The organism is Catenovulum adriaticum (assembly GCF_026725475.1).
Classification (GTDB): Bacteria; Pseudomonadota; Gammaproteobacteria; order Enterobacterales; family Alteromonadaceae; genus Catenovulum; species Catenovulum adriaticum.
This window is the reverse complement of record NZ_CP109965.1, coordinates 1,671,648-1,786,990: the sequence shown is the minus strand read 5'-3', so window position 1 is coordinate 1,786,990 and position 115,343 is coordinate 1,671,648. Positions and strand designations below refer to the sequence as shown.

Sequence of the window (115,343 nt, the reverse complement as noted above, 5' to 3'; positions counted from 1 at the left end):
CTAGGTGATGCGAAGTGATCATAGTGCAAAATCAGTTCAAGCTGTTTTATTGCTAAGGGGCCTCATTCGTGAACAGCGGCACTGGATGGGGTTTGAAAAAACTTTAGCAAGCTCGTTACCTAGTCGTATACCTGTTGTTGCAATGGATATTGCAGGCAATGGTTGTGAATATAAAAGCAAGTCAAGTTGCAGTATTTCTAAGTTACGGAAAGAGCTTTCAGAACGTTTTTCACGTCAGTATAGTCAATATGAACGCATTGCGATTGTTGCGTTGTCAATGGGCGGAATGATAGCAGTTGATTGGGCAGATGCCGAACCCAAAAGAATAACAAATATCGTGCTAATTAACTCAAGTTTTAAAGATTTATCTCCTTTTTATATTAGGCTTCGCTGGCAAAATTATTTGAAAATTTGCTCTTTGATTGTCGAGTCTAAAGTGAATAAAGAAAAAAGCATATTAGCATTAACCTCGAATCATAAATTGACTAATTATAATGAGTCAAAGCTAATCAATACTTGGTATAAAATTGCCGAGCAATATCCAATAAGTCCGTTTAATGGACTTATGCAACTTATTGCTGCCGCTCGATTTAGGTTACCGAAAAAACTTATTCAAGTACCTATATTAATTATTGCATCGCGTAATGATCGTTTAGTCGATTATCGTTCAAGTGTGGCATTGGCACATCATTTTCCCCAATCTAGTTTTATCCTACACCCAACTGCAGGCCACGATTTAGCTCTGGATGATCCATTGTGGCTGTCTAGACAAATTTCGGCTTTTATTTATTAAATCTGCAAGGTTTAACTTTTAGCTGAGAAGTTGGTTTAAGTAGAGGCGCGGAAATTGAAAGATAGGCAAATATGCTATTTGCCTATCTTATATTTTGAGGTTTTTCGTGTTTATAATTAGTTAACTCGAACTAATTTCATTGTATTAGTTGAACCAATTGTTTCCATGGTATCACCGTGAGTCATTATAATAAGATCGCCTTTATTTAAATGACCCGCATCTTTTAGTGAACCTAGTAGGTCATTGCTTAATGACGCAGGGTTTGATGTACTTGAATCAAAAAAGTATGGGTGGACCCCCCGATACAATGCACAAGTGGTTAGTGTTTTTTCATGACGAGAAACTGAAAAGATTTGAATACCTGAACTAATTCTAGACATCAATTTTGCAGTATTGCCCGATTCTGTTAAGCAAACTATCGCTTTAACACCATTGGTATGATTTGCCGCATACATAGCAGATAACGCAGTTGTTTCTGAAATTGAATCAAACTCTTTGCTGAGTCTATGGTGCGATGTCAAAATGCTAGGGTGCTTTTCAGCTCCAAGACAAACACTTGCCATTGAGGTGACCGTTTCTAACGGATATTGACCTGCGGCAGTTTCACCTGAAAGCATAACAGCATCTGTTCCATCTAAAACGGCATTTGCAACATCCATGACCTCAGCGCGGGTTGGCATTGGGTTTTCAATCATAGATTCCATCATTTGCGTTGCAGTAATTACAGCGCGATTTAACTGGCGTGAACGAGAAATAAGTTTTTTCTGTTTGCTTACCAGTGCGGGATCACCTATTTCAACCCCTAAATCACCACGAGCGACCATAACTACGTCACAATTGGTAATAATATCATCTATCGCTTCGTCTGTTTCGACTGTTTCAGCACGTTCCACTTTAGCAACAATTTGAGCATCTAATCCAGCTTCTTGCGCAAGTTGACGCGCATATTGAAGATCAGCCCCTGAACGTGGAAAAGAAACGGCTAAATAATCAACGCCAATTTTAGCTGCTAATTTAATGTCTTCTTTATCTTTGGCAGTTAACGCAGGTGCAGATAAGCCACCCCCTAATTTATTAATGCCTTTTTTGTCTGATAATTTGCCACCAATCTTAACTGTCGTAATGATTTTTTCGCCTTCGACATTCGCTACCGTAAGCTGAACTCGACCATCATCTAACAATAGTATATCACCAGGTAGAACATCATTAACTAAGGCTTTATAATCAAGGCCTACTGCGTTTTGGTTGCCTTCGCCTTTGCCCATTTGAGCATCAAGAATAAATTGCTCACCTATGTTTAGGAAGATAGGGCCATCTTTAAAGGTAGAAACTCGAATTTTTGGACCTTGAAGATCGCCTAAAATACCGATATTTAAATTTAAATCCTTAGCAATTTGACGAACGGCTTCAGCTCTTTCAATATGTTGTTCGGCGTCGCCATGTGAAAAGTTCATGCGGACTACATTAACACCTGCTTTGATGATTTTTTCTAAGTTATTATCTTTATCCGTTGCAGGGCCTAAGGTTGAGACTATTTTGGTTCTTCTAAACATTCGCTGGGCTCCCAATATGCGAGTTCGTGTGTTTAATTATATTACTTAAAATATAAGTAATATGAAATTTGATTTTTAAGTCTAGAGCTAGAGTAAGTGAATCTAGCTCTAAAATAAAGAGGGCTAAAAGTTTTAACGATTAATGCTCTCTTAACCCTTTGTTGTATCTAGATTCCTTTAAACCATCTTTAACGCGTTTTAAGTTTTCACGAAACTTTGTACCACGTCTTAATGTAAATCCGGTTGCGAGTATGTCTATTAATACAAGTTGAGCTATTCGAGAAGACATAGGCATATACATGTCAGTGTCTTCACTAACCTCTAAAGATAGCACTAGGTTACATTCTTGCGCTAAAGGGCTGGCTGCATCTGTTATTCCAATAACAGTAGCATCATTATTTCTAGCTTGAGCTGCACTTTCGACATGACTTTTTGTTCTACCTGTATGTGATATAAATACAATCACTTCGCCTTCTGAGCTATTAATGCAACTCATGCGTTGCATTAATACATCATCAAAACAAATAACGGGCACATTAAACCGGAAGAACTTATTTTGAGCATCATGCGCCACTGATGCTGATGCACCTAAGCCGAAAAAAGAAATCTTGCGAGCTTGCGTCAAAATATCAACAGCTCGATTAATCGTTGTTGTATCTAAATGTTGGCGTGCTGTTTCAAGCGATGCCATGGTTGAATCAAATATTTTTGCGCAGTATGCATCCGGCCCGTCAGCTTCGTCTACGTGACGGTTAACATATGGGGTTCCGCTAGCTAAGCACTGTGCTAAATGTAATTTAAAATCTGGAAAACCTTTTGTTTCTAGTCGCCGGCAAAAACGATTAACAGTTGGTTCGCTGACATCTGCAGCTTTAGCTAAGGTTGCGATACTACTGTGCATAGCACTTTGTGGTGCAGCCATAATAATTTCTGCTACTTTACGTTCTGATTTACTGAACGAATTTTGATTTTGAGCGATTTTTTCCAAAATATTCATAATTAGCCTAGCTAGATTGCCTAAAAAGTACGCTGAACCGCTATTATGCCCTAAGGATGTTCGTAATTTAACTACAAAATAACATAATTCCGATATTTTTATGTAATTAGGCTACATTTTTAGATATAATCTGGGTTATAAACCGATTGAATAGGTATTCATCTACTCGTAATATGGCAATTGGTTGTAAATTTTCGATTTTTAGTGTTCAATACTGCGCTTAATTTGCGTTTAGCGCAGCTAGCGACAATCTTAATTTTAAGACTTAACGGGGAGCTATCATGGTCTCGCAATCAAATAAGCCATGTGATTTAGTATTATTCGGTACCAAAGGGGATTTGGCACGCCGTAAATTATTACCTTCTTTATATCAGTTAGAAAAAGCTGGATTATTAGATAGCAACACCAAAATTATTGGTGTTGCTCGCCATGTACATACTCAAGAAGAGTTTGTAGATTTGGTAAAAGAAGCGCTAGAAACCTTCATGAAAGAAGATATTGTTGAAGAGGTTTGGGACAAATTTTCTGCCAAGTTAGATTATTGTATGGTTGATTTGCGCGATATCGCAGATTATGCCAAATTGCAAAAGCATGTTGATCAATCTCAACGTGTCATGGTTAATTATTTTTCTACACCACCTTCAATTTTCGGTTCTATTTGTAATGGTCTAAACGAGGCTGGTTTAATTAATGATGAAACCCGTGTCGTACTTGAAAAACCAATTGGTCACGACTTAGCTTCATCAAAAGTAATTAATGATCAAGTGGCTGAATTTTTTGCAGAAAGCCAAACTTATCGTATCGATCATTATTTAGGTAAAGAAACAACTCTTAATTTATTGTCATTACGTTTTGCAAATTCATTGTTTGCGTCTAACTGGGATCATAACTGTATTGATCATGTTCAAATTACAGTCGCAGAGGAAGTAGGAATTGAAGGTCGTTGGGGTTATTTTGACGATGCTGGTCAAATGCGTGACATGGTTCAAAACCACTTATTACAAGTTTTAAGTTTGGTTGCAATGAACCCTCCAGTAAGCTTGAACGCAAATGATGTCCGTGATGAAAAGCTTCGTGTAATGAAATGTTTACGTCCAATCACTAAAGATAATGTAGCAGTTAAAACGGTTCGCGGCCAATACGCGGCGGGTGCGATTAAAGGTCAACCCGTTCCTGGTTATTTAGAAGAAGAAGGCGCAAATACTGAAAGTAACACTGAAAGTTTTGTTGCTCTGCGCGTTGATATCGATAATTGGCGCTGGTCAGGCGTACCTTTTTACTTACGTACGGGTAAACGTCTTCCTGAGAAGCTAACTGAAATCGTTATCCACTTCAAAAATATGCCACATAATATCTTCAAAGATAGTTATGGTGAGTTACCATCGAACGTATTAACGATTCGAATGCAGCCTCGAGAAGGGGTTGAAGTGAAAGTCTTAAATAAAGTACCTGGCTTAAACGAAAAAATGAATTTGCAAGAAACTAAGCTAGACTTAAGTTTCTCTGAAGCATTTAAAGATGTTCGTATTGCTGATGCTTATGAAAGATTATTGCTTGAAGCCTTATTAGGTAATCAATCACTCTTTGTTCGTCGTGACGAAGTTGAAGCCGCATGGAGCTGGGTTGACGGTATTTTCCAAGCTTGGGCTGAAACGAATGATAAGCCAAAACCTTATCCAGCGGGTACTTGGGGTCCAAGTTCAGCCGCAGCGTTATTGGCGAAAGACGATCGAGAGTGGGACTCATAAGGATATAGTATATGCAATTTGTTGAATATTCAGATACAAGTGATTTAAACGCACAATTTGCTCAGCGTGTTGCTGGCTTATTGGCAAATGCCATTGAAACTAAAGGCCAAGCAAGTTTAGTTGTTTCTGGTGGGCGCACTCCGTTACCTTTTTTTAAAGCACTTTCAAATGCAGATATTGATTGGAGCAAAGTTGCCATTACGTTAGCGGATGAGCGTTGGGTTGAGCAGTCGAGTGATGCCAGCAATACCGCACTTGTATTACAAAATTTGATTCAAAATAAAGCCTCGAAAGCTACTTTTGTTGAGTTAAAAACCAGTGAAGATAGCGCTTTTGGTGCTGAGGCTAGCGTTTCTGCTAATTTAAACAGTTTATCTTTTCCAATTGATGTATTGATTCTTGGTATGGGTGAGGATGGTCACACAGCATCGCTATTCCCGTGTTCAGAACAAATTGATCAAGGATTAAGCAGTGATAAAGTTTGTTTAGCAGTTCAGCCAACCACGGCACCACATGAACGGATGTCACTAACACTTAAATCTTTACTTAATAGTGAGCAAATTTTTGTACACTTAGTAGGGGAAAGTAAAAAAGTAGTGTTAGATAAAGCGCTCGCTGGCGATGATGTTAAAGAAATGCCAATTCGGGCAATTCTTAAGCAAGACTCAACACCTGTAGATGTCATCTGGGCTGCAAAATAGCAGGAGACACCCTCAGTATGAATTCCATAGTGCAGGAAGTAACACAAAGAGTAATAGAACGTAGTCGAGATACTCGTAAAGCATATCTTGATAAAGTTGAGCGTGCGCGGGTAAAAGGCCCGCACCGCGAAGTATTATCCTGTGGTAATTTGGCGCATGGCTATGCAGCATGCCCAAAAAATGAAAAAGGTGTACTTAAGCAGTTTAACAAATCTAATATAGGTATTATTACCTCTTATAATGATATGTTATCCGCGCATCAACCTTACGAGCATTACCCTCAAATTATCAAAGACGCCATCGCAGAAACCGGAAGTGTAGCTCAGGTTGCCGGTGGTGTTCCTGCGATGTGTGATGGGGTTACTCAAGGTCAGCCAGGCATGGACTTAAGTTTATTAAGTCGAGATGTTATTGCGTTAAGTTCTTCAATTGGCCTATCTCACAATATGTTTGATGGTGCTTTGATGCTGGGTATTTGCGATAAAATTGTCCCAGGCTTGGTGATGTCTTCACTTGCATTTGGTCATTTACCATTTGTTTTTGTGCCGGCAGGACCAATGCCATCTGGGATTCCAAACTCGGAAAAAACTCGAGTTAGAATGCTGCATGCAGAAGGTAAAGTAGGGCGTGAAGCCTTATTGGAATCTGAATCTGCGTCATATCATTCACCTGGTACATGTACCTTTTATGGTACAGCAAATAGTAATCAACTTGTTGTTGAAGTGATGGGCTTGCATTTGCCGGGTTCTTCATTTGTAGAAACCGATAGTGTGTTACGTAATGCCTTGACTCGAGCAGCTTCAAAACAAGTGACTCGAATTACAGATTTAGGGAGTAATTACACGCCAATCTCTAAAGTGGTTGATGAAAAAGCGGTTATTAACGGTATTGTTGCTTTACTAGCAACGGGTGGTTCGACTAATCACACTATGCATTTGGTGGCGATGGCACGTTGTGCTGGTATTTTAGTTGATTGGTCAGATTTTTCAGACTTATCAAACGCAACGCCATTACTGACTCGCATTTATCCTAATGGTTCTGCGGATATTAACCAATTTCATCATGCTGGTGGCATGGCTGTATTGATTAATGAATTACTCAGTGCTGGCCTTTTGCATAATGATGTTAATACCATTTGTGGTAAAGGTTTAGATAAATACACTAAAACACCAATCTTAAATGATGGTGAACTTGAGTGGGTTGAACAGCCAACTAAATCGTTAGATAAAACAATTATTGCTACTGCAGAAAAACCTTTTAGCTCTCACGGTGGTTTACAAGTACTAGAAGGCAATTTGGGTCGAAGTGTTATGAAAACTTCTTCATTGCCAGATGGTGATGTGAGCTTTACTGCACCGGCTGTTGTTTTTGAAAGCCAACACGATATTGAAGCCGCATTTAAAGAGGGTAAGCTAGAAGGTGATTTAGTTGCTGTTGTGCGTTTCCAAGGTCCTAAGGCGATTGGTATGCCAGAGCTTCATAAGTTAACTCCACCTTTGGCGATTTTGCAAGACAGAGGCCAAAAAGTGGCATTGGTAACTGATGGTCGAATGTCTGGTGCATCTGGTAAAGTGCCTGCTGCAATTCATATGACCCCAGAAGCAATTGATGGTGGTTTATTAGCTAAAGTTAAAAACGGCGACATGATTTTAGTCGATTCGGCTAAAGGTCAAGTTGAATTGTTAGTTGATGCCGATGAACTTGCAAAAAGAGACAATGCACAACCAACTTTAGTACCAGATGAACGTATTGGAATGGGTCGCGAGTTTTTTGGCTCACTTCGTTCACGCATGACAGGTGCTGAAGAAGGTGCATGTAGCTTATTTTTTCAGGATTAATTAAATGAGTAAGTTAGTAGCAGATATTGGCGGGACCAATATGCGAATTGCGGTTGCTGATGGTGTCAATGCTGTTAGTCAAGTCCGCCAATATAAGGTCACTGATTTTGCATCTCCAGTTGAAACCATACAAGCTTATTTAGCGGATACAGGTATGAAAAAGCCAACTCATGTTTGTTTGGCTATTGCTTGTCCTGTTAACAGTGATCAAGTGACAATGACAAATCATAGTTGGTCATTCTCGATTGAGCAAAGCCAAAGTGCGTTAGGTGTAGAGGCTTTGCATGTGATTAATGACTTTACTGCAATTGCTTTGTCTGTTCCTTTTTTAACAAATAACCAGAAAATTCAATTAGGTGGTAGCGAAAGCGAAACTAACCAACCAATTGCAGTTTATGGTGCAGGAACAGGGTTAGGTGTTGCTCATGTAGTTTCACAAGGTGGCAAGTGGATTGCTCTACCCGGTGAAGGTGGCCATGTGGATTTTGCGCCCAATAACCAACAAGAAATGGATGTTTTAACGTATTTAGCTAAAGATTTTGGTCATGTATCAGCAGAACGCTTGATGTCGGGTCAAGGTATTGCAAATATTTACCGCGCACTTGCGGCGTTAAATCAAGCTTCTGAAAAAGAGTTAGAACCCGCTCAAATAACTGAGAGAGCTATAAACGGTAGCTGTCAGTTATGTAAAACAACATTAGATATGTTTTGTAATGTTATGGGGAGTTTTGGTGGGAATTTAGCTTTAACCCTTTTAACTCGTGGCGGTGTTTTTATTGCCGGTGGGATTGTTCCAAGGTTTGCTGAGTATTTAATTAATAGTGGTTTTAGAGAAAGATTTGAAGCCAAAGGTCGGTTCGAGCCTATTAATAAAAAAATACCCGTTTACATTGTAACCGAAGACCAGCCTGGCTTATTAGGCGCTGCTGCTTATTTAGCTCAAAATTTATAAGGTTTATATATGTCTACAAGAAATTGGTCAATGCAACCGCTTGATGTGATGAATGCGGGTAAGGTTGTACCTGTACTTGTGTTTAACAAGTTAGAGCATGCATTACCTGTTGCCGAAGCGTTATTAGAAGGTGGCGTTCGTGTTCTTGAGATCACATTAAGAACAGAATGTGCGTTAGATGCAATTAAATTAATTTCGGAAAAATTGCCAGAAGCAATTACAGGTGCAGGCACCGTTGCTAATGCTGCTCAATTAAAAGCAGTTGAAGATAACGGAGCTCAATTTGCAATCAGCCCAGGGTTGACGCCAAGCTTGTTAGAAGCGGCTAATAAGGGTAATACAGCCTTATTACCGGGTATTGCTAGTATTTCTGAAATGATGTTAGGTTTAGATCATGGTTATGATTGTTTTAAATTTTTCCCTGCTGAAGCTAATGGCGGTGTTAAATCATTAAAATCGATTGGCGGTCCATTCCCTAATGTAAATTTCTGCCCAACAGGCGGTATAAGCCCTAGTAACTTTAGAGAGTACTTGGCATTACCTAATGTTCGTTGTGTTGGTGGTTCATGGTTAGTACCAAACGATGCGGTTGAAGCTGGTGATTGGAAAGCAATTACTGAGTTAGCTAAAGCGGCAAGCCAAGGCTAATTTTACGAATATTTAAATGTATTTGTAATCACATTTGCTTAATATTAAAAAAGCCGATGACCAAATTTGGTCATCGGCTTTTTTATTGTCAAATAATTTATAAATTTAACCTTTATAAATTTGAGACAATAAAAAACCGCGAATAAATCGCGGTTTTTTAATGAGTATTTATAAACTTAGTTTTTAGCTATATGTGCTACTAAATCTAATACTTTATTTGAATAACCGATTTCGTTATCGTACCAAGATACAACTTTAACGAATTTATCAGTTAATGCGATACCTGCTTTAGCATCAAAAATTGAAGTGCAAGTTTCACCGATGAAATCGTTAGAAACAACATCATCTTCTGTGTAGCCTAAAATGCCTTTTAAAGCACCTTCAGACGCTTCTTTCATCGCTTCACAAATTTCTTCGTAAGTTGCTGAGTTTTCTAAGTTAACAGTTAAATCAACTACAGAAACATCAGGCGTTGGTACACGGAAAGCCATACCGGTTAACTTACCATTTAATTGTGGAATTACTTTACCAACCGCTTTTGCAGCACCAGTTGATGAAGGAATGATATTTTGGCCAGCACCACGACCACCGCGCCAATCTTTAATTGATGGGCCATCGACTGTTTTTTGAGTTGCTGTTGTGGCGTGAACGGTTGTCATTAAGCCGTCTTTAATGCCCCATTTATCATTCAATACTTTAGCAAGTGGTGCTAAGCAGTTAGTTGTACAAGATGCATTTGAAACAATTTCTTGTCCTTCATAAGCCTCTAAGTTTACGCCGCATACAAACATAGGCGTATCATCTTTAGACGGAGCAGACATAACCACTTTTTTAGCGCCAGCGGTAATATGTTTACGAGCTGTCTCATCAGTTAAAAATAAACCTGTTGATTCTACAACTACTTCAGCGCCAATTTGATCCCATTTTAAATCTTCTGGGTTACGCTCTGCTGTTACGCGAACGGTGTTGCCATTTACCACTAAGTTGCCATCTTTTACTTCAACGTCACCTTTGAAACGACCGTGAGTTGAATCGTATTTTAACATGTATGCCATATACTCGACATCGATTAAGTCATTAATCCCAACGACTTCAATATCATCACGCTCAACTGATGCACGAAAAACGAAACGACCAATACGGCCGAAACCATTAATACCTACTTTAATAGTCATAGTTGTTCCTAAACTGATTGTTGATAAATATAATTTTTTTGGTTTTTTGTTCGGTAAACAAAGCTAAAAAGTGTTCACAAATTGTGACTTAACCTTTTTAAATACCAATAATTGTAAAATTCGGAGGAGATTATACAAAAATTAGAGGATAAAAACTCAAAAAATTTACCATATAGCTTAATGAACTTGAATTAATCTTGTTTTTACCATATTAGTTGGATGAAAAATAACAAGATTACGTTATGCTAGAGGTAAATCTAGACAAGGAATACACTATGGATTATGAGTTAATTGATCATGTCGCCAAAGCTCGAGGTATAGAAACTAAATATACTAATGCTTGGGGACAAAATACTGAAGTTGAGCCAAGTAGCAAAGCTAAATTATTAAAAGCCATGGGTTACGCCATTGATAATAATGAAAAGTTATTTTCCCAGCTGGAAGACGAAAAACAAACGTATTGGTTGTCTATATTTAATCCAATTAAAGTTATCCGTGAGAACGAGCCGTTAGAACTTGAAATCAGAGTACCGATTTCGTTAGCGAACCAAATATTAGAATGCCAGGTTAACACGGAATCTGGGCATCAATTAACTCACTCTTTTACGCCAGTCGATACCACGTTAGTTGATGCAGAAGTGGTGGATGAACTTGAGTACCAAGAGTACTTAATTGAGCTGCCGAGTATTAATGAAAATGGTTATCATCAGGTTCTCTTGTTTGATCAAGCTCGAAACTTAATTGCTCAACAGCAGCTGGTTGTTGCACCATTACGATGTTATCAACCCGAACCTATTTTAGCGGGCCAAAAAGTATGGGGCACTAGTGTTCAACTATACAGCCTAAAAAGTGATACCAATTGGGGTATTGGTGATTTTACCGATTTGCGTTTGGTTGTTGATGAAATTGCTAAGCGAGGTGGACATTTTGTTGGGTTAAATCCTATTCATGCGTTGTATCCCGCTAATCCCGAAAGTTGTAGCCCTTATAGTCCATCTTCGCGACGCTGGCTTAATATTTTTTATATTGATCCGCAGCAAGTAGAAGGGTTTTCACAATCGTATGACATTCAAGCTATTATCGACAGTGACCAGCATCAACAACTATTAACTCAGGCCAGACAAGCCGAATTTGTTGATTACGTAAAAATTAGCCAGCTGAAAATGCCAGTATTTAATGCGTTGTTTAAGTGGTTTCAACACAATCATTTAAATAAAAAGACTGATCAGGCAGGCGCTTTTGAAGCTTTTGTTAATGAAGGTGGCCAATCCTTGCTAGAGCAAGCTACTTTTGATGCAATTCAAGATAAATTGCAAGCTCAGGGTATTCAAGCTTGGGGTTGGCCTAGCTGGCCAGAAAAATTAGCCGAATTTGATCAACAAGAAGTTGAGCAATTTATTGAAGATAATCCAGATAAAATCGCTTTTTATCAATACCTTCAATGGCTTGCGAAAGCTCAGTTGGAAGCCTGCCAACAAGTTGCAAATGAGCATCAGATGTTAATTGGTTTATACCGAGATTTAGCGGTAGGCGTCAGTTCCGGCAGCGCGGAAGTTTGGGCAAATAGAGATTTATATTGTGCTGATTTGAGTGTGGGCGCGCCGCCAGATCCTCTAGGTCCACAAGGACAAAGTTGGGGTTTACCGCCTATGGATCCCAATCAATTGTTTAAACAAAATTATCAACCAATTATTGATATGTACCGCGCTAACATGAAAGCTTGTGGTGCATTGCGTATTGATCATGTGATGGCGTTACTTAGGCTTTGGTGGGTACCCGCCAATGAACATGCGACTAAGGGCGCCTATGTTTATTATCCAATAGACGATTTACTGGCAATTTTGTGTCTGGAAAGCCAACGTAACCAATGTATGATTGTTGGTGAAGATTTAGGTACAGTGCCAGAAGGAATCCGTGAAATATTCTCAGAAAACGGGTTGTTATCATACCGAGTTTTCTTTTTCGAGACAGCGCCCGATGGTGGTTATTATTCGCCTATACACTATCCAAAACAAGCACTGGCTACTTTAACAACGCATGATCTGCCCACGTTAAAAGGTTTTTGGCATTGCTTAGATTTAGAGTTAGGTCAGCGTTTGGGTATTTACCCTGATGATGCTACAGTGAATCATTTACATCATAGTCGGCATCATAACAAGCAACGTATCTTAGATAGTTTACACGGGCATGGTGTTGTAGACCCAAGTGTGGGGCATGACGCGCACCAAGTTCCTATGAATCAGTCGCTTAATTATGCCATACAATTACACATGGCAAATGCAAATAGTGTGTTACTGAGCTTACAACTTGAAGACTGGTTAGAAATGGAGACACCCGTGAATGTACCTGGTACTTGTGATGAGTATCCAAATTGGCGACGAAAATTGAGCCAGTCCCTGAACGAAATATTTAATTTGCCGCAAGTGAACCAGCTGACGGAAAAACTAACGCAGGTTCGTTCAGCTAGTCGAGCTGAGTAATTGACTTTAGGTCAATTTTTACATGTTTTGGTTGCAACGCTTTACCTTTCAATGCGGGTAAAGCGAATCTAATTTTAATTGAGAACCTTCAATTAAATGAAAAATAAATAAAAAGCAACAGACCCAGTGTCATTTAAATATTGAAAGACGCGTTAATTTAATACAAACTGGAAGCAGTTTGATTATTCGAACTGCTTAATTTATTGCAGAGAACACTAAACTTTGTGTATTCACCTTTTAGGTATATATCCATCATATGCGATAACGACAGTTGCGTAGGATATCAGTTGTTGATTCCATTTCTGCAAAAGGAATTAGCCTTGCCGTGAAACTCAAAATATCAATATTATACAACGGGATTCTTGTATGCTCGCAAACGAATTAAACCAAGCCAAGCTCCACAACCCATTCGATTTTTTAGGTTTACAAATAAATCAAGACAGCAAACATTCGCTTATTCGGGCTTGGATCCCACATGCAATTAAAGTTGAAGTTATTGACTTTAAAACAAATCAATCTGTTGGTGAATTAACTCAGATTGACGCTTTGGGCTTATTTGAAGCCAATTTTGACGATCTCGATGATAATTTCACATATTATTTTAAAGTCAGTAACGCAGAACATACCTATGAAGTGACTGACCCTTACCAGTTTCAAGAGCAAGCTTTTCATGCTGTTCATTATGTGGGTACAAAACCAGAAAATATTTATCAGCAGCTGGGCGCACAGTTAATTGAACTCGATACTGCTCAAGGTAAAATTTCGGCCACTCGGTTTGCGGTATTTGCGCCTAACGCAAGTAGTGTAAGTGTTATTGGTGATTTTAATCATTGGGATGGTCGCTATCATATTATGCAAAAAACTCAGTGTGGGCACTGGGTTTTGGTGATACCAAATGTTAATGCGGGTACTCGCTATAAATATGAAATTAAAGACCCAACGGGCAATTCGCTACCCCATAAATCCGATCCTGTTGGTTTTTACGCTGATCAATATCCTTCTCATGCTTCTATTGTGTTTGATCATAGTCAGTATCAATGGAATGATAGTGAATGGCTTGAATCTCAAGCTAAAGTTAATCGTTATAAATCACCGATGGCTATCTACGAGCTGCATGCAGGTAGCTGGAAGCCTCATTATAATGAAAAAGGCCCACAAGCCTTAAGTTACCATCAGTTGGCTGATGAGCTTATTGCCTATGTAAAAGATATGGGCTACACCCATATTGAATTAATGCCTATTTCAGAACATCCGTATGATGGTTCATGGGGTTATCAGCCAGTTGGTTTATTTGCACCTACTAGTCGTTTTGGCTCCCCAGATGATTTTAAATATTTTGTTGATCAATGCCACCAAAATGGCGTTGGTGTGATTTTGGATTGGGTTCCGGCTCATTTTCCTGAAGATGGTCACGGGTTAGCAAGATTTGATGGGACTTATGTATACGAATACGAAGATCCTAAAAGAGGTTGGCATCCGGATTGGAACTCTTGTATTTATGACTTCGGTAAAGATTCCGTCCGACAGTTTTTAGTTGCAAGTGCACTTATTTGGCTTGATAAATTTCATATTGACGCGCTGCGAGTCGATGCAGTCGCGAGTATGCTTTACTGGGATTACTCACGTGATGAAGGTGAGTGGGTACCTAACATCGATGGTGGGAATGAAAACTATGAAGCCGTTAGCTTACTACGATGGTTTAACAAAGAGGTTTATGGCAAGTATCCACACGCCTTTACAATAGCCGAAGAGTCAACGGCTTTTCCTAAAGTTTCAAGGCCCGTTTTTGAAGGTGGATTAGGTTTTGGATTTAAATGGAATATGGGCTGGATGCACGATAGCTTGCATTTCATTTCAAAAGATCCGGCTTATCGTAAATATCATCATAATGAAATAACTTTCTCTATGGTGTATGCCTATAATGAAAACTTTGTATTGCCAATCTCTCATGATGAAGTTGTACATGGTAAAGGCTCTTTGCTGAGAAAAATGCCAGGTGATGAGTGGCAAGCTGCTGCTAATCAACGAGCTTATGCCGGTTTTATGTATGCTCATCCAGGTAAGAAACTCAATTTTATGGGTAACGACATTGGACAATCGGCAGAGTGGAACCATGCAGGTTCGGTTGACTGGTATTTACTTGAATACGAAAAGCACAAAGGCATTCAAAACCTGTATCGAAAATTGAATCAACTTTACACTGAATACCCAGCACTTTATGAAAAAGATCACGAAGCAGGTGGGTTTGAATGGGTTGAACATCAAGATTCAGGTCAAAGCATTTTATCTTTTATTCGTAAAGCTGAATCCAGTGAACAAAAAGTTTATGTTGTAAGTAACTTTACACCCGTTCCGCACGAAGGTTACCGAATTGGGGTAAAAGATAAAGGCACCTATAAATTACTGTTATCAACAGATGAACAAATTTATTGGGGCAGTGATTTTCTGTCAAATACGCATTTTGAAGCGCAAGATATAGCATGGCAAGGGCAAGAAAAATCAATCATGATTGATTTACCACCACTAGCAACTGTGTATATCGTATATGAGTAGATAGTGTTTTAGTCAATACCATAATCTAGGAGGCTTAGGTGAAACGAGTGCAGCAAAAAAAAATAACTAAGGTAGGTAACTTTAATATTTATTTGGGAGACGGGGATAAACTCGGCCCACACTACATTAAAGGTAAAGGGACTAATTTTGCGGTATATGCACCCGAAGCGGAAAACGTTCAACTTTGTTTATTTGATAGTGACGAAAATCAATTAGCAAAAATTGACATGCCAGGCAAAAAAGGCAGAGTTTGGCATGTCTTCGTTGAAGGCGTTAAGCCTGGCCAGTTATATGGTTACAGAGTGAGTGGGCAATATTCACCTGAAAACGGGTTGTTTCATGATCCGAACAAATTGCTGATAGACCCTTATGCCAAAAAGTTAAATAGAGCGGTTTGCTGGAATGAGCGCTTATACCAAGACGATTCCCAACATATGGTTCCTAAAGGGGTGCTGATAGATCATGCTACTTTTGACTGGCAGCAAACGCCAAAACCTAATATCCCTGACTCAGACACCGTTTTATATGAAACTCATGTAAAGGGCTTTACCAAGCTTCACCCTAAAGTAAAAGAAGAATACAAAGGGACTTATTTAGGCTTGATTGAACCAAGTGTTATCCGCTATTTAAAAGAACTTGGTGTCACTAGCTTGCAATTAATGCCGGTTATGGCATTTATGTCAGAACCAAGATTAGAGCAACTAGGGCTGAGTAATTATTGGGGGTATAACCCGATAAACTTTTTTACTCCCGAACCTAGATACGCAGTTAAAGACTCTGTCACTGAGTTTAAAACCATGGTGCGTGAATTACATAAAAACGGCATCGAAGTAATTTTGGACGTGGTATTTAATCACAGTGCAGAAGGGGGCTTGCAAGGACCTATTTTATCTTTTAGAGGCTTAGATAATCGTAACTTCTATTTGTTTGAGCAAGACAAAAATGGTCAGTTAAATTATGCTAATTTAGTCAATAATACGGGCTGCGGAAACAGTATTAATTTAGATAATCCTTATGTACTTCAATTAGTCACTCAATCACTAAGATACTGGGTGGAAGAAATGCAAGTTGATGGTTTTCGGTTCGATTTAGCCGTAAGTTTAGCGCGTGAAGGCAATGATTTCGACAACTATTCCGCTTTCTTTAAAGTATTATTTCAAGATCCGGTATTAAGTGACGTTAAATTAATTGCCGAACCTTGGGATATAGGTTGGGGCGGTTACCGATTAGGTCAATTTCCTGAAAACTGGCATGAATGTAATGATAAATTTAGAGATACAGTTAAAGGGTTTTGGCATGGTAGCGGCTCATTGTTGGGCGATTTTGCGACTCGTTTGTTAGGTTCTCGGGATGTGTTTTTAAAGGATATTAGAACCATTAATACCAGTGTTAATTATATTGCTTATCACGATGGATTCACACTGAATGATTTGGTGAGTTATAACCACAAGCATAACGATGCCAACGGTGAAGATAACCGAGATGGTCATGGCCATAACGTTTCTTTTAATCATGGTGTTGAAGGCCCTACAGACAGCCAAAAAATTAACGCTTTACGAGAAAAACAAAAACGTAATTTTTTAGCTACTTTATTTTTATCTCAAGGTACGCCACATTTGCTGGCCGGAGACGAAATTGGCCGCACGCAACTGGGCAATAATAATGCCTATTGTCAGGATAACACCATTAGCTGGCTAAACTGGCAGTTAACTAAAGCCGATAAATCGCTACTTAACTTCGTTAAGCAATTAATTAAACTCAGGCATAGTAGTCAATTGTTGCATTCATTATCTCTTGAAGACGACGCTTATTTTGGTTCGCTCAATAACCATAAGGTTAACTGGTTTCAAGTGAACGGTGAACCTATGGACGAGCTTGCTTGGAATGCACCTCATAACTTTAGTTTAGCGGTAGAGCTAGCTTGTTGTAATCAAGCGTATTGTCCTGATCAAGATAGGTTTTTAATTTTGTTTAATGCTGAAAATAATGATTTGCACTTTACCTTACCGGCATTGGCAAAAGGTCAAAACTGGGCGTTAATATTTGATACGTCAATAGAAGATAACCAATTTAACAAGCAAAAATCGGTCGGCGACAGCTATAACCAACAATCCAAAAGCCTTACCTTGCTCACGCGTCAGCTTTAAAAACTGAATGTTTTAAGCAACACAAAGTGACATTTTTGTGTTGCTTTATTAATTCCAACTTAGCTTAAAATCCTATTTCAAAGCACGCTTCGACACCATGTACTAATGACATTGTTAACAATGACGTCCATGTACTATTAATTGCATTTATGAACGTTATGATGCTTATAACTTTCACTTATCCAATACAGGGCATTCTAAGCGCTATCTGTATAGCCTAGGGCATGCTTTTTAGCTAGAATATCGCCGAATTTTGACAAGCTGACGATTATAGGAATAGTAATTATGTCGCGCACGACTCCACTTTGCCAAATCGGTTTGATCGGTTTAGGTGTTATGGGTAAAAGCTTAGGCTTAAACCTAGCAGATAACGGTTACAAAGTTGCTGCATTTGATTTAGATACTGATAAAGTGCAGGGCATTTTATCTCAAGATGAAATTGAACGCGGTAATCAAGACGCAAGAATCATTGGTTGTTCATCATTTGAAGATATGTTGAGCCAGTTGGAAAAGCCATATTTAATTATTTTATCTATCCCAGCAGGGAAACCGGTTGACATTGTATGTGCTAAATTACTAGAGCACGGAATTTCACAAGATGATATTGTTGTTGATACTGGTAACAGTTTATGGACTGATACTGTCGAGCGTGAAAAACAATACAACGGTAAATTTATCTTCTTTAGCTGCGCTGTATCAGGTGGTGAAGTGGGCGCTCGTTTTGGCCCATCGTTAATGCCATCAGGCGATCAAGCTGGCTGGGCTCGTTTAGAACCTGTACTTGAGGCTATCTCTGCTAAAGTTGATCCTAAATCAGGCTTACCTTTAGTTAATAATGAACCTGGTAATCCAGTTAAAGAAGGCGAGCCTTGTGCGGCTTATATTGGTCCAACAGGTGCTGGCCATTATGTAAAAATGGTTCATAACGGTATAGAATATGCCGATATGCAATTAATTTGCGAAGCATATCAAAGCTTACGCACCGCGCTTAATTTAACCCCAAAAGAAATTGCAGCTATTTTCCGTGAATGGAATAAAGGCCCACTTAATAGCTACTTAATTGAAATTTCTGCAGAAGTATTAGATCAGGATGATCCTATTACTGGCAAGCCTATCGTTGACGTTATTTTAGATGTCGCAGGTCAAAAAGGCACAGGTCTTTGGACAGCCATGGGCAGCTTAGAAATTGGTTCGCCGGCAATGGCAGTAACTGCATCTGTTTATGCTCGATGCTTATCTAGTTTAAAAGATAACCGAATTAAAGCTTCTGGCATTTTAAAAGGCCCAGCGGTTAAAACAGTTCCAGAAAGTGAAAAACAAGCTTACATTCAACGCGTACATGATGCTTTATATTGTTCAAAAATTTGTGCTTATGCACAAGGCTTTGAATTAATGAAAACCGCAGGCGAGCAGCAAGGTTGGGATTTAGATTTTGCAGCAATCGCTAAAATTTGGCGTGCTGGCTGTATTATCCGTGCGGTATTTTTACAATCAATCACGGATGCATTCAATAAAGACAAAGCGCTTGCTAATTTATTGATGGATGATTACTTTGCCGGTCAAATTGAAAAGTTTCAGGAAAACTGGCGTGAAGCAATCGTAGATGGTGTTCGTTTGGGTGTTGCTATGCCTTGTTTCACCTCTTCTTTGTCTTATTATGATTCATATCGTAGTGAAACGACCGCTGCTAACTTATTGCAAGGTCAGCGTGATTTCTTTGGTTCTCATACATTTGAACGTGTTGATGAGCCAAGAGGCCAGTTCTATCACATCAATTGGTCTGCTGAGCGAGATATCGTCCGTCTTAAATAAAGCTTACCTTAGCCGCACACTCAACATAAAGTGATAGTGCGGCTGATTTTTTCGCTCACGCTTTAATTTCATCTTTTACACGCGTCACAACACAACTTACCAACGCTTCTTTACGACTTTCACTTTGAACTAACTTCTTTGTTTTTAGCGCTAGATTTATTTAATTAAGAGGCTATGCTTATTTTATAACATTGGATAGTTATATTATCAGTGGAGCTGGCATGCCTACAGACATATTGTTAATTGATGATGATAAAATGACTCACAAATTTATTGAGAGTCAGTTAGAAGATAATTTTAATTTATACCATGCTTACAATGGCGATGAAGGTATAGACAGCGCTTTATCGCAACCGGTTGAATTAATTTTACTGGATATCGAAATGCCAGGACAAAACGGATATCAGGTTTGTGAAAAATTAAAACAGACGCCTGAACTAGGACACGTTCCTGTCATATTTTTATCTGGAAAAAATAAAGTCGAAGAAATTTTAAAAGGGTACGAAGCAGGGGCAGATGATTTTATTGTTAAACCGTTTGATATGTCTTTTTTACAAACCAAACTGTGGGTGATTAAAAATTATTACGCTGAAAAGAAAAAGCTAAGTCAAAAAATAGCAATGGCTGAAAACACAGCATTTACCGCAATGACAGGTAATAGCGAGTTAGGCCAAGTTATGGGGTTTGTTGAAAAAAGCTATGGTGCAACTGTGGTTGACGAACTTGCTAAACATTTTTTAAATTTGACCAAAACGTGGGGGCTTAATTGTCTGCTCTACATGGAATTAGCAAACGAAGATTACTATTTTTCATCTAAAGAAGTTGTTAAACCACTCGAAAAAAAATTAATGCAAGCCGCTCGTTTAGATAAACGTTTTGTTGATTTTGGGGCCAGAACCATTATTAATTATCCAAAAGTGAGCGTGCTAATTAAAAATATGCCAGTCACTCAGCTCGATACTTATGGACGCTTAAAAGATTTATTTCCATCAGCATTGGGTGCAACAGACGCTAAACTACACTCACTTGAAGTTGAAAAAGCCCTAACCGAGCAAGCAAATAGGTTAACTTATACGTTTCATGAAATGAAAGATGAATTAGTTAGCTTAACGAATACCCTAAATCAAAATCAGCAGGCGGGTTATGAAAAAATGCGAAGTATGTTTTACGAGCTTGAATCTAGAATACCAACGCTGGGCTTAGATGACGATCAAGAAAAATATATTTTAGATAGCGTTATGAATACGATAGAGCAAGTCACCGATAGCGTAATGGCATCAGAGCAAACGAATAAAACCTTGAGCAGTGTGCTAAATACAATGCAAAACTTAGTTGATGAACAAGCACAAATTGTTTCTCATGTAAAAGAAACGGAAGAAAAGTATTTTTTATCAGCTGAAAGCGTAGCCGATGTTGATATTGAGTTATTTTAATTTCCTGCGTAAGCGGGCATAGGCGCTAATTGTCTTATGTTGCACGAGAAATAACTTGGTTAGACTGTTAAACCTCGCATAAAACAATTTTTCTCTCAGCGCAAAAAACAAACACGGCTTAAACAATTACAAAAAGCTTTATTCGGTGTGTAACTGCTTAAGTCGTAAATAGACTGACGACGATCTATGTGATTAATTAACAGGATAAGCTTGGGTGGTAATATCGATTAAACGCAGATCTTCAAGCACCATACAGCCAGAACTGGCATCTTCACCATTTCCGCTAAATTCAATATCGAATACGCTTCTCCATACAATTAACTTTTTCTTGAAGAGTTTTATATTGGTCTTTTTACGGGCAAGTGCGATAAATTGAATATTATTCTTTTCGCAGTAATTTCGGGCGTATGCATGTGCGGCCTCTGTTTGTTTTCGTAGTTGCCAAAATTGCGCCGCGATTAAAAAAATGCCAATTAAAATTACTATATCAATGAGTTGCATTATATTTTCCTGAAACCATTTTGCTTAGTGCAATTCTGGTTTTTGGTAATGCGGCTGGATTTTGTAATAATGCAAAAATACAGCGGCGTAAATTAGGAATTGCCACCAAGTCTGTAAACAGAGCTTCAAATAAACCTTCAGCGGGATGATCTGCAATTTGTTCTAAATACAAAGTAAGTAATAAAGGGTCAGCTAATGCTTCGAAACAACGAGCACTAATAATGGCTAATAAATCTGCATCTATGGCTTGTTCAGTGTTTAATACTTGAGTTAAATATTGGTTAATTTCATTATCGGTGGACCAACCAGAAAGACAACGTAATAAACTTAGCTGTGCTTGTTTATCCAGATCTTTGTTTTGTAACTGACGAATAATACGACGATTAGTCGCTCGACTTAACGTTTGGTGTTCAATTAAGCTGGCTAATTCATCTTTCATTGGCGCTGGAAATTCAAAAAAGCCGTTATCAAATAATTGCTTAATTTTAGGATCTTCTAAACGCACTATTAAATCGGCCCAACCTTGCACGGCTAAATCTTGCCATTTTGTCCAGTTTTCGTGTGATAAATAACTAATACAATCGGCTAAATAACTGGATGGTGGTAGTTGCAGTTTATATTTTAATTTGGCGTTTACCATGGCTAGTTTTTTTGCATCTGGCGCTTTTATGTATGGGTTATCTGGCAACTGTTGTTCACCTTGTTCGGTAATTTTATTACCCATAGCTTCTTGAATAATAGCAACAAAATGGTTTCGTGAAGCTTCAATTAACATACTTTCTTCATTTAATGGCAAGTTCATAAACCAAATAAAAGGATTGCCGGTTTGTCCTAACGGCCAGTAAACTAACGCAAAGCGGGCCGTTTTTTGAATAGGGTAAGGGTAAGCTTGCTGAGCATTTTCAAAGCGTTCAAACTCGGTTTTTGGAATTTCGACAACTCGACGACCTATGTCATATATACAGTAATCACAGCCAGAAGATTGAATTAATTCAAATAAAGTAGATATATTTTTCATATTGTCTTAATGCACTATTTTGATAAAAACCTAGATAAAAAGATTATAACAGAAGCAGTCTCTCGCTATAATAGTCTTTTTGTTTATAGATAACGGGTTTACGGAGTTGATTTATAATGAATAAAGCACAGCAGCTTTCAGTACTTTTGCGAGATTTAGAACAAGTACTTAAGCAGCTCGATTTGTGGCAAGTAAACCGACCAAGTCAAAGCGCACTAACAAGCACACAACCTTTTTGTATTGATACGTTAGATTTTCATCAATGGTTGCAATTTATTTTTATTGAAAGAATGCAAGCTATTTTAAATAGTAAGCAAAGCTTACCCCCAAACCTTTGCTTGATGCCAATAGCAGAAGAGGTTTATAAAGATGCAGACTTTAACCCCAAGCCGTTATATTTGGTATTAACCCAAATCGATAACTTATTTAATTAAATAAATGCGGGGATAAATGATGGAAAATTCTGCCACTGGTGTTTTATGGCCAGAACAAAAATTAGAAATTTTATATCAAGATGAAGCTTTAGTGGCAGTTAATAAACCATCAGGTTTATTAGTCCATCGGTCTTTAATTGATAAACACGAAACTCAATTTGCTATGCAAATGGTACGAGATCAAATTGGTCAATATGTTTATCCGCTGCACAGACTAGACAGACCTACATCTGGTGTTTTATTAATGGCGTTATCATCTGAAGTCGCTCGCTTAATATCCCAGCAGTTTGAAGCTCGAACTTTGCAAAAATCTTATTTGGCAATTGTGCGTGGGCATTTAACGGGTGAAGGTTTAATTGACTACCCGTTAGTTGAACAATTGGATAAAATTGCGGATAAAAAAGCAAATCAACATCAGCCAGCTAAAGCTGCCCAAACTCAATATCAATGTTTAGCACAATCAGAAATCGATGCCGAAATTAATCGATACCCAACATCAAGATTTAGCTTATTAAAGCTGTTACCAAAACATGGTCGAAAGCATCAAATTAGGCGCCATTTGGCACACCTTCGTCATCCAATTATTTATGATGTAAATTATGGTGATAACAAATATAATAAATATTTCAAAAACTTAAACCAAGCTACACGATTAGCTTTGCATGCCCATAAATTAGAATTAACCCACCCAGTGAGTGGGCAGCCGCTTAAATTAAAAGCAGCACTGGATGAAAGTTTTAAGCAATTATTAACAATGACCAAATTAACATTTAATGAGGAGAGGGTATGAGTCAAGTAGCAATTTTAGTCGGTTCTGTATATGGTGGTGCAGAAGATGTAGCAGACGAAACCAGTAAATTACTATCTGAACAAGGCCATCAGGTTAATATTTTTACTGATTCAAGTTTAGATGATGTGCTAATTGCCAACCCTGAGACTTTGCTCGTTATCACCTCAACGACAGGGCAGGGAGACGTTCCAGCAAATTTAGAACCTTTATACTTTGAAATAAAAGATAAAACCCCTGATTTACGCGGCAAGCAGTATGCCGTTATTGCAATGGGAGATTCATCTTATGGCGAAACATTTTGTCAGGCGGGTAAGCAGTTTGACGAAGTATTAACGGAAAGTATGGCCGTACAAACTTTACCATTACTAGAAATTGATGCCTGCGAAACTATGGATGCATTTGGTGCAGCACAAGCTTGGTTAGGTCAGCTTCAAGCTAAGCTATAAAATATAATATTGGATTTAAACTGATTATTGTTGTTCTTTAGCGATAACCAGGGCAAACTCATAGTTGAGCATTTTTTACGCATATTAACGAAGTGGAGCCATACATAATTTTCACAAAAACGGTTTAAGTACTTCCATGTAAACTTGTATTTTTCGTCCTGAAAAATACATTTTGACCGCATGGATGCAGTTACTTAGAATTTGTCTGGAACAAAATCCAGTGTTCTAAATTATGGCTCCCCCATTTAAATATTGCCGATATAATAAAGTATGATCTTGCCCTGTGGCCGTAAGATGATAGAGAAATTGTAATTTATCAGTGATCATTGTTAACATTATCCTGTATATTGTTTTATTATGAATTTAAATAAAACAACCTGGGAGACGTTTATGTTCTCAACACGAATTAAATTACCATTTTCTAAATTGAAACTTTTACTTTTTTTAATCTGCTCTTTTTTTATGACGTCAGCAGTGGCTCAGGTTTCACCTCATATAACCGGGGAACTTAAAAAATGGCACAGCATTTCTCTTACGTTTGATGGTCCAACTGTCTCTGAAACAGATAAAGTCAACCCTTTTGTAAATTACCAATTAAACGCTGTATTCACACACCGTAAAACAAAAACTCAATATAAAGTGCCTGGTTTTTTTGCTGCCGATGGGGATGCAGCCAATTCGGGTGCAAGTTCAGGTAATAAATGGCGAGTGATTTTTACACCCGATCAAGAAGGCGCGTGGGATTGGAAAATTTCATTCAAAACTGCTCCTTTTATTGCGGTTTCAGAGCGGGTAAATAGTGGCTACAGTGTCGGCAGCATAGATAATAGTAAAGGCCATTTTATCGTAAAATCTAGCGATAAAGGTTATCCAGATTTTCGAGAAAGAGGTCGCCTTGAATATGTTAATAAACCTTATTTGAAGTTTGCAGAATCTGGCGATTATTTTATTAAAGCGGGTCCGGATTCCCCGGAAAACCTATTATCTTATCGGGATTTCGATGGCAGTTTTCATCAAGATGGGTTTAAAGACGATTTAGTAAAAAGTTGGCAGGCTCATGAACAAGATTGGAAATCGGGTGATCCAGTATGGCAAGGAGATAAAGGTAAAGGCCTTATCGGTGCGCTAAATTATATTGCATCAAAAGGGATGAACTCAATCTCGTTTTTAACGTTAAATATAATGGGCGACGATCAAAATGTGTTCCCTTACACTGATTATCACACTTATGACAGGTTTGATGTTTCTAAGTTAGCTCAGTGGGATATTGTTTTTAGTCATGCGCAAAAGTTAGGTTTATTTTTACATTTTAAAACTCAAGAAGCAGAGAACCAAGGGTTGCTGGATAACGGCGGTTTAGGGCTAGAGCGCCAACTTTATTATCGAGAATTAATCGCACGTTTTGGCCACCATTTAGCTTTAAATTGGAATATGGGCGAAGAAAATGGCAATTGGTATCCAAAACATCAAACTTTGCCGCAAACTCGTATTCAGCGTTTATCCATGGCTCGGTATTTTCATGAACAAGACCCATATAACCATCATGTTGTAATTCACAATGGTAACTTTTTTGATGATTTAACGGGGGCTGACAGTTATTACACAGGGGTATCATTACAAACCAGTTTAAAGGATTTTAGCTCTATTCATGGAACTGTAAAACGAATTCGTTCGTGGCCAATAACTAATGGCCGCCCATTTGCAGTGGCTGTAGATGAGCCTGGTGATGCTCAGTTTGCGCTGGAACCTGATATAGACAACCCATCACATGATGATGCCAGAATGAATGGACTATGGGGAGCATTAACGGCAGGCGCTTGGGGGACTGAGTGGTACTTTGGTTATAAACGCGCGCACTCAGACTTAACTGCTCAAGATTGGCGTACTCGGGATAAGTTCTGGACACAGGCAAAACATGCACTTGATTTTTTTAGTATGATTGATGTGGATTATCAAGATGCTGAAAGCCAAGATGAAGCATTGGTAAATGGTTGGGCGTTAGCAAAACGAGGCGAGTTTTATATTGGCTATGTTAAAAATGCAGAAAAAGACTTAGCGATTAAATTGCCAAAAGGCATTGCCAACTATTCAATTAAGTGGTTTAACCCAAGAAATGGCGGACAGTTACAATTAGGCACAATTAAACAAGTGTCGGTTGACGAAACGCTGCAATATTATTTTCAAACGGTTAAACGGAATATTGGAAAACCAACTAGTGAAATTGATAAAGATTGGGTTGTGTTAATAGAGCGTCTTTAGCGATTGTTAGTAGCTAGCATTAGCTACTAGCATTAGTAGCTAACATCTTAATAATAGTGCTTGATGTTAGCTTAGGCCTTGTAAACCTAATTTATAATTTAGGCCAGTTAAAGTCTTCAAATTGACTTAACTGGTTCAGTAAATCATGATCTAATTGAGTAAATAGGGCGCCTTGCTTTGGGGTTGAAGTAACTTTAATTTGCTCATCTTGATAATTGAACGATAGACAAAATGCGTGTAAATAAAGCCTGTCTGCTTTTTCACCCTGATAAATATCATCCCCTATGATACTCACGCCCAAAGATTTCATTGCGACTCTAAGTTGATGGGTTTTTCCTGTATAAGGTTTTAATAAGTAAAGCCTTTTTGCGTGGCCAATTGAAAACGAATAAAAAAAAGTTTTAGCGGGGTTAAGCTTAGTTCGACATAACTTCCAAGCTTTATTGCGCGACTTTTCCATATCGCCTATGACCCTACCTTGCTTTTGTTTCGGTTTATTGGAACCGATAGCTAAATAAAGTTTATCAATTTGACCACTTTGTAATGCTTGATTGAAAAAATGCTCAGCTTTTAAATTTCGAGCAAATATCAGTAAACCTGATGTGGCTTTATCTAACCTGTGTACTGGGTAAAGAGATTCGCCTACTTGCAGCTGAAATTGGTTAAAAAAACCCATTTGTTCATTGTTGTCATGAAAATCTTGATTATGGGTTTTATTAACAATATAAAAATCTGGATGCTCAAATTGGATTTCAATAGGTAAAGGCGAGTCAGGCACTTAATTATTCCTGATTCTTTTTTAATTTTTTTAAACCCAAACCTTGGTATTGGCCTTGGTACTTTGCGTAATAACTGGCGCCTACAAACCATAAAGTCGCTAGTATAAGCTCGGTTAATGCCAGCCATCTTTCATGTTCAGAGGCGTAAATGAGCGTTAAGCTATGTAAAAAATAAAACATACAGATAAAGTTAGACCAAGCGTACGTGTAGGCTTTACCTGTTAACATGCCTTTTAATGGAAATACAAGTGGGATCAACCAGAGCAAAACCACAAACCAAATTGACATGCCTTCAAGCGGTGGTGCTAGCCAAATATGCCAAATAGGAATTAAAACAAATAACCCCAAGTAGCCGCTTAAAGCCAGTGCTTTACAGTGTTTAATTTTTTTAAGCCGCTCAGGACTTTTGTTGAGTTCATTGGTTGATTCGGTCATTTTGATTACTAATATATTCAGTTATTTTAAAAGCTGCTGGGCGTATAACGCAACACGTTTACCGAGTGCAAAAGCAAGTTGTGCTTCTTCGTCAGAAAGTTGGTTATTTTGGTTTAACGCAAAATGACTCGCACCATAAGGGGTACCGCCACTTGTCGTCGTATGTAAATTAGATTCACTATAAGGTAATCCGAGTAATAACATACCATGGTGCATTAGCGGCAGCATCATACTTAATAAGGTAGATTCTTGTCCACCATGTAATGAACTTGAAGAGGTAAAGCAGGCAGCAGGTTTACCATTTAGTAATCCTTTAACCCAAGTTTGCGTCGATTGGTCAAGGAAATACTTAAGTTCAGCTGCCATATTGCCAAAGCGGGTGGGAGAGCCTAAAACTAGGCCATCACAGTTTTGCAAATCAGCTTGTGTTGCATATAAATCTCCAGAGCTAGGAATCGAGCTTTCGGTTGCTTCGCAAGTGGTTGAAATATTGGCAACAGTTCTGATTTTTGCCTGAGCGCCAACTGACTCAACGCCATTTGCTATCTGATAAGCCAATGCTTGCGTTGAGCCATGTCGGCTATAATAAAGAACTAATATTTCAGTCATTTATTATTTAATGAGCGCTAAAACGTTTTCAGGCGGACGGCCAATAATGGCTTTATCGCCTTTCACCACGATAGGACGTTCAATCAATTTTGGATACTCATTCATCAGTGGTAATAGTTCTTCATCAGACATTAATTCATCTAGATCGAGTTCTTTATAAATAGACTCTTTATCTCGAATAAAGTCATGAACGGTTTCTAACTCAAGTTTGTTTGCTAAATCAGCCAATGTTTCCACACTGGGCGGATTTTCAAGGTATAAAATAACTTCAGGCTCAATTCCGTTTTCTTCCAATAAAGCTAAAGTTTCTCTGCTCTTGCTACAGCGAGGGTTATGATAAATGGTATAGTTGGACATAGTTACAGCCTTTTAAGATTCTCTTGTTCATTTCTTAACTGCTTAATCCTGGCCGAAATCCGCTTTTTGTCGGTTTCAGACTGACGATCAATATGGTTAAACGCCGTGTGCAATTCGTCAATAGCCTTAGGATAAGCTAAAACCATAGCATAAAGCTCAGCTTGTGCCTGATGGTATTGAGAACGATTACCTAATTGTTTATAGGCATCAGACATTATTTGCCAAGCAAGATAATGCTGAGGGTGCAGAATAATAAAATCCTTCAAAATATCAACTGCTTTCTCTGCTTGATTGCCATGAACGAGTGCGTTTGCATAATTAAGCACCAAGACTTGATTATTTGGCATCAATTTTAGTTTATCTTCAAGCAGTTTATAAATAACTTTGTATTGTTTTAAACCAATAATAATGTCGGTTTTTAAGTCTAAATAAAATAAATTATTATTATCTCTGTCTAATAATTCATCAATAATTTTGTTAGCTTGCAAATAATCTTCATTTTTCATTAATGCTAATGCCAAGCCGTATTGATACAAAGGTTTATGTTGTGGTTTTGCATTTTTTAATTGATGAGTAAAGTAATTTATATGGTACTCAGCTCTTTGTGTATAAAACACTGAAGTTCTTATTTTGGCTAGTTGAAAGTCAGTATTAAGTGGTAAGTAAACTGGCGTTAAACCATCAATACGAGCTCGAATATCGCTAACTCGAGAATCGGGTAGTGGATGTGAATATAACATTGCGGGCAATTTACTTGAATAACGAGATTGCTCTGCCAATCGAACAAAAAAATCACGAGCACCACGCGGATCATAACCAGCATCAATTAACGTTCTTAAACCAATTCTATCGGCTTCTTTTTCATTTTGGCGAGTGTAATTGAGTGCCATTTGTTGTGAGCTGGCTTGCGCTGTAGTAATGGCGGCAGCCCCTGCACTAGGGTCTGCCATGGCGATTAAAATAGCCCCTAATAATGAAGCGATAGTGAGTGGGGCATTACGTTCTTTTTCTTCGATTGATCTGGCGATATGGCGCTGCGTTACGTGGGCAATCTCATGCGAGAGCACCGATACTAATTCACTTTCAGTTTCAGACTCCAACAAAGTTTGGGTATGTAGGGCGACCACACCGCCAAAGGTTGCAAATGCATTAATTTGCGGATTTTTAATGAGATAAAAATCGAAGGGGTATCTAACATCATGTGCTTTTGATACCAGTTTTTTCCCTAAATTATTGATATATTCATCTAATAAAGGATCGCTTATGACAGGTGAGGTGGCGCGCAATTGTTTGCGTATCACATTTCCGATTAACTTTTCTTTTTCTATCGTGAGTGTGCTGGCCGCAACCGTCCCTAAGCTAGGTAACTTATTGTTTGATAGATTATTTGCCATAGCTACTTGGCTAGCCGATAGTTGGCACGCAATTGCTAACCCAAAAATTAATTTTTTTAATTGATACTTCAAGCCGATACCTTTATCCATAATGTCTCATTAGACGAACTATTTAACCTCAACGCGGTTTAATGAATATGTTTCAAACGGCCTTTTTTACGGGCAAGGCAAAAAATGCTCGTTAGAAACCATGTTGAGCTATAAGGTTAAATCATTTAATTAGTTAGAATAACCTTAACCCGAGTTGAGGTTATTTATTAACAATCTTCATCTTAGAGGGCTATTTTTAAAAATCGTTTCTTTTAAGATCATCTACCTAATAATAAATTGTCTAAATCATGGTCATCTAGTTTTTTCTCTAACGATGTAAAATATTGCTCAATACTCACACCGTCAAATTTAACGACATCAACATGAGCTTTCATATAATCAATTAAATTATCTACGGCCTTCATTGAATAAATAATTAAAGCTCTGTCAGCTTTATCGCCACTTTGAAAGTAGTATTCTATAAACTTATGCAATTGATTAATGCGGCCTAATAATTTCATTGTACCCGGATCCCAAGTTTCAAATTCCATTAAGCGATGGCCTTTTACATACTGATCAATTTCTCGATCTTTTGCATATGGAAAGCAATGGAGCTCAAAGCCTCGGTCAGTAAATAGCTGATAGATAGCAAGCCTAGGTTTGCGTTCAACATGAATTTGGTTATGTTCATCTAAATAGCCATCTAAGCGTTCTAAATTCCAATTCATAGGTTTGCAAATTTTGTTTAGTGCATTATCAAACCCCATAGAATGTTGGCTTTCGAATTCACTAATTGACGACGCTAATAAGTGATAAAACGGGGGCAATTCACCCCAATTAAGCTGTTTTTTAAATTTATTAATGTCTTTTAGCGTCGGGTTTTGGGGTAACACGGGTTTGTTAATGGATGGCTGCACCATTATAGAGAACCTCTGAGTTTATAATATGTATGCTAGATATTATTTGTTATGATACGAACTAATTCATTGTATTGAGGTTTTATGCTTTTCAATTTAGATACGCAGGGTTTAGTATGCCCTATGCCGCTCTTAAAATTAAAGCTTTTACTCAAGCAGTGTCACTCAGGTGATACCATTGAACAACTCGTAACGGATAAAACGTCTGTTAAGGATATTCCAGCGTGGCTTGAAAATAAAGGGTATGGTGTACAAATAAATCATCCAACACCTTCGGTTTATTGTTTGGTTATTAAAGTTAATGCCAATAGTGGCTTATAATTTTGTTAAATTGGCCGATATAAAAATAAGCTAGTGCGGATGGTGTTGGTAAGTTTGACACTTTAAATATATACCCGTGCTACCTCAATTGAAGTAACACGGGTATAAAGTCGGGAGGAGATATCTAATGAGCCAAGATTTATTAATCCCATTTTTACCTCGTGTTGTACAAAATAAACTTGAACGACCTAGGCTTAATGTTAAACGCATTGTTAAAGAGCCGAGAGTGTCGGAAGATGCTCATCAAAGTGAAACACAACAGGAAGTATACGAGCAAAATAATTTAGTGGTTGCGAAACGCGTGCAATCGCAGGCCGGCGCTACACGGTCTGACCGGCGCGACCCCGCTGACTCGAACGACTCTGCAGAAGAGCAATTAACAGATGAAGAATCAACAAATAAACAATTAGTAAATGATTCAAGCGCAAATGAAAGCAAAAATAAAGTAGATAAACCGACAGAAGCGGATATGGCTTTTCAGATTCATACTGTTCGCACTAAACAAGAAATAGAACAGGCTTTAGCAAAGCAAGAAGCGTTTGAACACCCAGTTTATGAGAAAGACGAAATTCTTCATCCCGAAAAACATAAAAGCGATTCACCTAGTGTTGGGACTAAAAGCGATAAAGACGACGATTATCATGTTGATATTATAGTTTGATTTATCTTGATTAAATTTACAATAAACCTAGATCTCTTACCTTAAAACTGGATAATTATCATCATTCGGTCCAAAACCAACAAGTCATTCAATCTAAGCTAAGCCATTCAATTTAAATAATGCCAAATAGCGCTGTGATTGCATTTATATAAGCAGGTGGAATTTTTGTCTGAACTGAAAACAATATTTTCTGAAAATGGAGCCTTATCCAGTGTGATTTCAGGCTATCAGCCAAGGCAGGCACAATTAAATTTGGCACAAGCCTTTGCAAACGCAATTGATAAAAAAGAATTATTAATTGCCGAAGCAGGCACAGGCACAGGTAAAACCTTTGCTTATTTAATACCCGCATTATTAAGTGAACGAAAAGTAATTATTTCTACAGGTACTAAAAACCTGCAAGAACAGCTTTATCACCGAGATTTACCCGTAGTTAAGCGCGCTTTAGTGAGTAAAGCTAAAACGGCTTTATTAAAAGGGCGCTCAAATTATTTATGTATTTTGAGGCATAAACAGCAGCAATCACCTCACATGCTTGCCGATAAAAGCGTTGAGCAAGATTTAAAACAAATCGCCCGTTGGGCAGTGGCAACCCAGTCTGGTGATATTGGTGAAGTGACCAGTATACCTGAAGATTCAAGGGCCATTCCGTTAGTGACCAGCACGATAGATAATTGCTTGGGTAAAGAATGCCCCGATTATAGTGACTGCTATTTGGTTAAAGCGCGTAAAAACGCCGCCGAAGCAGATTTAGTGGTAATTAATCATCATTTATATTTTGCAGATATGGCGGTTAAAGATACGGGGTTTGGCGAAATTGTGCCAGATTCAGAAGTGGTGGTATTTGATGAGGCTCATCAAATACCTGACATAGCATGCGAATATTTTGGTCAGCGTTTGTCTACACGTCAACTGGTTGAATTAGGTAAAGACATAGAAACCGAATACCGGACCGAGCTTAAAGATATGCGTCAGCTAGGTAAAGCGGCTGAAAAACTACAAACCAGTGCAAAACACTTTAGGCTCGCTTTTGCCATTGATCCTGAAAAAGGTAACTGGCGCGAAAAAGGCCAAAGTCCGGGTTTTGATAAACACCTTGACGATTTAAAGCAAGCAATTGAATTTTGTTACGAGGTCATTAAATTAGCTGTCGGTCGAACAAAAAATGCAGATCATTTATTTGACCGACTTGTTATTGCCAGAGGCACACTAGATAAATTAATGCAGTGGCAGAAAAGTGATGTGAGCTTGTGGTATGAGACGACCCCAAGACATGTCAGTTTAAATTTAACACCTTTGTCAATCGCTGATAAATTTTCGAATTTAAGAACTGAAAAAAGACAAAGCTGGTTAATGACTTCAGCGACGTTGGCCGTAGATGAAAAATTTGATCATTTTACGGAGTTGTTAGGACTTAAAACTTACGAGTCAATGTTGCTTGAAAGCCCATTTGACTATCAAAACCAATCGATGCTTTGCATTCCTCGTTATTTTCCTGAACCGCATGATAGAAACGTACTCGCTGAGCTGAAAAAAACTGCAATGGCGCTCATTAAAGCAAGTCAGGGACGCTGTTTTTTCTTGTTTACTAGCTACCGAATGATGAATTTATTAGCCAAGAGCCTGAAAAGCAGTATAGATAATCCTATTTTTGTGCAAGGCGAAGTGCCAAAGCGCAAACTACTTGAAATGTATCTCGCTGAATCAAACCCTGTTTTATTAGCAACAGGTAGCTTTTGGGAAGGCGTGGATGTGCGCGGTGATGCATTAAAATGTGTGATTATCGACAAGCTACCATTTGCCGCCCCAGATGATCCTTTAACGCAAGCTCGAATTGAAAATTGTCGCCGATATGGACAAGATCCGTTTAATAAAATACAAATACCGCAGGCTGTTATTACGTTAAAACAAGGTGCAGGTCGACTGATAAGAGATGTAAATGATAAAGGAATATTAGTTATTTGTGATCCTAGACTAGTGAGCCGTGGATATGGCGAAACCTTTTTACAAAGTTTACCCAATATGAAACGAACTCGAGATTTAGAACAGGCCTGCGCATTTTTGGCCGACAGCCCATCAAATAAAACCCAAGATATAACTAAGACAGAGAGTGCTACAGAATGAGCGATTCATCCAACTATCGAATTTTAGCGTTAGATACTTCAACAGAAGCTTGTTCCGCTGCTATTTTAACGCAAGATAGCCATTTTGTTGAATATGCTGTTTGTCCACGAGAACACAATAAACGCATCTTAAGCATGGCGGAAGCTGTTTTAACTCAAGCGAATTTAAGCTTATCAGACATTGATGTGATTGCTTATGGCAAAGGCCCAGGTAGTTTTACTGGGGTACGTATTGCCACAGGCATAGTGCAAGGCATGGCATATGGCGCGGATAAACCTGTAGTCGGTATATCAAGTTTAGCGGCTATGGCTCACGCTTTATATAGAATACATGGCATTGAATATACAATTAGTGCCATTGATGCCAGAATGAACGAAATTTATTTAGGCGTATATCAAACGCATGAAATAGGTCAAAGTTCTCTCATTGAAGCGGAACAAGTATGCGCGCCGGAGATGGCATTAGCTCAGCTAGATAACGAAAGAAAGTGGCATGGGGTTGGAACCGGCTGGCAAACTTACAAATTAGTTTTAACCGAGCAAATCGCTGCACCGATTTCACAGGATATTGAGTTTCCAAATGCATTGGACATTGCGTATTTAGCATTAACTGAATACCAGCAAGGTAAAATAAGTGAAGCATCTGCTGCGTGCCCAAGCTATGTTCGAGATCAAGTGACATGGAAAAAATTACCGGGTAAATAATGACTAAAACGTAGTTATCAACACTAAGGTTTAATATGAACATCCGAGTTCAGTTTTTATTATTAATTGGATTAGCGTTAGCACTTGAGTTTGTGCCTTTTATCCGAATTCCACTGAAGTGGATCGAAACCTACTTTCATGAAATTAGTCATGGCTTAGTTGCGCTGGCAACCGGTGGGAATATATTGTCTATTCAGCTGCATATTAATGGTTCTGGTTTATGTACAAGTCAAGGAGGCTGGGCAATATTAATTAGTTTGGCTGGCTATTTAGGTGCTGTATTTTGGGGCTGGCTTATTATTGGGATTGCCCGTAAAGGTCACCAAAAAGCTAAAATTTTTAGCTTAATGACATTAGTTTTATTTATCGTGAGCCTGATCTTTTGGGCAAGAGATTTAGTAACTATCTTAATATTGCTATGTTTAATCGTGATTAATCTTTTAATGTTACGCAAACTTGATCACAAATGGTTAAAAGTGAGTCTGATGTTTGTTGGGATAAGCGTTATACTTAATGCAATTAAAAGCCCTTGGTACTTAATGGATGGCCGAGCTGTCGGTGATGGTGCTAATTTAGCGCGATTAACTTTTATTCCTGAGATTGTTTGGATCTTTTTATGGGTTGCAGTTGGCTGTATTGGGCTTTATTCAAGTTGGCGAGGTTTATATGCAAATCGAAAATAAATATATCAAGCGTTTTGTTTGTTTAACGTTGGCTGTGCTGGCATCTGCCTGTAGCACTGTGCCTGAAAAACTAAAAGTGCCCGCACAAACCTCATTGGTAAGCTATCAACAAGCAAGCCAAAATGCACAAAAAGTGGTAGGCGAAAAAGCGCGTTGGGGCGGGGTTATTGCTAAAGTTAAACATAAAAAAGAGTTTACTATGTTAGAGCTGGTGCAATATGAAACTTACAGCAGTTCAAAGCCGATACCAGGTGATGACTCCCTTGGCCGTTTTAGAGTCTATGTTGAAGGCTTTTTAGAGCCTAAAATTTATAAAGAAGGCCGTTTAGTGAGTGCTTTAGGTACGATTGCTAAACCAGAACAAGGTCAGCTTGAAGAGCAAGTTATTTGGTATCCGGTATTAAAAGAATCGCAAATTTATCTATGGCCTAAAGAATCTAAAGTTCGAGAAAATGATTATTGGCGCGACCCTTTCTGGCCTTATTCTAGTCGCTGGTACTGGAATCGTTATCATCATTTACACCCGTATTACATTCCTAAGTCGAATAATAAACGGTCGAAAAAGTCTAACGCATCAAAACGCAAAATGATCCAATAAATGGGTCAGCAAAACCATTGGCAGCAAGCGTATTTTGAGTTATCTGGATTGGTTAAATATAGCTATTTAACCAATCACAAGCTGGAATCAATTAATCATGATAAGCCGGTTTTGGTATGTTTACATGGTTGGTTAGACAATGCGGCTAGCTTTATACCTGTTTCGGCTTATTTAAACGATTATCAAATTATTTTAATCGAATTGGCTGGGCATGGTTTTTCTGAGCACAGACCAGCCGACAGTCATTATCATTTAATTGATTGGGTGTATGATTTATGGCGAATATTTGAAACGCTGCCCTGTGAGCGTTTCAACTTAATCGGCCATTCGATGGGAGGGATGTTAGCTTCCATTCTTGCATCTTTACTCCCCCATAAAATTGACACCTTGGTGTTACTCGAATCTTCTGCTGCTTTTACGACCTCTGCAAACGATCTACTTGACAATATGCAAGCTGCTTTTAACAGTCGTGCTCAGTTAGAAAAAAACAATTTAACAGCCTCACCAAAGCGACGAAATTTAGCTGCACTGCCTAGCTTAATCCAGGCTCGAGCTAATACCAGTGAAATTTCTCCTGAATTAGCGAGTTTATTGATTGAACGTAATATTAAATTAACCGAACAGGGGTTTATTTGGCGAAGCGATCCTAGGTTAAAAACTTTATCGCCCATCCGATTAGATGAAAGCCAAGCGTTAGCGTACATTCAAAACATTAAAGCTGATTGCTTAGCCATTTTAGGCGATGTGGGTTATACATCAATCAATGATTCTCTTACCCAACGAGCCCATAGCTTTCGCAATCTTCACATTAATTCTGTTATGGGTGGCCACCACTGCCATATGCAAAGCCCAAAACAAACCGCAGATTTGATTCGACTTTTTATTCGGTAGATAATTGGCTAACACCGAAAGCATTAGAGACTTAAAGTGCAACAAACTGATCTAATTAAAATAGCCAATATGCAAATGCCATTTGGCCGATATGTCGGCAGAGCATTAATTGAACTGCCAGAAGAATACCTATTATGGTTTCAAAAAAAAGGTTGGCCAAACGGAGAATTAGGTCAGCTTTTACAAATTTGTTTGGTGGTCAAAATGGAAAATTTGGATCATTTAATTATTCCATTAAAAACTGAACGCGGGTAACGTTTAACTCTTACGGTTAACGCTTAAAAATAACAAGCATAAAGTGAGGCAATTTTGGCAGGTTGGCAATTTTGGGTTGATAGAGGTGGTACGTTTACCGATATAGTGGCATTAACCCCTGATGGAAAGTTTAAAACACATAAATTATTATCCGTTAATCCGGCGCAATATCCAAACTCTGCAATTCAGGGAATCCGCGATGTTCTGGAGCTAAAAGCTTCTCACGCGATTCGTACTGAGATTATTGATAGTGTTAAAGTGGGCACAACGGTTGCTACCAATGCGTTATTAGAAAAAAAAGGCCAAAAAACAGCGCTACTTATCACAAAAGGGTTTAAAGACGCCCTGAACATTGCTAACCAAAACCGGCCTGATATTTTTGCACTTAATATAAAACGCTCTGAATTGTTATACCAAACCAGTATTGAAATAAATGAGCGAATATTAATTTCCGGCGAGGTGGAAACCGCGTTGGTTTTAAGTGAATTAGAAGCGCAATTAATTAAATTAAAACAGGCTGGTTATCAATCTATTGCCGTTGTTTTGATGCATGCGTGGAAAAATCCCAACCATGAATTACAAATAAAATCATTGGCTCAATCTTTAGGTTTTACGCAAATATCCCTGTCTCACCAAGCCAGTCAGACTATCAAGTTAATTCCGCGCGGAGACACTTGTGTAGCAGATGCCTACTTAAACCCAGTAATGCAAGAGTATGTTGGGCAAATCGCCAGTGTTTTGAGCGATGTGCCTTTATATTTTATGCAGTCTAATGGCGGACTTACACTTGCGTCAGAATTTTTCGGTAAAGATGCGATTTTGTCTGGCCCTGCGGGTGGCATAGTGGGCGCGGTTAAAGTGAGTCAGCAGGCTGGTTTTAACAAAATGATAGGCTTTGATATGGGTGGCACCTCTACAGATGTTAGTCATTTTCAAGGTGAATACGAGCGCAGCTATCACAGCGAAATAGCCGGAATTCGGTTAGCGACGCCAATGATGAAAATACATACGGTCGCTGCAGGTGGTGGTTCAGTTTGTTATTATCAAGATGGACGTTTTCAGGTGGGGCCTGAATCTGCTGGTGCTTTTCCCGGACCAGCAAGTTATCGCAATGGCGGTCCATTAACAGTCACTGACTGTAATCTTATTTTAGGCAAAATACAGCCAGATTTATTTCCTGCTGTGTTTGGCAAAAAAGCCAATCAAACATTAGACAAACAAGCGTCAATTGATGCAATTAAATTAATTCAAACCCAATTAAAACAAGACAATGTTGAATTAAGTTTAACTCAAATTGCGGCTGGTTTTATCGATATTGCAGTTGATAATATGGCAAATACAATCGCAAAAATATCCACCCAACGAGGTTACGATGTAAGCGAATATTGTTTAACTTCATTTGGCGGTGCGGGCGGCCAGCATGCCTGTTTGATTGCTGAAAAATTAGGCATGAAAAAAATATTAATCCATCCTTATGCCGGTGTATTATCTGCATTTGGAATTGGATTGGCTGAGCAAAGTAAAATGCAGGAAGTGAGCGTTCAGCTTAAGTTGAGCGCAGTTAATATTCAAAAATTGCCGGCGATATACCAAAAAGTCGCACAAGCTCAAATTGATTATTTATCAAAAATGAGCAAACAAGCGGGCACAATAAAAAATCAGATACTCGCTTTATTAAAATACCAAGGCGCTGAAGTTCGATTTGAGGTGGTGTTAAGCGATGTTGCGACTATGCAGCAAGCTTTTGAGTTACAACACCAGCAAGAATTTGGCTACATAGACGAGCAAACCGATATTTTGATAGACGCGGTTGTGGTAAAGCATAGCTTAAAAAATCCTCAATTTAATTCAGATAACACGGATACGCCTAAAATTGAGATAGAGGCGATGACATTACCTGTTTTGACTGATGAGGGCGGAGCGTTAATCAATTCAGTTCGCTGCTTTTTAAATGCGCAATACTCTGATGTGCCAGTTTACCAAAGCCAAGACCTGCTCAAACAAAGCATAAATGGCCCGGCTATTGTAATTGAAAAAACAGGCACCAATTTAATAGAGTCTGGTTGGCAAGCCAGTATTAATGAATTTAATATGCTGGAAATTGCTAAAGTGAGCGATACACCGGAATTTAAAAGCACTCAGGTGACAAATGAACAAGCTGAATGGGAGATTAACCCAATTCAACTTGAGATGTTTAACAACCAGTTTATGTCTATTGCAGAGCAAATGGGATTAACCTTAGCTAAAACAGCCCACTCAGTTAATATTCGTGAACGTTTAGACTTTTCATGTGCTATTTTTAACCAAAATGCAGAATTAATTGCCAACGCGCCACATGTACCAGTTCATTTAGGTTCAATGTCTCATTCTGTAAAATATATTGCTGAGACAGTTAGAAGTATGCAACCGGGCGATAGCTTTATTATTAATTCGCCTTATGCTGGCGGCACTCATTTGCCTGATTTAACTTTAGTGACGCCGGTGTTTTCGGACCCGAAAAACCATACAACACAACCCGATTTTTATTTAGCATCGCGTGCCCATCATGCTGATATTGGGGGCATTACGCCAGGGTCAATGCCTGCGAATAGCACGCATATTGAGCAAGAAGGGCTTATATTTCAAGGTGAAAAAATTGCTCAACAAAATCAGCTAAATATCGATTGGATTAAAAACTATTTCAGTCAAGGGCATTATCCAGCACGAAATATTAAACAAAACATTGCAGATTTAGCGGCGCAATTGGCGGCGAATCAAGCAGGTGTAAAAGCCCTGACTCAACTCGCCAATGCTCATGGGTTAACTTATATTATTCAAGTAATGGATGCCGTATTAGATAACGGTGAACAAGCCGTAATAAATGCACTTAAAACCTTAAGCAATGGTGAGTTTAAATTAACCATGGATAACAGTGCTCATATCCAAGTTAGCATTAAAATTGAGAATAACCGGGCTTTAATCGACTTTAGCCAAAGCTCAGCTCAACAAAATAATAATTTTAATGCGCCTAGGTCTATTACCGATGCCGCAGTGATTTATGTATTTCGTAGTTTGCTTAATAAAAATATCCCGTTAAATTCAGGGTGTATGAGGCCACTTGATGTGGTTGTTAAACGGGGAAGTTTATTGTCGCCTGAATATCCGGCGCCTGTAGTTGCAGGCAATGTTGAAGTATCGCAAGCTGTGGTAAGTTGTTTATTACAAGCGCTTGGTATTCAAGCTTGCAGCCAAACTACTATGAATAATCTTTCGTTTGGTAATCATGAGTATCAATATTATGAAACCTTAGCGGGTGGCAGCGGCGCTGGTGTTAACGAAGCCGGACCTTATGCTGGCACTGATGCGGTTCATACACATATGACAAATTCTCGTTTAACTGATCCTGAAATTTTGGAGCAGCGTTTTCCTGTGGTGTTACGCGCGTTTTCTATCCGATATGGCTCAGGGGGAGATGGTGAATTTAAAGGCGGAAATGGATTAATTCGAGAGATTGAATTTAAACAACCAATGCAGGTTAACCTACTGACAAACTCAAGGCTGATTGCACCCGCTGGATTAGCAGGGGGAGGACCAGCGCAACCCGGATTAAATATCCTGATAAAACAAAATGGACAGTCAAAATTACTGAGTTCAAGTTGCCAATTTGAAGTAGATGACGGTGATAAATTTAGAATAGAAACCCCCGGTGGCGGTGGCTATAAAAAGGCAGATAATGTCTGAATTTAGATGTAAACAGTTTTGTATAAAGCAAGATAAAGCGGCAATGAAAGTGGGCACTGATAGTTTAATATTAGGTGCTTGGAGCCAAATAGATAAGCTAATCGATTTGGTTGATAGTGACAAAAATCAGCCACTTAAAGATTATACCCTGTTAGATATTGGTTCAGGGACGGGTTTGTTAAGCTTAATGCTGGCACAAAAAACACAGCATGCTAAACATAGAAACGTTATTATTGATGCCATTGAATTAGATCCTAATGGTTTTTTACAAACGCAATCTAATAGCATGCAATCGCCTTGGGCAGATCGAATTAATTCACTAGAGCTAGATTTTTTTAATTTACCAGCAAGACAAGAATACGATTGGGCAATTGCAAACCCGCCATATTTTCAATCGGATAATTGTCAAAACCAGCAACGTCAGCTAGCTCGTCAATTGCAGGGCATTAGTTGGAACAGTTGGTTTAAACAATGCGCTAATGTAATAAAAGAAGAAGGGATATTAGAGCTTGTTATTCCAACTGATATCACAGAAACATTAATAACAGCAGCACAATTTAATGGGTTTATATTGCAAGCTCGTTTAGACATTAAAAGCACGCCCGTTAAGCCAGCAAAGCGCACTTGTTTACGGCTTAAAAAACGGCTTTATCCAACGCCAAATATTCAGGTTCAGCAACAAACGTTAGTTATTTATGATAGTCAAAATCAATACACACCGACATATAAAAAATTGCTAAAAGATTTTTACCTAAAATTTTAATCTATCTTCGTATTTTATCTGAGGCGAATATTTTTATTTATATTTTTGCAAAAGCTTAAGTTTCAATTATTAATTTGCGCAAGTTCAAATAAATAGGCTTAAGTTTTTTACTAAAAACCTTAATCTTTTCTTAAAGTTAAACTAACCTTAAACAATAATTTTTATTGTTTAATGGGGTGCTCAATATGGAAAAGACACAACAAAGCCAATCTGTGTTATTAGATAAAGTTGATAAGTTGATTGGTAATAAATTTGCGGCCGATCAAGCAAAGCTAATTAGACAGTTTGCTGAATTAATCTATCGTGATATTGCTTCTGAAGATTTAGTTAACCGAAATGATAGTGATTTATATGGCGCAGTGATTAGTTTGTGGCAAACGCTAGTGAATGCCCACCCAGACAAAACTGATAAAACATCAGAGCCAGAGCCTCAAATAAGAGTATTTAATCCAGAGTTAAGTCAACATGGTTGGCAAAGCAATCATACAATTGTTGAAATTGTCACTAAAGACCAGCCATTTTTAGTTGATTCTATCCGTATGGCCTTAAACCGTTTAGGCTTAACAGCGCATTGGTTATTGTATCAATCTGTTGTGGTAAAGCGAGATACGAATAAACAAATCACTCAGCTTAACCCATCTCGCAAACAAGGCGATATTACTGAATACACCATTTTTTCAATAGAGATTGACAGACAGTCAGACCAAGAAGTGTTAGCAAAAGTAGAGCAGCAAATTGCACATGTTATTAGTCAAGTTGATTTGGCTGTCACAGATTGGCAAGACATGGTTAAACAATGCGATAAGGTCATTAAAGAAGTAAAAACTTTACCTGACTCGGTGGTGGATAAAACCCAAAAAACCGAAGCATTAGCTTACCTAAATTGGTTAATAGATAATAAATTTACATTTCTAGGATACAGAAAATATAGCTTAAATGCGGTAAAAGGGGGTTATCAATTGGCCCGGTGTTCAGAGACTAACCTGGGCTTAATGAAAAACGAAAAAGGGGTAACTAAACGCTTTTTGTCCAGCTTACCGGCCAGCGCAAAAGCTGAAGCTTTAAGTAAAAACTTAATGATTTTAACCAAAACGAATGCACAGTCACACGTGCATCGTTCATCGCATTTAGATTATATTGGCATTAAACAATTTAATGACGATGGCAAAGTGATTGGTGAACATAGGTTTATTGGCTTGTATTCATCAGATTTTTATAACGACAGCGCGTTTGACATACCACTAATTAAAGACAAAGTTGCGCGGGTTTTAGAGCAAACTGGTTTTCAAAAAAATTCACATTCATACAAAGCCGTACTTAATATTTTGGAAACTTACCCAAGAGAAGAAATATTACACGCCCGCGAATCTGAAATTAAACAAATAGCGCTTGGCGTCATGCAAATGCAAGAGCGTGGTATTTCGCGTTTATTTGTGCGAAAAGATATTTTTGGCCGTTATTTTTCTTGTATGGCTTATGTACCTCGCGATCGTTACACCACAAAATTACGAATTGAAACCCAACATTTATTACAACAGTATTTTAATTCAAAACAAGCGGTTGAGTTTTATACTTACTTATCAGAATCCCCGCTGGCTCGTACGCACTATATGGTTAGGGTTGAAGATAACGAATTTGATATTAATGAATTTGATCTACAAACCAATATGATTGAGCTAACGAAAACGTGGGAAGATAAATTAGAACGAAGTTTATTATCCCAATATGGAGAAGAAAAAGGCAAATCAATATCTCGTAAATACGAACATGCTTTTTCTCGTAGTTATAAAGAAAATGAGTTGCCAAACACGGCATTGGTCGATATTGAAAAACTTGAAGATTTAAAAGAATCTATGCCGTTAGGAATGATTCTGTACCGTCCTCAAGAAGCAGAAAAATCGAGCAACCTGATACGGTTAAAATTATTTCATAGAGACACCCCTATTTATTTATCTGACGTGCTCCCCATGCTCGAAAACTTTGGTCTGCGAGTGATCGATGAGCGACCTTATAAAATTGCGACTCAGCAAGGTCAGGTAAATTGGATTTTAGATTTTTCCATGTCCATTCAGGCTGAACATTACTCAGATTTTAATGTGACGCGTGAGTTGTTTCAGCGGGCATTTTATAAAGTGTGGAGCGGGCAACTCGAAGATGATGGCTTTAACCGATTAGTTTTACAAGCTGGTATTTCAGGGCGCGATATTTCAATTTTAAGAGCTTATGCCAAATATATGCGTCAAATAGGTAGTAGCTTTAGTCAAAGTTATATCGAAAACACTTTTTTTAGTTATCCTGATATAGCAAAACAACTTATTGAATTATTTAGTTTAAGATTCTCGCCAAAAGGCTCTGCTTTTAGTCAAGAAAGCCAAGACAAACTGCTTGATAAAATCCATTCAGCGTTGGAGTCGGTCGCAAATTTAGATGATGATCGGATTATCCGTCGCTATGTAGATATGATTTTAGCCAGTTTACGAACTAATTTTTATCAATTAGAAAACAAAGAACCTAAAGATTATATCTCGATTAAATTAGTGCCTGGCGAAATTCCAGATATTCCTAAGCCTATTCCAAAATTTGAAATTTTTGTTTATTCACCGCAAATTGAAGGTGTGCATTTGCGAGGTGGTAAGGTCGCGCGTGGAGGCTTACGCTGGTCAGACAGACGAGAAGATTTTAGAACAGAGGTATTAGGGCTGGTTAAAGCACAACAAGTTAAAAACACGGTTATTGTGCCTGTTGGCGCTAAAGGTGGTTTTGTTTGTAAACAAATTGATAAATCAAAAACTCGAGCTGAATTTATTGAACAAGGCAAACTTTGCTATAGAACTTTTATTCGTGCGTTGCTTGATATAACCGATAACATTGAACGGGGCGAGCTTGTACACCCAAAAAACGTGGTTCGTCACGATGATGCAGACCCTTACTTAGTGGTCGCCGCTGACAAAGGAACCGCTACGTTTTCGGATATCGCAAATGAAATATCAGAAGAATACAACTTTTGGTTAGCGGATGGTTTTGCCTCTGGTGGTAGCGTTGGATACGATCATAAAAAAATGGGCATTACTGCCAGAGGGGCTTGGGAATCGGTTAAACGTCATTTTAGAGAATTAGGTATTAATTGCCAAACAACAGATTTTACCTGTGTTGGGGTGGGTGATATGGCGGGCGATGTGTTTGGCAATGGTATGTTGTTATCCAAACATATTTGTTTACAGGCCGCTTTTAATCACTTACATATTTTTATTGATCCGACGCCTGATCCTGCAAAAAGTTATAAAGAACGTGAACGTTTGTTTAAAGCGGGTTCAGGCTGGAATGAATATAATCAAAAATTAATTAGCGCAGGCGGGGGCGTTTTTGAGCGTAGTGCTAAATCAATTAAATTAACACCCGAAATGAAAAGCATGCTAAATACCGATAAAAGTAGTTTAGCGCCAAATGAGTTAATTCATTTAATTTTACAAATGCAAGCCGATTTATTTTGGAATGGCGGCATTGGTACTTACATTAAGTCAAGTAAAGAAAGCCACAGTGATGTCGGAGATAGAGCAAATGATGTGCTACGGGTCGATGGACGTCAGATAAACTTTAAAGTGGTTGGTGAAGGCGGTAATTTAGGTTGTACTCAATTGGGGCGAATTGAAGCCGCTAAAAAAGGTGTATTAATTAATACCGACTTTATTGATAACGTTGGTGGGGTCGACTGTTCTGATAAAGAAGTTAATATTAAAATTTTACTCAATGGTCTGGTTGCCGATGGGGAGCTAACCATGAAAAAACGTAATCAACTGCTTTATCAAATGACAGACGAGGTGGCACAAATTGTATTAAACGATTGTTATCGACAAACGCATTCGTTATCGGTCACCGAACTTAATATTGCTGCTCAACTGCGTGAACAAATTCGATTTTTACAAGGGTTAGAAAAAGAAGGTGAACTTGACCGAGAACTCGAGTTTTTGCCCAGTGAAGATGAACTGTCTGAGCGTTTAGCCGCAGGGAAAGGGTTAACTCGGCCAGAATTATCTGTCTTGTTAGCCTATGGTAAAATGGTGCTAAAAGAAAAACTCAACACCCCTGACATTACTGAAAATCCTTTTTTATCTGAAAACTTAGTTGCTTACTTTCCCAAAGTTTTACAGCAAGATTATGCTAAGGCCATGCAATCTCATCCATTACGAGCTGAAATTATCGCGACTCAAATTGCTAATCAATTAGTGAACGATATGGGGATGAATTTTGTTTATCGAATGACCGAAGAAACGGGGGCTAGCATCGCAGAAGTGGCAATTTGCTATACGTTAGCTAACCAAATATTTTCGATGAATGAGCTTTGGATTAGTATTGCAAACTGGGACAATAAAGTAGCATCCAGCATTCAATCAGAAGCTTTATTCCAGCTTAGAAGAACCGTTAGGCGTGCAACACGCTGGTTTTTACGTCATCGGATTAAATCCTTATCAATTAAAGAAACGATTAAGTTTTATCAACCCGTATTTGCTGAAATGAGCGAGAATTTAGATAAATACCTAGTTGAAGAAGAGCACAATAAATTACTTAAATCGGCAGAAAAATTAACCAAAGCCGGGGTGGATAAAGCTTTTGCCAAAAAGTTATCTTATATCAGCACACTGTTTTCTGTTATGGACATTGCACAAGTTGCTGACGAAACGGAAAAACCACTGAATTTGGTTGCCAATGTTTATTACAAACTGGGAGCACAAATGGATTTACATTGGTTTTTAGAGCAAATAAACAAGCAACCTGTTGCTAATCATTGGCAAGCTTTAGCTCGTGCTGCATTTCGGGAAGAATCAGACTGGCAGCAAAGAGCCTTGGCTTCAGTTGTGCTTCGCAACTGCGATAATAATTGTCAGTCAGATGAAATATTAGCCAAATGGAGCGAAGACAATGAAGATGCTTTAGATAGATGGCGTCATATGTTGGCCGATTTTAGAGCTTCGCAAAGTCATGAATTTGCAAAATTTTCAGTTGCGTTAAGGGAATTGATGCTGTTAAGCCATCATTGCGATACAATGCAATAAAATTTAAGTTGATGGAATTAAAATGTATCAGTTATTGCGCTCTTTTTTATTTACCCAAGATGCCGAATGGTCACATGATGTGACCATCAATAGCCTTAAAAAAACCGGTGGTACTGGATTTGATTGTTTATATAAGCAAAGTATACCAAACAAACCAGTTGAGCTTTTTGGGCTAACTTTTCCAAATCCAGTCGGTTTGGCGGCTGGATTAGATAAAAATGGTGAATGTATTGATGCATTCGCGGCAATGGGATTTGGATTTATTGAAGTTGGTACGGTCACGCCAAGACCTCAACCCGGTAATGACAAACCCCGGATGTTCAGATTGCCGCCCGCTCAAGCCATTATTAATCGCATGGGGTTTAATAATAAAGGCGTCGATTATTTAGTTGAACAAGTAAAAGCCGCTAAGTACGATGGCATTTTGGGGATTAATATAGGCAAAAACAAAGACACTCCCAATGAAGAAGGTAAAAATGATTACCTGGTTTGCTTAGAAAAAGTGTATCAATATGCCAGTTACGTAACGGTCAATATATCGTCACCTAATACACCTGGGTTACGTAGTTTGCAATATGGTGAAGCATTAGATGATTTACTTGGCGCAATTAAACAAAAACAGTTAGAGCTTGAAAAAAAGTTTGCTAAGTATGTGCCAGTATTAGTGAAAATTGCACCTGATATGAGCGAAGAAGAAGTTACTCAAGTTGCTGAAAGCTTGATTAAAAATGAAATCGATGGGGTGATTGCAACGAATACCACGCTGAATCGAGATAAAGTTGCCCATTTGCCACATGGTAATGAAGCGGGCGGTTTAAGCGGTATGCCTGTTCGTCATTCTAGTACTGAAATTATCCGTATGTTACATCAAGCATTAGATGGTAAACTGCCAGTCATTGGGGTTGGCGGAATAAATTCGGCTCAGGCGGCGCAAGAAAAAATGGATGCGGGCGCTCAATTAGTACAAATTTACACTGGATTTATTTATCGCGGTCCAAAATTAATCAAAGAAATTTCAGAAGAGCTTGAAATATAGTGCTTTTTTTGTCATCTTGTCAGATCTCAAGATAACGACTTAAATTAAGCAATTGTTTAACTCAAACGAATTGAGTTTTAAATTGTTTAGCTGAGTATAAAAAGTTAACGATAAGTATAAAAAGGGCTAGTAAAATAAAATGCTACAAGCTAAAGCCGATTGGTATTGGTATTTTGATGAACAAACTCAAACTCTGCGTTTAAATATGTCAGATTTTGTTTTTGAATCTGCTTGTAAAGCAAAAAAGCTAAAGCCAGACGCTAAAATAACTCGCCCTTTTAGCATTGAAGACAATCAAGTTTATTGTGATTATTATCATATGGTTATCCAACAGCTTGACGTTTCAGAAGCCATGGCTGTGCAAATAGCGTTAAACGCGGTTGCGCAGCAATGTTATACTTTAGAAGAGCAGCCCAAGAGTTGGTTTTTTATTACTCAAAAACAGATAAAACGTGATTTATTTGAACAAGTCGTTTTGATTCAAAGCCCATTAGAAACGGGTATATTTTTAATACTTGAAACGCTAAATGATTGCGCAAAAGTGATGTTATTAAGTCAACATATGCAATTAACTGAAACCAAGCAACTGAAACAGTTTGAAGCAATAAAAGTGATGACAAATCGTTTTGCGCCTTTAGTACCTCAATCTTCCCCCCGGCATTATCAAAATAGAGCTTAATCCTGCTTTCTCTTTGTTATACTCTACGTCAAAGAATCATCTCTAAGATAAACACAACCAAAAATTAAGTTACAAAATGAATCAATTTGAATTAGAAACTTATTTAAACCAGTTATTAAAACCGGAAAAAATTCGGGACTTTTGCCCCAACGGGTTACAAATCCAAGGAACTGAACATATTAATAAAATAGTGACAGGGGTCACTGCAACGCAATTATTGATTGATCAAGCCATTGAAAAAAAAGTGGATGCTTTATTTGTGCACCATGGTTTTTTTTGGAAAAACGAAAATCCCGTGATTAAAGGGATGAAACAAAAACGGATTAAAGCATTATTAGCTCATGATATTAATTTATATGCTTACCATTTACCGCTTGATATTCATCCCAGCTTGGGTAATAACGCTCAGCTTGCTAAATTGCTGGATATTGAGGTGACTGCTGGGTTAGATATCAATAATCCGACCAGTGTGGCAATGCAAGGCAAGTTGCATCAATCAATGAGCTTATCCGCTTTTAGTCAATTACTTGAACAAAAACTTGAGCGTAAACCTTTAGTGGAAGCCGGTGGCGATTTTGAGATAAAAACCGTTGCTTGGTGTACAGGAGGGGGGCAATCTTTTATTGAACAAGCGGCTGCGCAAAATATCGATCTATTTATTACCGGTGAAGTCAGCGAGCAAACCATTCATACGGCCCGGGAAATGGGTATTCATTTTATTGCAGCTGGCCATCATGCAACCGAGCGTTATGGCGCAAAAGCGGTTGGGGAGCACCTAGCATCGCAATTTGATTTTGACGTTGAATTTATTGATATTGATAATCCAGCATAATTCAATTTTAGCTTAAACTTAACCTGTTAACTGAGTCAGTTATGTCATTTAATGAAAAAAGCCATGTTAATTTATTATGGCGAGATTGGCTAAAACAAGCCGAAAAAAAACCTTTAGATCGTTGGTTGAAAACATGGTTTAAGCAAAATCGCCATTTATCACGCTCACAAAAATTAGACTTAAGTCAGGCCATGTTTGCTGCAATGCGTTTTTTGCAAACCGCGAGTTTTTTAGACGCTCATTTTGAAAATATACAGTCAGAAACTGACGTTGAAACTTGGGATAAACACTGGCAAATAGCAGACTTAGCCGATTTATCGTCATCACGCTTTTGGCAGTGGGTTAACTTGTTACTTGAATATCATCAGCTTGAACAGCCTGATTGTTTGCTTAATTTGCAAAACCAAACTTATGATGAACTCAAAACTTGGTTTGAGCAGCAAGTTGGCAAACTGGCAAAAGAGCCAGCTGCTAAAGCCATGCTTTATGGCATTCGTCCACAATGGCAGCCATTATTAACTCAAAGAAGCATTTTAAATCAGTGGAATGATGCTGAATATCAGCAGTTTATTGCTAAGCAGCTTGTTTCGCCCCCTTTGTGGCTACGGTTAACGCAAGCTTCGCAAGATAAAATGGGTGACACGGTTAAACGGTTATCTGAGGCATTAAATAAGCAAGGCGTTGATGCCCAATTAACGGAGCAGGGCCTTTGCATTAACGGTGGTCAGGATATTACGCTGACAGAAAATTACAAACAAGGTGAGTTTGAAATACAGGATTTAGCCAGCCAGCAAATTGCCGAAGCGGTTCAAGTTAAACCTGGACAAAAAATTTGGGATACTTGTGCCGGTGCAGGTGGGAAAAGTTTAGCCATAGCTGCAAAAATGAAAAATAAAGGCTGTGTTGTTGCTACTGATTTGCATGAATATAAACTAGCTGAAGTAAAAAAGCGTGCTAAGCGCGCTGGTTATTTTAATATTAGAACCTTTGCCTGGAACGGTGAAAAACCCCTAAAACTCCCTAAAGAAGCTGCACAACAAAAAGGTTTTGATTGGGTACTTATTGACGCGCCTTGTACTTCAGCGGGTACGTGGCGCCGCAATCCGGATGCTAAATGGCGTTTTAATGAATCTGATACCCAGCAACAGCTTGCTATTCAGCAGCAAATTTTAAATCAAGCGCATTACGCGGTGCGTGCGGGTGGTTGCTTAGTTTATGCGACTTGTAGCTGGCAAGTTAGCGAAAACGAAGCACAAGTGGCTGACTTTTTAGCTAAAAATAAACAGTTTTCGTTAATTAAACAACAGCTGCTAGGCGCGCCTTATCAAAACTCAGATACTATGTTTGTTGCGGTAATGCAAAAAGCCTAAGCCAAAAATTTAATTATCTTGTAGCAATCAACTAAAGACATGGTTATTTAAATTATTTTTGAATAACCATGCCCAATTTGAGATTCGTTGAGATTAATTATGATGATGGTGAATTAAATACGTCTTTATCAAGCGCTTTTTCTGACTTTGCCACAGCGCATGTCACCATGGCATCACCCGTTACATTCACGGCCGTACGTGTCATATCTAATAAACGATCGACCCCTAAAATTAAGGCAATGCCTTCAACCGGTAATCCCACTTGCTGAAAAACCATCGCGAGCATAATTAAGCCAACCCCAGGCACACCGGCTGTACCAATTGATGCTAAGGTGGCGGTGAGTAATACCGCTAAATAGTCAGCCATGCTCAAATCAATGGCGTAAACTTGGGCGATAAATACCGTTGCCACGCCTTGCATTATAGCAGTGCCATCCATATTAATAGTTGCACCTAGCGGTACCGTAAATGAAGCAATCGAATTATCGGCACCCATTTTTTTAGTGACGGTATTGAGTGTGACGGGCATAGTGGCGTTACTGCTAGAAGTGCTAAAAGCAAATAAGGCTGTGGCTTTCATTTTGGTTAAAAATTGAACCGGATTTAGACCTGTTAACAATTTAAATAAAATAGGGTAAGTAACAAAGGCATGAATAAGTAAAACAGCAACTAAGGTGAAAAAATATTTACCGAGTTTTAGCACCTCAGACAATTCCAAAAAGGCAAATAATTTTGCCAGCAGACAAAATACCCCATAGGGGGCTAAATTCATCAAAATAGTTACCATTTTTAATACAACTTGGTTTAAGTCGTTAAAAACTAGGCTTAACTTTTTACCCGCATCTCCGGCCATTGCCATTGAAATACCAAATAAAATCGAGAAAACAATGATTTGTAGCATATTGCCCGTTGCCATTGCTTGAATTGGATTTGAAGGGAACATGCCAATAATCACCTCAGCAAAGGTAGGTGCCGTTGCGGCCTCAAACTCTGCGTCTGTGGTTAAAGCCGCGCCTTCGCCCGGCGAGATAAAATTAGCAATAGTTAACGCCAGCGTAATCGCAATGGCTGTTGTTAGTAGATACAAAATAACCGATTTTAATCCAAGCCGACCAATTTTGGCTGAATCATTAAGAGAGCAAGTGCCGCAAACTAAAGAAACAAAGACCAAAGGCACAACTAGCATTTTTAAACTGGTAACAAAAATTTCTCCGCCAATATGAAATAAGCCTTCAATAAAAAAGGATTTTACGGATAATTCAAACAAGCCTAAATTAATTAAGGTATCGGTTTGCTCAGATACCCATAAACTAAAAAAGCGTCCTACTAACACGCCTAAAACCATACCAATTAAAATACGGAGCGTTAAATTCGATTTACTGTCTGACACGCCAGTTCCCCATTGTTGTCTATTTTTTGTTATTTCCAATTTTCCACTGTGACATGAAATAAAATTGGGCTAAGATTAGATTATTCGACAGAATACAACAATTTATAAACTAAGACCATGGAGTGCAAAATGCTAAAGCTGTTTCGCTATTGGCTGTTCGTTGTGATTTCACTAACCTTAACCGCTTGTGGCGGTGGTGGCTCGCTAGAAAACGGAGATACAGATGAAAATGCTGATAATTCAATTTATAAGATCACAATTACGGCAATAGATTCGCAAGGGGAAGAATCACATATTACATCGCAAAGTAACCCACTGACTGTCTTAGCTACATTAACGAAAGATGGTGAACCCGCAGCCAATAAAATTATTACATTTAGCACGCCCGTTGGTATTTTAGAGCCCAGCACAGGTAACCGGCTAACAGGTTCAGATGGGGTCGCTGAAATTAAGTTAAAACCGGGCAATCAGGCTAATTCAGGCACTTTAACCGCAACTTTTAGCACTGATGATGAGGATATTACCGAAAGTTATCCAGTAGAAAGCCTAGGCGATGGAGAAGATGATGATCCAACAGGCTCAGGCTTTTCAATTAGCGCACAAAGTTATATTTGTGATGACAGTAGCTTAAGTTTAGTGTCTGAAATTGAACAATGTACTCAAAGTTCCGAAATCAACCAAGCTAGCCCGTTATATTTTGTAGTGACTGTTGAATCAACAGCAAACCAGCAGCCAGTAGCAAATAAACTGATTACAGCATCTGCAGGGACAGGTAAATTATTGCCTGAAAATGGCAATGCTATCTCGAATGATGACGGTAAAGCTATTTTTAGAATTTATAGCAATGGTGCAACCGGCGCTGATGAAATTATCATTAATTATGATACGGCTTCAGAAAGTTTTGTTTATCAGGTCAATACTACAACAGTCACCCCCACACATGGTTATCAGCTTGCAGCTCAATTAGTTGATGTCAATGGAAATGAAATAAATCAAATATCAGAGGATCAGCCTGGCATTATTAAAGTTACTTTGACTAATCAACAAAGTGCGGTTGCAAATAATTTAATTAATGTGTCGACTTCATTAGGGTCTCTTAACCCCAGTTCAGGCGATATTGTAACCGATGCCCAAGGTGAAGCGAGTTTAACTTTAGGTGCCGGGCAAGTTGAAAGTGCAGGCACAGTCAGTATTAGTACCCAAGTTTTAGATGGTATCAATACAATAGATTTATCTGAGTCTATTGTATTCTCAAGTGCCGGAGATGCACAAAGTGAAGTTTCAACCAGTCAAAGCTTAAATTTGAATTTATATGAATCAGATGGAGTCACAACAACATTTAATATTAGTCAAAGTAACCCTGGTATTTTAGAGGCAACCTTATTAGATGAAAATGGCGATCCTCTAGAAAATAAAGTGGTTACCTATAGTGCGACTATCGGTGAAATTTTCCCAAGTATAGGCACAGCCTTAACGGATGAAAATGGGCAGGCTTATGTTGATATCAGTGCCGGAACAGTCAAAGGCGCTGGTACAGTTACAGTGAATTACAATAATGTAACTGATACATTATCATTTACCTCTGAAGGTGATGATAATTTAGCTGAAGAAGAATATGACATCGCGGTTAATTTTTATGATTGTGATAATAATGCCAATGCGGCATTTGACATTGCCAATTGCTCTGAAGTGGATGTTAGCTCCGTACCCGAAGATGGTGTTGCCCAGCTTAAAATAACTCGGGCTGGCAGTTCCACCCCGATTCAAAATAAACTCATTAGTGCGAGCGTTGATTTTGGTAGCTTAAGTCCGAGTACAGGGCGTGTAATAACAGATGAAAATGGTCTTGCGTATGTGACTTTATTTGCAGGTAATGAAAGTGGCGCACGAACATTAACAGTTAACGCTAATAACTCTAGTAAGTCTGTTGATTTTTCAATTATTTCACCTGTTATATTAATGGGTAATAATGTTTCAGGTGACTTTGAAAATGAAGTCATAGCCAATAATTTAAATGGTGCTTTAGCTATTGGCAATACCGCAGTTTTAACTATAGATTTAGTGAATCAAAGTGACTTATCTATATATGATAAACCAGTGGTGATTAACTTAAATTCGACTTGTGTCGAAGCTGGCACCGCTTTTATTGATGCCAGTGTTACGGCTATTAATGGTCGGGCTACCGCGATTTATCGCTCTGATAGTTGTAAAGGCAGTGATGTTATTACAGCTGAAGCGACTGTTGGCAGTACAACATTAAATGCATCAACAACCATTAGCTTAGCTCAGGCAGATGCATCTTATATTAAATTTATTGAAGCTTCTATTGACGGTGATACCGAAGCCTTTAGATTAAGTTATCCGGGTACAGGTTTAGCTTCTCAAGCTGACTTAGTGTTTCAAGTATTAGGGAATGATAATAACCCGTTAGCCAATCAAGAAGTGGTTTTTTCTGTCACAGCAGAAGGCGCAGGGATAGAAGTGACACCAGAACAAGCCAGATCTGACTCTGAAGGTAAAGTCTATATTAAAGCTAAAGCCGGTAGAGCACCAACGCCACTGGTGGTGTTAGCTGAATTAGTGGATGAAAACGGGGATTCTTATAGTCCTAAAATTCAAGCGGTTTCGCGTCGTTTGGCTGTTTCAACAGGGCTAGCAGACCAGAATAGTGTTTCTTTATCTGTTGAAACTCTAAATATTGAAACTTGGTCAAATGATGGTGAAGAAAACCCTGTTACGATACGTTTAGCTGATCATTTTAATAACCCGGTCCCAGATGGCACTGCTATTAGCTTTATTACGCATGGGGGGGAAATAGAGCCTAATTGTTTGACTGATAATGGTGCATGTTCTGTTATTTGGACTGGCCAAAATGAAAGGCCAACAGGAAATAATCTTAACGACGGCATGTGTGATGTGGGCAATGATAATGATCCGGCTAATGATGTACCAGCTCAAGGCGTTCCTTGCTATGACAGTGTAAACCTACAGCCCTTACCATTGACTCGTCCGCGTAGTGGGCGTGCCAATATATTAGCTTACGCGGTAGGGGAAGAAAGTTTTGTTGATTCAAATGGTAATGGATATTATGACTCAAATGAAACTTTTGCTGATTTATCCGAAGCTTTTTTAGATCATAATGAAGATAATCAATTTTGTGGTCGTTTAGCAGATGGAACCGCCGCGCCGGGTGCTTTACCTGTGGGTGATTCAAGCTGTTTAGCCGGTGGTGACCATGAAGAGCCAGTAGATTTTAATAAAGATTTTACTTATAACCGCGGTAATAATTTATTTGATGGTATTTTGTGTGAGAATGATAACAACTGTACCCGAAACTTTGTTCACGTGAGAGACAGCAGTGTTATTGTTATGTCTGGAAGTGAGGCTTATTTTAATGTCAGAGATAGCGCTGGAAATTCAGTTACATTGGTTGATTTAACAACCGCTTCAGGTCAGCCAGCAGTCTCCTTTACTGCTTATATCACGGATATTAACAATAACCCTATGCCAGCAGGCACGACAGTGAGCTTATCAATTGATAATGGCGAAATATCTGGCCCTTCCAGCTATGATTACCCTAATACTGCCACACCAATTCCTCAAGGTTTTAGCTTTACCTTAAAACAAGAAAGCGAGCCAAATGGGACGAGTTCAGGTATTGGTACTATCACAGTGACATCACCTTTAGGTGTGGTTTCTAGTTATCAATTTTCAATTGTCGATGATGGCTAAAAACAAAAATACTTAAGCGTAATAGTTAAAGTTAATAAATAAGCTAAAAGAGCCAGTTTTACTGGCTCTTTTTGTATATCCGCTGAAATATATAAGCAACAGTCTTTAAAATAAATTTCAAGCCTTGCCCTTTTAAAATCAAAAAAAGCCACTATAGTCTGCTTTATCGTTGAAAAAGAAAGCAATCAAACCTTTATCTGGCTTTTGTGCATAAAATTGCTTGCTACATTGGCGTTTTGTCGATATACCTAAAAAAGACGCGGCGTTAACAAATGAAATAACGTAAAAATTAACGCCTAAATGAAACCGAATAATAAGACTTACTGATAACTCATGGGAAAATCACTTGTAATAGTCGAGTCACCGGCTAAAGCTAAGACGATTAATAAATATCTTGGCAGTAATTATATTGTTAAGTCGAGTGTCGGGCATGTTCGTGATTTGCCAACCTCGTCAAAAGGCAAATCGACCCTGACCGCCGATACAAAAAAAATGACAGCTGAAGAAAAAGCCGCTTTTAAAAAGAAAAAAGAAAAAGCCGCTTTAGTCGCAAGAATGGGGGTAGACCCTGAAAATAACTGGCAAGCAGAATACGATATTTTGCCGGGGAAAGAAAAAGTTGTCGCAGAATTACAAAAGCTAGCCAAAAACGCTGATACCGTCTATCTCGCAACGGATTTGGATAGAGAAGGGGAGGCTATTGCTTGGCACCTTCGTGAAATTATTGGTGGTGACGATGATAAATACAAACGTGTTGTATTTAACGAAATCACAAAAAAAGCGATTAAAGAAGCTTTTTCACAACCCGATGAGCTCAACATTGACCGAGTTAATGCCCAACAAGCACGTCGCTTTTTAGATCGTGTGGTTGGTTTTATGGTGTCGCCATTGTTATGGAAAAAAGTCGCCAGAGGGTTATCCGCCGGGCGGGTTCAATCAGTTGCCGTTAGATTAGTGGTAGAGCGCGAGCAAGAAATTAAAGCCTTTGTGCCGGAAGAGTATTGGGAAGTTAAAGCGGATACTCAAACTAAAGGCAAGGTTGACTTACAATTAGATGTGGCTAAACAAGCGGGTAAATCGTTCAGACCAACCAATAAAGCCCAAACTGATGCCGCACTGGCCACGTTAAAATCAGCAAATTATGAAGTTAGTGATTGTGAAACTCGGCCAACTTCTAGTAAGCCAAGTGCCCCTTTTATTACTTCAACATTGCAACAGGCATCCAGCACACGTTTAGGTTACGGTGTTAAAAAAACCATGATGTTGGCTCAGCGGCTTTATGAAGCGGGTTATATCACCTATATGCGTACAGACTCAACTAATTTGAGTTCAGAGGCTGTTGCAACTTGTCGTGATTATATTAGCGATAATTATGGTGCTAAGTATCTACCAGAATCTGCCAATACGTATGGCAGTAAAGAAAATGCGCAAGAGGCGCATGAAGCAATACGTCCTTCTTCGGTCACTGTCGTGGCGGATATGGTTGATGGCGTAGATGCAGATGCTAAAAAATTATATGAGCTCATCTGGCGCCAATTTGTTGCCTGTCAGATGACACCGGCTAAATATAACGCGAGTACCATTACGGTTAAAGCGGACGAGTTTGAATTAAAAGCAAAAGGCCGAGTATTGGTGTTTGATGGTTGGACAAAAGCACAGCCACCAGCCAGCAAAAAAGGCGCACAGGATCAGCTTTTACCAGATGTTAAAGTAGGCGAACTATTAAATTTAGTTGAGCTTAACCCGTCACAACATTTTACTAAACCAACCGCTCGCTATAGTGAAGCAGCTTTGGTTAAAGAACTTGAAAAACGCGGCATCGGCCGACCTTCAACTTATGCTGCTATTATTAGTACCATTCAAGACAGAGGGTATGTACGCTTAGAAAGCAAACGTTTTTATGCTGAAAAAATGGGTGAAATCGTCACGGATCGACTAGTCAATAATTTTGATGACTTAATGAGTTTTGATTTTACCGCAAACATGGAAAAGCATTTAGATGAAGTCGCGCAAGGTTCACTTGACTGGATTAACTTACTAGACAAGTTTTATGCAGGATTTAGTCATCAACTAAATAAAGCAGAGCAAGGGGTTGAAGAAGGCGGAATGCGGCCGAATCAACCGATACCTGTTGATATTGATTGCCCTGAATGTGGGCGGCATATGACGATTAGAACTGCTTCTACTGGGGTTTTTCTTGGCTGTTCAGGTTATGCACTGCCGCCAAAAGAGCGCTGCACAAAAACCATGAATTTAACCTCAGGTGAAGAAGCGGTTGATGCAAACGATGATGAAGCTGAAACGAATGCTCTGCGTGCAAAACGTCGCTGTACAAAATGTGGCACTGCGATGGACAGTTATTTAATTGATACTGAGCGTAAATTGCATGTGTGTGGTAATAACCCAACATGTGATGGTTACGAAATAGAAAAAGGCCAGTTTAAAATTAAAGGTTATGATGGACCCGTTATTGAATGCGATAAATGTGGTTCAGACATGCAACTTAAAAATGGTCGATTTGGTAAATATTTTGGCTGCACCAACGATGAGTGTAAAAATACGCGTAAATTGCTCCGTAGCGGACAACCTGCGCCGCCAAAAGAAGATCCTGTTCATTTACCAGAGTTACCATGCGAAAAGTCTGACGCTTATTTTGTGTTGCGAGACGGCGCGTCTGGTATTTTTATGGCTGCTCATAACTTTCCTAAATCTCGTGAAACCAGAGCACCTAAAGTAGAAGAGTTAAAACGTTTTAAAGATAGGATTTCGGATAAATTTAAATATTTAGCCGATGCGCCAGAAAAAGATCCAATGGGTAATTTAGCTATTATTAAGTTTAGCCGTAAAAACAAAGAGCAATATGTGGCGTCTGAAATGGATGGTAAAGCATCTGGATGGGTGGCTCATTATGTAGACGGCAAATGGGTGGCTGATGATTCTAAGATGAAAAAACCTAAAAAATAACTGACTTGGGTTAAATTCATTTATAAATACCTGAATGATGAAAGTTATTCAGGTATTTTTTTATCTAAAATCTAAAATCTAAAATTTTAGAGGCTTGAGAGGTTAAAAGCTTAAGTACAAAGCTAATTTGGAAACAAAACAGATAACGAATGAGGTCAATGAGATCGCGAGATAAATGCCAATTATAGACAGGGCAAAATCCTGTATTTTAAATGATTGATCCCCCATTTAAATATTGGCAATCGATTAAAGTATGGTCTTGCCCTGCAGTTAGACAGGAAATAAGTGCACTTATTTTGCCTGTAGAGTTTATATTTTTTGTGCGCACGACAGCGTTAAGATAGGTGCAAGCGGAGGTTATCAAAGAGCTAAAAGGGATCAGTAGTAATAAAAAATGCAGCGAATGCTGCATTTTTTATTACTTATGGTTTGATCAATTAGTGCTATTTACCATTTTTTCTTAGGTTGGAATAACACATCCAAATCATCTTCTTCGTCTGCCGCTTTTTTACGTCTGTCTTTTTCATTGGTATTTTTAAGTTCTTCGGTAATTTCGCGTAATCGTGTCGTCAGTTCAACTTTTCTTTGGTTAGCATATTCTGATCGTATTGCTTGAGCGTCGATAGTCGCCAATGCTTTTTCATAATATTGACGAGCAGATCCCAGCATTTGGCTTTGTCTAGCCATGTTGCCGCGTTTCATTAAACTCTCAACGTTTATTCTAAGTTGAAGTGCATCTAGGCGTTTATCTTCGGTCATAAAAAGTTGAGGATCAACTTTGCCTTTAGTGTGTTCTGAGCGTAATGCCGTGCGTAATTTTTTTATGCCTTGAATCAAAGCTATAGTTGCCCGCTCATCGTCGGGTAAATTAAAATCTTCGTCGTTAACTTGCGGTTGCTGTGTGGATACATTTTTAACTCTTTCTTGGGTATCACGAAGCCGTTGACGAAAGTCTGTTGATTCAGGCATTAATTCAGCCATAGCTTTGATTGCATCTAGTAATCTTTGATGCAAAATTAAAATAAGTTGAGGACTAACAGGGAAGTTGCCAATATTCATTAACAAATTTTCGGTTTCTTCGACCGTATGCTTGTATTTTGCTAATTCATTTCGTTTATCCGATTCAATTTTTTCTTTATGTTGTTGAACCGCGTTTATTATTATAGCTAGTACAACCAGTGCAATAACAAGAGCAATAACAATGGTAAAAATCATCACAATTCCTAAATTTATGAATTAACGTTCATTTTTAGTGTTTTATTCGTTAGTTTTGTTTGATATAAGTGGTATACCAAATATTTGATAGTACAAGAATAATTTAAATTAGTCGAACAAGAATATAAAACTATTATTATTTTTTAAGGCAATGTCAGTTTAAATAGACTTCCACCGAGCAGCCCGCCATTTTGCAAACTAATGTCGCCACTTTTTCCATCTGTTTGGTGAGCATCGGCAATAATTTTCGCAAAAAATAAACCTAAACCTGTGTGACCAGCGGATAAATTAAGTGCTTGCATGCTTAAATCATTTTGTTGGAGCATAGACTCACAGTAGCCATCGCCGTTATCGTTGATGCAAAGCACCAATCTTGAATTTTGTATTTCAGCTTGAATACAAATTTGATCCTTGGTATATCGCATCGCATTGATAAACACATCATTTAGTAGATTAGAAATAAGATCAATATCTAAGTACCAATATAACTCGTCGGCAACGTCTAATTTCACGCTGATTCTTTTATTATCTAGATAAATCTGATTTTTAGTGATTATTTCATCCAAAATATCGATTATATAATATTCATCAATATTGACTGGGAGTTGCTGCTTTTCGGCTCTATATAAACTGAGCATTTGTAATAAATTTGAATTTAAACGAGATGCTTCGTAATGTAGCTTGGCTAATTCATGGGTTGAACTATCATTATTTTTTTTTGCTTTATCACTTAGTTCATCAATTGATTGTAGCAATAAACATAATGAGTTTTTCATATCATGCACGTTAGCAGCAAGTACGCTTGAAAAATCTATTTGAGGTGGCGAATTAAAAGGCACGTTTATTCACTCGCTAATATTGTTTTTATTGATTTTAAATTTTGTCTAAACAAGGTAAACCTTTGATCTGACGGCTCTAGATATTTTAATGTTCTCACGCACATTTCAATTAATTTCATGTATTGATGCTTAGGGCCATCTAATTTAATTTGTTGTGTGAGTGCCGACATTAATAATAAAGCAATCGTAATATTGTTATTTGAATATGTGTAGGCATTGATTAAATAATTTAAAGCTTGGTAGGTTTTACCTTGCTCATAAGTATGCAAACCTCTTTCAAATAACTGATTTGATTTTAGCACGTTTACTGGCGTAATGGCGGTAATGGATTGGGCTTTGCAAAACTCAACTATTTGTACTGAATTTTGGATTAGTTCAGGATAGAAAGTTTGTAAAAAAGCAAATTGGTCTCGTAAAAAGCATCGGCCACCATTACTGATACTTGCTAAATTTTGGCTCATATTTGATAAGCTTGAATGACTTTTTTCTTGGTTTTGTTGTTTGTGCCAATATATTGCATTAATTATTTCCAGCGCGATCATCATTTGAGCGTTGTCTTTATAGGAATGGCGATAAGTTTTAAGTAAATTTTGTAATTCTGTTTTTAATTTATTGATTTGACTGCCGTTCGCCAAATAAATACAGGTTGAGAGCGTATTGAGTAATTTTAATATATCTTCTTCGTGAGCTGATATTGAATTTTTGCTAAGTTGAATGACTTTTTTATAGCTTTGTAGTGCTAATAAGGGATTATTTAATTTGATGGCTAGGTCGCCTTGATGACGAAATCTAGTTATCGATTTAGGGCTTAAAATACATGATTGTGCAATTATTTCACATGCTTTAGTATCTTCGCCTAAATTCATTAATGTTTCGGCTTTTAAATCAAGTGCAATCGCGGCATGTGGATTGAGTTGATAAATTTTATCTAAATATTCAATCGCATCTTGGTATTGCCCTAGGCCTATAGCAGCTTTAGCGTAACCCATTAAAGCCCATAATAATGCTCTTTGTTTGATCACATTGGTAAATACCTGAAGGGCAGAACTATAATCGCCGATGCGTAACAAACAATCCCCTTTAATTTGAAGGCAACTACTCATATATTTACAGCGTGCTTTAATGAGTTCATCACATGCGTCTATAGCCTCGATGTGATTTTGTTTGTTTAATAACGATAGCAGGGGGCGCAACGCTTGTTTTTTTTCATAAACTTTATCTAATCGAGTTTTTAATGCTTGTTTGGTAAAAGGTTTAGTTAAATAATCATCCGGTTTAAATTCAATTGCGCCCATCACCACCTCCATTGAATTTTCCGCGGTTACCATTATAAATATCGTGTCTTTTCTTAAAATTTCGCGGTAAGTTAATGATTCTAATAACTGTTGACCGTCTTGGCTTTCGTCACCTAAATTATAATCACAAAGTAGAATATCGTGACGTTTTTGCTTATATAAGCCAATAGCTTGTTCAGCATTAGCAGCTGCATCTATTGACTTAGCCCCTAGGCCCACTAACATATTTTTAAGCGATGAACGAAATTCAGTAAAATCATCCACAATTAAAAATGTTTTGTCTATATAACGGTTTATGGTACTCATTGAAATAACCGCTGAACTTTAGATATATGTATGGCTTAATATTGGTTCATAATTGCGAAAAGGTGAATTAAAATCAAAAATAAACATCGAAATTTGCCTATTCTCGGTATAGACTTAATTAAAAGTAATAAAAGACTCTCCATATATTCAAATAAAGCATAACGGTGGTAGGGAAATGAAACTACAACAGCTGAGATATATTGTCGAAGTTGTTAATCACAATCTGAACGTATCGGCAACTGCAGAAAGCCTATATACATCTCAACCTGGGATTAGCAAGCAAGTTAGAATGTTAGAGGATGAACTCGGAGTTCAAATTTTCGGCCGCAGTGGTAAACATTTAACGCATGTGACATCTGCAGGCCAAGAAATTATTAATATTTCACGGGAAATGTTATCTAAAGTCGAAAGCATTAAAGCCGTTTCAAGAGAGCATACCTTACCTGACCAAGGTAAATTAAATATAGCGACGACTCATACTCAAGCGCGTTACGCTTTACCGCAAGTCATTAGCGGTTTTATGAAAAAATATCCCAAAGTGTCTTTACATATGCATCAAGGCACACCTGCACAAATAAGCGATGCTGCTGCCAAAGGCGATGCAGATTTTGCGATTGCAACTGAAGCATTGCATTTATATAACGACTTGATAATGCTGCCTTGCTACCATTGGAATCGCAGCGTGGTTGTTAATCGAGATCACCCTTTGGCGACTAAAAAGCAAATTACTTTGGAAGATGTGGCTAAATATCCGATTGTTACCTATGTATTTGGTTTTACTGGTCGTTCTGAATTAGATAGCGCTTTTAGTAAAACAAATTTAGACCCGAAAATTGTATTTACCGCAACTGATGCTGATGTGATTAAAACTTATGTCAGAATGGGTGTAGGAATAGGGGTAATGGCGACAATGGCGGTAGATAAGAAAAATGATCAAGATTTAGTTGCGATAGATGCATCGCATTTATTTAAGCCTAGCACGACCAAAATTGGTTTTAGAAAAGGCACCTTTCTTCGTTATTACATGTATGACTTTATTGAGCGCTTTGCGCCGCATTTAACTCGGGATATTGTTGATAAAGCCATTATGCTAAAAAATGCAGATGAGATTGACGAGTTATTCAAAGGTTTTAAATTACCTGTGCGCTAGTTTTGAACGCCTTTGTGTTTTAAATTAACCGCTGTTTTAGTTCAGCTAAAATAGCGGCCGTTGCCCCCCAAATTAACTTATCTTTATAATAAAAGTGCCAAATCAAACGTGGTTGTTGGTTTATCTGGTATTGCTGAGCCGTTAATTTAGCTTGTGTTAATAAAAAATTTAACGGCAGTTTAATCACTTCGGTTACTTCAATTGGGTTTAAGGTAAGCTGCATGTTTTTATTGTCGGCTGTATATCGAGCATAGCTAACATAGGGGGTTATCTCATAGCCTGATAAAGTTTGATGTTTGGATAGTTGACTAACAGCTTGCCAAACTTGGCTTTTAATGCCAATTTCTTCATAAGTTTCTCGGGTTGCGCACGCGTATAGTGAATTATCAGCAACCTCTAATTTACCACCTGGAAAGCTGATTTGACTAGGGTGTAGCCTTAATGTGTCTGGCCTTTGAGTTAACCAAACTTCAAGTATGTTTTGTTGGTTTTCGACAATAGGAACCAACACAGCCGCAGGTTTTAAGTTGGGGTCGTGGTTTGGAGTGTTTAGACCAGTAGCCTGTAATTTTAACCGGCTAATTAAATGGCTAAGTTGCACTAAATGCAAGTCCTTTAGTTTTAGTTATCGAGTTTAATGAATGTTTGGGTTGTTGTTATTGTGCAACCTTGTAAACAATAGCTGCCCCTATTTGCGAACTACAAATACAAATTAAAGCTTAAATGTTGCGTTATAGGTTTTTTAATAAAGGTAAAATTTTATTAACCTTATCAAATGTTTCTTTGTATTCGCTTTGCATTTTTGAATCGAAAACTAAACCACCGCCAGCCCAGCAATGAAGTTGAGTGTCATTTGCTACTAAGGTTCGAATTGCGATGTTTGTATCCATATGACCGCGCCAATCAATAAATCCAATTGAGCCACAATAAATTGACCGGCGGTGTGGCTCTAGTTCTTCTATTATTTGCATTGCGCGCACTTTAGGTGCGCCAGTTATGCTGCCACCTGGAAAGCAAGCCATTAATAAATCAAATGCGGTTTTATTAGGTTTAAGTTCACCTGTGACTGTGCTCACTAAATGATGCACGGCTGGGAAACTTTCTATATCAAATAGTTTAGGCACTCTTACTGTTCCAGGCTGGCAAGTTCGACTAATATCGTTTCGCAATAAATCAACAATCATTAAATTTTCTGCTCTGTCTTTTTCTGAGCGTTTGAGGCGTGATTTAAATGCATTATCTTGTTTAAACGATTGTCCACGCGGCACTGTGCCTTTAATTGGCTTGGTTTCGACTAAGCCATTGGTTAAACTTAAAAATCGCTCCGGTGAAATGCTCATAATACTGTGATTTTTATATTGTATGTAGGCAGAAAATGGCGCTTGATTACTATCACGTAGGGCAAGGTAAGCTGGCCAGCAATCGCCTTGATACAACGCTGAAAATCGCTGAGCTAAATTAATTTGATAACAATCGCCTTCAACCAAGTATTGTTTTATTTTATCAAACTTTTCTGCATAGCTATGTTCAGTCATATTAGACTGCCAATCACTATTTAATTTAAAAGGGGTAAATTTTGTGGTGTTGTGTTCTTTATCAAGTTTTTCTATGAGTTGAGTGACTCGATTTAAGTTAGGCTGATAATCAATGGCGTACCAATTTTCGGTATGGTTATCTTTAATAATCGCCCAGTCATAAATACCTAAATGCATACTCGGCAACTCAATATCAGCTTTCGCCTTATTTGCTAATGGTTCAAGCTCTCTGGCTAAATCGTAGCTAAACCAGCCAGCGCAGCCGCCAATAAAAGGCAAGTGGCTTTTTTCTATCACATTTTTTGGCATAAGCTCGTTATGCAGGCGCTTAGCTGCCATAAATGGGTTTTCTGTTGATTCTGTTTGGTAGCCGCCATTTAATAGTCGTATCCGAGTTTTATTGTTCAAACGGGAAATAGTGGCGATTGGTGCAGATAAAATAATGTCGTATCGGCTATTTTCGTGCTCAGCACTGGCTGAGTCTAGCAAAATTGAACCTTCGTCTTTGGCGATTGCTGAAAATAATGAGGTTGCTTTTAATGCTTTTGGCAAATCAAGCTGAAATTGTATTGAGTATTTATTCATTTAAGTTGAGGGTTGCAAATCACTGACGGTAAATTTGGGGGTAAGGTTATCATATTGACGAAAAATGTGTGAACTCAAAAGTGTGCTGTCATTGTATTTTGATATGCAAATCCGCTTTTAATACAGGTGCGAAATTTTACAGGTTTTGTTTAATGAGTGTCGTTATAATAAGTATTTTAGATAACTATTTGCCAATTGAGGTATTATTTGTCTAAATTGGCTCTACATTAAGCTAACTGTTAAGTTCAAATTGTTTTTACAGTATGGGCTAAACAATAAATTAAGCGACTCAATTTAACTTGTATCACCACGCCACTGGGGATTTTAAATGAACACAATTCGTCAACAAGATTTTATCGATAGCATTGAAGATGCTTTGCAATTTATCTCTTATTATCACCCGCTTGATTATGTAAAAGCTGTTGAAGCGGCTTATCATAAAGAGATTAACCCAGCCGCTAAAGATGCGATGGCGCAAATTTTAATTAATTCACGAATGTCTGCGCAGGGTAACCGCCCAATTTGCCAAGACACAGGAATTGTTACCTGTTTTGTAAAAATTGGTATGGCTGTTCAATGGGATAAAACAGATTTAACCGTACAGCAAATGGTAGATGAGGGAACTCGTCGAGCTTATACTAATCCAGAAAATCCGCTTCGGGCATCGATTGTTAAAGACCCTGCCGGTAAGCGCATTAATACTAAAGATAATACCCCTGCAGTTGTCCATATTGACATGGTTGAAGGTGATAAAATCGAAGTTATGATTGCAGCTAAAGGCGGTGGCTCTGAAAATAAATCTAAAATGGTGATGCTAAACCCAAGCGATTCAATTGCTGACTGGGTGGTTAAAACGTTACCTACAATGGGCGCAGGCTGGTGTCCGCCGGGCATGTTAGGGTTAGGGATAGGCGGCACAGCTGAAAAGTCAGCTGTACTTGCAAAAGAAAGTTTAATGGATCCGGTCGATATTCAAGAGCTAATTGAACGTGGTCCACAAACGACGGAAGAAGCACTTCGTTTAGAAATTTTTGAGAAGGTTAATAAGCTCGGGATTGGCGCTCAAGGCTTAGGGGGGTTAACGACTGTAGTTGATATTAAGATTAAATCTGTACCAACTCATGCAGCCTCTAAACCCGTTACTATGATCCCAAATTGTGCTGCAACGCGTCATGCTCATTTTTATTTAGATGGTTCAGGTCCAGCGGAATTAAAAGCGCCTAAATTAGAAGACTGGCCTGAAGTGACTTGGGAAGTGGGCGAAAATGTTCGCCGCGTTAATGTTGATAATATCACCAAAGCCGAAATCCAAAGCTGGAAAGCGGGTGATACTGTATTGTTATCAGGTAAAATTTTAACTGGCCGCGATGCAGCTCATAAACGTATACAAGGTTATTTAGAACGAGGCGAAGCATTACCAAACGGAATCGATTTCAGTAATCGTTTTATTTATTATGTAGGGCCGGTGGATGCAGTTGGTGATGAAGTGGTTGGCCCTGCGGGTCCTACAACGGCTACCAGAATGGATAAATTTACCGATATGATGTTGGCCGACTATGGCTTGGCAGGCATGATAGGTAAAGCTGAGCGCGGTTCAAACACTGTAGAGTCTATTAGCAAACACAAGGCAGTTTATTTAATGGCAGTTGGCGGTGCGGCTTATTTAGTCTCTAAAGCGATTAAAAAATCGAAAGTCGTCGCGTTTGAAGATTTAGGAATGGAAGCTATTTATGAATTTGAAGTTGAAGACATGCCAGTAACAGTAGCCGTTGATTCAACAGGCAATAACGTTCATGAAACAGGACCGGCAATTTGGCAAGCCAAAATTGCTGAATTATAGACGTCTAGTCTTGTATTAGATTGGCAATGGATTAGCAGCGCTCATTTAAATTGTGCTGTTTTAATTCATTGCCGCTTTAATTCATATCAACTCAAATACGCTTCTTTGCTACTCACTTTTTCACCTGAACGCTACCCTTTCTAATTTGATGGGATTGTAATTTTATTAAAGCTGGGCTTGTCTAATAATTTGCTATCCGTTTGTTTGTCGATATAATTAGACTGTTCGTTTATACAGTCCTTTGGGGTTTGAAGTGTAGGTTGGCTAGCGTGACACAGAAAAGTCGTAAAATTATACATGTTGATATGGATTGCTTTTTTGCCGCAGTTGAGATGCGTGAAAATCCTAAACTTAAGCAAGTACCACTTGCCGTTGGTGGTTCGCGTGATCGGCGTGGCGTTATTTCAACATGTAACTATATTGCTAGACAGTATGGTATACATTCTGCAATGGCGACAGCTCATGCCTTTAAACTTTGCCCAAATTTAGTTTTGGTGCCAGGTAATATGGCTTTATACCGTGAAGTCTCTGCTCAAGTGCGTAATATTTTTTTACGTTACAGTGAAATTATTGAACCTTTATCGTTAGATGAAGCTTACATTGATGTGACAGATAGTGCATATTTTAAGGGTAGTGCAACTTTAATTGCCCAAGCTATTCGGCATGATATTGAAAAAGAAACTCAGTTAACGGCGTCAGCAGGCGTTGCACCAAATAAATTTTTAGCCAAAATTGCAAGTGAAGAAAATAAACCGAATGGCCTGTACGTTATCACCCCACAAAATGTATCTGAATTTGTACGCGAATTAGACCTTAAAAAAATTCACGGTGTAGGTAAAGCAACATTAAAAAAATTAAATCAGTTAGGTTTATATACAGCTGCCGATATCCGCAATTTTGATCAAAGCCGTTTAATTAAGCATTTTGGACGGTTTGCAACTCATTTAAGGGAGCGTTGTCAAGGCGTAGATGACCGAACGGTCAATACACATCGGATTAGGAAATCTATTGGGGTTGAGCGTACATTTGCTAAAGATTTAACTCAAATATCACAAAGTCGGGGGGCAATAAAAAAGCTATTTGATGATCTTGTTGGTCGGATTAAGGCCGCTGATAAGCAAAATCAAATTAAAAAACTTTCAGTTAAACTTAAATTTGACGATTTTCAGCTGACAAGCTTAGAAAGCAGTCAGTTTAATCATATTAACTTGTTAACCTTAGAAAATTTTGAATATTTATTATCTACAGCATGGCAAAGATCACAGGGGCGGAGTGTGCGTTTAATTGGGCTTTCGGTTGGTTTAAATGAAGTTACAGATAAAGATATTCATATTGGTATGCACCAGCAACTCAGGTTTAAATTTTAGCCCACTAATCGTTTTTATCATTATGCCACTTAATATATCATCTAATTCTAACTCTGAATTAGTGTTTAGTTCCGCTAATGGATTGACTGTGTCTAATATTCTAAATAAGCGCTTATTATCTAGCGTTAAAGTGATCGAACAACCTGCAAATATCCAAATAAAACTTACCGACAATTGTTCTTTTTTGCCGAAAATAAATTTTAATTGCAATAATTTTTTGTTGTAATTGAGGAGTAATTCACGTTTTTGGTGTATATTAAAGCTGTGTTTTGATTTAAGGGGCTGGTGAGCCTTTGGATGTAGTTTTTAAAAGGTGAGGGTAAAAAATGAAATTGGTTAAATCAACTTTGTCGGTTGCATTAATTGCGGCTTTAACTGCTTGTGGCGGTGGTAGTGATGGCGGTTCTGATAATGATGGTGATGGCAACGGTAACGGAAATGGTAATTCAAGTGGTGAAATTATTATTTCAGGTACTGTCACCAAAGGCACAATGAAGCAGGCTACCGTTGTTCCTTATAAGCTAGTTGGCAATAATTGGGTGAAAATTTCAGAAGCGGAAATTGATAGCGATACTGGTTTAATTACCGATGATAAAGGGTTTTATAGCTTTAATGTGCCAGAGTACTCAGGCCCGGTAAAAGTTGAGTTGCAAGCCAATGAAAATACCCTGATGGTGTGTGATGCGGTTGATGGATGCGGAGATATCGCGTTTGGTGCCGATATTCAGTTGCCGCTAGATTTTAAGCTTTCATCTACCTCAAATATCGATGACTCCGACGAACAAATTACCTTAAATGTTTCTGCTTTAACTCATATCGCCAGTGAATTAATTTCAAACGACTTAGTCAATTTGGATGCGCAAACAATTCAACAGCAAAATTCAAAAATTGGTAACGCTTTTGGAGTAGAAGGCAATATAACGACTTTAACGTCAACTAACTTTATCTCTGAAGGCACGGCTAGTGTAGATGGTGACGTTGTAGCTGATGCGGCCATTAATAACAAAGCAGAATTAAAATACGCCTTAGTGAATGCGGGTATTGCCAGCGCCTTATTTAAAGCGACATCTGAAAGCAAAAACATCGCCCAATTATTAACTGAAGCAACGGATGATATTATTACTGCCGGTGGCTCCATTGCGGTTAACAATGATAATGGCGGTGGCTCATTTGTATTAACAACAAAAGATGTATTAGATGCGGCTGCTAAAACATCTAGTGATAAATTAAAACCTGTTGTGGATGGCAATGCTGATGTAACAGGCGCCTTAACCGGCTTAGAAACGGAAGTGATTACCGATCAAGTTGAAAACGAGCAAAATGCTGGCGAAGATGGGCGAGTTGATCCAGACTCAACCAATGAACCAGTAGAAGCGACACCATTAGAAAAAGCGAAATCTATGGTGACGGATGTTAGAGTATTAACTGAATTACTGGGCGTGTATGACAAAGGTGATTCAACCTCTGGTTTTGTACCTGCAGTTGAGCAATATGAAAACTTATTGCTAAATGCGAATGACATGATTGAAGCAGAAGCAAACAGCTTTACTTTATTAGAAGATATTGAATTAGTTCTATCTGAAATCAATGCATTAGATGGTCAAGATATTGATGATGGCACTATTACCGATAAAACCTACAATGCAGGTGATTTTGGAGACGGTAATTTAACAGGTTCGATTAGCTTTAATGCAAATACCTTAACCTTTACCCTTGAAGATATTACTTACGCATTGGTAGGTACTGGTACAGGAAGCGCTCAAAATAGGGTCGCCGCTAAAGCTGACGGCAGTGCGATGGCAAACTTAACGGCGAAAATTATGGGCTTTGAAAGTGACGCCAGCGGCCAAGAATTTAGTTTGCAATTGACGGGTAGCTTAACCAGTTCAGGTGCTATTTTTACCTTTAATAACACAGAAACTAGTTTAATTACCGTTAAAACCAGTAATAAAATAGTCCGTGAAGATTTTGATGCAGCAGAAGATGTTAGTGCACAAATTGATGAAATTAGCGTTAACTTGTCATTGCAACTTGCTCAGCAAGGGGGTGAAAACCCCGTCACTTTTGAGGGGCAGTTAAAAGGCACCTTAGTGCCACAAACTGAGTTAGTTATTCGTCAAGATTGGGACTGGGAAGGGGATTCGTATGAACCTGAATTTTATGTTGAAAAAGACGAAATTGCCATTCCTGAGATGTTCAGTTTAGTGGGTGAGTTTTCATCTTTAGAAGGTCAATCTGTATCAGCTACATTAACAGTTAATGTTAATAACGCGCGTGATTTTGAAACCGAAGGGTTTGATAACTTTGGTAAAACGGTTAACGATGTGGCAAGTGTTACAGTAGACTCTACCCAAAAATCAATTACCTTTAGTATACCAGATGGTACAGAGGTCACTGAATTTACAGGGATGTATTCTGGTGATGCAGATAACTGGATATCCACTTTTAATACCACCTTAGCTGATAACCAAATCAACACAGAAATTGAACAATTTGCCACTATAACCCAAGACGGGGCTAATCCAAGGTATGTATATACTTATATTGAAGATGAAGCGGGCGAAGACTTTGCTTGGGCTGAGCAATTAGTCGTAGAGCCAAATGGCAGTCAGTATGATGTGTATTATATTGAAGATATCCCAGTACATGTTGATGATTATTTAGGCGCTGATGGCTTGTTAAAAGACAACGACGGCAATACTTTGAGCCTGACGAATGACTTTTTGCTTGAAGAGACAGTTTCATCTTTTGACAGTTTCTTAGATTATTCATATCGAGCAGAAGATTTATTTAGTTTTGGTGACCCACGGGAAGCTCATAACCTTGCTGAAATCGTTTCACGCGCGCAAGCAAATCATCCTGAGTATTTTATATTTCCAATTAACAATTTAGGCCCTGTTCAGTTACAGCCAGTGGAATATACCGCGGGCTTAGATATGAGTTTAAGCGGCTATCAACTTAATTCGGTATTTGAAGATGAAGTCACAGTGCAAGTTGATGATGATTTGACTCAGATCGATATTGAATTTAGCCAGTCGGATGATAGCACTCAGTATATGCTGGATAAAACATCGGATAATAATTATGTATTTACCGAAGTTTCTATGCATTCAGATTATAACGACAAATCGACGATAACGGCATCAACGCAAGCAGTAAGTGGAATTTCTGATGCTGAAAAGTATACGTTGATACATGCATCCGGAGTTGCTGATACTGAAGGTGAACGTTATTTTTATGGCTTTAGAGCAACTATTACGCCGGTAGATAATAATCAGGATGAATTGGTTGATGAGTATCAGATAACCGAAGAATACTGTCATGTATACGACAATCTGGGTTTAGCTTCACTTGATGAGTGTAATTGGGATATGCCCACTGACTATACTGATAGCATACTACCCGATGCATGGTATTATGGTCAGCAAATTGATGATGTTATAGATGCCACTCAACATTATACTTTTGGTTTGAACTATTATATGGCTCACGTAGCCGGGGTAGGCCATCTTGAAAGTGATACTTTAGATATAGCTTCATTGCGAGATCAAAAATCACAAACTTTAGATGCTTATTTAGTTGAACCTGAGAATGATACTGGCTTTGAAACCGAATCTAATTATTTAGATTTATTTGCTTCGCTTGCACTGGGTGTAACGGTGGATAGCTATGATGTTAACTTGCGTTTATCGGGTAACCGTAACGGGATCGAAGATGGTTTATTTACCTTAGATCTTGATTATGAATTAGCGGATGAACAAGGGATCCGTGATGTTAAACTCGCGGTTGATTCAAAAGATATTGATGAAGAGGGTTATGTCACCTCAATTAAAGCCAGTAATAGCGCTGGGGTTAGCTTAGATATTTTTGAGCCTACCGAAGCTCAAAAAGAGCAGGGCGGCGATATTGTTTTAGGCGCCATTATGGCTGATGGTGAGCAAGCAGGTGAAGTTATTTATAGAACGGATAATTCATTGTTATTTGTTAAATTCTCGGATGACTCAATTGTTAATTTTCAATAATTAAATTGGATTGATTCAATATAATAAAGCTAAATGCCAGCGAATAATGCTGGCATTTTTATATCTGTTATCACTTTTTATATATCTAAAAGCAATGAGCAGTCTATTTTGAATAATCACTATTGGTTAAAGGGCGTTTTTATTTTTAATTTGATTAATGCCTGTGTGTTAACGCATACACAAGTGCATGCAACTGAAATAGAAATGTTTGCCTACTCAAATTCATACTCTAATGCATTACCGCTTAAAGAATTAGTAGAAGACAAATGGAAAAGCAAGCCAAGCAGTCATTCAGACCTGGCCTATTCTACAAACTCTTTAGGAATTCAATACCAAGCAAAACATTGGTATTTTAGCTTAGGTAAGCGATTAGACTTAATTGCTAATGCTAGCCCAGATTCAGTACTGGCGTTGTATCAAGACAAACTCGATAAACCGTTTTCAATTGAAAAAACTTACCAACTTGATATTGAGCTTGAGCAAATGGAGGCAGAGTTTGTTTCAGTTGGTTATCAATACTGGGCTGAAAATTGGCAGTTATTACCCATTGTTTCTTATTATCAGTTAGATAAAATGCGAGAGAGTCAGTTAAACGGAACGGTTGAGGTAAATCAACAAGGCGATTTTTTAGGCAGAGTTACTTTTGGTGAATACTATACTGAGCAAAATTTACTAAAGCGTCCATATGATCATTGGCGGCAAGATGGCAAAGGCATCAGCCTAACGGTTAAATTTAACTACCAGTGGGGCGATAATTTGTACTTATCTGCTAATGGATATGATTTATTAAGCCGTCTTGAATTTAAAAATACCGGTTTTAGTTCAGGGGTGTTAGACACCAATAATACCTATCGACCTGAACTCGGATTAAATAGTATAGGGCCATTGTTTAGTGGTGTTGAGACAGAATCTGATACAAGTTTGAAATTAAATACTCGATATGAATTAAAATTAGATTATAACACGCCCGCTTCTGGTCAACTCTGGTTAAGTGCTCACGCTGAACGTTTTGCTGGCCATCAACGTTTATGGTTAGGTGGATATAAACAAGGCCAGCAAATTAAGTATCAATTAGCTTTTGATGTGTTAAATGCCGTTGGGCAAATTGGACTACAAGTACCTTATTTAAAATTGAATTTAGCGCTAGATAAACTGGATGTGAAACAAGCTAAACAGTTTAAACTAGCCGCCGCATTTTATTATCAGTGGTGATTATAAGCCTTCGCTGATTTTAAGGTAAGCTTTAAGATAAGCAAAAAAGAGAGATGCTAAGCTAATAATACCAGTTAATTAACCAGTATTATTAGCTTGTATTTTTAAATTATTAGATTGATTAATATGACCAACGCAAACCAAGAGTGAATGCATTATTGTAAAAATTAACCTCAGGCACACTAACACTATTTCCGTTACCTTTGTCTTCTGTCACCACATCTCGATATTTGTAGTAACTAGTAAAAGTAGCTAATAAACCTAAATTATCAAAAAGCTGATACCGTAACCCCAGTTTACCGATTAAACTGTAACCGCCAAAAAATTCATTTAAAGTTTCACCCTGAATTGTGGTGTTTTGGGTGATACTATAAATAGGAATACCTGCTTCAATACCTGTATACCAAGTCCAGTCACCTCGATTTGGTAATTCATTAGGTTCATAGCGGTAGCCAAACAACGCGATTAATTCGTCTTGGATTTCAGATATTGCAACGTTCGATTTATATCTGTCAGAAATATCGCCATTTGGCAATACAAATGGGTCCATGCCATCTGCAGCTAATTGAGCATTGAATTCATCGGCTCCGGGTTGTTCAAATTCAAAATGTGAACGAATAAAGCTTAGCGAGCTTAAACGAAAGCCGGAAATAATTCGGTGTTGTTCAGTCCATTTATAGCTTAGCCTAAAAGCTAACTCGTTATGGTTAATCTTAAAATCATTTTGCTGGATATCACCAAATTCACCTAAAGACCAGGTTTCGGTTTGTACACTGGGCGCAAGCGACGCAAAACCATCTAAATATAAGCCATATTCATCATTAATCGCCACGTAGGCTGAATTTCGAGTGGTGATATTATATACATTGATATCTTGTTTAAGCTGACCGTAGCCAGCTAAATTATTTAATTTTTCAGAATAATTTATGGTTTCTAAGCCCAGCTCAATATCACTGAAAGATTTTATCTTTTTTTCTGCTGAGAAAGCGGAGGTTGATGCTAAAGAAGCGGCCATCATGACGGCTATTTTTGTTTTTTTATCCATTGTACTGCCTGCTGAATTTAATTTTCCATGCAACGAAGGGGTAAATGTTGTACCAAAAATGAGGCACAGTTCACATAATATAACAAAGTCAGAATATTGCCAATTTTTACGGGGATTGAACGGAATTTGATGAAAAAGGGTAAAAGTGAGGGGTTTTTGGTGATAATAGCAGGTAAACGTAAATAATATCGCTTTCTGTTAATCATTCATACTAAATTATGCGGATAACGATGGCGAGAAAGCGAGATAAACTTAATCAACCCACATTTTTTGCATAAATTTAATTTCTTCAACTCGTCCTGTTTTTGGATCGGTTAACGTGACATAAAAGCGAAATGTTTCTTCATTGGCATGGCGAACTTCAGCTAAATAATAAACAGCATTGCCTTCATCTACTTCTTTAAAATTCAGCTCTTTTCTTTGTCCAACTAAATTTTTGGCGTAGCCTTCTAATTTAAGTTTTAGCGGTTGTTTAGGTTTTTTATCTTTATCTAAAATACTGATATTAATTAAGCCATTATTATTACGGCGCTCAACTCCGACCGCTTTAGCTACATTGGCTTGAATAAAAGTAGATGGAAACGCAATATGATGAATTTCCCAATTTTTAATATTAGTTTGATGATCTGTATTTTGTGCGTAGCTATTTATGTTTAACAAACAAAAACATAAAGCCAATAATTTTATTAAATAAGAGTTCATAATAATCGCTTTAGTAAGATATAAAATAGATAAATTAAATTAAGCAGCTTGGGATAAAGTTTAGTTAACTTTTTTGTAAATACATTTCGTATAAGCTGCGTATTAGCATTTTAAATGAATCGCCAGTCAGTTGATGACGATTCATTTTTTCCTATCTTGAATTTAAGTATTAAAAACGACCAAATACATCCGCAATTAATAAATTGATAAATTGAATTGCAATAATGGCAATCAATACCGATAAATCTAAACCGCCCATAGGTGGTAAAATATTGCGAATTGGACGCAAGAAAGGTTCGGTTAATTGAAATAATATATACTCGGCTGGATTGTTGCCTTGGCTAAACCAACTTAAAATTGCGCGGATTATCAAAATCCAAAATGCGAGATTTAAAAACTCTTTGATTACCGCCATTAAAGCAGCGATAGAGAGCGCGACAGGGTTAAGTGGCCCCAGCCCAACCACTAAACTTAATACAACATATTTTGCCGCTGCGACAACTAGTGCTAATACTAAAGCCGCTATGTTCCATTTACCTTTTGCGGGCAAAATAGCTTGAAAGGGCACAAGCAAAGGGTTAGTTGCCTTGACGACAAATTGACAAAGCGGGTTATAAAAATCTGCACCGGCCGCTTGCATCCAAAATCGCAAAACAACTACCATTAATAATAAATCGAACACTATTCCAATTAAAAAGTGCATTGCATTCATAAATATATCCGTAAATTCAGTTTTTAGAGCTTATGTTAGTCATCTAAATAAATAGTTTTCTAATAAAGCGGGTTAAAATAATTTAGCCATTTCTTGTGATCGGCTAATGGCTGCTTGCATCGCTTTTTTAATAATACCTGTTAAATCCGACTGGTTAAAGCTTTCAAGCGCACAGGCTGTTGTTCCGCCTTTAGAAGTCACTTGTGCTCGCAAAGTTGCAATGTCCACATCATTTTGTTTCACCATTTCTGCCGACCCTAGAGCCACTTGCTGAACAATTGCTTTGGCTTCTTTTTCATCAAAACCTAACTCGACGGCTTCTTTAATCATGCCTTCCATAAACAAGAAAAAGTAAGCGGGTGCGCTGCCGGCCAGTGCAATAATGTGATCAATTCCAGATTCGTCTTCAACCCATACGGTTTTACCCACCGCTGACATTATTTGGTTGGCATACTCTTTATCAGACGTTGTCACATTTTGCGGTGCAAATAAGCCCGTCATGCCTAAACCTAATAAACTTGGTGTGTTGGGCATTGTTCGAATTAAACGACAAGGCGCGTTTAACAATTCGAGCAAACGTGATACTGGTAAGCCTGCCGCAATTGAAATAAATAATTTAGAGGTTTTTTCTGCCTCAGTTAAGCTCAGCTGTGACAACATATCGGCCATTAACTGAGGTTTCACCGCCAGAATTATAATATCTGCTTGTTTTGCTACGGCGGAGTTATCTTGACTGATATTAATATTGTGTTTTGCGTTTAGTGCATCTAACTTTTCGGTAGATGGATTACTGGCAAAAATAAAGTCACTTGGATACCCATTTTTTACCATGCCTGAAATGATGCTGGCGGTCATGTTGCCTGCGCCAATAAAGGCAACTTTTTTAAACTCTGTTTGTTTGTCTTGCATATGACCTTCTTTATCTATTGGGTTAATTGTATTTTAGTGTTTGCTTACCGTTATCTAGTGGCTCTTTTAGTGGCTCTTTCACCGAAGATAGCTGTGCCAATGCGCACCATAGTACTGCCGTTTTCAATGGCTAACTGCATATCGTTTGTCATTCCCATGGAAAGCGTATCCACATTTGGGTATTGCGCTTTAAGCGATAAAAACAATTGCTGCATTTGCTGTAATTGGCGTTTTTGTAATGTTTGGTCGGCTGTTTTTTGTGGAATGCACATAATGCCACGTAAAGTTAAATTAGGTAATTGGCTGACCAGCTTGGCTAACTCAAACATCTGAGTTTTGTTTGCACCTGATTTGTTATCTTCTTCAGAGATATTAATTTGCAAACAGACATTTAATTTTGCTGATGCATCAGGTCTTTGGTCGTTTAATCGCTGAGCCACTTTGAGTCTGTCGACACTTTGCACCCAATCAAAATGTTCAGCAATGAGTTTGGTTTTATTAGATTGAATTGGACCGATAAAATGCCACTCGATTTCATCATAGCGAGTGTCGTATTGGCTCTGATTGTTAAGTTGCTGAATTTTTTCAACCGCTTCTTGTACATAGTTTTCGCCAAATAAACGCTGACCAGCGGCATAAGCTTCTATAACTGCGCTTAATGGTTTGGTTTTACTAACTGCTAATAATTGAGTCTGTTGAGGTGTTTGTGCATTGAATTGCTCAATTTGAGCTTTAATGGTTTGCAGATTATGGGTGATCTCAGACATAGTTTATGATTGTTTACCCTAAAGTTAAGCCGCGTTAAATTGAAATTTGTCGAAGTGCCAGTTTAAAATTAAGCGTGATTTATTTAAAGAGGGGCTAGCATAAATTAAATGCTAACCCTTTTATCACTGAAAAACCGTTAATTAGCTTAATTGCGACTGTATAAACGCAATGGCTTCATCTATTTTAATCGTTTGTTTTTCACCTGTACGACGATTTTTGTATTCCACTAAACCTTCGTCTAAATTACGCTCACCAATGACAATAACGTGAGGTAAACCAATTAGCTCCATATCAGCAAACATGACCCCAGGACGCTCCTTACGATCATCGAACAAAACGTCAATGCCTGCATTTTGTAAATCGCTATATAATTTATTTGCCACGTCAGGAATTCGATGAGATTTATGCATATTCATTGGTAGCACACAAACTTGAAATGGTGCTATGTTAGCAGGCCATTTAATACCGAATTTGTCATGGTTTTGTTCAATTGCGGCTGCAACAATACGCGAAACCCCAACGCCATAACAGCCCATGGTTAAGGTTTGATGCTTGCCTGATTCGGTTAATACGCCAGCTTTCATGGCTTCACTGTATTTGGTGCCTAATTGGAAAATATGGCCCACTTCGATACCACGTTTGATCATCAGTTTGCCTTGGCCGCAAGGACTGGGATCACCTTCTACTACGTTACGGATATCGTTAACTTGATAATCAGTTATATCTCGATCCCAGTTTACGCCCGTTAAATGGAAGCCATTTTCGTTTGCACCACAAACAAAATCAGCAAGGTGTGCTGCGCTTTTATCTACAATAACAGGTACAGTTAAACCAACCGGGCCGATTGAGCCTGCATCGCAATTGGCAGCCGCGTTAATTTGTGTTTCGTTAGCGAAGGTTAAAGGTGCAAATACTTGAGATAACTTTTCAGCTTTAACTTCATTTAATTCATGATCGCCGCGCAGTACAAGCGCCACCACACCGTTAGCTTCACCATCTTCATCGCAGGCTTGAACCAATAAAGTTTTGATCGTTTGAGCTGCCTCGACATTCAGTAATGCTGAAACGGCTTCAATTGAATGGGTATCTGGAGTCGCTACTTTTTCAACATTTTGAGTGGCATTGGCTCGTTCGCCACTAGGTGCTAACGCTTCTGCTTTTTCAATATTGGCCGCATAATCACTCCCATCACTAAATACAATTGCGTCTTCGCCTGATTCAGCTAACACATGAAATTCGTGTGACATGCTACCACCGATTGAGCCAGTATCGGCTAACACAGGACGATATTCTAAGCCCAAGCGATCAAAAATATTACAGTAAGCTTGATGCATTTTATCGTAAGTTTGCTGTAAGCATTCGTCTGATAAATGGAATGAATAACCATCTTTCATGGTAAATTCACGTGCGCGCATTACGCCAAAACGAGGGCGAACTTCGTCACGAAATTTAGTTTGCACTTGATATAAATTGATAGGGAGTTGTTTGTAACTATTAATTTCTTTACGCACTAGCTCGGTAATCACTTCTTCGTGAGTTGGGCCCAATAAAAATGGGCGTTCATGTCTGTCTTTTATGCGCAGTAACTCAGGCCCAAATTTTTCCCAACGGCCAGACTCTTCCCATAAATCGGCAGGCTGAACAACAGGCATGAGCACTTCGATAGCGCCAGCTTTGTCCATTTCTTCACGAACAATATTTTCAACTTTTCTAAGGACTTTTAAACCAGATGGTAGCCAAGTATATAAACCTGATGCGAGTTTTCGAATCATGCCTGCTCTAAGCATAAGCTGGTGGCTGATGACTTCAGCATCAGATGGTGTTTCTTTTAAGGTAGATAACAGATATTGAGTAGTGCGCATTGCAGCAAAATTCCGTAACGTTAATGGTTAAATTAAAGGTATTTTTTATTTGGCGCATTGTAGCAGTTAAATACCGGCTATCAATGCTGAGACTGCCTTTTGCTAGGCTTATTTTTTATCTAAATATTCTTCGTCGTAAAAAGTACGTACCCAGTTCGGTAAATAAATAATGCCGATCGACATTGACATGCCATTTAACATAGCTTCAGGAAAAGCCAATAAAACTAATAAAATTAGATAGTTATCAAATATAACTTGCCATTCGTACAAACCGGAAATAGCGTAAAAGCCAGATAAGATCAACATTTTACAGCCAATTGCGGCTGCACCAGCAAAAAAACTACAAACAAAAATGTAAACAAAAAAGTGGCGGGGTAGCTTATGATAGCTCAGTACATATATTAGATAGCTCACCATGACAGGTACAAATACGCCACTAATAAAATGGATTGCAAACCATAGCCAGTCTTCTGATAAGTATATAAAATTGCCGATTAGAGCAAACAAACCCGAAAACAAAGCCAGTCTAGGGCCTAAATATAGGGTACAAGCGGTTAACCATAAAAAGTGAACATTTAAGCCTGGATAAACAGATGCTTGAATTGACCATAAAAAAAATAGCAGGGCTGTATAGCCAAAAAACAAGTGTTGTTTTTGCCGTTGTTTTAGCAATAAAGCAAGCGTAGCTTTATCAAAAGAAAGATAAATAATGAGTGCAAAAGCGATAAAACTAAATAAAAACAACACAAGATTACCTATTAATTAGCATTGTAAGTTTAAAGCCTAACCTTAGGCTTTAAACGTAGTCCAGATTGGCGCGTGATCTGATGGTTTCTCTATCCCACGTAGTTCATAGTCTACATCACTTTCTATAGTTCGCTGTGCTAATGGCTGCGTTGCTATGATTAAATCTATACGAAGCCCTCGGTTGTCGTCAAAGCCTTTTGAGCGATAATCAAACCAGCTATATTTTTTATCTTCTGTTGGGTGTAATTGTCTAAACGTATCAACAAATCCCCAAGCTAGTAATGTGTTTAACCATTCGCGCTCTTCAGGCAAAAATGAACATTTTCCGGTTCGTAACCAACGCTTGGCGTTATGATCGCCTATTCCAATATCTAAATCAGTATGTGAAATATTAACGTCGCCAATAATAGCAATGGCTTGATCGGGTTTATAGTGTTGATTTAACTCATTATTTAAATCTTTATAAAACTTGTTTTTTGCCGGAAATTTAATTGGGTGATCGCGATTTTCACCTTGTGGGAAATAGCCATTGAATACAGTAACAGGGGCACCATTTTCATCTTCATAGGTTGCTATTATCATTCGGCGCTGTGCATCATCGCCATCTGTTTTAAAGCCTTTTTGGATAAAGGTAGGCGCTTTTTTTGACATTAGCGCCACGCCGTAATGGGCTTTTTGGCCATGAAACTCAACGTGATAACCCATCTCTTCGATTGCCGCTAATGGAAACGCATCATCATGAACTTTAATTTCTTGTAAACCAATAACGTCGGGGCTGTGTTTCTCAATTAATGCTTCTAATTGATGAAGGCGGGCACGTAAGCCATTTATATTAAAAGATACAATTTTCATAAATTTAAAATTATCTAAAGCATTTTAGTCATGTCGCAAGTGTATGAGTTTGAATTTGATTTCGCAATATATATAGCCGCGATCGTCATGCATCAGTAATTATTTTAGACTTTTTTTCGTTTTACTATTGAAAAGCCGGAAACTAATCATACATAGGAATCAACGCTTATTATGCAAAGCGCTTAATCAGTTAATTTTTTTAATGCAGGGTTGAAATTCCAATAGAATAACCCCATTAAAAGTTCAAGTTTCATACTCAATATTAATTTGAGTGTTTGTTGTTAAATTATTAGTTCGGAGATTTTCCAGATGGGTAAAATCATCGGTATTGACTTAGGTACTACCAATTCATGTGTTGCTGTTTTAGACGGCGACAGCGCAAAAGTTATTGAGAACGCTGAAGGTGATCGCACAACCCCTTCCATTATCGCGTATACAGAAGACGGCGAAACGTTAGTCGGTTCACCAGCAAAACGCCAGGCAATTACTAATCCAAAAAACACTTTATTTGCCATCAAGCGTTTAATTGGTCGTCGCTTTACAGATAAAGAAGTTCAGCGTGACGTTGATATTATGCCATTTTCTATTACACAAGCTGACAACGGTGATGCTTGGGTTGAAGTTAAAGGCGAAAAAATGGCGCCACCACAAATCTCTGCTGAAGTTTTGAAAAAAATGAAAAAAACAGCGGAAGATTATTTAGGTGAAACAGTTACAGGTGCTGTTATTACGGTTCCGGCATACTTCAACGATGCTCAGCGACAAGCCACTAAAGATGCAGGCCGAATTGCTGGCTTAGAAGTTAAACGTATTATTAACGAACCAACAGCTGCTGCATTAGCCTATGGCATGGACAAAAAGTCTGGCGACAATGTCATTGCTGTATACGATTTAGGTGGTGGTACATTTGATATTTCAATTATTGAAATTGATGAAGTTGAAGGCGAGCATACCTTTGAAGTACTAGCAACCAATGGTGACACTCACTTAGGTGGTGAAGATTTTGATAATCGTTTAATCACTTATTTAGTTGATCAGTTTAAATCTGACCAAGGCTTTGATTTACGTAAAGATCCATTAGCGATGCAACGTTTAAAAGAATCAGCCGAAAAAGCTAAAATTGAATTGTCATCAGCACAGCAAACAGAAGTTAACTTGCCTTATATCACTGCTGACGCTTCAGGTCCTAAGCATTTAAACATTAAAGTGACTCGTTCTAAATTAGAGTCGTTAGTTGAAGATATGGTTAAGGCAACGTTAGAGCCATTAAAAACGGCTTTAAAAGATGCAGACTTATCAGTAAGCGATATCCAAGATGTTATCTTGGTTGGTGGCCAAACACGTATGCCACTAGTACAAAAAACTGTAACTGAATTCTTTGGTAAAGAACCTCGTAAAGATGTTAACCCAGATGAAGCGGTTGCAGTAGGTGCAGCGGTTCAAGGCGGTGTATTATCAGGTGATGTAACAGACGTATTATTATTAGACGTTACACCATTATCACTTGGTATTGAAACTATGGGTGGTGTAATGACACCTGTAATCGATAAAAATACAACGATTCCAACGAAAAAATCGCAAACGTTCTCAACAGCTGATGATAATCAATCAGCGGTTACGGTTCATGTTATTCAAGGTGAGCGCAAGCAAGCTAGTGCAAATAAATCTTTAGGTCAATTCAACCTTGAAGGTATTCGCCCAGCCCCACGTGGTGTGCCGCAAATTGAAGTAACATTTGATATTGATGCGGATGGTATCTTACACGTATCTGCAAAAGATAAAGATACAGGGACAGAACAAAAAATTACCATTAAAGCTTCTTCAGGCTTAAGCGATGATGAAGTAGAGCAAATGGTACGTGACGCTGAAGCTAATGCTGAATCGGATAAGAAATTTGAAGAGTTAGTTCAAGCACGCAACCAAGCTGATGGTTTAGTTCATGCAACTAAAAAGCAAGTGGAAGAAGCGGGTGCTGAGTTAGCAGCAAACGATAAAGAAGCGATTGAAGCTGCTATTGCCGATTTAGAAGAAGCACTTAAAGGCTCTGATAAAGAAGCAATTGAAGCAAAATCTCAAGCGTTAATTGAAGCTTCAGCTAAATTAGTAGAAATTGCACAAGCTAAAGCACAAGCCGAAGGTGGTAGTGCAAATGCAGGTGCAGAGCAAAATGCATCAGCAGATAATGCAGATGACGTTGTTGACGCTGAGTTTGAAGAAGTGAACGACGATAAAAAATAATAGACAAAATTAGGCAATTAGCCTTAAAGCTTGCCAGTCGTGTTGCTGGCAAGCGGTCTAAGTTTTATCTAAACGGGTGCTTGCGCCCGTTTGACCGTTTTGCAGTAACCTAAATTTGAGCAAAATAACTGAGCAAGATATATGTCCAAACGCGATTATTACGAAGTACTCGGCGTAGAGAAAAGCGCTGGTGAGAAAGAAATTAAAAAAGCTTACAAGCGCTTAGCAATGAAATATCACCCAGATCGAGCCAAGGGTGATAAATCAATGGAAGAAAAATTTAGAGAAGTTCAGGATGCTTATGAAATTTTAAGCGATCCTAATATGCGTGCGCGATATGACCAGTATGGTCATGCCGGTGTTGATCCTCAAGCCTCAGGTGGCGGTGGTGGTGCTGGGCCACAAGATTTTTCTGATATTTTTGGTGATGTATTCGGTGATATATTTGGAGGTGGCGGAGGTCGTCGTCAATCACGTGCTCAGCGTGGTTCAGACTTACGTTATAACTTAGATATGTCGCTTGAAGATGCGGTGCGTGGCAAAGACGTTGAAATTCAAATACCAACCGCAGTCGCCTGTGAGCCTTGTGATGGTACAGGTGCTAAACCGGGTTCAAAACCAACGACTTGTTCAACTTGTGGTGGTATTGGCCAAGTTCAAATGCGCCAAGGTTTTTTTGCCGTTCAACAAACTTGTCCAACTTGTCATGGGCAAGGGCAAATTATTTCAGACCCTTGTAAGCACTGTTCAGGCCAGGGTCGGGTTCAAAAAAATAAAACCTTATCAGTTAAGATTCCAGCGGGTGTTGATACTGGCGACAGAGTAAGATTATCAGGCGAAGGTGAGGCCGGTGCTCATGGTGCCCCAGCGGGTGATTTGTATGTTCAGGTGAATGTTCGCCAACACAATATATTTGACCGCGATGGCAACAACTTGTATTGCGAAGTGCCTATCGGCTTTACCACAGCTGCATTGGGCGGGGAAATTCAAGTACCCACTCTAGATGGCAAAGTTAAGCTAAAAATACCAGAAGAAACGCAAACGGGACGCATGTTTAGAATGCGCTCAAAAGGGGTTAAATCTGTACGTAGTGGTGCAATTGGTGATTTAATTTGTAAGGTTGTAGTCGAAACACCTGTTAGTTTAACTGATTCGCAAAAAGCTATTTTGCAACAGCTTGAAACCGAAATGGAAGGTAAAAGCGCTCGTCATAGACCAAAAGAAACAGGTTTTTTTGATGGGGTAAAACGTTTTTTTGACGACTTACGCAACTAATCTGCTATATATTAACGCTTAAAAACGCTACACTTAAAAAGCTACCTTAGGGTAGCTTTTTTTATATAAATCATTGAGTACTTACAATTATCAGGATGTTAAAATGAAAAAATTACTCGTGTTTGTACTAACCTTTCTCTTTGTTGTTGCTTGTGCTAAATCACCCACTGGACGAAGCCAGTTTATCTTGGTTGATTCAGATACCATGGCTCAAATGGGATTAGAAAGTTTTGAGGCGATGAAAGAAGAGCAAAAAGTTTCAACGAATAAAAATCTAAACCAATACGTGCAGTGTGTGGCTCGACCTATCTTAAAAACATTACCGGCTGATTGGCAAGATGGCTGGGAGATAGTTGTATTCGATAGTGAGCAAGTTAATGCATTTGCATTACCAGGGCGAAAAATTGGCGTTTATACAGGCATTCTCGGCGTTGCAGAAAACGCCGACCAATTGGCCGCTATTATTGGTCATGAAGTAGGGCATGTTATTGCTAATCATGGTAGTGAACGTGTATCACAAAGTACTGCTGCTAATGCTGTTATGCAAGGTGCATCCTTATTATCTCAAGGTAGTGAATATCAACAAGCCATTATGACAGGGTTGGGTTTAGGTGCACAATTTGGCGTATTATTACCTTATAGCCGTACCCATGAATCTGAAGCGGATGTAATTGGCCTAAAGTATTTAATTGAAGCCGGATTTAAAGCCGAAGAGTCAATGGCATTGTGGGAAAATATGAACAAATTAGGTGGTGAGCGTCCAATGGAATTTATGTCTACTCACCCAGCGCCAGATACGCGCATTAATAATCTTGCCAAACACATTGAAAGTTATCGCAGCCAAGGGGTTAAAGCTCAATTCTCGCGCCCTAACTGTAGCCGATAGTTTTTGTGGTTTGGGTATTTATTATTGAACGAATAAGTAATGACTAAAAAAACCTTTAATACTTATAAAGTAATCCGCCTGTTAACGTGGGGAATAGGCGGCATTGCTTTAGTTATTTTTTATATCTGGTTTGAATTTTTTACGCCTAAGGTAACATCTGATCGTAACCAAGCTGTAGACTTTAACCCTTTTGTTTGGGCTAAGTCATCTCAAGACTATTCCGCTACTAATGCTCGTCGAATGATGTATTTAGACTTAGTTCAGAATCATTTAACAAAAGGTCAGGGCCGACTGGCAATTGATAAAATGCTAGGCACGCCAGACTATATTGATAATCAAAAACGCTATTTTTATTTGCTCGAATATCAAATTAACACCTCGAAATTTGATTACTTAGTTATTCAGTTTAATCGAGATAATAAAGTCGTTTTGTATTATCGAACTCAAAAATCGACTCGGATTAATACCGCTTCAAATTATCATGATTAATCAGGATTATTGATCGCTTTATTACTGCTGTTACTTCTTTTCTTCAGGTTGTGGTAGCGATAAATTTTGGCATTTTATGGTGTTTCGCCCCGATTTTTTTGCTTCGTATAGCATAGCATCTGCTTTTTCGATCAACCATTGAGTTGAAATTTTTTGGCTATCACCCGTAATAGTAACCACACCAATACTCACAGTTAGCTGTTGATGTGGGCTTTTTTTGTGCTCAATATTGAGATTTTCAATACGTTTAATAACCTGTTCAAATTGGGTTTGAACCTCTGTTTGGCCGTGAATTATAAGCGCAAATTCTTCGCCGCCATAACGAGCTGCCAGTTCGTAGGGCCGTCTTGCTGTTTTGGCTATTTGTTTTGCAACTTTGATCAAGGCTTCATCACCGGCCACATGTCCATAAAAATCGTTATATTTTTTGAATAAATCGACATCGATAATAGCTAACGTGATAGTGGTTTTTTCACGTTGGGCTCGGCGGCAAGATAGTAAAATAGCTTCATCAAAAGCGCGTCGATTGCCTATTCCTGTTAAGCCATCTATTCTTGCTTCTCTGGCGAGGAGTAGCTCCGCATTTCGTCTTTTGGTGATATCAACCATAGTTACCACAATGCCCTTGTCGAGCTGTTGATTATCGATAGCTTTAAATTGAACAGAGCACCAAAAACGATTGCCATTTTTATGCTCAAATTCACAGTCAATCATGTAGCTACCAAGCTCATTTATTTTATTTTTGACCCAATTGATATCGGTTAACAAATTGCGGTCGTCTAAAGAAATTATCTTTTTTGAATCTGTCATCACTTCAGCAATACTGTACCCGGTAATTTCTTCAAAGCGCTTGTTGCAACTGGTCACTGTGCCATTTTTAATGAGTAAAATGCCAATGTAGGCATTATTAAAAATGGCTTTTTGCTCTTGTAACGCGAGATCTAAATTTAAGGTCCGTTGTGTTATTTCGTCTTCTAAGCTTTCAAGCGTGAATTGCAGATTAGAACAAGTATCAACAAAAATATTAGCAATTAAACCTATTTCGTCTTTGCGTTCTGTTGGCAGTTTAACTTCGGGATAATGCGATAATTGGTAATCTCCATTTTTAATGTGGGTCGCAAGCTCAGAAAATGACTGAAATGGACGCGTGATTTTATCTCTAATTAGCCAAAATAAAGTAGCTATTAAAGCTAAAAATGTAACGATGCAAAGCCATATAATTAATTCAGCTGCCTGTCTCGCCATTAGTTGTAAATTTGACTTTGGATACACTTGCACCAGCCACCAATGATTAAGCGGTAATTGGGTGGTATAAATTAAATTGTTTTGCGTTTCGTTTTCAAAAAATGCGGTTTTTTTATCGGGTGAAACCGCTTGTATGTCAAAATAGAGTTTTTTAATGGAATGGCTATTTGATAATTTATTTACATTGAGCAAACGGGCAGTGTTATTTTTCGTATTGATTGCATCATAACTGGGGTGGCCTAAAATATTACCTTCTTCGGTTAAGATAAATTGATATTGCTCAGGGATATTTTGTAGGTCTGTTTGGTTGGGTAAAATTTGGTCTAGAGGTATATCTTGCGCCAAAACTACATTTTGTTGATTTAAGGTCACGGGCGTTAACAAGCTCATTATCCATTGCTGGCTGTTTTGATCAAAATAAGGTGCGGTCCAAGTTGGTTTGTTTGAATCCTCTAACTGAGCATCAAACCGAGATAAAATAGCCAATTTATTATTAATGAGTTGTGCCAATATCATGTTATCTGTTGCTGTTAAGCTTGGCCAGTAATGTAGGCTAAAGCCGTTTTCACTATATAAATATAAATCGGTTGAGTATTTTGACCAAGCAAACCCTGCCTCTAGCATAAATTCAGCTGTTTGCTTGAGTAAACTGTTTACGTTTTGCTGAGGTTGCGTTCGATTTGAATAAATAATTAACTGTGAATCTAATTTGGTTATTCCGGGCTTTAAAGATAAATTCGATAGTCGGCTTGAGCTTGAATTGTTTGGTTGATTCGCCGTTTGATTGTGTTGAAGAAAATGCTGACGAAACATTATTTGATTTGCTTCAATTGTATGTTGATTTCGTTCAAAATAATGAGCTGTCTGATTAGCTGTGTGTTGCATGTGCTGTTTATTTTGGGAGGCAAGCGAAGCATTAATTAGCCAATAAGTTAAATAGGCAATTAAACTTATTGCTAGGATCACAGGTAAAACAAATCTTAAAATAATACTGACCGCGACAGATTTAGTTTGGATAGGCAATTGACTAGATTTCACTAATAAAGAGCCGAGTAGTTGGCTGGAAATTTTTTGTCGTGCGTCAGTTGTTTTATCCATAACAGCTCCTTGCAATATGGGATAACCAACATCATTAATGATGGTGATGAAATATATAACGGTATATCTAAATTAGATCAATACGTGTCAATTAAAAAATGGCATTAAACAGTAAACTGAGATATATGAAGCATACCACGTTTAAAATTTTAGACCATTATATTATTAGCTAATATCATATAAGAACTGTGTTCAGTTATGCACATGGCTTTTACTAAGAAAGTGAAAAAGAAAAAAGAAGTAGATTTTCATTTTATGAGAGAATTCTCATAAAATGAAAATTAATATGAAAAGGTTAGCAGGTTTTAACTTAACTCATCTGCTTTGTTCTTTTTAGCATAGCTAAGTTGCGCCAAGCTTTGTTGAATATCAGTCAGCTGTTTTTGCAATTGTTCAACTTGCTGTTGCGTTGCCGGTTCTGGTTTTGGCGGCTCAGTTTGAGCTTTCATATTGCTATGCTCTTGGCTCATAACTTCTAAAATAGTACCCACCATCATATTTAAAAAGATGAATGCAGTTAAAAAAATGAAGGTCAAGTAATATATCCAGCTGAGCTTATAAACCTTCATGGTTTCATACATGATATCAGTCCAGTCTTCAAAAGTAGCAACTCTAAATAAAGTGAGCATAGAGATTGAAACATCTTGCCACAGCTCAGGGTTGATATTGGCAAACAGCATACTGCCTACCGCCGCATATATATAAAAAATAACGAACATGAGAAGCGCAATATAGCCCATTTGTGGGATTGCTTTAATTAGAGCATTAACGAGCAACCTCAGTTCAGGAATCATTGAAACTAAACGTAATACTCTAAAAATACGCAATAACCTAGCGATAAATATGGTTGAACCTGCAGCAGGGTATAAGCTGCCTAAAACAATTATGGTATCAAAGATATTCCATCCCTGTTTGAAGAAGTGTTTAAAATTATTAGTGGCGATATAACGAATAATTAATTCAACTAAAAAGAAAAAAGTAATCCCTTTATCCAACCACTCCAAAATAAATTCAATAGCTGGGTTTAGTGAATAGGTATGAGCGCCGACAGTGAGTGCGGATATAACGATGACAGCAATAACAAATGATTGAAAAACTCGACTCTGATCAACTTGTTTAAATGTGTGTTGTAGTTGTTGTAGCAACATGCTTGTGCAAAACCTCAGTGCAATGGAAATCCCGCAAATTATAACTGAATCTACACGGGTAGTTGAATTGATTTTTATGCATTAGTGGCAAACAAGCAAAAACACGAACTATTCTTTTATTTTCGTCATCAAACCTTCATTAATAGATTTTATATTAATTTGCATTTGTAAATTTATCTATGGCTTCTAAGCTTATTAAGTATCGAATAATGTAAGTTAACCTCAACTCGGTTTAAGTAAATATGTTTTAGGCGGGCTTTTATAACGGGGGACTGCGTTAAATTTACTTGCAATAGGCTAGCTATTGACGCTTAAATTTGCCTTGTCCACGCAAAAAATGCTCGGAAAGCATGCAGAGCTATAAGGTTAAGTAATTCACATAGTTAGAATAAACCTTAACCCGATTTGAGGTTAAGTTAAACGAACAAAAGGATGAAGCATCGCGTGAATAACGCTAACCCTCAATCAAACGTAATATTGTTAATTGAACAGTTCACCCAATGCCGCACTCAAACTGTACACCTAACGAAAACCTTATCAGATGAAGATATGTTGTTGCAGTCAATGGAGGATGCGAGCCCAACCAAATGGCATTTAGCTCACACGAGTTGGTTTTTTGAGCAATTTATCTTGATGGAATACGTTGATAATTATAAGCCGTTTGATCCACATTTTAACTATTTATTTAATTCATACTATAACCAGCTGGGTGAGAGGCATACTCGAGCGCAAAGAGGGCTATTAAGCCGGCCATCGCTGAGTCAGGTTTTTAAATACAGAGAGTATGTAAATGAAGCTATTACAAAACTGCTTGTTAAACCTAATATTGCATATCGAGTCGTTGAATTAGTTGAGCTGGGTGTTCATCATGAAATGCAACACCAAGAGCTTATTTTAACGGATATACTTCATGCTTTATCATGCAATCCTTTGTATCCCAGTATGCGTACAGTGACACCGGTAATTAACAGTGATGACACTCAAACGGCTGAAACAAATAAAAAACCTTTATTAGCTAATAATGGTGCTGAGACAAGGTTTAGCCAATTTGAAGGCGGCTTATATCAAATTGGTGCACAAGAAAATGTTTTCAGCTTTGACTGCGAGAGACCTAAACACCTTGTCTATTTAGAGAATTTTGAGTTGGCGAATACACCGGTTACTAACCGCCAGTGGCTTGAGTTTATGCAGGACGGAGGATACCAAACCCCAACCTTGTGGTTATCAGACGGTTGGACACAAGTTCAGCAGCAAAACTGGCAAGCGCCTTTATATTGGGTAAAAAAAGCAGGCCGATGGTTTTCATTTGGGTTAGATGGCCTACAAGCTTTATCGTTGGATGCACCCGTTTGTCATATTAGCTATTTTGAAGCCGATGCATTTGCTAACTGGGCGAATGCAAGGTTGCCCACTGAGTTTGAGTGGGAAGTTGCTGCTAAACAGTTAAATATTGAGGGTAACTTTCAGCGCCAAAATCATTGGCGACCACAAATGAGCGATAAACATAAACCTAATTTACAACAAATGTATGGTGATGTATGGGAATGGACGAGTAGCCCTTATATTGCTTACCCAAAATTTGAAGTCGCATCCGGTGCAGTTGGTGAATATAACGGTAAATTTATGTGTGGTCAGTTTGTATTGAGAGGCGGTAGTTGCGTCACGCCGATTGAGCAAATTCGTCATAGTTATCGTAACTTTTTCTATCCAGCTCAGCGTTGGCAATTTTCCGGTCTCAGACTTGCCAGAAATATTTAATAAGGATAACGAATATGACAATGTCAAAATATATTAACCATAGATTTGAAGCCGAAATGTTAGCTGATGAACATTTAAAGACACAAGCTCAGTTTGAGCATAACCCGCCTCAATTTAATCAAGCGATTATTGACGATGTGCTACAATCATTAACTTTGCCTCAAAAAGAGCTTTGCGCTAAATATTTTTATGATGCCAAAGGATCCGCTTTATTTGAGCAGATTTGTGATCTAGACGAGTATTATCCTTTTAAAAGTGAAATGGCGATGTTGCCTAGTGTCGCTCAAGCGCTTAGTCAAAAATTTAGCCAAGATATAGATGTTATTGAGTTTGGTGCTGGGGCTTCGGTAAAAATTAAATCCTTATTTAATCATATACCTCAGATAAAACGTTATTTGCCGATTGATATTTCGGGTGAGCATTTACGGTCTGCTGCAAAAAAGCTAAAAGCAGCGTATCCAAGTGTTGAAATTTTACCCATTGAAGCGGATTTTACTCAAAAAGTGAAATTGCCCACATTAACTAATCATATAAAACTTGGGTTTTTTCCAGGTTCAACCATTGGTAACTTTGATAAAAATTTAGCCCTTGATTTTTTAAATCAAGTAAGACGCTCTGTGGGGAAGGGAGGCTACTTATTAATTGGAGTGGATACTAAAAAATCTGCTAGTGTATTACACCAAGCCTATAACGATAAGCAGGGGGTTACTAAAGCTTTTAATTTAAATATTTTAAACCATTTAAATCAGCAAGCAGGCGCCAATTTTGAGTTAGCGCAATTTGAACATTATGCGTTTTATAACCCAGTTAAAAGCCGAATTGAAATGCATTTAGTGAGTAAAAAGAATCAAGTGGTTTGCATTGGTGGACATAACATTCATATAGCCGAAGGCGAAAGCATTCATACCGAAAACTCCTACAAATATAATCGCCAAGATTTTATGCACTTATCAGCTAAAGCTGGCTGGAAAATTAATCAACAATGGGTTGCGCCCAATAATCAGTTTAGTTTGTATTTGTTATCAACAAGTTAGGGCGTATTTGTCATTTGTAATGATTTTAATAGATTATTGTCATGGAGACTATCTGGCAAGGATAATAAAGATTTACGCGCTTTAGATATATAAATTTTGTAACAGCGTTATTCAATCGCTATTTTTTGAATTGAAGCTTGAATGGCGTCCTCATCGTGATTTTCGCTTTATTTCTATGAAAATAAAAGCTTGGTCTAAGCGGGAAATGCAAGTGGCATGTAAGATAATGTTACTCTAATATACTCAAGAAATTTGGGTATATTAGAGTGTATAGCGAATATGAGTTAACTTAAATTAACGATTTGCACAGGAATGTGCTCAGATGCTTCAGGTTGGTTATCATCCCCATAGAGAGATTCATCGATAGGCGTTGGTACTAGTGGCTCGCTATCAAATGCAATATCCCCTTCACCGTTAAATTCATTCATTTGGTTAGATACTAAACCGGTAAAATTATATAAGCTGGGATCAGCTAAGTGAGATAAAGTAACATTTTGTACCGCATTAAACATAGTTTCTAAGCGGCCTGGGTATTGTTTATCCCAAGACTGCAGCATCTCTTTAATAACCTGACGTTGTAAGTTATCTTGTGAGCCACATAAGTTACACGGAATAATTGGAAATTCTTTAATATTTGAATAGGTTTCAATATCTTTTTCACGGCAATAAGCCAACGGACGGATAACGATATGTTGTTTATTATCGCTGATTAATTTAGGTGGCATACCTTTCAATTTACCGCCGTAAAACATATTTAAAAACAAGGTTTCTAAAATGTCATCTCGGTGGTGGCCCAGTGCTATTTTAGTCACTTCTAGCTCTTCTGCGGTACGGTATAAAATACCACGCCGCAAACGTGAACAAAGAGCACAAGTTGTTTTACCTTCGGGGACTTTTTCTTTAACGATACTGTAAGTATCTTCGTTTACAATTTTAAAGTTAACGCCTAGCTCTGTTAAATATTCAGGTAAAACATGCTCAGGAAAACCTGGTTGTTTTTGATCTAAATTCACCGCAATAATATCAAAATTGATAGGTGCTCTTTTTTGTAAACATAATAAAATGTCCAGCATAGTGTAGCTATCTTTACCTCCAGATAAACACACCATAACTTTATCGCCGTCTTCAATCATGTTGAAATCCTCGATAGCCTTACCAACACCTCGACGGATTCGTTTTTGAAGTTTATTAAAATTATACTGTTGTTTTGCGGTTAAAGTTTGCATACAAGCCCCGATATTAACTGAGGCGCGGATTATATACGTATAGACAAATGAGCACAATATTATCGGCGTCATCTAACTTAGGAATTGCCATTTCAACGTTAATTTAAATGGCAATGTTGGTTAACTCAACTTAATTTGAGCGAAGTATTACTGCTTTTTATCATCTAATTTTACGGGAGACACAAAGCCATCTGGCTTAATGGCTAAAACATCACAATTAGCTGCATCTAATAAATGCTCGGCGGTATTTCCTAATAGCGCAGCACTCAAACCCGTGCGCCCAACCGTTCCTATTACAATTAGCTCAGCGTCTTTTTCTTTCGCAACTGAGTTAATTAAATCTTCTGGTAGGCCTTCTTCTATTAAACAATTCTCTTGCGGAACTTGATATTGTTTTGCGTAATCAAGCGTAGCGTTTATGTGGTGTTGACGAATTGCTTGACGATATTGATTGGGATCAAATTCAGGTATTTCGACAGTTAAATTTATCGGCGTACCTGGATAACAATTTAGTAAGTAGCGCTGCGCGTTGAGTATTTTTGCGAACTTGCCGGCCATTTTTATAATATTTTGATTGAGAATTTTATGATCAATTTCATCGTTGGCTGCGTTTATGGCTGCAATGATATTTCCATGTTCTGGCCATGCGTGATCTTTAACTAAAAGTACAGGTACAGGCGCTTTGCGGATTAAATGCCAATCGGTGGGTGTAAAAATGACCGAATGCAATAAGTGATGTTTATGAGTGGCTTTTATGATGAGATCGTATTGTTCTTGTAAAGTGTGTTTTATAATAACTTCAAAAGGACGATTATGCCATTCAACTAAAGGACGAATTTGCTGAACCTGATCTGCATAGGGCGCCAATATTTCATCTAACCAAATTGTACGCTCTTCAATCATACAGCGGCGCATTAACTCTCTTTCGTCACCCGAGAGCATAGTCGTCATCTCGTAAGAAAAATCGTAAACCACTAACAGAACAGTAATGCTAGCATCCGTTTTTTTAGCCAGTTCTACAGCTCGCTTTAAAGATTTTTGTGTTTCGTCTGTTGCATCGATAATCGCGAGAATTTTGTTGAATTCAGACATGATTTACCTCTTTCTGACTTGCTTTAATCTTATTAAGTTTAGGCTAAAAAATGGATTTCTGCTTAGCTAACTTGTGATTACAAGTTTTAAAACTTGTAATCACAAGTTAAATTTTGCGTTAACCCAAAAGAGCGTTTAATGCTTACCTAATAAACATCCAAACACCGGCTGTAATCATGAATAAATTTTCAGTTAGTGATATAAACCCTAGTGGCACTTTGTTGTTACCACCAGCGCAAGCACATTTAAGTTTACGTTTGTCTATATATACGGCTTTAAATACAGAGATTGCACCTACAATACCGATAAATAATGAAACGGGAGCAACCGTATAAGCGGGTAAATTAGCTATCATGCCTATACCTGCGTAGGCTTCTAAAAATGGGTAAATATAAGCGTAGCGCACCGCTTTCATCGCAAGTAAATCGTAAGTAATGAATGAATTAGAAAACTGCTCTAAATCCTGTAATTTTTGAATGGCTAAAATTGTCATGGATAGCGCAACAAATAATTCAAGTAACGAAATTGAAAAGCTCGATAAGCCGTCAAACCCAGTAAAACTCAACGTGAAAACAAAGCTTAATAATAAGCTAACTGCAAAAATTGCAATCACAGGTGCATAACTCATACCTTGCTGTCCGGCTGGTTCTTTTCCTAAATAATCTCTAAGCTGGTCATAACCTCCAATTCGTTCATCTTTGATAAAAACTTGAGGTGTGGTTTCAACTTGATATTGTTGCTTAAAATTATCGGTTTCTTCTCGGGTGGTTAATTTTTGATCTTCAATTGAATAGCCAGATCGCTTTAACAAATCTTTTGATTTTAAACCAAATGGGCAAATATGGTTTGATGTTTCCATTCGATAGAGCGTAGCCTTTTTAGTCATCGCTGCCTCCAATATTAATAATGAAACGTGTCTTGCATTAGCCAAACGGATTTTTACACAAAAGGTGTAATTTTTATGCTAAATGTGTATTTTTTTCACACAAATATCCGCATAGTCTTAATAAACCTGAGTTTGGTATTATCTCTTTATTGCGTTCAAAATTTGTGCCACCTAAAGGTTTAAAGGAGCCTGTTTTTTTTAAGTGTGGAGTTAAAAATTGGTTGGTAGTATGCATTCTATAGAATGTTTGTAAAAAGGGATGGCTAAAGACTTAATAGATATTAAGCCTTAGCTAGCATTTCAAGAACAGGTTTGTTGATAATTTTAATCCATTTAGATTCGACTTCTACAATTGCTTGTTTTTGAAACCGGCTAAATAAGCGACTAATCGTTTCGACGGTTAATCCCAAATAATTACCAATTTCTGCACGAGTCATACTTAATCTGAACTCTGTCTCAGAAAAGCCGCGGTTTTTAAAGCGTTGCGATAAGCTATAAATAAATGCGGCGAGCTTTTGTTCGGCCGTTTTCTTGTTGAGCAAATACATTAACTCGCGATCTACTTTTATATCATTGCTCATTAATCGCATGATCTGACGCTTTAATTTAGGTAAATCAGAGCTGAGTTGATCAACAATATCGTAAGGTATTTCACACACCATTGCGGTTTCTAATGCGGTTGCATAACTTGGATGTTGATACTGGCTGATGGCGTCAAAACCAATAATGTCACCAGGTAAATGAAAACCCACAACTTGCTCTTCACCTTGTTCTGATAATGTATAAGATTTAAATGAACCCGCACGCACCGCATAAAGTGCGTTAAATGAAAAACCAGCTTCAAATAGTTTATCGCCCTTGTGAAGTGGTCGTTTTCGTTGAATGATGTTATCTAAACTTTTGATCTCTGATTCACTTAATGAAAAAGGTAAACAAAGTTGGTTAATACTACAGTTCTGACAAGAGACTGTACTTTTAAAACTCATAAATTGACCTGTCTTTTATTATAGGTTCAGTGATTTATAAAATTTGTAGCCATGCAATATAAATAGTGTGGCAACCAAATAATATTAATGCAATAGCGGCAATATTTTTACTGTATTGATTTTTTATCAGTTGGCTTATTTGCTGGCTTAAACTCGCGCTTAATAAAAGAGTGGGTAAAGTGCCCAACCCAAACGCAAACATCACTAAAGCAGATTGAATCGGGTTTGCTTGAGCGGCTGCATAAGTCAAGGTGCTATAAACTAATCCACAAGGCAGCCAACCCCATAACATGCCACTGATAAAACGCGAAAAGTAAGATTTTTTGGTTAGGCTTTTTTGTGCTAAAGGTGCGATAAGTTGCCAAAAACCAGAAAATATTTTTTCTAATTGGGTTAGACCCATAAACCAGCGTGCTATATATAACCCCAACAAAATAAGCATAATGCCTGATAAGAGCCGTAAGCCTATTAAAATAAATTCAAACTGCTTAGTTAGCCAAAGCCCAAGTAGGCCTAATAAAAAGCCAGCAATGGTATAGCTGATAATACGACCTAAATTATATGTTAGTGTGGCGATAAATGATTGATTTAAACCCATTGCGGCAGATAGCCCACCGCACATCACAAGACAATGGCTGGCACCCATAATGCCAATCATAAATGCACTTAAAAAATCAATCATACGGAGGCGTTGTTTTGATTATCTTGATTAGTATCATTTTTAGGATCGCCTTTAGGTTTGTTTTGTTTAGGCATAGCTTCAGTTGAATTGTCTTCATCATCAAATAATATTTCATAACCTTGGCGATCTAAATCATCAAACTGATTTTTTCTAACGGCCCAAAAAAATATAGCAATCGCAACCAACACAATAATGATTGCAAGTGGAATTAATACGTAAATAACATTCATATTTTTAATAATCTCATTGAGTTAATTACGACTATGAGTGAACTCGTCGACATACCAATTACGGCCATCCAAGGCGTTAATATACCAGTTGCAGCTAATGGCAGCACTAATAAGTTATATCCGATAGCCCAACTAAAATTTTGTTTAATCACTCTATTTAAACGCTTAGATTGTTTTATAAGTAAGTTGATTTTGTCAAGGTTAGAGCCTAATAGAATAACATCTGCTTTTAATTTACTTAATTCTGCGGCTTCATTCATGGCAACACTGAGATCAGCTTCGGCTAATACCAATGCATCATTAATACCATCACCCACCATCGCGGTATGGCCATATTTTTGTCTAAGATCAATTAAAGCGTGTGTTTTTTGCTGGGGCGTTAAACCCGATTTAAAATCTAAATTAAGCTGGCCGGCTACTTTTGCCAGCTCTGGGCTGCTATCTCCACTTAAAATACATTTGTAGGGTGCTAATAAATTTAAGCTGGATTTTGCATTATCTCTGATTGTATCGGTTAGCCAGATAGCCCCAGCAAAATCATCGTTAATCAATATGTAAATTTGCGCACCGTGATAATCGTCAGTAGCAGGTTGCTTGAGTAACTTGTTACTGCCAATACTAATAGTATACCGATCAATGGTTGCGCTTAAACCCAATCCGGGGAGTATTTTAAAATGAGTAATGTTGGCTTCGGTTTTAGGTTGCTCAAATGCTTGAGCGATTGGGTGATTTGCTCTGGCTTCTAAATGAGCTATCCAATCTAATATAGGCAATGATTGATACTTATCGGTTATTTTTGTTTGTTCAATTTCAAACTGTCCCGTTGTTAAGGTGCCTGTTTTATCAAACGCGATTGCTTTTAAACTATGAGCTTGCTCGATTGCTCGGGTATTTTGGATTAATATCCCGTTTATTTTTAAGGCGCTGGAACAGGCAGATAAAGCAGTTGGTAAAGCTAAAGACAAAGCGCAAGGGCAGGTTGCAACCAAAACGGCAACAGCGTACCAAAGTCCATTATCAGACAGCCAAAATTGCCAACTTATAAAGGTTAGCCCAGCTAGCACTAAAATTCCTAGTGTCGCTTGTTTAGCTGCTTTATCTGCGGCATTGATAAAGGCTGAACGGTTTTCACTAATGTGCTCTTGTTGTAGCGCGATTTGAGATAAAGTGGTGGCTTTGCCTGCTGCGCTAACTTGTATTTCGATACTGTGATCAACTACCACGCTACCAGCATATAATATTTGAGATTGGCGCTTTTCAACTGGAAAGCTTTCACCAGTTAGCATTGCTTCTTCAATCATTGCGCCTGGACTGAGTAAAATACCGTCTGCCGGAATGGTTTGTCCTTGTTTTACTAAGATAATATCGTCAGTTTTTAAAGCGCTAGCCGCGACTGCTTCATATTGATTTTTATCATTTTTTTTGTTTGCCGCTAAAGGCAATAATTTTAGCATATTTGCTGACAAGCTGGTGGCTTTTGATTTTACTTGGTGCTCAATATAGCGGCTGGTCAGTAGTAAAAAGACAAACATAGCCGCAGATTCAAAATAAACCTCTCCGGTATGAGTTATAGTGGCATAACAACTGGCAAAATAAGTGCCTAAAATAGCAAGTGCCACAGGCACATCCATATTTAAACTTTTATTTTTAACTGCAATCAGGCTTGAACGTAAAATAGGCTGGCTACTATACAAAATTACCGGCGTTGTTAGTAATAAACTTAGCCACCGAAAAAATTCATTATATTGTGGCTCTATTACTTCACCATACATCGCAAATGCAAACATCATTACTTGCATAGTGAAAAAACCAGCGACGATCAACTGTCGCATAAATTGTTTATTACGTTTTTGGTAATAAGATTCAATTTCAGACAGTTTAAAAGCACCGGCATGGTAGCCAATGTGTTCAATCGCTAGAAATACTTGGCTAAGTTTAACTTTGTTTGGGTCCCAACAAATTTTTGCGCGTGATTGAGTTAAATTAACGGTAACGGATTCAATCCCTACAAGTTGAATTAACCTTTTTTCTATTAACCACGCGCATGCCGCGCAGTGCATACCTTCAATACTAAGGTCGGCTTTGGCTTGGGTAGGGGTTATAAACTGGACAAATTCTGCTTGTACGCTGGTTTCGTCATAAGCTTTTAAATCATCAACTTGACTGTTAGTTTGTTCGTTCGCTTTATCTGCAGGGACTTCTCTAAATTTGTAATATTGGCTTAAACCTTCGTCTAAAATAGCATTGGCAATAGCTTGGCAGCCACTACAGCACACTGGCTGTGGCGTGCCTTTTACAATTATTTGTAACTGGCAGCCGGCAGGAACAGCTTCGGAGCAGTGATAACAGGTTTGATGCATTTAAGGTGTAATGATTATTTGCTTAGACGCGGGTAAAAAAATGTTTTTTTGAATTTTCCATTTTTTGTCATAAGGTTCAACCGTTAATTGCCATTTTCCGGTTAATTCATTAGGGAGCGCAGCCGCAAATCTGCCATCAGCTCTGGCGGTTGCTCGTAAACTTAAATCTTTGAAGGATTGAGTCGAGTGATATAACGAAATAATCAAGTTAGCCAACGCGGGTGCTTTTTCATTGTGATTAATATCGATCACAATATTGTCGTCAGAAAAGTTGACAAGAGCACTAATGCCATAAGATTGGGCTAGTTTTTCTCGCGCAAACTCCTGGTTAATGCTTTTACCTTTTTTGTAATAGTCGTCTACGACCATTTCTACTTTATAATCGTTGTAAATATTTAAACGGATAACGGCAACTATCATAGGAATGACAATAATGCTGATTAAAATCCAAGGCCATGGTTCTTTATACCAAGGGCGGGTCGGTTGCTGCTGCATTGCTTTACCTTATTATGTTTATCGCATGTGATAAATGATTAAAGCAAAATAGATTATTGCGCTATTAAAACAGTCTTTGCGATAAAACAGTTTTTATACATCTAGCTGAATTAAGCTTTACTTAAGTTCAGATTGCTTGAAGTAACACGGGTATATTATATCCTTAAAGCCTAAGCCTGAAAACACAAAGCCATTAAACAAGCAAAAAAAAGCCCTGCAGAGCAGGGCTTTAGTATTAATGACAAGATAGGTCGTTATTTATCTTGTGATAGACTGTATACATAAGCACTAATCAAATGTACTTTATCTTCGCCTAAAATATCTTTCCAAGCTGGCATTACCCCATTTCGGCCATGGGTAAGCGTTTCTTGAATTGCTCTTTCGGAACCGCCATATAACCAGATATCATCTGTCAAGTTAGGCGCACCAAAAGGTAAGTTATGCGCAACACTACCTTTACCATCAGCACCATGACAAGCAGCACATACTGCAAATTTAGGTTCAGCAGCGCTGGCCATGCCTGCATCAAACTCACGACCTGTTTCACTTAGGCTTAATATGAATTGAGTCATTTGCTTAATACCTTGCTCACCTAAAGCTGGAAGTTGAGCTGGCATTTGTGCGTTTCGGCCTTGCATCAGGGTTTCTTTAATTTTTTCTGGGGTACCACCATACAACCAATCGTTATCGGTTAAATTCGGAAAGCCTGTACCACCACGAGCATCAGAACCATGGCATTGAGAACAGTTTTGTAAAAATAACCGCTGGCCTATTTCCAGCGCTTCGTCATTATCAGCTAACGCTTTAATATCTTGTGATGCATATTGCTCAAAAATAGGTCCAAATTTTTCATTGGCAGCTTGTACTTCACGATCATATTGTACGTGTAAACCTTCAGCTAAACCTTGTTCGGTTTCGGCTTTAGATTGCGCCAAAGAGGTGATGCCTTGGTTTGAACTGGTCCAATTTAAAAAGCCAGTGTAGTTACCTAAACCAGGGTAGGCTAATAAATAATAAACAGACCAAATTGCTGTTACCCAGAACATTTTTGTCCACCAACCTGGTAGTGGGTTATTCAGCTCTTCAATGCCGTCAAATTCATGACCCATTGATTCACCTTCTTTCACGCCAGGGTAGTTTTTCATGTTCAGGTATAAACAAACAAATACAAAAACTAAAGTTAAAATGGATAAAATTGAAATCCATAAACTCCAAAAAGTACTCATGTTTTGTCCTCTAAATCTTGTTGATCCTGCTTGGTTTTGCTGCTTTTTTGTGCCTTCACATCCTCATCATCAAGGATAGACTGAGCAGCATTATCAAATTTCTTTTTACTGTGTTTGCTATATGCCCACCATACAATGCCAGCAAAAACTAGCATCATTATAATGGTGTATATTCCGCGATATGTACCATAATCCATAATCATTACTTCAACGATGTGCCAAGCGATTGTAAATAAGCAATTAGAGCTTCCATCTCTGTTTTACCTTTTACTGCAGCTTTTGAGTTAGCAATATCTTCATCTGTGTATGGAACATTATAGTAATCACGAAACACAGTCAGTTTTTCTTCGATTAATTCGCCGTCTAATTTATTTTCGGCTAACCAAGGAAAACCAGGCATGTTTGATTCAGGTACAACGTCTCTAGGGTTGATTAAATGAACTCGATGCCATTCATCTGAATATCGACCCCCAACACGAGCTAAATCAGGGCCAGTGCGTTTTGAGCCCCATAAAAATGGATGCTCCCATACCGACTCACCCGCAACCGAGTAATGGCCGTAACGTTCTGTTTCGGCTCTAAAAGGGCGGATCATTTGGCTATGGCAGCCTACACAGCCTTCACGAATGTAGATATCACGACCTTCCATTTGCAATGCCGTATAAGGCTTCATACCATCTACAGGTTGATTTGTTTCTTTTAAAAATAATAAAGGCGTGATTTCAACTAATGCACTGACACTAATTACAATGATAGTGAAAATTGAAAGCAAACCGATATTCTTTTCAAGCAATTCATGTTTATTTGCCATGTCAAATACTCCTACGCGTTTGCTTCTGTCAATTTATTAGTTGAAGGTAAACCTTCGTCAGCCGTTTTGTCTGAACGGATTGTTTTTATTACATTGTATAGCATGATGATCATACCGCTTACGATACATAAACCGCCAACCCAGCGAATAATGTGGAACGGATAGGTTTTAGCAACAACCTCAACAAAACTATAAGTTAAAGTACCATCAGCGTTAATTTGTCGCCACATCATGCCTTGCATAACCCCAGAAATCCAAAGTGCCACAATGTAAAGTACAACCCCAATTGTTGCTAACCAGAAATGGGTATTAATTAATTTAATGCTGTACATTCTTTCGCGGCCAAACACTTTTGGAATTAAGTGATATAAAGAACCGATTGAAATCATAGCAACCCAGCCTAAAGCGCCAGAGTGAACATGACCAACAGTCCAGTCAGTATAATGTGATAGTGCATTAACTGATTTGATTGCCATCATAGGGCCTTCAAACGTAGACATACCATAGAAAGAAAGCGAAACAATCATAAAACGCAAAATTGGATCGGTACGAAGTTTATGCCATGCGCCTGAAAGCGTCATAATACCATTGATCATCCCACCCCAAGATGGCACGAATAATACTACAGACATCACCATACCTAGCGACTGAGTCCAATCTGGTAGTGCGGTGTAATGAAGATGATGAGGGCCAGCCCAGATGTAAAGCGCACATAACGCCCAAAAGTGAACAACGGATAAACGATAAGAATAAACAGGACGCTCAGCTTGTTTTGGTACAAAATAATACATCATACCTAAAAAACCGGCTGTTAAGAAAAAGCCAACCGCATTGTGACCGTACCACCATTGCATCATAGCATCGACCGCGCCAGCATAAATAGAATATGACTTAGTTAAGCTGACCGGAATGACCATGCTATTACCAATATGTAATACCGCAATTGTGATAATGAAGGCGCCGTAGAACCAGTTAGCAACATAAATATGCGAAACCGTACGTTTTACAATTGTACCAAAAAAGACAATTGCATAGGCTATCCAAACAATTGCAATGAGTACATCGACAGGCCATTCTAATTCTGCATACTCTTTTGTGCTTGTTAAGCCCAGCGGTAACGTAATAAGGATACAAGCTATAACTGCCTGCCAACCCCAAAATGTAAAGCTTGCTAATTTATTACTAATTAAGCCGACTTTACAAGTACGCTGTACTACATAGTATGACGTTGCAAACAGGGCACTGCCACCAAATGCAAAAATAACTAAGTTAGTGTGAACCGGACGGATACGAGAGTATGTGATCCAAGGTGTATCAAAATTTAATTCTGGCCAGACTAATTGAGCAGCTATTAAAACGCCCGCAGACATTCCAACTAGCCCCCAAATAACAGCCATTACCGCAAATTTTTTGACTATGTCAAAATTATAATTCGGAATTGTAGAACTTGTTGCGCTCATTTTTATTTCATCCAAGGCGTAAACTAAAAGTTTACCGTTGTGGTTGTGTGGTTAAAGTATAGATAATAGCTAATTTTGTTTAGATTCTGAACAGGTTGCACAAAAACCAAGCAAAATAGCTTGTCCATCGCTAAAATCGGGCAAATTGTATGGTTTTTGGAGAAAAAAATACAGTGTACTTTAAAAAAAACATGATTTAAGTCAATATCATCATCATTTTAATCATTTAGTCATGCTTTCATTATAAAATAGGTGTTTTTTGAAAAAAATATTGATCATATTAATAACACTTTGTTCACTGATATACATTGTAAAATTAAGTAACTTGGCTAAACCATTACCTAATTGCGAACAATTATCACAAGCCAGTTGTGTTATCTCAAAAGGGTTAAGCGATCCAATTGAACTTAGTGTTACGCCTTATCCTATTCGGGTTGAACAGTTACATATTGTAAATTTGCAATCTAAGATGCCATTTAAAGTCGTAGATGCACAATTAATTGGCCTGAACATGAATATGGGCAGAATCCCTTTAATGATTCAATCAATGACGCCTCAACATACTAAAATAGAATTAATCCCCGCTAGTTGTGTTAACCCCAAAATGAGATGGCAACTGCAATTAATCATTGAACAAAACAACCAAAATATCCCACTGCAATATAACTTTGAGACACAATTATAAAAATGTTGTACATGTTACTAGAGATTTCATCTATTAAATAAGTTTTTTGGTTACTGTTAACAAAATAAATTGTTCTATAATGTTAAATAAATTAATATTAGGTTTTTTTTAAAACGAACTAACACAAAGCTTAAATTTCCGTTGTTTTCTTATCGTTCTGTTTTATATTAACTTTTTTATTTTAATCGATAGCTTTGTATGCTTTTGTTAACAGCTTTTTATAATTTAAGGTAAAACGTTTTACTTTTTACTTGTCGTTTGGTAAATTTCACGCTAAAGTGTGCTCATTTACGGATGTACTGACAGGTTTTTGTTCGTTTCAGCTTGTTTAGTATGTCTAAATAAATGTGAATAGACAGCGTTATTACAGGTGAAATATGACTACAGAATTTGATCCGACAGAACATCCGCATCGCCGATATAATCCAATGATAGGTGAGTGGGTTTTAGTTTCTCCACACCGAGCGAAGCGTCCTTGGCAAGGCCAGTCTGAGACACCAGACACAGAGCAGCGACCATCATATGACGAAAAGTGTTTTTTATGCCCGGGCAATACGCGTATTAACGGAGAAGTCAATCCTAAATATACGTCAACGTTTGTTTTTACTAACGACTTTGCCGCATTAAAAGACGACACGCCTGCTGCATCAAATGATGACCCATTATTCACAATGGCAACAGAGCAAGGCTGTAGTCGAGTGATTTGCTTTTCGCCGGATCATAGTAAAACTTTACCTGAATTATCGATTTCTGAAATTACGGATGTCGTTAATACGTGGCAAGCTGAAACAGCTGAGCTTTCAAAAACTTATAATTGGATTCAAGTATTTGAAAACAAAGGCGCCATGATGGGATGCTCTAATCCTCACCCGCATGGGCAAATTTGGGCTCAAAACCAGTTGCCTACGTTGGCGAATAAAAAATTAGTTAATTTTGCTAAGTACCAACAAGAACAAGGTTCAAATTTACTTGAAGATTACGTGAAACGTGAAGTTGAATCAGGTGAGCGTACGGTTTGCCTAAACGATGATTGGATCGTTGTTGTTCCTTATTGGGCCGCTTGGCCTTTTGAAACCTTATTGTTACCACGCTTTAGTGTAAGTCGTATCACAGAGTTAAATGATGAACAAAAAGCTTCTTTAGCTGACATTATTAAACAAGTGACTACTCGTTACGATAATTTATTTAATTGTTCGTTTCCTTATTCTATGGGATGGCATGGCGCACCTTTTGATGGACAAGATCATCAAGATTGGACATTACATGCGCATTTTTTCCCGCCGTTATTGCGTTCTGCAACTGTTCGTAAATTTATGGTGGGCTATGAAATGATGGCGGAATCACAACGTGATATTACGCCAGAACAAGCCGCGGAGCGTTTACGCGCTGTTCCTGCAACACATTACAAAGAGAATATATAATTATGTCTAGACAAGATTTAGTAACTAAGGCGTATCAAGCGTATTTTGGACAAGCGCCAGAATTAGTTTGCCATGGCCCAGGCCGTGTTAATTTAATTGGTGAGCACACAGATTATAACGGCGGCTTTGTGTTTCCTGCAGCGATTAACTTTGGTACTGATATTGCCGCTTCGCTGCGTGATGATCGTCAAGTGAATGTGCGCGCTTTAGATTTTGATAATCAATTGGTTAGTTTTTCATTGGATCAAATTGAATTCGATGAAGTGCACACTTGGAGTAATTACATCCGTGGTGTATTAATTGCTTTATTGCAAGATTATCCTGAAATCAAAGGGGTTGATTTTGTGGTTTCTGGTAATGTGCCTCAGGGTGCAGGTTTAAGCTCGTCAGCTTCTTTTGAGATTGCGGTATTAAAATGTTTTGCCAGTTTAAATAATTTACCATTAACGGGTGTTCAAGCAGCGTTAAAAGGCCAGCAAGCAGAAAACGAATTTGTTGGTTGTTCATGTGGCATTATGGACCAACTTATTTCAGCAATGGGTAAAAAAGATCAAGCTATGTTACTTGATTGTCGCTCACTTGAATTTAAGCATAGTTCGTTACCTGAAGGTTTTAATTTATTTATCGTCAACTCAAATGTTAAACGTGGTTTGGTTGATAGTGAATATAATTTACGTCGTGAACAGTGTGAAGAAGCAGCAAAAGCGATGGGCTTAGAAAGCTTACGCGATGCAAATTTGGCACAATTAGAATCAGATAAAGATAAAATGTCTGACGTTGCTTATTTAAGAGCGCGCCACGTCATTTCAGAAAACGACCGAACTTTGGCCATGTGTGATGCGTTAAATAATGGCGAAACAGCTAAAGTCAGTGAATTAATGCGTGCTTCGCATATGTCTATGAAAGATGACTTTGCGATCACAACGTCGCAAATCGACTTTTTAGTTGAAACGATTCATCAAGAGTTAGGTGACCAAGGCGGCGTTCGAATGACTGGTGGTGGTTTTGGTGGTTGTGTTGTTGCTTTAGTACCAGATAATTTAGTTGATAAAATTAAAGCCACAATCGAAGCTAAATATCAAGCTGAAACTGGTTTGAAAGAATCTATCTTCATTTGTACTGCAGAGCAGGGCGCGTTCGCTTAATTTTTATTCGCTATTACATTTTAAAAAAACCACAATCATTTGCATTGTGGTTTTTTTGTTTTAGCGCTGAGTATTAGGCCACATAGCATAGTGCCGTTTACGCTGCAACGGCTTTTATATTGAGGTAAATTAACGTGTTTTTAATACAGACTCACGTTTAATGATGGTGGGCGTGTATTTATAAGTTTTGTCTTTGTTGCTTTCACGTAAGTTTGGCTGTGATGCAAAGCTAAGCGCTAGTTCAGCGGCTTGAGATGCCATCATTTCAATTGGATATTTGAGTGTGGTGAGTTTTGGACGGCAATAACGTGATAATAATACATCATCGTAGCCTATAACTGAGATATCATCAGGGACATGATAACCTTGATCTAATAAAGTTGTCATAGCCCCTGCAGCCATTGCATCGTTGTATCCTAAAACTGCGGTAAAATCAGCGCCACGGGTAAGTAAATTTTGCATTGCAATCTCGCCCCCTTCTTGGTCTGGGCTGCTATATTCTATGTTTTCTTCGTTGAGTTCTACACCGGCTTTAATTAACGCTTGTCTGATACCGTCTAACCTTTGATAGGGATCGTCAATTTGATACTTACTAGATACGACAGCAAATTTTTTATGGCCTAATTTTAACATATGATTTGCCATTAATTGACCGCCCGCGATATTGTCTAACCACACACATTGATGTTTAATTTCTTCTATATAACGGTTAATTAAGATAAATCCCGGAATTTGTTTAGCTAATTCAATTAAAACGCTATCTTTTAATGCTTTACTGTGTACCACCATAGCTTCACATCTGTGTTCTAATAAAGTTTCAATGGCTTTTAATTCAGTTTTGGCTTCAATAGATCCTGTACTTAATAAAACTTGAACATTCTTTTTTCGTGCTATTGTTTCAATCCCATGTGCAAGAGTCGCAAAAAATGGGTCGGCTAATTCAGCGATAACAACCCCTAAAGACGCGCTTTTTTGATTAACTAATGCCCGGGCATTAGCATTTGGGCGATATCCCATTTCTTTCATAATGGTTTTGATCCGCGCTCGAGTTTTATCGCCCACTTTAGGACCATCGTTAATTACTCGTGAGACGGTAGCGAGTGATACGCCAGCTGCTTTTGCTATGTCTTTAATCGTTGCCATGTTTAATCGTTTTACCTAAGTTTTATTTTTCGCTTTAACTGGTCGCTTAGCATTTTATACTCAGTTTGTCGTTACGCTAAATCTATGTTGTTATTATGTTTTACTTAATGCTGAAAAATATAGCCAGTTTGGATTGATGGATTAACGCCATTAATTGGAGGCGTTATCTATATTTTGAAAGTATGACAAATGATCGTTTTGAGCTTAGTCAGTTAGCCACGTAATTAAAATTATCAAAATTTAATGAATTTTAGTGATTTTATCTTAAAAAAGGCAATTTATCATGATTATATTTTGCATTATGTTAACTATTTAAGTTAATTCATCAAAAATACTTTTCATATTAAGGTTAAACGTATAACCTTGGCGAAGTTAATTAATAAATAAGCTCGTAAGCTAACAGGTGATTTATGAAAATATTAGTAACAGGTGGTGCAGGTTATATTGGTTCGCATACCACAATTGATTTAATCGAAGCTGGTCATGAAGTTGTTGTCGTTGATAACTTGGTTAATAGTAAACCTGAGGCGTTAAAACGCGTTGAAAAAATCTGCCAAAAAACGATCCCGTTTTATCAAGCAGATATTCGTGATTTTGATGCACTAAATACGATTTTCAATGAACACAAAATTGATTCTGTTATTCATTTTGCTGGTTTAAAAGCCGTTGGCGAATCAACCGAAAAACCACTTGAATATTATGATAATAACGTTAATGGCTCTCGAATTTTAGTTGATTGTATGCTTAAAAATGAAGTTTATAGTCTTATTTTTAGCTCTTCAGCAACTGTATATGGTGACCCTGCGAGTGTTCCAATTTTAGAGTCCTTTCCATTAAGCGCTACAAACCCGTACGGTCGTAGCAAGCTGATGGTTGAAGAAATTTTAAAAGATGTGTCTTTTGCGAACGATAAACTAAGTGTGGTTTTACTGCGTTACTTTAACCCAGTCGGTGCACATAAAAGTGGCACAATTGGTGAAGATCCAAATGGCATCCCGAATAATCTCATGCCGTTTATAGCTCAAGTCGCAGTTGGTAAGCGCGAAAAGTTATCAGTATTTGGTGACGATTATTCAACACCTGACGGTACCGGGGTGCGTGATTACATTCATGTTTTAGATTTAGCGCGTGGTCATGTACAAGCATTAGAAAAATTACATAACAAATCAGGTACGCATGTTTATAATTTAGGTACAGGTAAAGGCAGCAGTGTATTAGATATGGTTAAAGCGTTTGAAGCTGCCAGTGGTAAACCGGTTCCTTATCAAGTTTCGCCACGACGTCCGGGTGATATTGCGCAATGTTATGCTGATCCGACGTTTGCAGAAAAAGAATTAGGTTGGACTGCTAAGCGTGACGTTAAAGAAATGGCTGAAGATACATGGCGCTGGCAATCAAATAATCCAAATGGTTATGAGAGCTAGTTAAGCTGATTAAGTTAATGCTAAGGCATTGACTTATATTTTATTTGCGTAAATGGCAAAAGCTGATTTTTTTGAAAATCAGCTTTTTCTGTTTGAATGAAACAGAAAAACTCTCGTTTGATGATAGTATACATATCCCATCATATAACTCGCCAAGCGGTAAAGTGAAATGTATTTTCTAAAATATAGATTTATACAGTTACTGAATTTTATTCTGTTAGCTTCGCCGTCGAATTCAATTTAAACTCTGATTGAGTTAGGGTAATATCACCTGCACTCTATTTGTAATTGCGTTATAAATTCTATGGCAAAAAAAAATGATATACAGTTTCAGCAAATTATTGAAGCTGCTATTTTTGCATCAGATACACCTTTAACCATTGAGCAGTTACAAAGCTCGGTATTAGCCGAATTTGCTTTGTCTAAACGCAAAATATCTCAACTGATAAAAAAAATTCAACTCGATTTTGATCCGCGTGGAATAGAACTGGTTAAGTTAGGATCTGGCTATCGGTTTCAAACTCGTTCAACCCTAAGCCCTTGGGTTAGCCAATTATGGCAAGAAAAAGCGCCTAAATATTCTCGTGCTATGTTAGAAACTTTAGCGCTCATTGCTTATCGACAACCTATTACTCGAGGTGAAATTGAATCGGTGCGTGGGGTTGCGGTGAGCAGTCAAATTATAAGAACTTTACAAGAGCGTGGCTGGGTTAAAGTTATCGGTCATAAAGAAGTTGCCGGTCGGCCTGCTTTATTTGCAACAACTGCATCGTTTTTAGACTATTTTGGGTTACAATGTCTCGAAGATTTGCCTGCGCTAATTGAAGACAAGCTGTCGGAGCAAATCACTTCTCATTAACTTTATCAGATTCGGGAGAATCAGATGTCAGAAAAAATTCAAAAAGTGTTAGCCAGAGCTGGCAAAGGTTCACGTCGAGAAATGGAACGCGCGATCGAAGAAGGACGAGTGAGTGTTAACGAAAAAGTCGTGAAAATTGGTGAGCGTATTGAAGAAAACGATGTGCTAAAACTCAATGGTCATGTTGTTAAATTTAAAGCGCATGCTGACATTCCATGTCGGGTGTTAATTTACAATAAGCCATTAAGTGAAGTTTCAACCCGTAACGATCCAGAAAAGCGTAAAACTGTATTTGATCGCTTGCCACCATTAAAAGATGGCCGTTGGGTATCAGTAGGTCGTTTAGACATTAATACAACCGGCTTAATGCTATTTACAACAGATGGTGAGCTTGCTAATAAATTAATGCATCCATCCAATGAAATTGAGCGTGAATATGCCGTTCGAGTATTTGGTGAGTTAACGGATGCTAAAATTCAGCGTTTACGCCAAGGGGTTCAGCTTGAGGACGGCCCAGCGAATTTTACTAAAATTAAGTTTCACGGTGGCGAAGGCATTAACCGTTGGTATCATGTGACTTTATCAGAAGGCCGTAACCGAGAAGTAAGGCGCATGTGGGAGTCGCAAGACGTTCAAGTGAGTCGACTATCGCGAATCCGCTATGGTGATATTAAATTGCCCCGTACATTACCTATGGGTGGTTGGGCGGAATTAGAAGTTAAAGATATTAACTATTTACGCAAGTTAGTTAGTTTGGCTCCGATTAGCATGGTTAAAGAAGTCGATGCTAATAATAAAATAAAAAATATTAAAGCGAATCGTATTCGCAAAGCAATTCGTAAATCCGAATTACGCAAAACTCGTCCAGCGGGCAAGTCAGCGCGTAAGCGTCGACGAGTCTAATTTTTTAACGATTAATTGGTCCAAAGCCAGCTAAATATCGTTGAGCGTTTAGCTGGCTTATTATTTTTATGAAACGAAAGAAATATGAAGCAGATATCCCCTGGTGTGTCGAACAGTTTTCAGGCGGTGGGATATTTGATGATTTATCTAATCTATTAAATTTATCAGACTTTTCGAGCTTTCCATCCGCGGCACAATTAACACAGTTAATGACACAGCTACAAGCAGATCAAAAGTTAAAACCCGTTGAGTTTATTGCTCAGTCAGACTCAATGAATTGGCATGGCATGAGCTATGAAGAGCTTATTTTTGCTAAACAGAAAATTCCGACTCGTATTGATAATTGGCACGATCTGTTTAATGCCTGTATTTGGGCTTTATTTCCTAATACTAAACGTTGTTTAAATGAATTACATGTGAACGACATAACGCAATATGGTTTGAAGCAGCGAACAAAACAACGAGATGCATTAACTTTATTTGACGAGTGTGGGGTGGTTCTTGCTTATACGCAAGATACCGATAAAACGGCATTGAAAACTCATTTGTGGCTTGAAAGTTTTTGGCAAAATCGAAGTCGCTGGTTTACAAGTATAAAACCATTTATATTTGGCCATGCCATGTATGAAATGAGTTTAAAGCCTTTTATTGGGTTAACGGCAAAAGCTTATTTTTTACGTGTATCTGATGATTTTTTTCAATGGCCAGCAGCTCAGCAGTATCGATATTTAGACCAGCAATTAGCCAGAGAAATCGCCGAGCAAGCAACACTTAAAAACAATCAACATCTATCTCCGTTACCTATTTTAGGGGTACCTTTTTGGTATGATGATAATCAAGAGCGCGAATTTTATTTAAACGAAAATTATTTTAGACCGAAACGCCAACCTAAAGTGATAAAAAACAAAGAAAAAGACATTCAAAGCAACTAAAAAATTGAACGTATTGGTTTAAATGTTTAAGCAAGTGCGATTAATGCTTGTTTTATTAAGGTATCAGGTAAAATAAAACAGCGGTGTCTTTTGTTTAAAGCACCGCTGTTGTTATTTGCAAGTATTTGCACGCTTTAGCTTTTTTATTTAGGCACCACTTGTTGTAACTTTTTGAGCTTATTGATAATAGCGGGTTGAGTAATAGGTTCTTCTGACAAAAGGACCATTACACTGTTTGCTGCTACCGTTTGGCTCAGTGTCTGACCGATATTAATAATTTCGCCACTGGCTGCATCTGTATAATTGCCGGCTTGAATCAATTGGTTTAGCTTAATTGTTGTTGGTTGATTTGCCTTATTTAACAAAACCAAAGCGGTTTGATTAATACCGTCTTTTTGATAAATACGGTAAAACGCAGCTGTGTCTTGGTTAAATTCTAAATTTAACTGTAAGCCTTTTTGTAATGCGATGTTATTTTGTCTAATTTTGGCAATATTCGCCATAGCTTGTGCAATTGGGTGCTGTTTTGCTTTATCAATGCGCTGTTGTCCATAATAATTTCTGTTTCCCTGATGTTCGCTTGTGCCTGCCATAAAGCCAGTTTCAGAGCCATAGTAGACTACTGGAATACCTCGACTCGTAAATAACCAGTTGTTGGCGTTGATAAATCCATTGGTATCAGTATTCATTCTAGCCATATCGTGATTATCATAAAAAGTCATTAGATCGTAAGGGTTATGGTAAGGACTTTGTTCAAGATATAAGTAACTTTGAATATCTGCATAGCTGTTATCTGGATTTTCAAATAAGCTTGTCATGGCTTTTTGCCCAGGAAAATCTAAGACACTTACTTTGCCATTTTCCGGTAGCGTGTGCTGTGCAATTTTGTTTGCATCGTATTCAAAACTTTCACCAAACATAAAAAAATCTGGGTGTTTTGCTCTAATTTTGTCGGTAAAGTCTTTCCAAAACGAGTGTGGCATATGGCGAATTGTATCAATTCTAAATGCATCCGCACCTTGCTCTAGCCAATATAAATACGCATTTGTGAAATAATCTAATACAGCAGGGTTGTCAAAATTGGTATCAGATAATTGAGCGAGATCAGGTTGGTTTCGGTAAAATTGATGAAGCGGATTTTCTGGGTCTAATTCAGTTGGATGCAAATTTTGATGATCCGCGATTAAGGTCCCATGTTGGTCATAAATTTTACCAAATCTGCCTTGCTCGTGTGGCATGGTATAAGCTGGCGAACCATGGTTGGCGACTACATCTAACACCGTTTTTAAGCCTTTATTTTTCATGGCTTGGGCATAATCTTTAAACTTAAAGTTAGTGGAATATAAATGTTCGTCTTCTTGCCAAAAATTAACGCCCCAATAACCATGGTAGCCAGTTTTCCCACCGTCTTTGAACATTTCACCAAAATGGATTTGCTCGCCTCCTGAAAAGGCTTGATTTGGATTATCTACAATTGGGGTTAGCCAAACTGAACTAAAACCTAATGACTTTATATAATCAGCATTTTGATAAATACCTTTATAATCGCCCCCTAAGTAACCTACGTTTGCAATTTTTCCGTCAGGTCCAGCTAACTCGCGGTCAAATGTTGGATATGTACCACCTTGTTTAGGGTAGTTATTGCTTGGATCAGCATCAACAAATCGGTCTGTTACCACAAAATAAACAGCCTCACTCGCAAAGGCTTCAGTCGTGCCGTAAAATTCATCAACTGCTTGCTTAGAAGAGGGTGCATTGACAGTTGCACAGCTTGTTAAAGCCAGTGAAGCTGTTGCTATCATGTTAAAACAAATGCGGCCAGAGAGCCGTTTATTAGATAAACAATTCATATAAAGTCTCATTTTAATAATTGTGCTTGAAAGATAATTTTAGACTAATTATTTTTAAATAAACCTAGTTTACATACGTATTCAATTGAATTAATAGAATAAAAAATCATTAACAAAACCGCCATAAAATTAATTTTAAAGCTGCATACGTATGCATGGTGCGTGTTCAAAATGATCAGTTAAGATAAATGTAAATGAGAGTTTAAAGGCGTGATAATGCCTGTTAGAAAAAGCCAATGAGGTGAAGCATGAGTAATAATATTGATTGGTGGCGTGGTGCGGTAATTTACCAAGTTTATCCAAGAAGTTTAAATGATAGTAACAATGATGGCATTGGTGACATTGCAGGTATTATTGAAAAACTAGATTACATTTCAAGTTTAGGGGTAGATGCTATTTGGGTATCACCTTGTTTTAAATCCCCAATGAAAGATTTTGGTTACGACATAAGTGACTATCGTTCTATTGATCCTATATTTGGTAATTTAGCCGATTTTGATCGGTTAATTGAAAAAGCCCATGCGTTAGGCATTAAAATTATGATTGACCAGGTGCTAAGCCACACTTCAGATCAGCATGATTGGTTTACTCAAAGCAGACAAGATAAAACCAATGACAAAGCAGACTGGTATGTTTGGTCTGACCCTAACCCAGATGGTACGCCACCGAATAATTGGCAGTCTATTTTTGGCGGCCCTGCGTGGCAATGGGATTCTCGCCGATGTCAGTATTATTTGCATAACTTTTTGGCCAGTCAGCCTGATTTAAATTTTCACAATCCAGATGTACAGCAGGCTGTGTTAGATAATGTGGAGTTTTG

General features: G+C 38.0%; 93 protein-coding genes (2 of these 93 cut by a window edge). 52 read left to right on the top strand and 41 right to left on the bottom strand.

What is annotated here, in order from left to right:
• Both OLW01_RS07900 and OLW01_RS07895 read left to right on the top strand, forming a co-directional pair.
• Positions 1 to 4, top strand: partial view of a M14 family zinc carboxypeptidase gene (locus tag OLW01_RS07900; RefSeq protein WP_268073302.1) — the final stretch only. It extends 1,022 nt beyond the left edge of the window; only the last 4 of its 1,026 coding nucleotides appear in the window; its start codon lies off the left edge, out of view; it ends in the stop codon at positions 2 to 4.
• Positions 5 to 7: 3 nt separating this feature from the next.
• On the top strand, positions 8 to 793 hold the full coding sequence (locus OLW01_RS07895) for an alpha/beta fold hydrolase (protein ID WP_268076187.1): 786 nt from the start codon (positions 8 to 10) through the stop codon (positions 791 to 793).
• 116 nt (positions 794 to 909) lie between these two features.
• On the opposite strand, the gene pyk is transcribed toward OLW01_RS07895, so the two are convergent.
• The gene (gene pyk / locus OLW01_RS07890; RefSeq protein WP_268073301.1) at positions 910 to 2,346 is read right to left on the bottom strand and encodes a pyruvate kinase; all 1,437 of its coding nucleotides are present in this window, start codon (positions 2,344 to 2,346) and stop codon (positions 910 to 912) included.
• Positions 2,347 to 2,485: 139 nt separating this feature from the next.
• Positions 2,486 to 3,343, bottom strand: coding sequence for a MurR/RpiR family transcriptional regulator (locus tag OLW01_RS07885; protein WP_268073299.1), 858 nt, complete (start codon positions 3,341 to 3,343; stop codon positions 2,486 to 2,488).
• Between the two features lie 281 nt (positions 3,344 to 3,624).
• Between OLW01_RS07885 and zwf the strand changes: the two genes are divergently transcribed.
• Genes zwf through OLW01_RS07860 form a run of 5 tightly spaced genes read left to right on the top strand, consistent with a single transcriptional unit; the run spans position 3,625 to position 9,230 of the window.
• Positions 3,625 to 5,091: a glucose-6-phosphate dehydrogenase gene (zwf, locus tag OLW01_RS07880; protein ID WP_268073297.1), complete on the top strand. Its 1,467-nt coding sequence runs from the start codon at positions 3,625 to 3,627 to the stop codon at positions 5,089 to 5,091.
• Positions 5,092 to 5,102: 11 nt separating this feature from the next.
• Positions 5,103 to 5,792 (top strand): 6-phosphogluconolactonase, encoded by a 690-nt coding sequence (gene pgl / locus OLW01_RS07875; RefSeq protein WP_268073295.1) that lies wholly within the window; start codon positions 5,103 to 5,105, stop codon positions 5,790 to 5,792.
• Between the two features lie 17 nt (positions 5,793 to 5,809).
• Complete coding sequence (edd, locus tag OLW01_RS07870; RefSeq protein ID WP_268073293.1) at positions 5,810 to 7,630, top strand: phosphogluconate dehydratase; 1,821 nt, start codon at positions 5,810 to 5,812, stop codon at positions 7,628 to 7,630.
• Positions 7,631 to 7,634: 4 nt separating this feature from the next.
• Entirely contained in the window at positions 7,635 to 8,582 is a 948-nt protein-coding gene (locus tag OLW01_RS07865) for a glucokinase (protein ID WP_268073291.1), read from the top strand.
• Between the two features lie 9 nt (positions 8,583 to 8,591).
• Positions 8,592 to 9,230, top strand: coding sequence for a bifunctional 4-hydroxy-2-oxoglutarate aldolase/2-dehydro-3-deoxy-phosphogluconate aldolase (locus OLW01_RS07860; RefSeq protein WP_268073289.1), 639 nt, complete (start codon positions 8,592 to 8,594; stop codon positions 9,228 to 9,230).
• A 176-nt stretch (positions 9,231 to 9,406) separates the two neighbouring features.
• On the opposite strand, the gene gap is transcribed toward OLW01_RS07860, so the two are convergent.
• Positions 9,407 to 10,405, bottom strand: a complete 999-nt coding sequence (gene gap, locus OLW01_RS07855) for a type I glyceraldehyde-3-phosphate dehydrogenase (protein ID WP_268073287.1) — start codon at positions 10,403 to 10,405, stop codon at positions 9,407 to 9,409.
• 275 nt (positions 10,406 to 10,680) lie between these two features.
• On the opposite strand from gap, the gene malQ reads away from it, so the two are divergent.
• The 5 genes from malQ to OLW01_RS07830 all read left to right on the top strand — a co-directional run bounded on the left by malQ (position 10,681) and on the right by OLW01_RS07830 (position 20,830).
• A complete protein-coding gene (malQ, locus tag OLW01_RS07850; protein WP_268076186.1) occupies positions 10,681 to 12,885 on the top strand; it encodes a 4-alpha-glucanotransferase in 2,205 nt (734 codons plus the stop codon).
• Between the two features lie 366 nt (positions 12,886 to 13,251).
• Positions 13,252 to 15,438 carry a 1,4-alpha-glucan branching protein GlgB gene (gene glgB / locus OLW01_RS07845; protein ID WP_268073285.1) on the top strand — a complete coding sequence of 729 codons (2,187 nt, stop codon included), beginning with the start codon at positions 13,252 to 13,254 and terminating at the stop codon, positions 15,436 to 15,438.
• Positions 15,439 to 15,485: 47 nt separating this feature from the next.
• The gene (gene glgX, locus OLW01_RS07840) at positions 15,486 to 17,585 is read left to right on the top strand and encodes a glycogen debranching protein GlgX (protein WP_268073283.1); all 2,100 of its coding nucleotides are present in this window, start codon (positions 15,486 to 15,488) and stop codon (positions 17,583 to 17,585) included.
• 285 nt (positions 17,586 to 17,870) lie between these two features.
• Positions 17,871 to 19,397: an NADP-dependent phosphogluconate dehydrogenase gene (gene gndA / locus OLW01_RS07835; RefSeq protein WP_268073282.1), complete on the top strand. Its 1,527-nt coding sequence runs from the start codon at positions 17,871 to 17,873 to the stop codon at positions 19,395 to 19,397.
• 221 nt (positions 19,398 to 19,618) lie between these two features.
• Positions 19,619 to 20,830: a response regulator gene (locus tag OLW01_RS07830; RefSeq protein WP_268073280.1), complete on the top strand. Its 1,212-nt coding sequence runs from the start codon at positions 19,619 to 19,621 to the stop codon at positions 20,828 to 20,830.
• Positions 20,831 to 21,022: 192 nt separating this feature from the next.
• Here OLW01_RS07830 and OLW01_RS07825 read toward each other — a convergent pair whose 3' ends face one another.
• Together OLW01_RS07825 and OLW01_RS07820 are read right to left on the bottom strand one after the other, a co-directional pair.
• Positions 21,023 to 21,331, bottom strand: a complete 309-nt coding sequence (locus OLW01_RS07825; RefSeq protein ID WP_268073278.1) for a DUF3301 domain-containing protein — start codon at positions 21,329 to 21,331, stop codon at positions 21,023 to 21,025.
• Positions 21,318 to 22,349, bottom strand: coding sequence for a DUF3549 family protein (locus tag OLW01_RS07820; protein WP_268073277.1), 1,032 nt, complete (start codon positions 22,347 to 22,349; stop codon positions 21,318 to 21,320). The genes OLW01_RS07825 and OLW01_RS07820 overlap by 14 nt, the downstream gene beginning before the upstream one ends.
• 116 nt (positions 22,350 to 22,465) lie before the next feature.
• Between OLW01_RS07820 and OLW01_RS07815 the strand changes: the two genes are divergently transcribed.
• The 4 genes from OLW01_RS07815 (at position 22,466) to OLW01_RS07800 (ending at position 26,278) form a co-directional block, all read left to right on the top strand.
• On the top strand, positions 22,466 to 22,783 hold the full coding sequence (locus tag OLW01_RS07815) for a YqcC family protein (RefSeq protein ID WP_268073275.1): 318 nt from the start codon (positions 22,466 to 22,468) through the stop codon (positions 22,781 to 22,783).
• 16 nt (positions 22,784 to 22,799) lie between these two features.
• Positions 22,800 to 23,573: a tRNA pseudouridine(65) synthase TruC gene (gene truC, locus OLW01_RS07810; protein WP_268073273.1), complete on the top strand. Its 774-nt coding sequence runs from the start codon at positions 22,800 to 22,802 to the stop codon at positions 23,571 to 23,573.
• Entirely contained in the window at positions 23,570 to 24,019 is a 450-nt protein-coding gene (locus OLW01_RS07805; protein ID WP_268073271.1) for a flavodoxin, read from the top strand. The genes truC and OLW01_RS07805 overlap by 4 nt, the downstream gene beginning before the upstream one ends.
• A 462-nt stretch (positions 24,020 to 24,481) precedes the next feature.
• The gene (locus tag OLW01_RS07800; RefSeq protein WP_268073269.1) at positions 24,482 to 26,278 is read left to right on the top strand and encodes a DUF5060 domain-containing protein; all 1,797 of its coding nucleotides are present in this window, start codon (positions 24,482 to 24,484) and stop codon (positions 26,276 to 26,278) included.
• Positions 26,279 to 26,369: 91 nt separating this feature from the next.
• Here the strand turns inward: OLW01_RS07800 and OLW01_RS07795 are convergent, their stop codons facing one another.
• The 6 genes from OLW01_RS07795 to OLW01_RS07770 form a co-directional block, all read right to left on the bottom strand.
• Positions 26,370 to 27,056 carry a TIGR01621 family pseudouridine synthase gene (locus OLW01_RS07795; protein WP_268073268.1) on the bottom strand — a complete coding sequence of 229 codons (687 nt, stop codon included), beginning with the start codon at positions 27,054 to 27,056 and terminating at the stop codon, positions 26,370 to 26,372.
• Positions 27,057 to 27,060: 4 nt separating this feature from the next.
• Entirely contained in the window at positions 27,061 to 27,492 is a 432-nt protein-coding gene (locus OLW01_RS07790) for a DUF2069 domain-containing protein (protein ID WP_268073266.1), read from the bottom strand.
• 21 nt (positions 27,493 to 27,513) lie between these two features.
• Positions 27,514 to 28,101, bottom strand: coding sequence for an NAD(P)H:quinone oxidoreductase (gene wrbA / locus OLW01_RS07785; protein ID WP_268073264.1), 588 nt, complete (start codon positions 28,099 to 28,101; stop codon positions 27,514 to 27,516).
• Positions 28,102 to 28,104: 3 nt separating this feature from the next.
• Positions 28,105 to 28,458, bottom strand: a complete 354-nt coding sequence (gene arsC / locus OLW01_RS07780) for an arsenate reductase (glutaredoxin) (RefSeq protein WP_268073262.1) — start codon at positions 28,456 to 28,458, stop codon at positions 28,105 to 28,107.
• Between the two features lie 2 nt (positions 28,459 to 28,460).
• A complete protein-coding gene (bepA, locus tag OLW01_RS07775) occupies positions 28,461 to 29,942 on the bottom strand; it encodes a beta-barrel assembly-enhancing protease (protein WP_268073260.1) in 1,482 nt (493 codons plus the stop codon).
• A gap of 218 nt (positions 29,943 to 30,160) precedes the next feature.
• Positions 30,161 to 30,802, bottom strand: a complete 642-nt coding sequence (locus OLW01_RS07770) for a hypothetical protein (RefSeq protein ID WP_268073259.1) — start codon at positions 30,800 to 30,802, stop codon at positions 30,161 to 30,163.
• Positions 30,803 to 30,883: 81 nt separating this feature from the next.
• Here OLW01_RS07770 and OLW01_RS07765 point away from each other — a divergent pair, with 81 nt between their 5' ends.
• The 15 genes from OLW01_RS07765 to OLW01_RS07695 all read left to right on the top strand — a co-directional run bounded on the left by OLW01_RS07765 (position 30,884) and on the right by OLW01_RS07695 (position 50,487).
• Positions 30,884 to 31,120 carry a sulfurtransferase TusA family protein gene (locus OLW01_RS07765; RefSeq protein WP_268073258.1) on the top strand — a complete coding sequence of 79 codons (237 nt, stop codon included), beginning with the start codon at positions 30,884 to 30,886 and terminating at the stop codon, positions 31,118 to 31,120.
• A gap of 127 nt (positions 31,121 to 31,247) precedes the next feature.
• Entirely contained in the window at positions 31,248 to 31,781 is a 534-nt protein-coding gene (locus OLW01_RS07760) for a hypothetical protein (protein WP_268073257.1), read from the top strand.
• 165 nt (positions 31,782 to 31,946) lie between these two features.
• Positions 31,947 to 33,905 (top strand): DNA repair helicase YoaA, encoded by a 1,959-nt coding sequence (gene yoaA, locus OLW01_RS07755; protein WP_268073256.1) that lies wholly within the window; start codon positions 31,947 to 31,949, stop codon positions 33,903 to 33,905.
• The gene (tsaB, locus tag OLW01_RS07750) at positions 33,902 to 34,609 is read left to right on the top strand and encodes a tRNA (adenosine(37)-N6)-threonylcarbamoyltransferase complex dimerization subunit type 1 TsaB (protein WP_268073255.1); all 708 of its coding nucleotides are present in this window, start codon (positions 33,902 to 33,904) and stop codon (positions 34,607 to 34,609) included. The genes yoaA and tsaB overlap by 4 nt, the downstream gene beginning before the upstream one ends.
• A 35-nt stretch (positions 34,610 to 34,644) precedes the next feature.
• A complete protein-coding gene (locus OLW01_RS07745; RefSeq protein WP_268073253.1) occupies positions 34,645 to 35,292 on the top strand; it encodes a M50 family metallopeptidase in 648 nt (215 codons plus the stop codon).
• Positions 35,276 to 35,890, top strand: coding sequence for a Slp family lipoprotein (locus OLW01_RS07740; protein ID WP_268073251.1), 615 nt, complete (start codon positions 35,276 to 35,278; stop codon positions 35,888 to 35,890). The genes OLW01_RS07745 and OLW01_RS07740 overlap by 17 nt, the downstream gene beginning before the upstream one ends.
• The gene (locus OLW01_RS07735) at positions 35,891 to 36,781 is read left to right on the top strand and encodes an alpha/beta fold hydrolase (protein ID WP_268073249.1); all 891 of its coding nucleotides are present in this window, start codon (positions 35,891 to 35,893) and stop codon (positions 36,779 to 36,781) included. It begins immediately after the preceding gene.
• Positions 36,782 to 36,817: 36 nt separating this feature from the next.
• Entirely contained in the window at positions 36,818 to 37,036 is a 219-nt protein-coding gene (locus OLW01_RS07730) for a DUF3820 family protein (protein ID WP_268073247.1), read from the top strand.
• Between the two features lie 54 nt (positions 37,037 to 37,090).
• Positions 37,091 to 40,756 (top strand): hydantoinase B/oxoprolinase family protein, encoded by a 3,666-nt coding sequence (locus tag OLW01_RS07725; RefSeq protein ID WP_268073245.1) that lies wholly within the window; start codon positions 37,091 to 37,093, stop codon positions 40,754 to 40,756.
• Entirely contained in the window at positions 40,749 to 41,519 is a 771-nt protein-coding gene (locus tag OLW01_RS07720) for a tRNA1(Val) (adenine(37)-N6)-methyltransferase (RefSeq protein WP_268073243.1), read from the top strand. The genes OLW01_RS07725 and OLW01_RS07720 overlap by 8 nt, the downstream gene beginning before the upstream one ends.
• 185 nt (positions 41,520 to 41,704) lie before the next feature.
• Positions 41,705 to 46,570 carry an NAD-glutamate dehydrogenase gene (locus tag OLW01_RS07715; protein WP_268073242.1) on the top strand — a complete coding sequence of 1,622 codons (4,866 nt, stop codon included), beginning with the start codon at positions 41,705 to 41,707 and terminating at the stop codon, positions 46,568 to 46,570.
• 22 nt (positions 46,571 to 46,592) lie between these two features.
• Complete coding sequence (pyrD, locus tag OLW01_RS07710) at positions 46,593 to 47,606, top strand: quinone-dependent dihydroorotate dehydrogenase (RefSeq protein ID WP_268073241.1); 1,014 nt, start codon at positions 46,593 to 46,595, stop codon at positions 47,604 to 47,606.
• A gap of 139 nt (positions 47,607 to 47,745) precedes the next feature.
• Positions 47,746 to 48,285: a cell division protein ZapC domain-containing protein gene (locus OLW01_RS07705; RefSeq protein WP_268073240.1), complete on the top strand. Its 540-nt coding sequence runs from the start codon at positions 47,746 to 47,748 to the stop codon at positions 48,283 to 48,285.
• A 76-nt stretch (positions 48,286 to 48,361) separates the two neighbouring features.
• Positions 48,362 to 49,117 carry a Nif3-like dinuclear metal center hexameric protein gene (locus OLW01_RS07700; RefSeq protein ID WP_268073238.1) on the top strand — a complete coding sequence of 252 codons (756 nt, stop codon included), beginning with the start codon at positions 48,362 to 48,364 and terminating at the stop codon, positions 49,115 to 49,117.
• Between the two features lie 41 nt (positions 49,118 to 49,158).
• Entirely contained in the window at positions 49,159 to 50,487 is a 1,329-nt protein-coding gene (locus OLW01_RS07695; RefSeq protein ID WP_268073237.1) for an RsmB/NOP family class I SAM-dependent RNA methyltransferase, read from the top strand.
• 97 nt (positions 50,488 to 50,584) lie between these two features.
• Here OLW01_RS07695 and OLW01_RS07690 read toward each other — a convergent pair whose 3' ends face one another.
• Entirely contained in the window at positions 50,585 to 51,916 is a 1,332-nt protein-coding gene (locus OLW01_RS07690) for a dicarboxylate/amino acid:cation symporter (RefSeq protein ID WP_428980154.1), read from the bottom strand.
• A gap of 90 nt (positions 51,917 to 52,006) precedes the next feature.
• On the opposite strand from OLW01_RS07690, the gene OLW01_RS07685 reads away from it, so the two are divergent.
• Positions 52,007 to 55,609 (top strand): Ig-like domain-containing protein, encoded by a 3,603-nt coding sequence (locus OLW01_RS07685; protein ID WP_268073236.1) that lies wholly within the window; start codon positions 52,007 to 52,009, stop codon positions 55,607 to 55,609.
• A 333-nt stretch (positions 55,610 to 55,942) separates the two neighbouring features.
• The gene (gene topA, locus OLW01_RS07680; protein WP_268073234.1) at positions 55,943 to 58,573 is read left to right on the top strand and encodes a type I DNA topoisomerase; all 2,631 of its coding nucleotides are present in this window, start codon (positions 55,943 to 55,945) and stop codon (positions 58,571 to 58,573) included.
• 447 nt (positions 58,574 to 59,020) lie between these two features.
• Here topA and OLW01_RS07675 read toward each other — a convergent pair whose 3' ends face one another.
• The 3 genes from OLW01_RS07675 to OLW01_RS07665 form a co-directional block, all read right to left on the bottom strand.
• Entirely contained in the window at positions 59,021 to 59,788 is a 768-nt protein-coding gene (locus OLW01_RS07675) for a hypothetical protein (protein ID WP_268073233.1), read from the bottom strand.
• 143 nt (positions 59,789 to 59,931) lie between these two features.
• Positions 59,932 to 60,564 carry a sensor histidine kinase gene (locus OLW01_RS07670; RefSeq protein ID WP_268073232.1) on the bottom strand — a complete coding sequence of 211 codons (633 nt, stop codon included), beginning with the start codon at positions 60,562 to 60,564 and terminating at the stop codon, positions 59,932 to 59,934.
• 65 nt (positions 60,565 to 60,629) lie between these two features.
• Positions 60,630 to 62,228 carry a tetratricopeptide repeat-containing response regulator gene (locus OLW01_RS07665; protein WP_268073231.1) on the bottom strand — a complete coding sequence of 533 codons (1,599 nt, stop codon included), beginning with the start codon at positions 62,226 to 62,228 and terminating at the stop codon, positions 60,630 to 60,632.
• A 175-nt stretch (positions 62,229 to 62,403) separates the two neighbouring features.
• Here OLW01_RS07665 and cysB point away from each other — a divergent pair, with 175 nt between their 5' ends.
• Entirely contained in the window at positions 62,404 to 63,378 is a 975-nt protein-coding gene (gene cysB / locus OLW01_RS07660) for an HTH-type transcriptional regulator CysB (protein ID WP_268073230.1), read from the top strand.
• Between the two features lie 19 nt (positions 63,379 to 63,397).
• Here the strand turns inward: cysB and OLW01_RS07655 are convergent, their stop codons facing one another.
• The gene (locus tag OLW01_RS07655; RefSeq protein ID WP_268073229.1) at positions 63,398 to 63,979 is read right to left on the bottom strand and encodes an NUDIX hydrolase; all 582 of its coding nucleotides are present in this window, start codon (positions 63,977 to 63,979) and stop codon (positions 63,398 to 63,400) included.
• Between the two features lie 130 nt (positions 63,980 to 64,109).
• The gene (pabB, locus tag OLW01_RS07650; protein ID WP_268073228.1) at positions 64,110 to 65,498 is read right to left on the bottom strand and encodes an aminodeoxychorismate synthase component I; all 1,389 of its coding nucleotides are present in this window, start codon (positions 65,496 to 65,498) and stop codon (positions 64,110 to 64,112) included.
• 328 nt (positions 65,499 to 65,826) lie between these two features.
• On the opposite strand from pabB, the gene OLW01_RS07645 reads away from it, so the two are divergent.
• The 4 genes from OLW01_RS07645 to OLW01_RS07630 all read left to right on the top strand — a co-directional run bounded on the left by OLW01_RS07645 (position 65,827) and on the right by OLW01_RS07630 (position 73,939).
• Positions 65,827 to 67,338 carry a fumarate hydratase gene (locus OLW01_RS07645; RefSeq protein ID WP_268073227.1) on the top strand — a complete coding sequence of 504 codons (1,512 nt, stop codon included), beginning with the start codon at positions 65,827 to 65,829 and terminating at the stop codon, positions 67,336 to 67,338.
• A gap of 269 nt (positions 67,339 to 67,607) precedes the next feature.
• A complete protein-coding gene (gene dinB / locus OLW01_RS07640; protein ID WP_268073226.1) occupies positions 67,608 to 68,705 on the top strand; it encodes a DNA polymerase IV in 1,098 nt (365 codons plus the stop codon).
• A gap of 326 nt (positions 68,706 to 69,031) precedes the next feature.
• Complete coding sequence (locus tag OLW01_RS07635) at positions 69,032 to 72,727, top strand: hypothetical protein (protein WP_268073225.1); 3,696 nt, start codon at positions 69,032 to 69,034, stop codon at positions 72,725 to 72,727.
• A 108-nt stretch (positions 72,728 to 72,835) separates the two neighbouring features.
• Positions 72,836 to 73,939, top strand: coding sequence for a hypothetical protein (locus OLW01_RS07630; protein WP_268073224.1), 1,104 nt, complete (start codon positions 72,836 to 72,838; stop codon positions 73,937 to 73,939).
• Positions 73,940 to 74,060: 121 nt separating this feature from the next.
• Here OLW01_RS07630 and OLW01_RS07625 read toward each other — a convergent pair whose 3' ends face one another.
• From OLW01_RS07625 to xthA, 8 genes are all read right to left on the bottom strand, one after another.
• Entirely contained in the window at positions 74,061 to 74,984 is a 924-nt protein-coding gene (locus OLW01_RS07625; protein ID WP_268073223.1) for a hypothetical protein, read from the bottom strand.
• 252 nt (positions 74,985 to 75,236) lie between these two features.
• On the bottom strand, positions 75,237 to 75,686 hold the full coding sequence (locus OLW01_RS07620) for a DUF4426 domain-containing protein (RefSeq protein WP_268073222.1): 450 nt from the start codon (positions 75,684 to 75,686) through the stop codon (positions 75,237 to 75,239).
• A gap of 169 nt (positions 75,687 to 75,855) precedes the next feature.
• Positions 75,856 to 76,398, bottom strand: coding sequence for a YggT family protein (locus tag OLW01_RS07615; RefSeq protein ID WP_268073221.1), 543 nt, complete (start codon positions 76,396 to 76,398; stop codon positions 75,856 to 75,858).
• A 72-nt stretch (positions 76,399 to 76,470) separates the two neighbouring features.
• Positions 76,471 to 77,307, bottom strand: coding sequence for a pyrroline-5-carboxylate reductase (gene proC / locus OLW01_RS07610; protein ID WP_268073219.1), 837 nt, complete (start codon positions 77,305 to 77,307; stop codon positions 76,471 to 76,473).
• Between the two features lie 50 nt (positions 77,308 to 77,357).
• Entirely contained in the window at positions 77,358 to 78,074 is a 717-nt protein-coding gene (locus OLW01_RS07605; RefSeq protein WP_268073218.1) for a YggS family pyridoxal phosphate-dependent enzyme, read from the bottom strand.
• 141 nt (positions 78,075 to 78,215) lie between these two features.
• On the bottom strand, positions 78,216 to 79,937 hold the full coding sequence (locus tag OLW01_RS07600) for a proline--tRNA ligase (protein ID WP_268073216.1): 1,722 nt from the start codon (positions 79,935 to 79,937) through the stop codon (positions 78,216 to 78,218).
• Positions 79,938 to 80,045: 108 nt separating this feature from the next.
• The gene (locus OLW01_RS07595; protein ID WP_268073214.1) at positions 80,046 to 80,684 is read right to left on the bottom strand and encodes an energy-coupling factor ABC transporter permease; all 639 of its coding nucleotides are present in this window, start codon (positions 80,682 to 80,684) and stop codon (positions 80,046 to 80,048) included.
• A gap of 42 nt (positions 80,685 to 80,726) precedes the next feature.
• Entirely contained in the window at positions 80,727 to 81,536 is an 810-nt protein-coding gene (gene xthA, locus OLW01_RS07590; RefSeq protein WP_268073212.1) for an exodeoxyribonuclease III, read from the bottom strand.
• 309 nt (positions 81,537 to 81,845) lie between these two features.
• Here xthA and dnaK point away from each other — a divergent pair, with 309 nt between their 5' ends.
• From dnaK to OLW01_RS07570, 4 genes are all read left to right on the top strand, one after another.
• The gene (dnaK, locus tag OLW01_RS07585; protein WP_268073210.1) at positions 81,846 to 83,774 is read left to right on the top strand and encodes a molecular chaperone DnaK; all 1,929 of its coding nucleotides are present in this window, start codon (positions 81,846 to 81,848) and stop codon (positions 83,772 to 83,774) included.
• A gap of 141 nt (positions 83,775 to 83,915) precedes the next feature.
• Complete coding sequence (gene dnaJ / locus OLW01_RS07580; protein ID WP_268073208.1) at positions 83,916 to 85,049, top strand: molecular chaperone DnaJ; 1,134 nt, start codon at positions 83,916 to 83,918, stop codon at positions 85,047 to 85,049.
• A 103-nt stretch (positions 85,050 to 85,152) separates the two neighbouring features.
• The gene (locus tag OLW01_RS07575) at positions 85,153 to 85,935 is read left to right on the top strand and encodes a M48 family metallopeptidase (RefSeq protein ID WP_268073206.1); all 783 of its coding nucleotides are present in this window, start codon (positions 85,153 to 85,155) and stop codon (positions 85,933 to 85,935) included.
• Between the two features lie 39 nt (positions 85,936 to 85,974).
• Complete coding sequence (locus tag OLW01_RS07570) at positions 85,975 to 86,424, top strand: hypothetical protein (protein WP_268073205.1); 450 nt, start codon at positions 85,975 to 85,977, stop codon at positions 86,422 to 86,424.
• A gap of 30 nt (positions 86,425 to 86,454) precedes the next feature.
• On the opposite strand, the gene OLW01_RS07565 is transcribed toward OLW01_RS07570, so the two are convergent.
• Together OLW01_RS07565 and OLW01_RS07560 are read right to left on the bottom strand one after the other, a co-directional pair.
• On the bottom strand, positions 86,455 to 88,767 hold the full coding sequence (locus OLW01_RS07565) for a diguanylate cyclase (protein ID WP_268073203.1): 2,313 nt from the start codon (positions 88,765 to 88,767) through the stop codon (positions 86,455 to 86,457).
• Positions 88,768 to 89,072: 305 nt separating this feature from the next.
• Positions 89,073 to 89,915: an ion transporter gene (locus OLW01_RS07560; RefSeq protein ID WP_268073201.1), complete on the bottom strand. Its 843-nt coding sequence runs from the start codon at positions 89,913 to 89,915 to the stop codon at positions 89,073 to 89,075.
• Between the two features lie 444 nt (positions 89,916 to 90,359).
• Between OLW01_RS07560 and egtB the strand changes: the two genes are divergently transcribed.
• The gene (gene egtB, locus OLW01_RS07555) at positions 90,360 to 91,673 is read left to right on the top strand and encodes an ergothioneine biosynthesis protein EgtB (RefSeq protein ID WP_268073199.1); all 1,314 of its coding nucleotides are present in this window, start codon (positions 90,360 to 90,362) and stop codon (positions 91,671 to 91,673) included.
• A gap of 14 nt (positions 91,674 to 91,687) precedes the next feature.
• Entirely contained in the window at positions 91,688 to 92,707 is a 1,020-nt protein-coding gene (egtD, locus tag OLW01_RS07550; RefSeq protein ID WP_268073197.1) for an L-histidine N(alpha)-methyltransferase, read from the top strand.
• Between the two features lie 284 nt (positions 92,708 to 92,991).
• Here the strand turns inward: egtD and ttcA are convergent, their stop codons facing one another.
• From ttcA to ccoN, 12 genes are all read right to left on the bottom strand, one after another.
• Positions 92,992 to 93,933 carry a tRNA 2-thiocytidine(32) synthetase TtcA gene (gene ttcA, locus OLW01_RS07545; RefSeq protein ID WP_268073195.1) on the bottom strand — a complete coding sequence of 314 codons (942 nt, stop codon included), beginning with the start codon at positions 93,931 to 93,933 and terminating at the stop codon, positions 92,992 to 92,994.
• A 147-nt stretch (positions 93,934 to 94,080) separates the two neighbouring features.
• Positions 94,081 to 95,025 (bottom strand): universal stress protein UspE, encoded by a 945-nt coding sequence (gene uspE, locus OLW01_RS07540; protein WP_268073194.1) that lies wholly within the window; start codon positions 95,023 to 95,025, stop codon positions 94,081 to 94,083.
• A 142-nt stretch (positions 95,026 to 95,167) separates the two neighbouring features.
• A complete protein-coding gene (locus OLW01_RS07535; RefSeq protein ID WP_268073192.1) occupies positions 95,168 to 95,911 on the bottom strand; it encodes a MauE/DoxX family redox-associated membrane protein in 744 nt (247 codons plus the stop codon).
• Between the two features lie 281 nt (positions 95,912 to 96,192).
• Complete coding sequence (gene fnr / locus OLW01_RS07530) at positions 96,193 to 96,897, bottom strand: fumarate/nitrate reduction transcriptional regulator Fnr (protein WP_268073190.1); 705 nt, start codon at positions 96,895 to 96,897, stop codon at positions 96,193 to 96,195.
• Between the two features lie 34 nt (positions 96,898 to 96,931).
• Positions 96,932 to 97,579, bottom strand: a complete 648-nt coding sequence (locus tag OLW01_RS07525; RefSeq protein ID WP_268073188.1) for a sulfite exporter TauE/SafE family protein — start codon at positions 97,577 to 97,579, stop codon at positions 96,932 to 96,934.
• Positions 97,576 to 97,809 carry a cbb3-type cytochrome oxidase assembly protein CcoS gene (gene ccoS, locus OLW01_RS07520; RefSeq protein ID WP_268073186.1) on the bottom strand — a complete coding sequence of 78 codons (234 nt, stop codon included), beginning with the start codon at positions 97,807 to 97,809 and terminating at the stop codon, positions 97,576 to 97,578. The genes OLW01_RS07525 and ccoS overlap by 4 nt, the downstream gene beginning before the upstream one ends.
• Positions 97,806 to 100,169, bottom strand: a complete 2,364-nt coding sequence (locus tag OLW01_RS07515) for a heavy metal translocating P-type ATPase (protein WP_268073184.1) — start codon at positions 100,167 to 100,169, stop codon at positions 97,806 to 97,808. The genes ccoS and OLW01_RS07515 overlap by 4 nt, the downstream gene beginning before the upstream one ends.
• Entirely contained in the window at positions 100,170 to 100,664 is a 495-nt protein-coding gene (locus OLW01_RS07510) for a FixH family protein (protein WP_268073182.1), read from the bottom strand.
• 254 nt (positions 100,665 to 100,918) lie between these two features.
• The gene (gene ccoP / locus OLW01_RS07505) at positions 100,919 to 101,890 is read right to left on the bottom strand and encodes a cytochrome-c oxidase, cbb3-type subunit III (RefSeq protein WP_268073180.1); all 972 of its coding nucleotides are present in this window, start codon (positions 101,888 to 101,890) and stop codon (positions 100,919 to 100,921) included.
• Positions 101,887 to 102,087 (bottom strand): cbb3-type cytochrome oxidase subunit 3, encoded by a 201-nt coding sequence (locus OLW01_RS07500; RefSeq protein WP_268073178.1) that lies wholly within the window; start codon positions 102,085 to 102,087, stop codon positions 101,887 to 101,889. Before OLW01_RS07500 ends, ccoP begins: the two co-directional genes overlap by 4 nt.
• A 5-nt stretch (positions 102,088 to 102,092) precedes the next feature.
• The gene (gene ccoO / locus OLW01_RS07495) at positions 102,093 to 102,701 is read right to left on the bottom strand and encodes a cytochrome-c oxidase, cbb3-type subunit II (protein ID WP_268073176.1); all 609 of its coding nucleotides are present in this window, start codon (positions 102,699 to 102,701) and stop codon (positions 102,093 to 102,095) included.
• 11 nt (positions 102,702 to 102,712) lie between these two features.
• Entirely contained in the window at positions 102,713 to 104,161 is a 1,449-nt protein-coding gene (ccoN, locus tag OLW01_RS07490; protein WP_268073174.1) for a cytochrome-c oxidase, cbb3-type subunit I, read from the bottom strand.
• A gap of 325 nt (positions 104,162 to 104,486) precedes the next feature.
• Between ccoN and OLW01_RS07485 the strand changes: the two genes are divergently transcribed.
• The 3 genes from OLW01_RS07485 to galK all read left to right on the top strand — a co-directional run bounded on the left by OLW01_RS07485 (position 104,487) and on the right by galK (position 107,412).
• Positions 104,487 to 104,846 carry a hypothetical protein gene (locus OLW01_RS07485; RefSeq protein WP_268073172.1) on the top strand — a complete coding sequence of 120 codons (360 nt, stop codon included), beginning with the start codon at positions 104,487 to 104,489 and terminating at the stop codon, positions 104,844 to 104,846.
• 377 nt (positions 104,847 to 105,223) lie between these two features.
• A complete protein-coding gene (locus OLW01_RS07480) occupies positions 105,224 to 106,267 on the top strand; it encodes a UDP-glucose--hexose-1-phosphate uridylyltransferase (RefSeq protein WP_268073170.1) in 1,044 nt (347 codons plus the stop codon).
• A 2-nt stretch (positions 106,268 to 106,269) separates the two neighbouring features.
• Complete coding sequence (gene galK / locus OLW01_RS07475; RefSeq protein ID WP_268073168.1) at positions 106,270 to 107,412, top strand: galactokinase; 1,143 nt, start codon at positions 106,270 to 106,272, stop codon at positions 107,410 to 107,412.
• A gap of 129 nt (positions 107,413 to 107,541) precedes the next feature.
• Here the strand turns inward: galK and OLW01_RS07470 are convergent, their stop codons facing one another.
• Positions 107,542 to 108,555 (bottom strand): LacI family DNA-binding transcriptional regulator, encoded by a 1,014-nt coding sequence (locus tag OLW01_RS07470; RefSeq protein ID WP_268073166.1) that lies wholly within the window; start codon positions 108,553 to 108,555, stop codon positions 107,542 to 107,544.
• Positions 108,556 to 108,965: 410 nt separating this feature from the next.
• Between OLW01_RS07470 and galE the strand changes: the two genes are divergently transcribed.
• The 4 genes from galE (at position 108,966) to OLW01_RS07450 (ending at position 112,673) form a co-directional block, all read left to right on the top strand.
• Entirely contained in the window at positions 108,966 to 109,979 is a 1,014-nt protein-coding gene (galE, locus tag OLW01_RS07465; RefSeq protein ID WP_268073164.1) for a UDP-glucose 4-epimerase GalE, read from the top strand.
• 304 nt (positions 109,980 to 110,283) lie between these two features.
• Positions 110,284 to 110,838 carry an SMC-Scp complex subunit ScpB gene (gene scpB, locus OLW01_RS07460; protein WP_268073162.1) on the top strand — a complete coding sequence of 185 codons (555 nt, stop codon included), beginning with the start codon at positions 110,284 to 110,286 and terminating at the stop codon, positions 110,836 to 110,838.
• Between the two features lie 24 nt (positions 110,839 to 110,862).
• Positions 110,863 to 111,741 carry a 23S rRNA pseudouridine(2605) synthase RluB gene (gene rluB / locus OLW01_RS07455; RefSeq protein ID WP_268073160.1) on the top strand — a complete coding sequence of 293 codons (879 nt, stop codon included), beginning with the start codon at positions 110,863 to 110,865 and terminating at the stop codon, positions 111,739 to 111,741.
• Between the two features lie 68 nt (positions 111,742 to 111,809).
• A complete protein-coding gene (locus OLW01_RS07450; protein ID WP_268073158.1) occupies positions 111,810 to 112,673 on the top strand; it encodes a DUF3025 domain-containing protein in 864 nt (287 codons plus the stop codon).
• 143 nt (positions 112,674 to 112,816) lie between these two features.
• Here OLW01_RS07450 and OLW01_RS07445 read toward each other — a convergent pair whose 3' ends face one another.
• Positions 112,817 to 114,523 (bottom strand): alpha-amylase family glycosyl hydrolase, encoded by a 1,707-nt coding sequence (locus OLW01_RS07445; RefSeq protein ID WP_268073156.1) that lies wholly within the window; start codon positions 114,521 to 114,523, stop codon positions 112,817 to 112,819.
• A gap of 248 nt (positions 114,524 to 114,771) precedes the next feature.
• On the opposite strand from OLW01_RS07445, the gene OLW01_RS07440 reads away from it, so the two are divergent.
• A protein-coding gene (locus OLW01_RS07440; protein WP_268073155.1) for an alpha-amylase family glycosyl hydrolase crosses the window boundary here: on the top strand, positions 114,772 to 115,343 show its start. Its footprint extends 1,060 nt past the window's final position; the window shows 572 of its 1,632 coding nt (coding positions 1–572); it begins with the start codon at positions 114,772 to 114,774; its stop codon lies beyond the right edge, outside the window.

Excerpts from the sequence above, each read along its gene's own strand:
- OLW01_RS07895 (WP_268076187.1), top strand. The coding sequence starts at position 8 with ATGCGAAGTGATCATAGTGCAAAATCAGTTCAAGCTGTTTTATTGCTA.
- pyk (WP_268073301.1), bottom strand. The coding sequence starts at position 2,346 with ATGTTTAGAAGAACCAAAATAGTCTCAACCTTAGGCCCTGCAACGGAT.
- OLW01_RS07885 (WP_268073299.1), bottom strand. The coding sequence starts at position 3,343 with ATGAATATTTTGGAAAAAATCGCTCAAAATCAAAATTCGTTCAGTAAA.
- zwf (WP_268073297.1), top strand. The coding sequence starts at position 3,625 with ATGGTCTCGCAATCAAATAAGCCATGTGATTTAGTATTATTCGGTACC.
- pgl (WP_268073295.1), top strand. The coding sequence starts at position 5,103 with ATGCAATTTGTTGAATATTCAGATACAAGTGATTTAAACGCACAATTT.
- edd (WP_268073293.1), top strand. The coding sequence starts at position 5,810 with ATGAATTCCATAGTGCAGGAAGTAACACAAAGAGTAATAGAACGTAGT.
- OLW01_RS07865 (WP_268073291.1), top strand. The coding sequence starts at position 7,635 with ATGAGTAAGTTAGTAGCAGATATTGGCGGGACCAATATGCGAATTGCG.
- OLW01_RS07860 (WP_268073289.1), top strand. The coding sequence starts at position 8,592 with ATGTCTACAAGAAATTGGTCAATGCAACCGCTTGATGTGATGAATGCG.
- gap (WP_268073287.1), bottom strand. The coding sequence starts at position 10,405 with ATGACTATTAAAGTAGGTATTAATGGTTTCGGCCGTATTGGTCGTTTC.
- malQ (WP_268076186.1), top strand. The coding sequence starts at position 10,681 with ATGGATTATGAGTTAATTGATCATGTCGCCAAAGCTCGAGGTATAGAA.
- glgB (WP_268073285.1), top strand. The coding sequence starts at position 13,252 with ATGCTCGCAAACGAATTAAACCAAGCCAAGCTCCACAACCCATTCGAT.
- gndA (WP_268073282.1), top strand. The coding sequence starts at position 17,871 with ATGTCGCGCACGACTCCACTTTGCCAAATCGGTTTGATCGGTTTAGGT.
- OLW01_RS07830 (WP_268073280.1), top strand. The coding sequence starts at position 19,619 with ATGCCTACAGACATATTGTTAATTGATGATGATAAAATGACTCACAAA.
- OLW01_RS07825 (WP_268073278.1), bottom strand. The coding sequence starts at position 21,331 with ATGCAACTCATTGATATAGTAATTTTAATTGGCATTTTTTTAATCGCG.
- OLW01_RS07820 (WP_268073277.1), bottom strand. The coding sequence starts at position 22,349 with ATGAAAAATATATCTACTTTATTTGAATTAATTCAATCTTCTGGCTGT.
- OLW01_RS07815 (WP_268073275.1), top strand. The coding sequence starts at position 22,466 with ATGAATAAAGCACAGCAGCTTTCAGTACTTTTGCGAGATTTAGAACAA.
- truC (WP_268073273.1), top strand. The coding sequence starts at position 22,800 with ATGATGGAAAATTCTGCCACTGGTGTTTTATGGCCAGAACAAAAATTA.
- OLW01_RS07805 (WP_268073271.1), top strand. The coding sequence starts at position 23,570 with ATGAGTCAAGTAGCAATTTTAGTCGGTTCTGTATATGGTGGTGCAGAA.
- OLW01_RS07800 (WP_268073269.1), top strand. The coding sequence starts at position 24,482 with ATGACGTCAGCAGTGGCTCAGGTTTCACCTCATATAACCGGGGAACTT.
- OLW01_RS07790 (WP_268073266.1), bottom strand. The coding sequence starts at position 27,492 with ATGACCGAATCAACCAATGAACTCAACAAAAGTCCTGAGCGGCTTAAA.
- wrbA (WP_268073264.1), bottom strand. The coding sequence starts at position 28,101 with ATGACTGAAATATTAGTTCTTTATTATAGCCGACATGGCTCAACGCAA.
- arsC (WP_268073262.1), bottom strand. The coding sequence starts at position 28,458 with ATGTCCAACTATACCATTTATCATAACCCTCGCTGTAGCAAGAGCAGA.
- bepA (WP_268073260.1), bottom strand. The coding sequence starts at position 29,942 with ATGGATAAAGGTATCGGCTTGAAGTATCAATTAAAAAAATTAATTTTT.
- OLW01_RS07770 (WP_268073259.1), bottom strand. The coding sequence starts at position 30,802 with ATGGTGCAGCCATCCATTAACAAACCCGTGTTACCCCAAAACCCGACG.
- OLW01_RS07765 (WP_268073258.1), top strand. The coding sequence starts at position 30,884 with ATGCTTTTCAATTTAGATACGCAGGGTTTAGTATGCCCTATGCCGCTC.
- OLW01_RS07760 (WP_268073257.1), top strand. The coding sequence starts at position 31,248 with ATGAGCCAAGATTTATTAATCCCATTTTTACCTCGTGTTGTACAAAAT.
- tsaB (WP_268073255.1), top strand. The coding sequence starts at position 33,902 with ATGAGCGATTCATCCAACTATCGAATTTTAGCGTTAGATACTTCAACA.
- OLW01_RS07745 (WP_268073253.1), top strand. The coding sequence starts at position 34,645 with ATGAACATCCGAGTTCAGTTTTTATTATTAATTGGATTAGCGTTAGCA.
- OLW01_RS07740 (WP_268073251.1), top strand. The coding sequence starts at position 35,276 with ATGCAAATCGAAAATAAATATATCAAGCGTTTTGTTTGTTTAACGTTG.
- OLW01_RS07735 (WP_268073249.1), top strand. The coding sequence starts at position 35,891 with ATGGGTCAGCAAAACCATTGGCAGCAAGCGTATTTTGAGTTATCTGGA.
- OLW01_RS07720 (WP_268073243.1), top strand. The coding sequence starts at position 40,749 with ATGTCTGAATTTAGATGTAAACAGTTTTGTATAAAGCAAGATAAAGCG.
- OLW01_RS07715 (WP_268073242.1), top strand. The coding sequence starts at position 41,705 with ATGGAAAAGACACAACAAAGCCAATCTGTGTTATTAGATAAAGTTGAT.
- pyrD (WP_268073241.1), top strand. The coding sequence starts at position 46,593 with ATGTATCAGTTATTGCGCTCTTTTTTATTTACCCAAGATGCCGAATGG.
- OLW01_RS07705 (WP_268073240.1), top strand. The coding sequence starts at position 47,746 with ATGCTACAAGCTAAAGCCGATTGGTATTGGTATTTTGATGAACAAACT.
- OLW01_RS07700 (WP_268073238.1), top strand. The coding sequence starts at position 48,362 with ATGAATCAATTTGAATTAGAAACTTATTTAAACCAGTTATTAAAACCG.
- OLW01_RS07695 (WP_268073237.1), top strand. The coding sequence starts at position 49,159 with ATGTCATTTAATGAAAAAAGCCATGTTAATTTATTATGGCGAGATTGG.
- OLW01_RS07685 (WP_268073236.1), top strand. The coding sequence starts at position 52,007 with ATGCTAAAGCTGTTTCGCTATTGGCTGTTCGTTGTGATTTCACTAACC.
- topA (WP_268073234.1), top strand. The coding sequence starts at position 55,943 with ATGGGAAAATCACTTGTAATAGTCGAGTCACCGGCTAAAGCTAAGACG.
- OLW01_RS07675 (WP_268073233.1), bottom strand. The coding sequence starts at position 59,788 with ATGATTTTTACCATTGTTATTGCTCTTGTTATTGCACTGGTTGTACTA.
- OLW01_RS07670 (WP_268073232.1), bottom strand. The coding sequence starts at position 60,564 with ATGAAAAACTCATTATGTTTATTGCTACAATCAATTGATGAACTAAGT.
- OLW01_RS07665 (WP_268073231.1), bottom strand. The coding sequence starts at position 62,228 with ATGAGTACCATAAACCGTTATATAGACAAAACATTTTTAATTGTGGAT.
- cysB (WP_268073230.1), top strand. The coding sequence starts at position 62,404 with ATGAAACTACAACAGCTGAGATATATTGTCGAAGTTGTTAATCACAAT.
- pabB (WP_268073228.1), bottom strand. The coding sequence starts at position 65,498 with ATGAATAAATACTCAATACAATTTCAGCTTGATTTGCCAAAAGCATTA.
- OLW01_RS07645 (WP_268073227.1), top strand. The coding sequence starts at position 65,827 with ATGAACACAATTCGTCAACAAGATTTTATCGATAGCATTGAAGATGCT.
- OLW01_RS07635 (WP_268073225.1), top strand. The coding sequence starts at position 69,032 with ATGAAATTGGTTAAATCAACTTTGTCGGTTGCATTAATTGCGGCTTTA.
- OLW01_RS07625 (WP_268073223.1), bottom strand. The coding sequence starts at position 74,984 with ATGGATAAAAAAACAAAAATAGCCGTCATGATGGCCGCTTCTTTAGCA.
- OLW01_RS07620 (WP_268073222.1), bottom strand. The coding sequence starts at position 75,686 with ATGAACTCTTATTTAATAAAATTATTGGCTTTATGTTTTTGTTTGTTA.
- OLW01_RS07615 (WP_268073221.1), bottom strand. The coding sequence starts at position 76,398 with ATGAATGCAATGCACTTTTTAATTGGAATAGTGTTCGATTTATTATTA.
- proC (WP_268073219.1), bottom strand. The coding sequence starts at position 77,307 with ATGCAAGACAAACAAACAGAGTTTAAAAAAGTTGCCTTTATTGGCGCA.
- OLW01_RS07605 (WP_268073218.1), bottom strand. The coding sequence starts at position 78,074 with ATGTCTGAGATCACCCATAATCTGCAAACCATTAAAGCTCAAATTGAG.
- OLW01_RS07600 (WP_268073216.1), bottom strand. The coding sequence starts at position 79,937 with ATGCGCACTACTCAATATCTGTTATCTACCTTAAAAGAAACACCATCT.
- xthA (WP_268073212.1), bottom strand. The coding sequence starts at position 81,536 with ATGAAAATTGTATCTTTTAATATAAATGGCTTACGTGCCCGCCTTCAT.
- dnaK (WP_268073210.1), top strand. The coding sequence starts at position 81,846 with ATGGGTAAAATCATCGGTATTGACTTAGGTACTACCAATTCATGTGTT.
- dnaJ (WP_268073208.1), top strand. The coding sequence starts at position 83,916 with ATGTCCAAACGCGATTATTACGAAGTACTCGGCGTAGAGAAAAGCGCT.
- OLW01_RS07575 (WP_268073206.1), top strand. The coding sequence starts at position 85,153 with ATGAAAAAATTACTCGTGTTTGTACTAACCTTTCTCTTTGTTGTTGCT.
- OLW01_RS07570 (WP_268073205.1), top strand. The coding sequence starts at position 85,975 with ATGACTAAAAAAACCTTTAATACTTATAAAGTAATCCGCCTGTTAACG.
- OLW01_RS07565 (WP_268073203.1), bottom strand. The coding sequence starts at position 88,767 with ATGGATAAAACAACTGACGCACGACAAAAAATTTCCAGCCAACTACTC.
- OLW01_RS07560 (WP_268073201.1), bottom strand. The coding sequence starts at position 89,915 with ATGTTGCTACAACAACTACAACACACATTTAAACAAGTTGATCAGAGT.
- egtD (WP_268073197.1), top strand. The coding sequence starts at position 91,688 with ATGACAATGTCAAAATATATTAACCATAGATTTGAAGCCGAAATGTTA.
- ttcA (WP_268073195.1), bottom strand. The coding sequence starts at position 93,933 with ATGCAAACTTTAACCGCAAAACAACAGTATAATTTTAATAAACTTCAA.
- uspE (WP_268073194.1), bottom strand. The coding sequence starts at position 95,025 with ATGTCTGAATTCAACAAAATTCTCGCGATTATCGATGCAACAGACGAA.
- OLW01_RS07535 (WP_268073192.1), bottom strand. The coding sequence starts at position 95,911 with ATGACTAAAAAGGCTACGCTCTATCGAATGGAAACATCAAACCATATT.
- fnr (WP_268073190.1), bottom strand. The coding sequence starts at position 96,897 with ATGAGTTTTAAAAGTACAGTCTCTTGTCAGAACTGTAGTATTAACCAA.
- OLW01_RS07525 (WP_268073188.1), bottom strand. The coding sequence starts at position 97,579 with ATGATTGATTTTTTAAGTGCATTTATGATTGGCATTATGGGTGCCAGC.
- ccoS (WP_268073186.1), bottom strand. The coding sequence starts at position 97,809 with ATGAATGTTATTTACGTATTAATTCCACTTGCAATCATTATTGTGTTG.
- OLW01_RS07515 (WP_268073184.1), bottom strand. The coding sequence starts at position 100,169 with ATGCATCAAACCTGTTATCACTGCTCCGAAGCTGTTCCTGCCGGCTGC.
- OLW01_RS07510 (WP_268073182.1), bottom strand. The coding sequence starts at position 100,664 with ATGCAGCAGCAACCGACCCGCCCTTGGTATAAAGAACCATGGCCTTGG.
- ccoP (WP_268073180.1), bottom strand. The coding sequence starts at position 101,890 with ATGAGTACTTTTTGGAGTTTATGGATTTCAATTTTATCCATTTTAACT.
- OLW01_RS07500 (WP_268073178.1), bottom strand. The coding sequence starts at position 102,087 with ATGGATTATGGTACATATCGCGGAATATACACCATTATAATGATGCTA.
- ccoO (WP_268073176.1), bottom strand. The coding sequence starts at position 102,701 with ATGGCAAATAAACATGAATTGCTTGAAAAGAATATCGGTTTGCTTTCA.
- ccoN (WP_268073174.1), bottom strand. The coding sequence starts at position 104,161 with ATGAGCGCAACAAGTTCTACAATTCCGAATTATAATTTTGACATAGTC.
- OLW01_RS07480 (WP_268073170.1), top strand. The coding sequence starts at position 105,224 with ATGACTACAGAATTTGATCCGACAGAACATCCGCATCGCCGATATAAT.
- galK (WP_268073168.1), top strand. The coding sequence starts at position 106,270 with ATGTCTAGACAAGATTTAGTAACTAAGGCGTATCAAGCGTATTTTGGA.
- OLW01_RS07470 (WP_268073166.1), bottom strand. The coding sequence starts at position 108,555 with ATGGCAACGATTAAAGACATAGCAAAAGCAGCTGGCGTATCACTCGCT.
- galE (WP_268073164.1), top strand. The coding sequence starts at position 108,966 with ATGAAAATATTAGTAACAGGTGGTGCAGGTTATATTGGTTCGCATACC.
- scpB (WP_268073162.1), top strand. The coding sequence starts at position 110,284 with ATGGCAAAAAAAAATGATATACAGTTTCAGCAAATTATTGAAGCTGCT.
- rluB (WP_268073160.1), top strand. The coding sequence starts at position 110,863 with ATGTCAGAAAAAATTCAAAAAGTGTTAGCCAGAGCTGGCAAAGGTTCA.
- OLW01_RS07450 (WP_268073158.1), top strand. The coding sequence starts at position 111,810 with ATGAAACGAAAGAAATATGAAGCAGATATCCCCTGGTGTGTCGAACAG.
- OLW01_RS07445 (WP_268073156.1), bottom strand. The coding sequence starts at position 114,523 with ATGAATTGTTTATCTAATAAACGGCTCTCTGGCCGCATTTGTTTTAAC.